Source organism: Desulfovibrio intestinalis (assembly GCF_014202345.1).
Lineage (GTDB): Bacteria > Desulfobacterota > Desulfovibrionia > Desulfovibrionales > Desulfovibrionaceae > Desulfovibrio > Desulfovibrio intestinalis.
The window spans coordinates 230,687-315,804 of record NZ_JACHGO010000006.1; the positions used below are offsets into that span (position 1 = coordinate 230,687).

At 56.2% G+C, this 85,118-nt stretch carries 80 protein-coding genes and 2 tRNA genes (1 of these 82 cut by a window edge); 35 read left to right on the forward strand and 47 right to left on the reverse strand.

Annotated features, from left to right (window positions below):
- Nucleotides 1-147, forward strand: the 3' end of a protein-coding gene (locus HNQ38_RS10825) for a glycosyltransferase family 2 protein (RefSeq protein WP_183720569.1). It extends 1,110 nt beyond the left edge of the window; the window shows 147 of its 1,257 coding nt (coding positions 1,111-1,257); its start codon lies beyond the left edge, outside the window; the stop codon is at nt 145-147.
- A 428-nt stretch (nt 148-575) separates the two neighbouring features.
- Entirely contained in the window at nt 576-1,907 is a 1,332-nt protein-coding gene (locus HNQ38_RS10830) for a GGDEF domain-containing protein (protein ID WP_183720572.1), read from the forward strand.
- A gap of 693 nt (nt 1,908-2,600) precedes the next feature.
- Here HNQ38_RS10830 and HNQ38_RS10835 read toward each other — a convergent pair.
- The 8 genes from HNQ38_RS10835 to HNQ38_RS10870 all read right to left on the reverse strand — a co-directional run bounded on the left by HNQ38_RS10835 (nt 2,601) and on the right by HNQ38_RS10870 (nt 9,970).
- Nucleotides 2,601-3,179 (reverse strand): nitroreductase family protein, encoded by a 579-nt coding sequence (locus HNQ38_RS10835; RefSeq protein WP_183720574.1) that lies wholly within the window; start codon nt 3,177-3,179, stop codon nt 2,601-2,603.
- 42 nt (nt 3,180-3,221) lie between these two features.
- Nucleotides 3,222-4,019, reverse strand: a complete 798-nt coding sequence (locus tag HNQ38_RS10840) for an adenosylcobinamide-GDP ribazoletransferase (RefSeq protein WP_183720577.1) — start codon at nt 4,017-4,019, stop codon at nt 3,222-3,224.
- 10 nt (nt 4,020-4,029) lie between these two features.
- Complete coding sequence (locus tag HNQ38_RS10845; protein ID WP_183720580.1) at nt 4,030-4,671, reverse strand: redox-sensing transcriptional repressor Rex; 642 nt, start codon at nt 4,669-4,671, stop codon at nt 4,030-4,032.
- Nucleotides 4,672-6,098: 1,427 nt separating this feature from the next.
- Nucleotides 6,099-6,422 carry an ATP synthase F0 subunit C gene (gene atpE / locus HNQ38_RS10850; protein WP_179980215.1) on the reverse strand — a complete coding sequence of 108 codons (324 nt, stop codon included), beginning with the start codon at nt 6,420-6,422 and terminating at the stop codon, nt 6,099-6,101.
- A 137-nt stretch (nt 6,423-6,559) separates the two neighbouring features.
- Nucleotides 6,560-7,264 carry a F0F1 ATP synthase subunit A gene (gene atpB / locus HNQ38_RS10855; RefSeq protein ID WP_183720583.1) on the reverse strand — a complete coding sequence of 235 codons (705 nt, stop codon included), beginning with the start codon at nt 7,262-7,264 and terminating at the stop codon, nt 6,560-6,562.
- Between the two features lie 105 nt (nt 7,265-7,369).
- Entirely contained in the window at nt 7,370-7,810 is a 441-nt protein-coding gene (locus HNQ38_RS10860; RefSeq protein WP_343060163.1) for a hypothetical protein, read from the reverse strand.
- Complete coding sequence (locus tag HNQ38_RS10865; protein WP_183720586.1) at nt 7,776-8,132, reverse strand: AtpZ/AtpI family protein; 357 nt, start codon at nt 8,130-8,132, stop codon at nt 7,776-7,778. Before HNQ38_RS10865 ends, HNQ38_RS10860 begins: the two co-directional genes overlap by 35 nt.
- A gap of 161 nt (nt 8,133-8,293) precedes the next feature.
- Nucleotides 8,294-9,970 (reverse strand): class I SAM-dependent RNA methyltransferase, encoded by a 1,677-nt coding sequence (locus HNQ38_RS10870; RefSeq protein ID WP_183720589.1) that lies wholly within the window; start codon nt 9,968-9,970, stop codon nt 8,294-8,296.
- Nucleotides 9,971-10,235: 265 nt separating this feature from the next.
- Between HNQ38_RS10870 and rplU the strand changes: the two genes are divergently transcribed.
- From rplU to proB, 4 genes are all read left to right on the forward strand, one after another.
- Nucleotides 10,236-10,544, forward strand: coding sequence for a 50S ribosomal protein L21 (rplU, locus tag HNQ38_RS10875; RefSeq protein WP_015939251.1), 309 nt, complete (start codon nt 10,236-10,238; stop codon nt 10,542-10,544).
- A 142-nt stretch (nt 10,545-10,686) separates the two neighbouring features.
- A complete protein-coding gene (rpmA, locus tag HNQ38_RS10880; protein ID WP_183720592.1) occupies nt 10,687-10,956 on the forward strand; it encodes a 50S ribosomal protein L27 in 270 nt (89 codons plus the stop codon).
- Between the two features lie 639 nt (nt 10,957-11,595).
- Entirely contained in the window at nt 11,596-12,699 is a 1,104-nt protein-coding gene (obgE, locus tag HNQ38_RS10885; protein ID WP_183720595.1) for a GTPase ObgE, read from the forward strand.
- Between the two features lie 18 nt (nt 12,700-12,717).
- On the forward strand, nt 12,718-14,133 hold the full coding sequence (gene proB, locus HNQ38_RS10890; protein ID WP_183720598.1) for a glutamate 5-kinase: 1,416 nt from the start codon (nt 12,718-12,720) through the stop codon (nt 14,131-14,133).
- 183 nt (nt 14,134-14,316) lie between these two features.
- Here the strand turns inward: proB and sfsA are convergent, their stop codons facing one another.
- Entirely contained in the window at nt 14,317-15,087 is a 771-nt protein-coding gene (gene sfsA, locus HNQ38_RS10895) for a DNA/RNA nuclease SfsA (protein WP_246388114.1), read from the reverse strand.
- Between the two features lie 355 nt (nt 15,088-15,442).
- On the opposite strand from sfsA, the gene HNQ38_RS10900 reads away from it, so the two are divergent.
- Together HNQ38_RS10900 and HNQ38_RS10905 are read left to right on the forward strand one after the other, a co-directional pair.
- Complete coding sequence (locus HNQ38_RS10900; protein ID WP_183720601.1) at nt 15,443-16,636, forward strand: pyridoxal phosphate-dependent aminotransferase; 1,194 nt, start codon at nt 15,443-15,445, stop codon at nt 16,634-16,636.
- A 298-nt stretch (nt 16,637-16,934) separates the two neighbouring features.
- Nucleotides 16,935-17,010: transfer RNA gene (locus HNQ38_RS10905), tRNA-Ala, on the forward strand.
- A gap of 99 nt (nt 17,011-17,109) precedes the next feature.
- On the opposite strand, the gene HNQ38_RS10910 is transcribed toward HNQ38_RS10905, so the two are convergent.
- A complete protein-coding gene (locus HNQ38_RS10910; RefSeq protein WP_183720604.1) occupies nt 17,110-18,048 on the reverse strand; it encodes a putative phage abortive infection protein in 939 nt (312 codons plus the stop codon).
- 117 nt (nt 18,049-18,165) lie between these two features.
- Here HNQ38_RS10910 and HNQ38_RS10915 point away from each other — a divergent pair, with 117 nt between their 5' ends.
- Entirely contained in the window at nt 18,166-18,636 is a 471-nt protein-coding gene (locus tag HNQ38_RS10915; RefSeq protein ID WP_183720607.1) for an ImmA/IrrE family metallo-endopeptidase, read from the forward strand.
- A gap of 323 nt (nt 18,637-18,959) precedes the next feature.
- On the opposite strand, the gene HNQ38_RS10920 is transcribed toward HNQ38_RS10915, so the two are convergent.
- A tRNA-Leu gene (locus HNQ38_RS10920) sits at nt 18,960-19,030 on the reverse strand.
- 125 nt (nt 19,031-19,155) lie between these two features.
- Here HNQ38_RS10920 and HNQ38_RS10925 point away from each other — a divergent pair.
- The 4 genes from HNQ38_RS10925 (at nt 19,156) to HNQ38_RS14400 (ending at nt 22,214) form a co-directional block, all read left to right on the forward strand.
- Complete coding sequence (locus HNQ38_RS10925; RefSeq protein ID WP_183720610.1) at nt 19,156-19,614, forward strand: MarR family winged helix-turn-helix transcriptional regulator; 459 nt, start codon at nt 19,156-19,158, stop codon at nt 19,612-19,614.
- A gap of 14 nt (nt 19,615-19,628) precedes the next feature.
- The gene (locus HNQ38_RS10930; RefSeq protein ID WP_183720613.1) at nt 19,629-20,042 is read left to right on the forward strand and encodes a pyridoxamine 5'-phosphate oxidase family protein; all 414 of its coding nucleotides are present in this window, start codon (nt 19,629-19,631) and stop codon (nt 20,040-20,042) included.
- Between the two features lie 542 nt (nt 20,043-20,584).
- Nucleotides 20,585-21,763 (forward strand): sugar transporter, encoded by a 1,179-nt coding sequence (locus tag HNQ38_RS10935; RefSeq protein ID WP_183720616.1) that lies wholly within the window; start codon nt 20,585-20,587, stop codon nt 21,761-21,763.
- 58 nt (nt 21,764-21,821) lie between these two features.
- Nucleotides 21,822-22,214 (forward strand): DUF488 domain-containing protein, encoded by a 393-nt coding sequence (locus tag HNQ38_RS14400; RefSeq protein WP_343060164.1) that lies wholly within the window; start codon nt 21,822-21,824, stop codon nt 22,212-22,214.
- Between the two features lie 245 nt (nt 22,215-22,459).
- On the opposite strand, the gene HNQ38_RS10945 is transcribed toward HNQ38_RS14400, so the two are convergent.
- The 10 genes from HNQ38_RS10945 to HNQ38_RS10990 all read right to left on the reverse strand — a co-directional run bounded on the left by HNQ38_RS10945 (nt 22,460) and on the right by HNQ38_RS10990 (nt 31,510).
- Nucleotides 22,460-23,542, reverse strand: coding sequence for an ABC transporter substrate-binding protein (locus HNQ38_RS10945; protein ID WP_183720621.1), 1,083 nt, complete (start codon nt 23,540-23,542; stop codon nt 22,460-22,462).
- Nucleotides 23,543-23,797: 255 nt separating this feature from the next.
- Entirely contained in the window at nt 23,798-24,565 is a 768-nt protein-coding gene (locus HNQ38_RS10950) for an ABC transporter ATP-binding protein (RefSeq protein ID WP_183720624.1), read from the reverse strand.
- 19 nt (nt 24,566-24,584) lie between these two features.
- Entirely contained in the window at nt 24,585-25,484 is a 900-nt protein-coding gene (locus HNQ38_RS10955) for an ABC transporter permease (RefSeq protein WP_183720627.1), read from the reverse strand.
- Nucleotides 25,485-25,486: 2 nt separating this feature from the next.
- Nucleotides 25,487-26,296: an ABC transporter permease gene (locus HNQ38_RS10960; protein ID WP_183720630.1), complete on the reverse strand. Its 810-nt coding sequence runs from the start codon at nt 26,294-26,296 to the stop codon at nt 25,487-25,489.
- Between the two features lie 24 nt (nt 26,297-26,320).
- Nucleotides 26,321-27,022: an ABC transporter ATP-binding protein gene (locus HNQ38_RS10965; protein WP_246388116.1), complete on the reverse strand. Its 702-nt coding sequence runs from the start codon at nt 27,020-27,022 to the stop codon at nt 26,321-26,323.
- A gap of 708 nt (nt 27,023-27,730) precedes the next feature.
- Nucleotides 27,731-28,006, reverse strand: coding sequence for a hypothetical protein (locus tag HNQ38_RS10970; RefSeq protein WP_183720636.1), 276 nt, complete (start codon nt 28,004-28,006; stop codon nt 27,731-27,733).
- Complete coding sequence (locus HNQ38_RS10975; RefSeq protein ID WP_183720639.1) at nt 28,003-29,046, reverse strand: DMT family transporter; 1,044 nt, start codon at nt 29,044-29,046, stop codon at nt 28,003-28,005. The genes HNQ38_RS10970 and HNQ38_RS10975 overlap by 4 nt, the downstream gene beginning before the upstream one ends.
- Before the next feature lie 23 nt (nt 29,047-29,069).
- Nucleotides 29,070-29,471, reverse strand: a complete 402-nt coding sequence (gene gcvH / locus HNQ38_RS10980; RefSeq protein WP_183720643.1) for a glycine cleavage system protein GcvH — start codon at nt 29,469-29,471, stop codon at nt 29,070-29,072.
- Between the two features lie 167 nt (nt 29,472-29,638).
- The gene (lpdA, locus tag HNQ38_RS10985) at nt 29,639-31,063 is read right to left on the reverse strand and encodes a dihydrolipoyl dehydrogenase (protein ID WP_183720646.1); all 1,425 of its coding nucleotides are present in this window, start codon (nt 31,061-31,063) and stop codon (nt 29,639-29,641) included.
- Between the two features lie 9 nt (nt 31,064-31,072).
- Nucleotides 31,073-31,510, reverse strand: a complete 438-nt coding sequence (locus HNQ38_RS10990) for an OsmC family protein (protein ID WP_183720649.1) — start codon at nt 31,508-31,510, stop codon at nt 31,073-31,075.
- Nucleotides 31,511-31,824: 314 nt separating this feature from the next.
- On the opposite strand from HNQ38_RS10990, the gene HNQ38_RS10995 reads away from it, so the two are divergent.
- On the forward strand, nt 31,825-33,138 hold the full coding sequence (locus HNQ38_RS10995) for a sigma 54-interacting transcriptional regulator (protein ID WP_343060165.1): 1,314 nt from the start codon (nt 31,825-31,827) through the stop codon (nt 33,136-33,138).
- 506 nt (nt 33,139-33,644) lie between these two features.
- Here the strand turns inward: HNQ38_RS10995 and HNQ38_RS11000 are convergent.
- Entirely contained in the window at nt 33,645-34,193 is a 549-nt protein-coding gene (locus tag HNQ38_RS11000; protein ID WP_183720655.1) for a hypothetical protein, read from the reverse strand.
- 273 nt (nt 34,194-34,466) lie between these two features.
- Nucleotides 34,467-36,353 carry an alkaline phosphatase family protein gene (locus HNQ38_RS11005; protein ID WP_183720658.1) on the reverse strand — a complete coding sequence of 629 codons (1,887 nt, stop codon included), beginning with the start codon at nt 36,351-36,353 and terminating at the stop codon, nt 34,467-34,469.
- Between the two features lie 721 nt (nt 36,354-37,074).
- On the opposite strand from HNQ38_RS11005, the gene HNQ38_RS11010 reads away from it, so the two are divergent.
- Nucleotides 37,075-38,649, forward strand: coding sequence for an outer membrane homotrimeric porin (locus HNQ38_RS11010; protein WP_183720661.1), 1,575 nt, complete (start codon nt 37,075-37,077; stop codon nt 38,647-38,649).
- Nucleotides 38,650-39,330: 681 nt separating this feature from the next.
- Here HNQ38_RS11010 and HNQ38_RS11015 read toward each other — a convergent pair.
- The 19 genes from HNQ38_RS11015 to HNQ38_RS14550 form a co-directional block, all read right to left on the reverse strand.
- Nucleotides 39,331-39,765 (reverse strand): EutP/PduV family microcompartment system protein, encoded by a 435-nt coding sequence (locus HNQ38_RS11015; protein ID WP_183720664.1) that lies wholly within the window; start codon nt 39,763-39,765, stop codon nt 39,331-39,333.
- A 7-nt stretch (nt 39,766-39,772) separates the two neighbouring features.
- Nucleotides 39,773-40,120, reverse strand: coding sequence for a BMC domain-containing protein (locus HNQ38_RS11020; RefSeq protein ID WP_183720667.1), 348 nt, complete (start codon nt 40,118-40,120; stop codon nt 39,773-39,775).
- Nucleotides 40,121-40,372: 252 nt separating this feature from the next.
- Nucleotides 40,373-40,924 (reverse strand): BMC domain-containing protein, encoded by a 552-nt coding sequence (locus HNQ38_RS11025; protein WP_183720670.1) that lies wholly within the window; start codon nt 40,922-40,924, stop codon nt 40,373-40,375.
- 11 nt (nt 40,925-40,935) lie between these two features.
- Complete coding sequence (locus HNQ38_RS11030; protein WP_183720673.1) at nt 40,936-42,258, reverse strand: 4Fe-4S dicluster domain-containing protein; 1,323 nt, start codon at nt 42,256-42,258, stop codon at nt 40,936-40,938.
- Nucleotides 42,259-42,610: 352 nt separating this feature from the next.
- Nucleotides 42,611-43,717, reverse strand: coding sequence for an iron-containing alcohol dehydrogenase (locus HNQ38_RS11035; RefSeq protein WP_183720676.1), 1,107 nt, complete (start codon nt 43,715-43,717; stop codon nt 42,611-42,613).
- Nucleotides 43,718-43,804: 87 nt separating this feature from the next.
- Nucleotides 43,805-44,083 (reverse strand): BMC domain-containing protein, encoded by a 279-nt coding sequence (locus tag HNQ38_RS11040; RefSeq protein WP_183720837.1) that lies wholly within the window; start codon nt 44,081-44,083, stop codon nt 43,805-43,807.
- A gap of 126 nt (nt 44,084-44,209) precedes the next feature.
- Nucleotides 44,210-44,551 (reverse strand): hypothetical protein, encoded by a 342-nt coding sequence (locus HNQ38_RS11045; protein WP_183720679.1) that lies wholly within the window; start codon nt 44,549-44,551, stop codon nt 44,210-44,212.
- 45 nt (nt 44,552-44,596) lie between these two features.
- Nucleotides 44,597-45,145: a BMC domain-containing protein gene (locus HNQ38_RS11050; protein ID WP_183720682.1), complete on the reverse strand. Its 549-nt coding sequence runs from the start codon at nt 45,143-45,145 to the stop codon at nt 44,597-44,599.
- 3 nt (nt 45,146-45,148) lie between these two features.
- Entirely contained in the window at nt 45,149-45,436 is a 288-nt protein-coding gene (locus HNQ38_RS11055) for a EutN/CcmL family microcompartment protein (protein WP_183720685.1), read from the reverse strand.
- A 7-nt stretch (nt 45,437-45,443) separates the two neighbouring features.
- A complete protein-coding gene (locus HNQ38_RS11060) occupies nt 45,444-46,100 on the reverse strand; it encodes a hypothetical protein (protein ID WP_183720688.1) in 657 nt (218 codons plus the stop codon).
- Nucleotides 46,101-46,109: 9 nt separating this feature from the next.
- Complete coding sequence (gene eutJ, locus HNQ38_RS11065) at nt 46,110-46,931, reverse strand: ethanolamine utilization protein EutJ (protein WP_183720691.1); 822 nt, start codon at nt 46,929-46,931, stop codon at nt 46,110-46,112.
- A gap of 2 nt (nt 46,932-46,933) precedes the next feature.
- Nucleotides 46,934-47,614, reverse strand: coding sequence for a phosphate propanoyltransferase (locus HNQ38_RS11070; RefSeq protein WP_183720694.1), 681 nt, complete (start codon nt 47,612-47,614; stop codon nt 46,934-46,936).
- Nucleotides 47,615-47,691: 77 nt separating this feature from the next.
- Entirely contained in the window at nt 47,692-47,979 is a 288-nt protein-coding gene (gene eutM / locus HNQ38_RS11075; protein WP_183720697.1) for an ethanolamine utilization microcompartment protein EutM, read from the reverse strand.
- Nucleotides 47,980-48,057: 78 nt separating this feature from the next.
- Complete coding sequence (locus tag HNQ38_RS11080) at nt 48,058-49,638, reverse strand: acetaldehyde dehydrogenase (acetylating) (protein ID WP_183720700.1); 1,581 nt, start codon at nt 49,636-49,638, stop codon at nt 48,058-48,060.
- A 3-nt stretch (nt 49,639-49,641) separates the two neighbouring features.
- The gene (locus tag HNQ38_RS14485; RefSeq protein WP_183720703.1) at nt 49,642-50,256 is read right to left on the reverse strand and encodes a BMC domain-containing protein; all 615 of its coding nucleotides are present in this window, start codon (nt 50,254-50,256) and stop codon (nt 49,642-49,644) included.
- Nucleotides 50,257-50,406: 150 nt separating this feature from the next.
- Nucleotides 50,407-51,339, reverse strand: coding sequence for a choline TMA-lyase-activating enzyme (gene cutD, locus HNQ38_RS11090; protein WP_183720706.1), 933 nt, complete (start codon nt 51,337-51,339; stop codon nt 50,407-50,409).
- Nucleotides 51,340-51,444: 105 nt separating this feature from the next.
- On the reverse strand, nt 51,445-53,991 hold the full coding sequence (cutC, locus tag HNQ38_RS11095; protein WP_183720709.1) for a choline trimethylamine-lyase: 2,547 nt from the start codon (nt 53,989-53,991) through the stop codon (nt 51,445-51,447).
- A gap of 58 nt (nt 53,992-54,049) precedes the next feature.
- Nucleotides 54,050-55,528, reverse strand: coding sequence for an aldehyde dehydrogenase family protein (locus HNQ38_RS11100; RefSeq protein ID WP_183720712.1), 1,479 nt, complete (start codon nt 55,526-55,528; stop codon nt 54,050-54,052).
- 27 nt (nt 55,529-55,555) lie between these two features.
- Nucleotides 55,556-56,152, reverse strand: coding sequence for a BMC-T shell protein (locus tag HNQ38_RS14550; RefSeq protein ID WP_183720715.1), 597 nt, complete (start codon nt 56,150-56,152; stop codon nt 55,556-55,558).
- Nucleotides 56,153-56,600: 448 nt separating this feature from the next.
- On the opposite strand from HNQ38_RS14550, the gene HNQ38_RS11110 reads away from it, so the two are divergent.
- The 6 genes from HNQ38_RS11110 (at nt 56,601) to HNQ38_RS11135 (ending at nt 64,145) form a co-directional block, all read left to right on the forward strand.
- Entirely contained in the window at nt 56,601-57,698 is a 1,098-nt protein-coding gene (locus HNQ38_RS11110; RefSeq protein WP_183720718.1) for a hypothetical protein, read from the forward strand.
- 6 nt (nt 57,699-57,704) lie between these two features.
- Nucleotides 57,705-57,971, forward strand: a complete 267-nt coding sequence (locus HNQ38_RS11115) for a hypothetical protein (RefSeq protein WP_183720721.1) — start codon at nt 57,705-57,707, stop codon at nt 57,969-57,971.
- A 210-nt stretch (nt 57,972-58,181) separates the two neighbouring features.
- The gene (locus HNQ38_RS11120) at nt 58,182-59,042 is read left to right on the forward strand and encodes a MerR family transcriptional regulator (protein ID WP_183720724.1); all 861 of its coding nucleotides are present in this window, start codon (nt 58,182-58,184) and stop codon (nt 59,040-59,042) included.
- A gap of 81 nt (nt 59,043-59,123) precedes the next feature.
- Nucleotides 59,124-60,059: a DUF4037 domain-containing protein gene (locus HNQ38_RS11125; protein WP_183720727.1), complete on the forward strand. Its 936-nt coding sequence runs from the start codon at nt 59,124-59,126 to the stop codon at nt 60,057-60,059.
- A 323-nt stretch (nt 60,060-60,382) separates the two neighbouring features.
- Nucleotides 60,383-61,798, forward strand: a complete 1,416-nt coding sequence (locus HNQ38_RS11130; protein ID WP_183720730.1) for a DUF4125 family protein — start codon at nt 60,383-60,385, stop codon at nt 61,796-61,798.
- Nucleotides 61,799-62,330: 532 nt separating this feature from the next.
- A complete protein-coding gene (locus HNQ38_RS11135) occupies nt 62,331-64,145 on the forward strand; it encodes a KUP/HAK/KT family potassium transporter (protein WP_183720734.1) in 1,815 nt (604 codons plus the stop codon).
- Between the two features lie 261 nt (nt 64,146-64,406).
- On the opposite strand, the gene HNQ38_RS11140 is transcribed toward HNQ38_RS11135, so the two are convergent.
- Entirely contained in the window at nt 64,407-64,730 is a 324-nt protein-coding gene (locus HNQ38_RS11140) for a hypothetical protein (RefSeq protein WP_183720737.1), read from the reverse strand.
- 246 nt (nt 64,731-64,976) lie between these two features.
- Here HNQ38_RS11140 and HNQ38_RS11145 point away from each other — a divergent pair, with 246 nt between their 5' ends.
- The 12 genes from HNQ38_RS11145 (at nt 64,977) to HNQ38_RS11200 (ending at nt 77,620) form a co-directional block, all read left to right on the forward strand.
- Nucleotides 64,977-65,291, forward strand: coding sequence for an ElaB/YgaM/YqjD family protein (locus HNQ38_RS11145; protein ID WP_183720740.1), 315 nt, complete (start codon nt 64,977-64,979; stop codon nt 65,289-65,291).
- 8 nt (nt 65,292-65,299) lie between these two features.
- Nucleotides 65,300-65,584: a phage holin family protein gene (locus tag HNQ38_RS11150; protein WP_183720743.1), complete on the forward strand. Its 285-nt coding sequence runs from the start codon at nt 65,300-65,302 to the stop codon at nt 65,582-65,584.
- Nucleotides 65,548-65,925, forward strand: a complete 378-nt coding sequence (locus HNQ38_RS11155; RefSeq protein WP_183720745.1) for a hypothetical protein — start codon at nt 65,548-65,550, stop codon at nt 65,923-65,925. The genes HNQ38_RS11150 and HNQ38_RS11155 overlap by 37 nt, the downstream gene beginning before the upstream one ends.
- Before the next feature lie 293 nt (nt 65,926-66,218).
- Nucleotides 66,219-67,259, forward strand: a complete 1,041-nt coding sequence (locus HNQ38_RS11160) for a mechanosensitive ion channel family protein (protein WP_183720748.1) — start codon at nt 66,219-66,221, stop codon at nt 67,257-67,259.
- A 233-nt stretch (nt 67,260-67,492) separates the two neighbouring features.
- Complete coding sequence (locus HNQ38_RS11165) at nt 67,493-68,284, forward strand: type III pantothenate kinase (RefSeq protein ID WP_183720751.1); 792 nt, start codon at nt 67,493-67,495, stop codon at nt 68,282-68,284.
- Between the two features lie 150 nt (nt 68,285-68,434).
- The gene (eno, locus tag HNQ38_RS11170; RefSeq protein ID WP_183720753.1) at nt 68,435-69,733 is read left to right on the forward strand and encodes a phosphopyruvate hydratase; all 1,299 of its coding nucleotides are present in this window, start codon (nt 68,435-68,437) and stop codon (nt 69,731-69,733) included.
- A gap of 550 nt (nt 69,734-70,283) precedes the next feature.
- The gene (gene folD, locus HNQ38_RS11175) at nt 70,284-71,141 is read left to right on the forward strand and encodes a bifunctional methylenetetrahydrofolate dehydrogenase/methenyltetrahydrofolate cyclohydrolase FolD (protein ID WP_183720756.1); all 858 of its coding nucleotides are present in this window, start codon (nt 70,284-70,286) and stop codon (nt 71,139-71,141) included.
- 207 nt (nt 71,142-71,348) lie between these two features.
- Complete coding sequence (locus HNQ38_RS11180; protein WP_183720759.1) at nt 71,349-71,954, forward strand: DUF805 domain-containing protein; 606 nt, start codon at nt 71,349-71,351, stop codon at nt 71,952-71,954.
- Nucleotides 71,955-72,068: 114 nt separating this feature from the next.
- A complete protein-coding gene (locus HNQ38_RS11185; protein ID WP_183720762.1) occupies nt 72,069-73,148 on the forward strand; it encodes an iron-containing alcohol dehydrogenase family protein in 1,080 nt (359 codons plus the stop codon).
- Between the two features lie 377 nt (nt 73,149-73,525).
- Nucleotides 73,526-74,713 (forward strand): DegT/DnrJ/EryC1/StrS family aminotransferase, encoded by a 1,188-nt coding sequence (locus HNQ38_RS11190; RefSeq protein ID WP_183720765.1) that lies wholly within the window; start codon nt 73,526-73,528, stop codon nt 74,711-74,713.
- A 337-nt stretch (nt 74,714-75,050) separates the two neighbouring features.
- The gene (locus HNQ38_RS11195; RefSeq protein WP_183720768.1) at nt 75,051-76,694 is read left to right on the forward strand and encodes a glycosyltransferase; all 1,644 of its coding nucleotides are present in this window, start codon (nt 75,051-75,053) and stop codon (nt 76,692-76,694) included.
- Between the two features lie 218 nt (nt 76,695-76,912).
- On the forward strand, nt 76,913-77,620 hold the full coding sequence (locus HNQ38_RS11200) for a cytidylyltransferase domain-containing protein (RefSeq protein ID WP_183720771.1): 708 nt from the start codon (nt 76,913-76,915) through the stop codon (nt 77,618-77,620).
- Between the two features lie 198 nt (nt 77,621-77,818).
- On the opposite strand, the gene purN is transcribed toward HNQ38_RS11200, so the two are convergent.
- From purN to HNQ38_RS11220, 4 genes are all read right to left on the reverse strand, one after another.
- The gene (purN, locus tag HNQ38_RS11205) at nt 77,819-78,493 is read right to left on the reverse strand and encodes a phosphoribosylglycinamide formyltransferase (RefSeq protein WP_183720774.1); all 675 of its coding nucleotides are present in this window, start codon (nt 78,491-78,493) and stop codon (nt 77,819-77,821) included.
- 194 nt (nt 78,494-78,687) lie between these two features.
- On the reverse strand, nt 78,688-80,208 hold the full coding sequence (gene cobA, locus HNQ38_RS11210) for a uroporphyrinogen-III C-methyltransferase (RefSeq protein WP_183720840.1): 1,521 nt from the start codon (nt 80,206-80,208) through the stop codon (nt 78,688-78,690).
- A gap of 2 nt (nt 80,209-80,210) precedes the next feature.
- Nucleotides 80,211-81,716 (reverse strand): leucyl aminopeptidase, encoded by a 1,506-nt coding sequence (locus HNQ38_RS11215; protein WP_183720777.1) that lies wholly within the window; start codon nt 81,714-81,716, stop codon nt 80,211-80,213.
- Between the two features lie 427 nt (nt 81,717-82,143).
- Nucleotides 82,144-82,566 (reverse strand): winged helix-turn-helix transcriptional regulator, encoded by a 423-nt coding sequence (locus tag HNQ38_RS11220; RefSeq protein ID WP_183720780.1) that lies wholly within the window; start codon nt 82,564-82,566, stop codon nt 82,144-82,146.
- 131 nt (nt 82,567-82,697) lie between these two features.
- On the opposite strand from HNQ38_RS11220, the gene HNQ38_RS11225 reads away from it, so the two are divergent.
- Together HNQ38_RS11225 and hemW are read left to right on the forward strand one after the other, a co-directional pair.
- Nucleotides 82,698-83,294, forward strand: coding sequence for a flavodoxin family protein (locus HNQ38_RS11225; RefSeq protein ID WP_183720784.1), 597 nt, complete (start codon nt 82,698-82,700; stop codon nt 83,292-83,294).
- Nucleotides 83,295-83,558: 264 nt separating this feature from the next.
- Nucleotides 83,559-84,968: a radical SAM family heme chaperone HemW gene (gene hemW / locus HNQ38_RS11230; protein ID WP_246388111.1), complete on the forward strand. Its 1,410-nt coding sequence runs from the start codon at nt 83,559-83,561 to the stop codon at nt 84,966-84,968.
- Nucleotides 84,969-85,118 lie beyond the last annotated feature (150 nt).

Here is an 85,118-nt window from a genome sequence, read left to right on the forward strand (position 1 = left end):
ACTGCCGCAACTGCCACTGGGGCAGAGGAAAAATCTTCTGCCTCAAAAGTGCGGGTACAGCAGGCCAGGCGCGCGGCGTACGCACACGGAGATGGCATACTGGCTGAAATTTTTAATCAGTGGCTTTTGCGGTACGGCGGGGCGTAATTCTTTTATGCACAGCCCATCTGTGGTCAGATGTATCAAGGCTCCTTTGGCATTGCTGAAGGAGCCTTGTTTTATTGCTGTGCTCAATCCTCGCACCGGGACATCATAAATTTTGAACCTCTGCTTTCACAAAGTTACACAGCGGCAGAGGGCGTATCCCCGAGTCAGGTTGACCAGAACCATGATGAAATCAGGAAACTATTTTAATATTGTATAATCTAATATTATATCTTATTGATAAGAAAAGCTTTTTTATTCCACTTTTTGGGGTAAAAATTATTGACATGGTTGGCTGTGTTTCTTATATCTGAAATTGTATATAGATTGTTTAGAGTATTGCCGGGCGTGCAGATTGGAATGCACAATCATGCCCCCAAACCCGTGGGGAATATATGGAACCGATTACGTCATGCGCGCGGGATTTCATCATGAATTCCCCCAGCCAACAGCCTGACAGGCGCGCTCAGTCCGCCTCCTCAAACAAGGGATTTGAGAAGGGCCAACATCTGGATTTTCTACAGGGTCTGCCACAGGCCATCGCAGTTGTACGAGTTGACCTCGATATTATGGGTAAACCGTACGATTTGGTGCCTGTTTATGGCAACGATGCGCTTTTTTGCCTTTTCGACACCCCGAAAGAAAAATTCATTGGCACTTCGCTCAATAACTCCTCAATCAACTTTACCCAATGGCTCGGTACCTTCTGGGAGACAGCCTATCAGGGACGTGTACAGAAAATTACAGATTTCTGGCCGGTGCAAGGGCGGCATCTTATGGTGACCTGTCACCAGCCGCAGTACGGCTACTGTACATGCCTGTTTCAGGATGTGTCCGAACGGGTATTGCTTGAAAACGAGCTCGACAGAAACCGGCAAAAGCTGGAAGCCCTTTTACACAGCGCTGTGGATATGGTTTTTCAGATTGACCCGGTTACCCTCGCCGTTACGAACCTTGAAGAAAGCCTGGCAAGCCATGGCGATCTGTTCAAGGCGCGTAGAGTGCCGGAAGGCCTTTTTCAGCAGGGGCTTTTCGCTCCTGGGCAGGACGAAAAAATCAAGGAAGCCGTGAACCTGATCCGGTTCGGCGTGGGTGACTGCACATGCGAAGTGCGCGCGCGTGTTGAGCTCAACGGGCCGTATACGTGGCACAGCCTGACCGCTATAGGCTATGTTGAGCCCCATTCAGGTGAAATATGTATTATCGGGTTTTTGAAGGATGCGCATGACCGCGTAAAAGAGCGCGACGACCTGCTTTTTCGGGCAGAAAAAGACTCGCTATGCGGCATTTACAACAGGGCTGCTGGGGAGAGTCTTATTACTCTCAAACTTGGCAACGTTGATGAAGCCGACCCAACACGCGCCGCCATGTTCATCTTTGACCTGGACGATTTTAAAAACATCAATGATTCCGCTGGACACTCCACAGGCGATACAGTGCTCACGGCGTTTGCCGGGGTGCTGCGCGAGGTCTTTCGCAAGGAGGATGTAATTTTTCGCCTCGGCGGGGACGAGTTCGCCGTGTTTGCGCAAAATCTTCCAGTGGAGAGGGTTATAAAGATTTATGAAAGGGTCGCCGCCAAACTGCAAAAACCTCTTGTGCAGGGCGTGTTCGTAAAAGTATGCGCGGGTGTGGCTTTCAGCCAGACAGGCCGGCACAGCTATGATGATTTTTACAAGACCGCGGACAAGGCCTTGTATAATGCCAAGGAAGGAGGCAAAGGCCAAATTGGCGTTCTTTGCCTGTGCGGCAGTGGAGCCTGATGCGCCGGGTGGAGGCCCCTGGCGCATCAGGCCACGTACTTTATGCACATTCTAACCGGATTGAATTTGTACGTCGTGGCGTGTGCCTTGCAGTGTGATGTGTCAACCAAGCGCCATTGTGCAGCATTTCGTGGCATGCATGCACCGGCTGCTAGTGTCAGGGTCCGGGCTTAACTGAACGGATAGTACTGCAAGACACAAGGCGTACAAAACGAGGGCTGCCAGTAGTGGGGCAGCCCTCGTGCTTTTTATGCTCCCTGGCAAATAAATGCTGATCGTTATGTAGCTGGAGCGCTTTGGGCTTACAGCATGCGAACCTTGAAAAAGCTCATTTGCTCCAGGGGCTGTTTCTAAATAATTTTTTTGCCCAATTGGCTGCTCAAAAGGCTATTTTTTACTCCCGTCATGTACCGCAAAAACACACTCATCTCGTAAAAGAGCTTTTTTCCTTGCCATTGGCGCAAAATCATTTATCCAGAAACAGCTCCTAGCGCATTTATATTCTGAACAGTTACGGAGCATTAGCTACGGCGGTTACGCCAGCAAAAATAGCAGCGCAGTTTTTACGGCAGCAGTTGCTTCAGCCGTAGCTCTCTGTGGCGTAACGGCTGAAGCAACTGCCGAAGTTACGAATACGCCTCCACGGCGGGTGCCTGCCCACGCAGCCACCAGAACATTTCGGGTTGAAATGCTCTAGAAACGGCTTGCGATCAGATCTTCAAGGGCGCGCTTGGGCACATGATGCACGCTCTGCGCATCGCGCCAGTAGCCAAAAGACCCGTCAGCGGGCATAGGGGCGACAACGCGTTTTTCTTTGGCAACGCCCAGACCCAGCACCAGCGCCACCTTGAGATCAGCGGGCACTTGTAAAAGATCGGGCACGGCCTGATGGTCGAAGGATTTGATGATGCAGCAGCCCCAGTTTCGGCTGCTGGCAGCCAGCTGAATGGTCTGGGCGGCAATGCCCACGTCGTAGAATGTCAGTTCTGTGCCGCCCTGGGGCATAAGAATGGCAATAAAGCCTGTGGGGCGTTCGCCAGGGTGCGGGCCGCCCCAATCCTTGAGAGCCCCTGCCCAACGAGTGAGGGGAAACAGCTTTTGGCAGGTTTCGCCTTGGGCCACAAGGCTGAAGCGCAGATCCTGCGCGTTTTTGGCCGAAGGCGCCAAACGGGCGCAATCCACAAGCCATTCCAGATCTGCCATAGTCAAAGGCTGGTTTTCTTCAAAACGGCGGCAAGTGCGCGCGTTTTCCGCCAATTCTCTGAAATTCATGGATTCCTCCTTAGTTGTCCGGGCAAATGAACTGTATCTATTCTACACCGTACTTGCCAGAAACCACAACTGTCCCCACTGGATGCCCGCGCCAAGAAAATCACCGGAAATTCCGCCCTTGCTGCGCGCGAAAGCCGCCATGCGGCGTATCAGAATGTACTGGCCTAGCGCCGTCACGGCCACGCGCCACCAGGGGTGCTGCGCAAATAGCGCCAGCGCAACCAGCACCAGCAGGGCAGCCAGGGCATACCGCCGGGTCAGCGCAGGGCTTGCACCAGCACAGGTGAGTCCGCCCAGGGATTCTTTGTCGCGGGGCGGGGCGGATGCCGCCAGCCAGAGAGCGCAAACGCGGCCCCAGGCCGGGGCCACCACAAGCCAGAGCCACTGGCCGCCGTAAATATGCCAGCACACCACAAGCCACATGCCGCCAAAAGCCAGCAAAAGGTGCAACGCGCCGAACGCGCCCAGGCGGCTGTCTTTCATTATGGCCCAAAAGCGTTCGCCCTGCGCGCCACTGCCGCAGGCATCCCCCAGATCTGCCAGGCCGTCCCAGTGCAGGCTGCGGGTGCTCCAGACTTCAAGCCCCATCCAGAGCCACGCGGCTAAAGCGGCGCATAGCAGGGGAACCGCTTGCGGATGCTGCTGTAGCAAAAGCCAGAAAAGCCAGCTGGGCAGGGTAAGCGTCAGGCCAAGGCATATGCCCGCAGGGCCGTAGCAGGGCAGGCAGGCCCCAAGATCTCGGCCCGTGCAGCCAGCGCGCGGGGGGACAAGGCGTGTCAAAAAAGCCAGGGCGTCATAACAACGTCCTGGCCATGTTGTACGGCATTGTTGTGGTGCCAAAGCTGGCGTCCTATCGGGTCATGGGATGATTGAATGCAAGAGAGTAGAGGTGGTGGAAAAAGTCCACATACTCCACATTGATGCGTTCCGGCACCTTGATGCGGGCTGGCGCGAAGTTCAGAATGGAGGTGATGCCAGCGTCCATGAGGTGTTGTGCGGCCCTTTGCGCTCTTTCAGGGGGCGTGGTGATGATGCCGATTTCAATGTTGAGATCAGACACCATATCCTTGAGATCGCGGGTGCAGTGCACTTCAAGGCCGTGCACAATTTCGCCGATCTTGAAGGGGTCGCAGTCGAAGATGCCGACAATGTTGAAGCCGCGAGCACGAAATTCGCTGTGGTTCAGGATTGCCTTACCCAGGTTGCCAACGCCGATGAGGGCCATGCGCCATTCGCGGTCAACACCAAGAGAAGAGGTGATGGCAGCAATAAGGGATTTTACATGATACCCCACGCCGCGAATACCAAACTCACCAAAATAGGCAAGATCTTTGCGCACTTGTGATCCGTTGACCCCGCAGGCTTCGGCCAGGGGATTGGAGGAAATAACCTCCACATTATCGCGCGAGAAGTTTTCAAGCACCTGCACATAAGTGGCGAGGCGCTGAATGGTTGCGCGAGGAATATGTTTACTTTTCGGTTGGTTAGCCATAATTTACCTTCTGGAAAGCCGCGAGCTTGTCAACGGGAAGATGTCGTCTCGTGAAAGAAAGTATCTATCAAAAAACAGCAAATGTGCAAGCTGGACCGTTTATAGTCTTTGCTACTTCCAACAGCATATAAAATATACTTAATTCTATGCCGTGGCAATGTTCAAACCAACTTAGCGTTAATAAGTTGGGTACACAACCATTGACGGACTCTGCCACACAGTGAGATAGTAATAGGATAGCCAGTGTGTCGCCTGTAATCAGATTTTTTCATTCTCTTTTTATTACAGCATATTAAGCTGGCCATCATTGGAGTTTTTACTCGCATGCAGGCTGTTAAAAGGCCCTTCTTCGGAGCATGTTACAAAAAGAATTTTTGTGAATGAAATGATACTATAAAAGGGGACAAAGGTTAAGTCCCAAGCCCCATAATATGCCGAGTTCAACAAAAAAAGTATATGGTCCTGAAAATACTGATTGTATGTCTTTTGGGTTGAACGTGATTATAGTTGCCGCAACATATTAGCCCTGACGGTGTGATTTTTAATTTTTTTAGGCGTCGGGCAGTGCTCATCCCTCTTGGCTTGCAATTTTCTCAGTTGCTTATTTTCAGATTTCGCATTCAACGCGCCAATCAATTATACTGTGTCTGACAGAGCAGCAAAAAATTGTGCCGCTATTTGGGTACAGCTTCTGTGCGCCCAATCGCACAAGCAAACATATTTTTGTGAAATTTTTTAAGCGAAACCTTTGAAGCTGCACCCCTGAAGGTTCGGGCATGATGCTATCGACGCTTGCTGAGCATTGCAGCGCCGAAAGACTGAGGGGCTGCGTGGGCAAATGCCCGCCGGGCTTGTCTGAACCTTGGCGAACCAGCCTTACGGAGCAGAACAGGACCACTGCGGAAGCTTCAAGTGTTGTATCGCAGGAAATTACGCTTGAAGCCAGCACAGGCACGACGCCGCATGTTACATGCAATCGTATTGCCATCCGTACGCCTTTCGGGGGCGTACGCTGTTGGCGGCTTACAGATAACGCTAATGGCTCTTTTGGCAAGATTTTCGCGTAACTCCGTGCTATCTTTATCCGTCGCTTGCTGCAGCAAAGGCTTGAGCAGTGCAGCATAGCTATTTATTCGCGCGGTTAAACGCGGTGGGGAGCGCATTTACACTTTGAAATGTCATGCATTTCAAAGCTACTCTGCCTCAAAAGGCAGGCGCAAGCGGCAGCAGAGATGTTATTGGCAGCGGGGGACAGGTCTATGAAATCAGGGTAGCGTCTATAAAAAAGGGATGCGCAGGTTTTTACGTTGCGGCATATTGCAAAAAAACTCAGCCAGTATCCGGCTGAGTTTGAAGCGGCTGTGAAGCGCTTGCTGCAAATAAAAAAGGAGGCCGAAGCCTCCTTTTTTTACAAAACTGATCCAGCCCTACGCGTAGGGGTTGGCGTACAGCAGAATGAAGCTGATAACCAGAGCGTAAATGGCCAGAGATTCGATAAAGGCAAAGGCCAAAATCATGGTACCGGTGATCTTGCCGCTCACGTCAGGGTTGCGGGCAACGCCTTCGCAGGCGCCCTTCAGACCCAGGCCCATGCCGATGCCGCAACCGAAGGCGGCGATGCCGATGCCAAGGGCGGCGGCGAGGCAGGTGTAGCCAAGGGCCGAGGCGTCAAGCTGGTTGGCGGCGAAAGCCATGCTGGCCATACCCAGAAGAGCCACGGTGTTCAGGGCGATCATCAGAAGTTTACGCATGAGACACTCCTTGCACTGTTGTATTGTTGGGTCGTTACCGACCATTCCCCGTTATGCTGCGCCATTTTTACGTCCGGCGAAGAGACGCCGCCGCTGGTCATGCCAGAGCGGGGGCGGCAGGCCGCCCATGCGCAAGTCTAGTGTTCAGGGGCTTCAAGAGCGCCCTTGATGTAGAACATGGTCAACATGAAGAACACAAAGGCCTGCATGGTCTTGCCCAGAAGGAAAAGCGCGTAGATGGGCAGGGTGCCCAGAATGGGCGCCATGACGAAGAACAGCACCATAACGATTTCTTCACCCCGGATGTTACCGAAAAGACGGAGGGAGAGAGAAACCGGACGTGAAAGGTGCGACACCACTTCCAGCGGGAACATCAGCGGAATAAGGAATTTCGAAGGCCCGGTGAAGTGATGGATGTAGTGCGTTTTCCAGCGGATAAGACCCACGGCATTGTAGAATACCAGCACAAAAAGTGCCATGCAGACCGTGGTGTTGAGGTTGGCCGTAGGTGCGTCGAAACCGGGCACCAGACCCATAAGGTTCATGCCGAAAATGTAGATGAAAATGCCCGCCAGCAGGGGGACGAACTTACGCCCGTGCTCACCCATTGTGGCAATAATGAAATTCTCAACTGTGTCTATCAAGGCCTCAAAGAAGTTTTGAAGGCCGCCCGGCACCAGCGTCAGTCGTCTGCGCATAATGCAGGCCACAGTAAAGAGGAGGGCCATACAGACCCAGGAGTAGAACACATGCTTGAACTCCACCATCTGTCCACCGATGGTGATCTCGTCCATGCCCATAAATGTGGAGAGCAATACCGGATGCGGCAAACCACCTGCCATGAGCCCTGCCTCCTGGTCGATGCGCGCCGAAGCGCTGCGTTGATGTAAAGCCCTAAGGCCATTCCCCAAAAATTTGTGTGTATCCCGGCGGCTGTGGCGTATGCTCTACTGCGCGCTGCGCCTGATGGCGCGCGCTGCAAGCGCAAAGCTCACAAGGGCGCACATGCCGCCTGCCAGCATGCCGCCAACAAGGGCGAACACTGGCGCCTGATAAATGATGAGGGATACATATAGGATGCCCCCCACCAACACAAGTCTGCCAACCCAGCGAATCAAGACTATGCGTAAAAAAGCCGTGCTGTAGTCACCCAGCCCCCGGCGCAGAAAAAAACGCGCCAGCCCCCAGAAAGTCCAGGCCATAATAGCCAGGCCAACCCCAAACCAGAGAACCCAGGGCGCTACGGTAAAAAGCGCGGCCCCAAGCAGAAGAACCAGAGCGGTGAGCAAAATTTCGTTGCGCACCATAACGCGTACAGCGGGGTGGTCAATGCCGCGCCGCCATAACCATGCGTCAAGGCTGTGTATCATGTTCTTCTTGTCTGCCACGGTTCTCCGTCTTGCCCTGTTCGCCTGAAGGCGGGGGCGGGCTCTCGGGCTGTTGCGCAAGGCCTTTGCGCAACGAGTCCTGCCGGTCAATTTTTCTCAGCAGTGCCTTGGTGTCGCGATAGACATTCAGAAATCCCGCAGCAATGCCAATAAAAAGAAAAATCAGTTTGCCCCAAGGGCTCGTGTGCAACCAGTAGTCAATGCCGTAGCCTATGGCAAAGCCAACTGCCGGGCCGCTGACCAAGTGCAGGCCAATAACCCCGGTGTTTGCCATTGCCTCAAGGCCGCTTTGCTGCTGTTTCAGAAAGTCCTTGAATGACATGCGACCTCCTCGCTGCGGCATTGCTCATAACAGACTGCAATATCTGCATACTAATGGCGCGTTAAGGACGGTAGTGTCAAGAGCCCCAACGCTGTGTAAATTATCACAGCCTCGGCGTCACGTCAATGACTTCCGCGTGGAAAGATGCAGGTCCCACGCATTTACAGGCTTTGCCAGAGGGTTAGGCACTCCACATGCGGGGTATGCGGAAAAAGGTCTACCGCTGTCATTTCCACCAGCCTGTATGCGCCGCGCAGGCGAGCGGCATCTCGGGCCAGGGTGGCCGGATTGCATGATATATACATTATAGTATGCGGATTGAGCCGCAGCAGGGCGTTGAGCGCGCGCGGCGCAAGTCCGGCGCGGGGCGGATCCACCAAAACGGCGTCCCAGTGCTCTGTTTGGGTCCAGTAATTTTCCTGTGTTGGAGCAAGCTTGTCCAGGCGCAGCGCAGCGTCGCCCGCTTCGTAGGTACACTGAGCAAGGCCCATACGGGCGGCGTTGGCCCGCGCCAGAGTCACGGCTCTTGCGTCCTGTTCCAGACCGAGCAGGCGTCCGCAGCGGCGGCCAAGCAGCAGGCCGGGGGCTCCAACGCCGCAGTACAGATCCAGCAGGGCAGGGCTGGTTTGCGGCACATGCCGTTCAAACATGCCCAGCGCCGTGTCGGCCAGCAGTTGAGCCGAGGCGGTATTGATCTGAAAGAAGGACGCGACATCCAAACAGAAATGTTCGCCGCCAAGGGGCAGCCACAACCGCGATGCGGACGGATCACGCGCACCATCCCTGCCAAGGGCTACAACCCGCTTTTGCCCTTGAGCCAGGGCGTCCTCGCTGGCGCGTTCTTCGTGAACAAAGCCAGCCAGTTGCGGAAAAGCCTTGAGCAGTTTTTGCCCGAGGGCCTGCACCTTTGCCTGCACCTCCGGCCTGCCTGGGCTTGTGATGCACAGGGCCCACCAGCGGGGGCCGCGCAAGTCGGCATCCAGGCCGCGGCGCAGCACAAGGAAGCGCCAAAAACCACTGTCCTGAGCCTGCCCGGCGGCACCGGGGCGGCGGGCAGCGGGCGACCGCAAGCCATGTCGAGTACGGCGGGCAGGCGCAGCAGAGTCTTCTGACCTCTCAAAGCTTAACGCGTGGGCAGCCTGATGCTCGTGGTCGCCACTTTCTTCACCATTATGGCTGTTCAGTCTGTAGCGGGCTTCGTCCTGCGGCTTGTGCGCGGGCAGGCCGCTTTCTGCGGCCAGCTCAACCATCATGGCCGATATGGCTCGCGCTTCGGGCGACATGAGGGAGCAGTGCGGCACAGGGATTACGCCACGTCCGTTGCGACGGCGCATGCCAAGAGTCAAAGGCTCGTCGCCGCCTCCGCCAAAGGCCAGTTCCACCTTATTGCGGTATTGGCGCATGGCGGGCGAAGGCAACACCTTGGTGAACAGGCTGTCGACCTGCTCGGCCTCCATGCCGCCAATGCGGATCATTGCGTCCAGCGCGATGCGGCGTTTCCAGTGAAGCTGCGTCTCATAGGGCATGGTTTGCAGCGGGCAACCGCCACACTGCCCGTGGTGGGAGCAGATAGCGGGCGTCGCGTGACGGGCTGGCTGCACAACCTCAAGCGCTTCAGCTTCAACAAAGCTGGATTTGCGGCGGGTAACGCGGGCGCGTACGGTCTGACCGGGTAAGCCGCCTGTAACAAAGATCACGGTGCCCTGATTATGGGTGCGGCCTGCGGCGGTCTGTTTAGCAGTAGCTGTCGACGACGTGGTGCTCTGGCCGTGTGCGCGTGCAAGGCCGCGTCCGTCGTGCGTCAGGCTTTCAATCTGAAGGGTAAGGATATTGTTCATCGCTGAAAAATATAGCAGTGCATGAGCTGTATGCCAAGGAAAACTATCAGGAAAAGCTGCTGATTTTGTCGCGGGAAGGGCATCTGACGGACTTATCGGGAGATTTTACTTGTGCCGGAGAGCGGCTTGTTGTACAAGCGCCGTGCGGCTGCATGCCCCGCCTTTGGCGGAGGCGGCGCGTCCTTGCCGGGAAAATTGCGGAAGGCGCTTGACATTTGCCGTGCAATGGGGCAAATATGCCTTTCTCTTTTTGGAGGTTCATATTATGTACGCGATTATCGAAACCGGCGGAAAACAGTACCGCGTTGAAGAAGGTTCCAAAATCGTTGTGGAAAAGCTCGCGGCTCAGGCCGGAAGCGAAATTTCCCTGGACAAGGTGCTGATGGTCGGTGGCGCTGAATGCAAAGTCGGCGCACCCTATCTTGCCGGGGCCGCTGTTACGGCGGAAGTGGTGGATCACGGGCGCGGCCCGAAGATCAAGGTCTTCAAGCGCTGGCGCCGCAATGACTCGCGCAAGATGCGCGGTCATCGTCAGGACTTCACCACCATTCGCGTTAAGAGCATCAACGGCTAGAACCTTTATTAAAAGGTTCGGCGGGCGTGAGGGCGAACGCCCCGATGTCCGGCAACCGTCGACCGCAAGGTTTGCAGTTGTCCGGTGAGCAAAAATTTATTCGCCCAGCTGAATTTTATATTCAGCGCACCAGGAGGCTATCATGGCTCATAAAAAAGCAGGCGGCTCTTCGCGTAACGGCCGCGACAGTGCAGGCCAAAGACGCGGCGTCAAACGCTTCGGCGGACAGGTCGTTCTTGCCGGCAATATTCTGGTGCGCCAGTTGGGCACCACCGTGTTCCCCGGCGTCAACGTGGGCATGGGCAGGGACTTTACCCTGTTCGCCAAGATTGACGGCGTGGTGCGCTTTGAAAAGTATATCCGCAAACGCCGCGTTCTTACGCGTGTGCATGTGGAGGCGGCCGCTAACTAACGCGGCCGCGTGGGATTTGCCGACAAGGGAAGGGGCCGCAAGGCTTCTTCCCTTTCGGTGTTTGTGTCGACGTATACTTTCAAGGTATAGTGCTGCTGAAGCAGGAGCGAAGCAAGCTTGCTTTGCTGTGACGTAAGCAGAAAAGCGCTGCAACCGGGCTTCGCCAGACCGCGCTGTGGTTTTTTGCAGGCCGCAGGGGCAGGCTTGCGTTTTGGTTTGCACAATGCAACGCTGTTTCGTTCTGCCCGGTGTAGCTGGGCTAGAGTGAAAGGCGTATGCGGCAAGGTGCGCGGGCAACGCCATGCAGGAGCATTTAAATTTGAAAAAGTTTCAATGCTCTACGCTGTATGAGAATGCAACGTGCCATGCCGCGCCGCGCCGCGAATGCAGGCAAATATATTTTAGGCAGAATGCCGCCTTTGCAATGTGAAGTATTTCAAAGGTACTCTGCCCTAGAAGCCTTGAAAGCGTAGAGAATACACTTTTCGTGTGTCATTGCTCCAAAGAAGTGACAGCGTTCAGGACGGCTTTTTACTGTGCCGTCGGATGCATGCAGGGCCAATGACCTTAGCGTCAGGCAGGCGTTTTACACGCACATATAACAGTAGGCCTGAAAGCCATTGGGCCAGAGGATAGAGCATGCGATTTGTTGATGAAGCCAGAATTCAGGTGCGTGCTGGCAAGGGCGGGCACGGTTGCCTGTCGTTCCGGCGCGAAAAATTTGTGCCTCGTGGCGGCCCGGACGGCGGCAACGGCGGCGACGGTGGTTCTATATACCTTAAGGCAGACAACCGTCTGCTTTCCCTGTACGACTTTCGTCTCAAGCGCCTTTACGAGGCGCAAAATGGACGCCCCGGCGAGGGCAGCCAGTGCGATGGCCGCAAGGGCGAAGACCTTGTGCTGAACCTGCCCGTGGGCACTCTTGTTTACGGTGAAGGCACCGAAGGACAGGAAGTGCTGCTGGCCGACCTGAGCGACCCTGAAGCACTGGTGCAGGTGGCGCAGGGCGGTCGTGGCGGCAAGGGCAACGAGCACTTCAAGTCTTCAACCATGCGTGCTCCGCGTTTTTCGCAGCCCGGCGAACCCGGCGAGGAACTGAATCTGCGTCTTGAGCTGAAAATTTTGGCAGACGCGGGCCTTATCGGCCTGCCCAACGCTGGCAAGTCCACCTTCATCACGCAGGTTTCGGCGGCGCGCCCCAAAATTGCGCCCTATCCCTTCACCACCCTGACCCCAAACCTGGGCGTCATGATTGATGAAGTGGACCCGGACAGGCGTATGGTTGTGGCGGATATCCCCGGTCTCATTGAAGGCGCGCACGAAGGACAGGGCCTGGGCCTGCGTTTTCTCAAGCATGTGGAGCGCACACGTTTTCTGGTGCACATTCTCAGCATCGAAGATGTGGGCGACGAAGACCCCTGGGCCGGATTTACGCTGGTCAACGAGGAGTTGCGCCGCTTTGACGCCGAACTTGGCGAACGCAAGCAGATCGAGGTGGTCAACAAGATCGACCTCGTCAGTCCCGAGCGGCTTGAAACCCTCAAGGAGCGCGCCAAGGCCGACGGACGTCAGGTGTTCTTCATATCGGCCCGCGATGGTATTGATATTGAACCGCTGGTGGAAGAACTGTGGCAGGTTTGCGAGGCCACCACGCGCAACGAACCTCTGATCCGGCTTGAAACCCTGAGCCAGCTGGAAGAAGAGGAATTTCCCGAAATAGAAGTCATCTATACCAAGGAATAACTTGGTTGTGGAGCGGATATGAGCAGGCAGCGCCATGAGGGCGCGGGTTCAGAAGCCGACCTGCGCGAGCAGCCCCAAAGCGGGCATGCAGAGGCAGGACAAGGCGAAAGCTGGCAGCAGGAACGCGCACGCGTTCTTGCCCAGGCCCGTGTTATTGTAGTCAAGGTGGGCAGCGCCGTACTGGCCGACGCCAAGGGACTCAACATCACTGTGCTGGAAGGCCTTGCCGCCCAGCTTGCGGCCCTGCGCGACATGCCGCTGGTTGGCGACGTGCCTTGTCAGCCAAACCCTCAAAGCCCGCCAAGGCCGTCAGATCAAGCTGCACCGTCATGCCCAACGCACGAAGTGGGGCAGACGGCATCATCTGCCGCGCCAGACGCCGCTGCTTCAGCTCATGGGGCGCGCCGTCTGGTACTGGTTTCGTCCGGCGCAGTGGCTGCGGGGCGTGCTGCCTTGTCCAGCCGGGGCCGCGCGGTGGAAACCACGGGGCTGGCGGCTCGTCAGGCTGCCGCAGCCGTTGGTCAGGGGCAGCTCATGCAGACGTGGGACAAAGTCTTTTTGTCCCACGGTATGCCCACGGCGCAGGTGCTGCTCACACGCGACGACCTGCGCGCCCGCCAGCGTTTTCTGAACGCCCGCAACACCTTTGCCGAGCTTTTGCAGTGGAGCGTGCTGCCCATTGTTAATGAAAACGATACGGTATCCATCAGCGAACTGAAGTTTGGCGACAATGACTGTCTGGCCAGCCTGCTCGTCAATCTGGTGGAAGCTGATCTTTTCATCAACCTCACGTCTTCGTCGGGCGTTTTGGCGGCAGACCCGCAAAAATACCCTGACGCGCCGATTCTGGGTCATATTGATGATGTGGCGGCACTGGATTTGGGCCAGCTGTGCGGCGGCAAGACATCTGTAGGCACCGGCGGCATGTATTCCAAGCTGCTGGCCGCCCGCCGTGCTGCCCAGTTGGGCGTGCCCACCCTGATTCTGCCGGGGCGCGAGCCGTGGGTTATCAGCAGGGCTTTTGCCGCTGCCGGGGCATGCCCCGTGCCAGCGGGCCACGAGCCTTTTGACCGTGGCACTTGGGTGCGGCCCGCGCATCACGCCATAGCCCGGCGCAAATTCTGGCTGGCCTATCAGTCGGACCCGGCGGGAAGCGTGCATGTGGACGACGGCGCAGCCAAGGCATTGCTGCACAAGGGCGGCAGCCTGCTGCCCGGCGGCGTGCGTGCGGTGGAGGGGGGCTTTCAGTGCGGCGGCCTTGTGAGGGTACTGCACAACGGCGAAAGCATTGGCGTGGGCCTTTCCAACTACAGTGCCCCTGACCTCAAAAAGATCATGGGCCTCAAACGGCATGAAGTGGCCGCCATACTTGGCGATGCCCACTATCCCGAAGTGATTCACCGGGACAACCTGTTGCTGGACGCGGCAGTTTAGCGCAATTTTATTCTACAGTGCTTTGTGGGGAGGGACTCTTTTGCATAAGGGTCCCTCTTTTACGTCCCGCTCTCCAAAAAACTCCTGTTCTTACTTCGCGCTGCTATGGCGAGACTCCATGCCGGAAAACAAGTTCTCGGAGAGGCGGCCCTTTAGTCTTACTTTGCTGCCAATTAAGCTGCTCTACGGGGTTGGCCGCAAGGGGATGAGACCACCCAGATCAATGCCGTTCTTGCTCACCAGGGCGCGGTAGGGGTAGACCTCAACACCGCAGGCCAGGGCTTCGTAGAACAGGCGGGCGTATTCCGGATCAATGAAATCCGCCGGGGCAAAACAGTGTCCATCCGGGCGTTGCACCAGATAGAACATGGCCGCCCGTTCGCCTTGGGCAACAATATCCATAAGTTCACGCAAATGCTTTTGCCCGCGTTCACTGGCTGCATCGGGGAAGCAGGCGGCATCGTCTTCCACCATAGTCACGTTTTTGCACTCCACCCACAGGGGCGGCAGGCCGGGGCCAGTGATCAGGCCGTCCAGGCGGCTCTGTCCACGCTTGGCCTCACGGACGAGGCTGGTGTAACCGCTGGCGAAGTGCAGCCGCCCCGCATGGAAGGCCGCCTCAAGCATGCGGTTTGGCACGCTGGTGTTGACGCCTACCCAAAAGCCGGGGCCGGACGGATCGGCATTGAGCGTGGCCGCTGTCTCGTTGTCAGGTGCAGCGGGAAGGGCCGTTTGGGCCAGCCACACGCATTCCTGCGTATATTTGAGCTTACGGGCGGGATTGGCAGCAGGAGAGGCCAAAACGGGGCATCCTGGGCGCGTGAGGCCCAGCATGCTGCCGGAATTGTTGCTGTGCACCCAGACGGGTTCGCCGTGCAGGGTAAGCTCAACACTGAAGCGCTTGCGCCGCTGCACAAAGCCGCCCACAATGCAGTCCTGCGGCAAAGGCAGCAGGGGAGGGCTGGGCTGCGATGGATGCGGCGTATCCGTACCACCCGCTTGCGCTGTGGCATCCGCCCCCAAATGGATTGCGGAGGCTGCGTTCTGCCCGCCCATATCCTGCACGTCAGCATCCCGAATGGTATTGCCTGATTGGGGTAACTGACCACGCCGCGCCGATGTCTCTGCCGGGCCGGAACACCCCGGTTGCCGTGGTTGCTGCGGGCTGGCCTGTAGTCTTTCATCCACAGAAGGCGGGGCCGCGTTGTGCTGCTTTGTACGCATTTACACCCTTTGATGAAGCTGATATTGACGGCTGTAATTTCTTCGAATGCGCCGCATAGCGTTCCCCTTCGTGAAGGAGCCTTTCATGCAGATTTCCGATCGTCTGAGCAGTATCAAACCCTCTCTGACTCTCAGTGTCAACAGCCGCGCCCTTGAACTCAAGGCGCAGGGTGTCGCCGTCATCAGCCTTGCTGTGGGCGAACCCGATTTTCCCACGCCAGCGCACGTTTGCGAGGCCGCCAAGGCTGCCATTGACGACAACTTTTGCCGCTACACTGCCGTGCCCGGCATTCCAGAGCTGCGCAAGGCCGCTGGTGCGTATTTTGACCGCGCCTACGGCGTGCCTGTGCCGCAGGAGTCCATCGTCATCGGGGCCGGGGGCAAGCATTGCCTGTACAACTTTTTTCAGGCCACCATCAACCCTGGCGACGAGGTTCTCATTCCCGCGCCGTACTGGTTGAGCTATCCTGACATGGTTATGCTGGCTGGTGGTGTGCCCGTAATCGTGCACGCTGGCCCGGAGCAGAGCTTCAAGGTTACGCCGGACATGCTGGAAACCGCCGTGACCGACAAGACCCGCCTGCTCATTCTGAATACGCCGAGCAACCCCACGGGCGCGGTGTATACCGAAGCGGAGTTCACAGCCCTTATGGATTGGGCCATTCAGCGCGGCATTTTTGTGCTGTCTGACGAAATTTACGACCAGCTTGTGTTCGCGCCCGCCAGGATGACCAGCGCTATCGGCTGGTTTGCGCGTTATCCCGAGCAGGTGGCGGTACTGAACGGCATGTCCAAGAGCTATGCCATGACTGGCTGGCGCGTGGGCTTTCTGGCCGCGCACCCGCAGCTGATAAAGAAAATATCGGCCATGCAGGGACACAGCACGTCCAACATCTGTTCTATCGCGCAGAAGGCGGCTCTGGCGGCTCTTACTGGCCCCACGGAGTGCATTGACCACATGCGCGATGCCTTTGCGCGCAGGCGCGATCTGGGCATGAAAATTGTTGAAACGTGGCCCTGGGCCGTGTGTCCCAAGCCGGACGGCGCGTTCTACCTGTTTGTGGACGTGCACAAGTGCTACGGCGGCGCGGTTAAAAACTCCACAGAGCTGTGCACCTGGCTGCTGGACAAGGCCCACGTGGCTCTGGTGCCCGGCGCGGCCTTTGGCGACGATAACTGTATTCGCTTCTCGTATGCTGTGGCTGACGATGTGCTGGTTCGCGCTCTTGAAGCTACTGGCGCTGAAATGGCGCGGCTGGCTCAGGGAGCGACGCGCTAGGACGGCTTGAGGCAGCCTTGCGGATTGCCGCAGGGGCAGCTTTTGATTTGATTTTTTATGGTTGCTGCGACAAGTGGCCCTTTTCTTCCTCCGGGTGCGGTAGCGTACCTTGGGTATGAAAAGGGCCACTTTTTATGAGGTTGGAGTGGTGCGCGAATTTTTGCGGTTATTCACCACATTCAGGCCATAAAGTGCATGTCCGCAAAGGCTTGGGAAAAGCGGATTTTCAGAAGTTGTAATTTTTTTTCAAGAAGTTGTTGACAAAGCGGCTAGTTTTAGTCATTGTGCATTTCGTCGTGGGGCTGTAGCTCAGTTGGGAGAGCGCTTGAATGGCATTCAAGAGGCCGTCAGTTCAATTCTGTCCAGCTCCACCAGATATCTTAAAAACCCCCGATCATCACACAGATGGTCGGGGGTTTTTTGACGTGAAATTTATTAATAGTGTTACGTTTGCAATTGTATCCACTCCCAACTTATGGCGTGCTTGTCGCAACGGGTTTGTGCGTGAAGGCACTTTGTTTGTATCCATAGTCTGGGAATGAATCGGCTGTAATGTTTGCAAAAAGAAAATTATCAGCTAGGGAATGAAAGAAGCAAGTGTCTTCAATGAGTTTTTTGAATTTATATGTGTTCTCATGTTTGTCCATGTGCACAAGCGCGTGATAATATATAATAGCAAATTCATATTGTGAAAATTGGGCTCTAAAAATTCTTAGATAGTTGTTTTTTTCATCTTCATCGATGAGATCGTTACATTTTATCATTTTAAGTGTAGTATAGACATTGTGATAAAATGGACTATATAGATGTTTGTTTTCATTTTCTAATGTCACAAGTGCCATTTTTATAAGTGTTTTTGGATCTGGATACAGTTTATTCCCATTTTCATCAAATAACATTCCATATTCTGCATCTATTTCTGCATGCATGTTGCTTTTTATTTTATATTTATCTAGGTATTTTATTTCAATACAACTTGGTTCAATGTAAGTATTATAAAGGCAATGCATGACATGATAAAAGAATTCAAAAGTTTCATTGCCGCGAAATGCACGTTCACCGTCGTGATATGATAATGATTTAGCAATCTCTGTACGCATAGAGAATAACTGAAAAATTTGATTTTCAAAGATAGCTTTTTTTGTGTCTCGCTCCTGTCGATCAATTAGTGACATCTGTAGGTATATTAAAAAGGCTGTTGCTATTGCAGAAAGTCCAGAAAAGAAGGCAGCAATAGGGGAAAACAAGTTTTCAAGCTGGTCTCGATTCGAAAAGAATTTAGCCCAAAAATTTGGAGCAGGGGCATCAAGTAGTATAATGCCCAAAGCCCAAATGATGATGGTCACGATTAAAACAAAAACTATCATCTTAATTGCTAGCCAGTTACATATCGTTTGAGGTAAGTTTTTCATGGATACTCATTAAGTATAGTAAGGTAGACAAAATTGTTTCTTGTGGTTATTTTTTTATTGACATCGCTCTTTAAGCGATTTATCGAAATTTTCATTTTTTAAAAGGAGGTTGTTGTCATGTCAAGCTGGCAAAAAGTACTCGATACAGCAAAGGATTTGAGGAATCGCTATCATCATGACGGGCAGCCTCTTGAAGAAACGTTTAGAAAAATTTGTTCAGAAAAAAATATTGAACTTCAATATGCGGAGCAGGGGGAACATACCTCTCAAAAAGATGGTAAGCTTACAATTACCCTTCCTTTGAACACATCGCGTGTACGCGATAATTTTACAATGGCTCATGAGCTAGGACATATATTTTTGGAACACCCGCTTAATGAGGACGGGGTTATTCATAGGAGCGGCGTAAGTACAAAAGAAGAAGTTGAAGCAAATTTGTTTGCTGCGGAATTTCTTATGCCAAAAGAGCAATTTATTGAAGCCGCAAAAAAGTACAATTATGATGAAAAGCAATTGTCGAATGAATTTGAAGTTTCAAAAACAGCTTCATTGGTTAGAATGAGCGCTTTAAAGCTAACGAGCAAATAAAAAAGCTAATGGAGTTTTTTATAAGAACTCCATAAAACGTAATGCAAAAACTGACGCTGCAGTTGTGTACTGAACTGCGTGCTTAGGCTAAATCTTCTTGATCTCACCAGGTACCAGTCGCCCCTAGAGGCGGAACGCGTAAAGGATCAAGAGTTACTATAGTGTCATGTGGCTAGAAAGTAGGCTGCTTCACGCACAAACCAGTTGCGACAAGCACGCCATAAGTTGAGAGTGGATACAATTGCAAGCGTAACACTATTAATAAATTTCACGTCAAAAAACCCCCGACCATCTGTGTGATGATCGGGGTTTTTTAAGATATCTGGTGGAGCTGGACAGAATTGAACTGACGGCCTCTTGAATGCCATTCAAGGGGCCGAAATTGTTTTACTCCGCTCGGCAAATCCTAGCGATATTCTTAATACCAAAAATCATGATTTCATCAAATTGTTGACATTAATTCGCAGGCGAACTATTTCTTGTCTAGATGGTTCGTCGACGAACTAAAAAAGAGGTTTCATGAACTCTCCCAATAACAGCGACGCAATTATTGCCCTGGCGGCATCAATTCGTGAACAGGCCAACACGTATATTTTGAACGCTTTGTCCCGCCACGGCGTGGGCGATATACTTCCTGCCCACGGAGCTGTGCTGCACGCTCTTTTCGAGTCTGGCCCTTTGAAAATGAACGAGCTGGCAGAGCGTATTAAAAGAAAAAAGAATACGGTCACTGGCCTTATTGGCACGCTTGAAAGCCGAGGCTATTGCCGCCGTGAACCTGACCCCCAGGATGCCCGTTCGCAGATAGTGCTGCTGACGGAAAAAGGGGAAGCCATGCGCAGGATTCAGGACGAGATTTCTGTTGATCTGCTGCAATTGGTGTGGGGTGATGTGGGTGAGGATGAAAAGGCCGCCTGCACACAAACGCTGCAAAAAGTTTTGCGTAATTTGCAGCAAAGTGAATCAACTATTATCTGAAATATGAGGTTGCTATGAGCAATACAGTAAACGAAATTTCTGGTTTCCTTGCCGAGTCTCCTATGTGCTTTCTTGCCACCGTCAGTGGCAGCCAGCCACATGTGCGGGCGTTCCAGTACCAGTTTGAGCAGGATGGCAAGCTGTGGTTCTGCACGGGAAAAAGCAAGGATGTCTTCAAACAGCTTCAGGCCAATCCCGCCATTGAGATTTGCTCTGTCAATAAAGACATGGCGTGGATCCGCATCACTGCAAATGTTTCTTTTGAAGACAACCGCGCGATAAAGGAACGTATTCTGGCAGAGCAGCCCCTGATCAAGGGCATTTATGAATCGGCGGATAATCCGGAATTCACGACATTCAGTATCGCGCACGGCGCGTATACCATTACGGATTTTTCCGGTAACCCGCCGCGCGAAGGCTCTTTCTAGCCACAAAACCATAGCCCGGATAAACGCCACCTGCCGTTTTAGGTCTGTGTAATGGCAGCTGCGCTTTTGCCGTCAGCACCATATGCTAGGGGCAAGAAAGTGCGCATCCCTTTGATCAGATTAGCGTTTTCAATCAAAGGATTTCTCGGTTGCGCGTTTCTGATCCGGTAATTTCCACGGAACGCCTTGGAGCCCATAAGTAATATTGACGAGACTGAATCCCACAAAGGCCCCCGACCATCTTTGGATAGTCGGGGGCTTTTAAGCTTTCTGGTGGGATTAGACAGAGATTGAACAGGTGCTGGAGGGGAATGGGATCGCTAGATACCCTTAACTGGCCGTTGAAAAGCCGCGCAGGCAATCTCGGTCTTCTCGCGCGTTTTTCCGCTGTACCGCCACATTGCGCCGCATACCGTGCCGTCAGTCGTGCCGTCAGCCGTGCCACCATCAGGGCCGCCCACTGGCCGCCCGGCTTGTGCTTAGCGAAAAGCAGGCGTATAAAATACACTAGTGCTCCTCTTGCGCATGATAAGGATCAGATTATGACTTCAATTAAAACCCCGGAAGGCAGACGCCTCTGGGTGCCTGTTTTTTCTCTGGCGCTGGCCGCCTTTATATTCGTTACCACAGAGGTTCTGCCAATCGGGCTGCTGCCGGAAATCGCCAAGGATCTTGGCGAAACAGAGGCATTCACCGGACTTCTGGTGGCTTTTTACGCCTGGGCTGTGGCTTTGCTCTCCTTGCCGCTTACAGCGCTTACGGCGCGATTTGAGCGCCGCAAGCTGCTTATGGGCCTGTTTGCCGTATTCATAGCCGGGCATGTGCTTTCCGCCCTGGCTCCCAACTTCGCGACCCTTATGCTCGCGCGTATTTGCATAGCCAACGCGCACGCTGTTTTCTGGGCCATTGCAACCCCCATTGTGGTTCGCATTACGCCGCCGGCAATGAAGGCCAGAGGCATTGCCATCGTCATCGTGGGCAGTTCGCTCGCCACGGTGCTGGGGGTTCCGTTCAGTACTGTTGTTGGCCAGCACTTTGGCTGGCGTGCGGCATTTTTGCTTATTGGCGCTGTGGCCGCCTGCATCGCCCTTGTACTCTGGCGTTTGCTTCCCCAGCTTGTAGCCAAGGATACCGGGTCGTTTAAAAGCGTTCCCGGTTTGTTTCGCAACAAGGAACTCGCACTTCTCTATCTGCAAACCATGCTGGCGGTGACGGGCTATTTTCTTGCCTACACCTACCTTGCGCCCCTGCTGATCCAGATTGGCGGTTTCTCAGACAAGGCCGTACCGCTGTTCTTGCTGCTGATGGGGCTTTCCGGCATTTGCGGCAGCCTGTTCGCCACAAAGCTGGCGGCTATGAAAACAAAACTGGTGTTCATTCTGCCGTCGTTTGTGATTTTCCTTTGCCTTGTGGCGCTCGATGTTTCCCTCGTGCATCTGGTGACCATCGTGCCCATTTGCATCCTATGGGGTGGCAGCATGGCCGTGCTTGGGCTTCTGTTTCAAAGCAAGGTTCTTGAAATCGCGTCGCATTCCGCAGATATTGCCACGTCCATCTATTCGGGTATTTTCAATGTGGGCATCGGCAGCGGGGCCTTCATCGGCAGCCTTGTGTTCAACAAACTTGGGCTGCACATGACAGGCTATGCGGCGGCGGCCTTTTTTCTGGCCACAGTTTTTGTCAGTATCTATTCCGCGCGCAGTACCAGGGCAGCGTCGTAGCGCCGTCTACGCGAAGCAAGGTGCGAGGCAGGGGGCGGGCAGCCCTTGGGAGGCCGCAGTGAAAATCACCCTCCATCGAGTATACGATCACACCAGCACCGATTCTGGCGGCATTCGCATTCTGGTTGACCGCATCTGGCCGAGGGGTGTTTCCAAGGCGGCTGCCAGCTGGGATGTGTGGCTTAAGGAAGTTGCCCCGTCCAACGAGCTGCGCCAATGGTTTGCCCACGACAGAGACAAGTGGGATGCGTTTCAGCAGCGCTATTTTGCAGAGCTTGCTGCGCCGGGTCCTGCCTGTGACGCAGTGGCTGCGCTGAAAAAGCTTATTGCGGATAACAACGCTGCGGTGTTTCTGTATGCCGCCAAAGATGAGCTCTGCAACAATGCGGTGGCCCTGAAAGAATATATGGAAGCGCTGCCCGGCAAGGGCGAAGGTTCTGCCAAGGGGTGAGCTGTTTCGTAGGGCTTCGTCCGAGCCCTCGGGCAGCCTGATTGAGTATCATACGTTATGGGCGTAGCTGGCGAGTACAGCTACGCCTTTTTTGCGCTTCTTTGCGGCCTGTGTGCGTACAGAAGGTTTCGGCCGGCATAATGCCAAAAAGAAGGGGGATACCCTTACGGATATCCCCCTGTTGGCGCAAAAGCGGCAGTGCTGTCGCTCAACTCACAGGCGTCGAAAAACGATGCCGCTTGGCCCTATTTCGCAGGAGCAGCGGCGGGCTGCACGAGCTTCAGGAACTTGTCGGTATTGATTTTGGCGTCCTTGAACTTCTGAATTTCGGCAGGCGAGAAACGCTTGATGCTTTCAAAGAAGCCAGCCACGTCGTTCTGCCACTTGTCTGCCTGAGATTCACCCTTGGAGTCGTCAAGCAGGGCCACGGTTTCAGCGTAGGTCCAGCGAGGGTGAATTTCGATGTCCTTCTTGGCTTCTTCGTCGGTCATGCGAATGCCGGCAAATTCATTCATGTACTGGCGGTATTCTTTGATGATGCGGGGGCTTGCGCCTTCTTCACGCAGCATGTCTGAAGCACGCATGTACACGCGCAGGAACTTGGCCACCAGTTCGGGGTTTTCGTCGCACCACTTTTTGTCGCCCACGATGGAGGAAACCGTGATGGCATCCATATCGGTAGCGGAACCAGCGCGCACCCAGTCGCGGGAGTCGGCTATGAAGGTAAAGGGAGCCCACAGACACACGGCGTCGCCAATACCCTTTTCAAAGGCGGGCACGGCAGAGGGCTGTTCCATATTCACCAGGGTGACGTCGCTTTCGTTCAGGCCGAGGATCTTCAGCCATTTGCCGATCATGTAATGCACGGTGGTCTGCGAGGTGTACAGGATCTTCATGCCCTTAACGGTCTCGGGGCTGCCATACACATTGGGATAATCGGGATTGTAGCCCTTGACCTTGGCAGCGGGGCTGTCGGGGCGCAGGTAAAGCACATGCACTTCACCTTCGCTGATGATGGGGGCCACGGCGTAAATTTTGTAGCGGATGCCGCCGATCAGCTGGCCGCCAACGCCGGTGGAACCGAGCACCCATTCCCGGGCGGGAAGGGCTTCCATCTGCGCAGGGCCGCTGTTGAACAGCAGCATGTTAATGTCCAGGCCTTCTTCCTTGTCCCAACCCATCTTTTTGGCGTACCAAATGTTGAAACCCGGGGATTCGTCCATCCAGCAGGTAGAAATTTTCACGGGCTTGTCAGCGGCCTGAGCAGCCCCAGCGCCAAGCAACATCGCAAAGCAGCAGAACACGGCAGCCAAAAGGCACTTCTTCATCGCAAACTCCTTGTTGTTCCAGGTTGTGTATGGGTACAGAACAGCATTCCGTTTTTCTAAAGAAACGTTGATTTATTCCGTTTGGGTGCTTTGTTTCGCTTTTTTGAAACAGTCGAGGACGGAAGAGCCACTCCTGTTTTAAAAAAAGATCGCTCCTTGCCAAACGAAATAACTGCGCGTTTCCAGGAGGCTCTTCAATCAGTGCTTCCTTAAAAAAGGGGCCGAACCTCGTGCGGGGTCCGGCCCATAAATGGATCAAAGGGTGAGTTTTTGCTCTTCGGTAATGCGCGCGCGCAGTTCCAGAAATGCCGGGTCCATCGTGTCGCGGGGGCGCGGCAGGGGCACGTCGTAAGAAGACCTGACGTGACCGGGCAGCTTGTCTTCCATCGTCACGATGCGGTCAGCAAGGAAAAGCGCTTCGTCAATGTTATTGGTAACAAAGATCATTGTACGCTTGTCCATCTGCCAGATGCGCTCGGTTTCCTGCTCCATAAAGAAGCGTGTTTGCGCGTCAAGCTGACCAAAGGGTTCGTCCAGCAGCATGACCTGGGGGTTGAGCGAATAGGCGCGGGCAATGCCCACACGTTGCTTCATGCCACCCGAAAGCTGGTGGGGATAATAGTCTTCAAAGCCGTGCAGGCCCACCATGCCAAGATAGTGGTCAGAAACCTTGCGCACTTCGTCTTTTTCCATGCCACGAACTTCAAGGCCGATTTCCACGTTCTGACGCACGGTCTTCCAGGGAAAGAGCATGTAGCTCTGGAACACCAGGCCGATGTCGGGGGTGGGGCCGTCCAGCTTTTTGCCATTCATGGTTATGGTGCCGGAAGTGGGCGTTTCAAGCCCGGCAATGGTCCTCAGAAGCGTTGTCTTGCCACACTGGCCGGGGCCGAGGATGACCAGAAACTCCTGCTCGTGCACTTCAAGAGAAATATCCTTGAGCACGGGAACAAGCTGGGTGCGCTTCTGAACAAAAGTCTTGCACAACTTGTCGCAAACGATTTTTGGCGGCGTGTTTTTCATGTCTTTAACTCCGTGAATTCTAAAGATTCTCGATTTCACGCTGCCACGGGCAAAGCTTGTTCGTAATAAACGTCATGCCCTGGGTGAAGATCAGCGACACCACAGTGATAATCAGCATGCCGCCGATAATCATACCGGGATCGGACAGTTTCATGCCCTGAATAATGATATAACCCAGCCCGGAACGGGAGTTCACCAGTTCTGCCGCGACCACGCAGGTCCAGGCGCTGGACATGGCGATCTGCAGACCGGCCGTGATGGCGGGCAGCGCGCCGGGAATGCACACAAGGCGTATTTCGTCCCAGCGTTTGCCGCCGATGATGCGCACCACGTCGAAAAGTTCGGGCTCAATAAGCTGCATGCAGCTGTAGGAGTTCAGCACCACAGGCACAAACGAGCCGATGACGATGATGAAGATCTTGGGCGATTCACCGATGCCGAACCACAAAATGGCTACGGATATCCAGGCCAGGGGCGGCATGGGCTTGAACATGTCAAAAAGCGGTTTGACCACGGCCTTGAATGTCTGGTTGAAGGCCATGAACAGGCCCAGCGGGACACCCAGAAGCACGGCAAGAAAGAAGCCGATGATAACACGTTGGGTACTGATGAGCACATGTTCCATCAGGGTCAGGCCCGAGAGCTTTTGCGAACTGAGGTCGCGCAGGCTTTCCAGCACCTGAAAAGGCGTTGCCAGGGCGCTGGTGTGGCCGAATACGTTGGACGTGGCTGCCCACTGCCAAATGCCGAAAAAGGCGACAATGGATATGACGTGCAGAAAGTATTCGCTCTTGAGCATGCGGACCAACGAAAACTCGCGCTTGGTCGTGGTCTGTATGGTTTCGTTGCAGACGCTCTGAGTGTCGGTTGAAGAATCGTTTGTGGCCTTCACAGTGGTAGGCGCAGATGAATCTTGCATGCCTATCTCCTGATACCGGCCAGCAGCCGGGATTCAATTTTGTCAATGATAAAGCCGATGATAGCCCCGGCAATGCCCACACTTACCATGCCCACAACAACCAGGTCGGTACGGCCAAGCATGCGGCCAATGGTGATGAGGTAGCCAAGGCCCTGGTCAGAAGCCAGCAGTTCTGCGGCAACAAGGGTAACCCAGCAGTAGGCCAGCGCGATTTGCAGGGCGCCGAACACCATAGGCAGGGCAGAGGGCACACAGATGGTGGTAAAGATCTGCCAGTCGGAAGCGCCGTAGGTTCTCGCCATCTGGATATGAACGGGGTTGGTCATCCTTACGCCTGTATAGGTATTGATGACACAGGGAACAATGCCCGAAAGCCAGATGATGAAGACCTTGCCGGGCAAACCGATGCCGAACCAGAAAATGGTCAGCGGAATCCAGGCAACAGGCGGAATGGGGCGAATAATTTCAAAAATGGGGCGCACAAGGCCGCGCACGGTGGTGAACCAGCCCATGGCAAGGCCAAGGGGCAGGCCAACAATCAGGGCGAGCACATAGCCCAAAAAGGCTTCCTGCATGCTGACCCAGGCGTGCTGCAAAAGCACTGCGCCGTCAGGGGCGGGGTTGGTCAGCTTGTCGATCATCAGGCGCAGCACATCCAGCGGAGATGTCAGCAGGGTGCTGGGGATGCGCCAGTCTTCAACGTCTGGCGGGGCAATGCAGATCTGCCACAGGATCAAAAATCCGCAGACACTGAGAACAGGAAGAATGCGAAGCCGAAAGGGCTTGCGAAATGCTTTATCGTTGATATCCATGAACAAAATCCTTCCTTGCTTTGCCTACCACCAGCGGATGAGGTCTGTGACCTGCCGGCGAAGTTCGATGAATTTCGGATCCCTGAAATCCCTCGGACGCGGCAGGTCAACAACTACCTCCGCCCGAACCTTCGTGGGCTTGGGGCTCAGAACAAGAATACGGTCAGCCACGTACACGGCTTCCTCAATATTATGCGTGACGAAAAGCACGGTGCTTTTCAACGTCTGCCACAGCTTCACCAGTTCGTCTTCAAGGTAGAAGCGCAGTTTGACGTCCAGCTGCCCGTAGGGTTCGTCCATCAGCAACAGATCGGGATTAACGGCAAAGGCGCGGGCCACGGCGATGCGCTGCATCATGCTGGCCGAAACCTGGTTGGGATAAAGATTGGCGGTATCTTTAAGGCCCACAAGATCAAGAATGAAGTTCAGGTGCTTTTCCATTTCGGGCTTGGGCATTTTTTTAATGCGCATGCCGTAGGCCACGTTTTCAGCCACGGTCAGCCAAGGAAGGGCAGTGGGTTCCTGAAATACAAAGGCCAGGTTGTGTTTGCGCGGATTGGCCACTTCGCCGTCAATATAGATATTGCCGGAGGTGGTTTCCGTAAGTTTGGACATACAGTTAAGAAAAGTGGTTTTGCCGCATCCGGTAGGGCCAACAATGCTGACCAGCTCTCCTCGCTTAATGCTGAAGTTGATCTTGTCCAGAACGACAAGATCCCCATACATTTTGGTGAGGTCCCGGACGGCAATTTTCGCGTCGAAACCGGTACAGTCAGCGCTTTGCTGCACGGTGGCACTCCTTGAATGAAAAAGTAACAAAAACGGCGAGATAAATGCCGAAGAATCGCTGTCCACCCTGCGCGCCAGCTTTTGGCGCATCCGAGAAAATACCTGAGGCTATAGGCCGCACAGTGGTGGAATGATGGAGGGTTTGCATTTTATATACCAAATTTCACAAACGCAGGGCAATCAACGTTTTTAGCTTGTTTTTGTTTATTCTTTTCGGGCTGGCTGCCCACCTGTGTCTGCTCGTATGTGGCCTTTTGCGACACCTATGTGGTAGATAGCGACAAATGTGACATATTGTACAAGGCTGGCTGGATTATGTGCTCTACCTATAGAAAACCGCAGCAAAAGTGGGGTACTAGGGCCGGGAGAGTTGGCTGAAAGCGCGGCTGGGATATTGGATGCGACAATAATGTCGTGCTGTGGCTTTCATGCCACGTTCTGCGTTAACAGGGGCATGAGTATTTGGTCACAAATTTCTATATAGAAACATAGCTTTTTACTTAGTTGCATAGCGCAATGCAACTTAGCAGCAAAGCCATCGTTGGTCGAATAAAAATAAAATGGTATCGGAATCAGAGAAGATGAAGACAGAAGATAGCAGAGAAGTGTTGGCTTTCACACGGTATTTTGATCAGCCAGTAAAGTTTACAGATATTTTTTTACACGCCTTTCGCCGTCGACACTGATGACATACAGCGTGTCTGCATTGGTATTTTGCATATCATCGCTATCAGTTACGGCAAGAATACCCACTGCTCTGAGCGATTGCAGATGGTTTTCAAGATTGGTCAGGTTAACTTGCTTTTCTCCACTGTATAGTGGCGCAAGCTCGTCGTACACATCTTTGGCGGTGCGGGCCTTGGCATCAAGCATGAGTTCACCGATGGCAAGCCGCATGGGCGGTTTCATTTTGATTTTCATGCCATTGCCGGGGTGCGCAGGTTAACCATTTCGCGGGGGTTGCCCACAACCAGAATTATTCCGGTAAATATGCCCAGAGCACCCAGCACAAGGTTTGTGGTAATGGTCACCTCGGTAAAGAGCGCGCTGAAAAGCACGCCCCACAAGGCGTAAGTAACATTGAGCGCCATAGCCCGGCTGACGCCGGTCATGTTCATGCCTGCGTACCAGCACCTGTAGGAAAGGCAGCCTATAAATCCGGCCAGCGCAAAGAATATAAGCGCCGGGCTGCCGAGGAAGGCCCCGGCCAGCTCAACCGGGGCCTGTATGCCGACCCCGCGGAGCACTAGCGAGGTATAGGCAATTGGTATGATAATCGTAAAATACAGCAGTGTAGAGATAATCTGGTATACGTTGAGCGCCAGGCCCGGTTCGATGAAGTCCATGCCCGATGTCACGCAAACCCCTTCAGCTGCCCACCCGAAAGCGGCCAGAAAGGCAAAAGCGATGCCCGCGTAAAAAGCTGGTCCAGATTCGCCCCCGGGCGGCGGGGTCCAGCCGATGGTAAATGCGCCAATGACACAAAGCGCAAGGCCGCACGCCCCTCTGAAGGAAATGCGTTCCTTAAGAAAGATGCGGGCCAACACCGCGGCCATAGCAGGATACAGGGTGGTGATGGGCAAAGTGTACGCCGGCCCGGCCAGAGAAAGGGACATAAGATAGCCCCCCATGCCCAGGGGAGCTCCGAAACATGCGCCGAGGATGCACAGCCTGCCGGGTTTGCTGCAAAGGGTGCGCCCTATTTCCCTGATTTTTCCCTGCTTGAAATTGATGACCACAGACATGATGGCAGCTGAAAAGTCGTGAAATCCTGCGGCGAACAGGGGGGCCAGCAGCCACAGGGCAGGCGCGTTGAAGGGCTCCGCCACAAGCCCTTTTTTAAGAACAATACCGTCCCAGCAAAAAATTACACCAGTAAGAGCCGCGAGGAACAGACCCTTGCGAACGTAAGCCAGTTCTTTGCTCTGGCGTGGTGTGGCGGTGCCGGAAAGGCTTTTCATGAACACGGCTCCTTAATGAGAACCTAGTTTTTTTGCAACAGGGTTTTGTAGGCGGCGCTGTCAGCCAAAGCGGCTGCGTCAGCGGCGCTGTCGAGCTTGATACGCAACATCCAGCCCTTTTCGTAGGGTGAAATATTCACGAGTGTCGGGGTGGCTTCAAGCTCTTCGTTGGCAGCCAGAACCGTGCCCGCCACAGGCATGTACAGGGGGTTGACGGATTTGAGGGATTCTACGGTGCCAAACTCGTCGCCAGCGCCAAAGTGCGCGCCTTCAGCAGGCAGGTCCACAAAGGCGATTTCACCCAACTGGTCCTGGGCAAAGTCGCTGATGCCCACCAGAGCTTCCTCGCCCTCAAGGCGCAGCCACACATGCTCATCAGTAAAGCCCAAGCCTTCGGGCAGAATGATATCGTTCAGTTCTTTCATGATCGTCTCCAAAAATTAGTGTGCCGCGTGTGCGCGCATTGTTTTGTAAAAGGCTCTGCGTCTGCCTGGGCAAACGCCCGCCTTGAAGGCGCAAGCGCTATTTACTGCGTGGTTATACGCAGTAATAACCGTGCGTTATATTTCGAATATATGTTCTCTAATCTGCTCTAGGACAGACGCTGTACAGCTTCGCCCAGAGCTTCGGCCAATGTGGGATGCGCGTGGATTGTTTCGGCTACGTCCTTGGCAGAAGCGCCCATGTGCAGGGCAAGCACAGCTTCAGCGATAAGGTCGGTGGCGTGAGCCCCGGCCATATGTACGCCCAGCAGAGCACCGCTGTCGGCATCGGCCACCACTTTGCAGAAGCCCGGCAGGGCATCCATAGCCTGGGCCTTGCCAAGCTCACGCACATGAAGCAGGGACGTTTTTACTACAAAGCCCGCATCGCGCGCCTGGCGCTCGCTCATGCCCACGCAGCCGATTTCCGGCGAGGTGAAGATGGCCGAGGGCACATGACGGTAGTCCATAATGGGGCTCTGGCCGTCGCTCAGGCAGTCTTTTACCGCGCACATGGCCTCCATTGAGGCCACATGGGCCAGCATGACGCGTGAGGGGCCAAGGGCATCGCCAATGGCGTAAACATTGGGCACCGAGGTGCGCATATGTTCGTTGGCTCTGATCCAGCCGCGCTCGTCCACGGCAACGCCAGCTTCCTTGAGGCCAAGCCCTTCGGTATTGGACGTCCGCCCCACGGTGACGAGCACCATTTCGGCGGAAATAGGCTTTTCGGGGCGCGGCTTGGCGTCGGGGCCAGCAAAGGGCGACGTGGCGAGAACGCCGTGCACGCCGTTTTCGTCCACACGAATCTGGGTGAGGGTTTGCCCAAGTTCGCAGGTGATACGGCGTTTTTTCATTTCACGCTGCAAAAGCGTGCTGATTTCTTCGTCAATGGAGGGCATGGGCAAAAGGCGGTTTTGCCCTTCAACCACAGTGACCGTAGAGCCGAAAGCCTGATAGATGCAGGCCAGTTCACAGCCAATAACGCCGCCGCCCACAATCAGGAGCGACGCGGGCACGCGGTCGAGCTTGAGGGCGTCGTCGCTGGTGAGAATGCGCTTGTGGTCGGCGCGCAAGCCGGGCAGGTCCACAGGGCGTGATCCGGTGGCAAGAATCACATAGTCAGAGGCGATTTCCTGCTTTCCTTCTGGGCAGTCGGCCTCGACCATGCCGGAGTGGAGCAGCCGGCCCCTGCCGCGCACCAGGGTAACCCCCAGGGCGGCGCAGGTTTTTTCAAGGCCAGTACGCAGGGTGTCGCACACGCGTTCTTTTCTGGCCAGTACGGCCACGGGATCAACGCTGACGCTGCCTTCAAGCCGCAAGCCGAAGCGGGCGGCGTTCTGGGCGGTTTCAAGCGCCTCGGCAGAAGCCTTGATGGTCTTGGTGGGGATGCAGCCGTTATTAAGACAGGTGCCGCCCATAGCGTGGCTTTCCACAAGGGTCACGGCCATGCCCGAGCGCGCGGCTTCAAAGGCTGCCGTGTAGCCGCCGGGGCCGCCACCAATTACAGTAAGTTTTTTTTTCTGGTCAGACATGGCAGGCACCTAGTCGTCAGCTTCAGCAAGATTGAGATTGTATGTGACAGGAAAAGCCTGATGCAACGAGGCCGTCACAAGGCAGCCCTGGCGCATGACTTTTTCCACACGGTCAAAAATGAACTCATATTCCTCGTCCATACGAACGGTCACATCAATGGCAATGCCGGTCACGCGGCCACGGCCCATGTCGTCCGTGCCCGTCTGCAGCGTCGCCTTGCCTTCGATGATTTCATACTTGGCGTTGCGGGTATCCAGCGCTTTGTCCAAAGCGGCACAATAGCAATACAGAGCAGAGGCAGCCAAAAGTTTTTTGGCTGTTCCCGCCTTTTCATCAGGGGAGGCGGTGCTGCCGTCAATGGTAAGTACGCCAAGGACGCCGGACTCCATGTCCAGATCTACCTTGCTGCCCTGACGGGTGAGAGAAACGCTGAGTTCATGAGACATAAAAATCCTCCGGTTCGGAAAAAAGCGGGAGCACGGCGGCTCTGGTTGGTATTGGCCTGCCTATTGCACTATTGGTGCCACAAATCACACTGCGTGTAGAAAGCGCTTTTGTGGTTGTGTTTTTCAGCACATGAGTACAGAATGTCTTCAAGTTACGACAAATAAGTCGCGTCTTGCGACAAATTCCGCAAGGATGGTGTTTTATGTTCCCGGTTGCCGCTTTCCCTGTTCTCGACGTTGAAAAAAGCTATCGACGTTTGCTTAACCATCTTCCAGGGATGGCGTACCGTTGCCGTATTCTCAATGGAAGTGACGTGCCCCTAGGCTTTCTTGACAATGAGCTGGAATTTGTAAGCAAGGGCACCTACGAACTGTTGGGCGTCACCCCGGACGAAATGATGGGCGGACACCACAATACCATCGAGCGGATGACCCACCCGGACGACTTGGATAACAGCCGGGCCGCCATACGCGACAGTATTGTCGCGCATGAGCCATATCAGGTCATGTACCGCCTGCTTTTGCCCTCTGGCCGTGTGAAGTGGCTGTGGGACCAGGGCGAGGGCGTATTCGACGAAAACGGCTGTCCACGGTATCTGGAAGGCCTGATTATGGACGTCAGCGAGCAGAAGTTTCAGGAGCTCGCCCTGCTTGAAGAAAACCAGGCGCTGCGCACGTCGGTCATCAATCTTTACGGCCTTGGCAACATCGTGGGAAAAAGCGAGCCCATGCGCCGCATATATAGCCAGATTCTGAAGGCCGCCGAAACGGATTCCAACGTTATCATTTACGGTGAAACCGGCTGTGGCAAAGATCTGGTGGCGCAGAACATCCACGAATACAGCGGCCGTAAGGGGCGCTATGTGCCCGTCAACTGCGGGGCCATCCCCGAGCAGCTGCTTGAAAGCGAATTTTTCGGGCATGTCAAAGGGGCTTTTTCCGGCGCGCATGCCAACAAGGAAGGCTACATAGGCGCTGCCAACGGCGGCACGCTCTTTCTTGATGAAATTGGCGAACTGCCTCTGCACCTTCAGGTCAAGCTGCTGCGCGCGCTGGAAAACAAAATGTACACGCCTGTGGGTGGCAATACGCCCAAAGAATCTTCCTTTCGATTGATCGCCGCCACCAACCAGGATCTTTCGCGCATGGTGCGTGAAAAAAAGATGCGCTCAGACTTTTACTACCGCATCAACGTGCTTTCCCTGACCTTGCCGTCACTGCGGGAACGCCAGGGCGACATTCCGCTGCTGGTGGAGGCCTGGCTGGAAAAAAAGGGCTACAACATGGTGCTGCCGCCGCATGTGCGCCTGATAATTGAGCAGTACGACTGGCCCGGCAACGTGCGCGAACTGCACAACTTTCTTGACCGTTTTCTGGCTTTTGGCGAAGAGGCGCTGACATCGCTTGGCGATGCCGGGCGGGCTGATCTTTTGCTGACAACGCCGCAGGGCATCACGCTTGATGAAGCCGTGGACCAGCTTGAAGAAAGGATGATCCGGCAGAGCCTTGAGCGCTGCCGCTGGCACAGGGGCAAGGCCGCGGAATCTCTGGGCCTGAACCTGCGCACGTTTCAGCGAAAGATGAAGCGTCTGGGCATGAACGGGGACCGCAAGCAGGGCGGCGCGTAGCGCTTTTTAGCTTTGAAAATGTAAAGGCTCTGCCGCTGCGTGAGAGTGCACCGCGGCCAAGCGCGGGGTGGATTCTGCCGGAAATTGCATTCTGGGCAGAACGGCATCTTTGAAATATGTAATATTTCAAAGTATTATACGCTAAAAACGTTTCAGATCAGACAGGTTCGCCCGAAATTGGGTTTGAAGCTGCGTGCCGAAAACACAGCAAAGCTCCGTTGTCATGCATCAGCGTGCGACAACGGAGCTTTGCTGTGTATGGCCGTGTGCCGCGAGGACACGCTGGCCGTAACTCTTAAAAGCGCGAACGCCCGGGCGGCAGTCCCGGGCGTTCGCCATCGGCATGGAGGAGGTCAGGTATGGCTGTTAAACTGGGCAGCGCGTGCACTCTCGAGCAGCTTTGCGGTGACTTCGCCTTTTAGCCCGCTCATACACTATAGGGGTACGAGTGTTTTAACGGCTGATCCCGCGCTGTACTGCGAAAACGCAGGCCACGGTTGACTTGTCTAGGCGCAGTCGTGCTTGTCCCAAGGTTCGCGGTTGTCGCGCTGGATGACAGATTCCATACGCATGAGGGCTTCCTTGAGTTTTTTGATTTCTTCGAGCTTCAGGTTGGGGTTCTTCATTACCTGATAGATAACAGCGCCAGTGCAGTCTTCGACAACAGGCAGGTCGGAAATGGTGGCGATGGTCACGGCGATGTCCTGCGCGCAAACCTTGCGGTCCACGGACCCGGCCTTGCCGTTGATGGCCAGCCCGTAGAAAGCCACGCCGTCGGCGGCGGCCACCACAATAAGGGTGCGGCGGTCGGCAGCTTCAAGAGCGGCGGCCAGGGCGGCTTCATCGCCATTCACCACCAGCAGGGCGTCTTCAGCGCCAGCAAGGGCTGCGCTGTCCACGGTCTTGCCGCCAAGGCTGGCGGCAAGAGCTTCCAGGCCAGTGGCGTCAGCGTTGGGCAGAATGGCGGCCTTTTTCTTCAGGGCGGCCAGGGTTTCGGAAGAGCCGTTCAGCTGCAACGTGGGGAGCAGAAGGAGGATAGATTTTTTTTCAGCCATGATGTTATTCCTTGTATTCTGCGGCCTCCCGGCTGGGAGACCGCAGATTTTTCCGGCACTTGCGCATTGGCCGGCTGTGGAGGTGGCAGGCCCGGCGCAGGCTTTGGGTTCTGCATCGGGGAACTGCGGTAGAACAATTGCAGTTTGAATTGTTCCGACGGCTGCGCAAGCAGACGTCCGCCACGGGGGCATAAGCGCAAACTATTGCGCGGTTAAACGTCGAAAAGTCGTCTGTAAACTTTTGAGAATATGTATTCTCAAAATCAAAGTGCTCTAGGAAACCAGGTCGGGGTTGTCCATGATCTGATAGATCGGCGCGCCTTCTGCATCAGCGGGAATGGGATTGCCCGTGATGTAGCAGAGGGTGGGCACGATGTCGGCCAGCCAGCGGGGGCGGGTGTAGCGGAAGCCCTTTTTGATGTTGGGGCCGCGGAACATCAGCAGGTTTTTAAGGCTGCCGCAACCGGATTCGCCAGTGGGCAGGCCGTAGCCGTGTTCAGCCATATACTCGGGCTTGAGCACGTACACCACATCCCCAGCCTGAGCGCCGCCCATGCCGAAGACGTGGGCGTCTTCCTTGCGGATGGCCAGCAGCACGGGACGTTCGCCAGTGTCAGGGTGCTTGTAGTCCAGCAGGGCGTCGATGATCTGATCGCGCACCTTTTCGTAATCTTCTGCCTCAACGATGCCGCCGGGGTATTTGTCCTTAAGGTTCACGTAGACGAACATGTAGCGCTGCGGCACTGCCACAGACTTGCTCACGTCCAGCACATAGTTGAAACCTTCGGTTTCTTCGTAAATATCCCAGTAGTTTTCAGACTTTTTGGGCTCGTAGGAGCAGAGGCCAGCTTCCTTGAGGGCGTGGGCCGTGTTCAAAATGGGGCCCATTGGCGTGGCGCCGTGGTCGGAGCAGACGCACATGAGGGTTTCGTCGCCCATAATGTCCATAAGGCGGCCAAGCAGGCGGTCTTCCACTTCGTAGATGTGGCGTTCCATCTTTTCAGCGCGGGCGCGTACAACTTCGTCCTTGCTGTCGAGGTCGCTCAGCCAGCCGTGGTAGAACCAGTCGATGGGGTGGGAGTGCATGTACAGCAGATCCCAATCGCCGTTGGCCTTGATCAGGGATTCGATGGTGTTCCACAACCAGGAGCTGTGGTAGTCCACCAGTTCGCACACGGTGTCGGTGTCGATGATGCCGTGCATGTAGGCCACCAGGCCAATGTCGTTGGCGGTGATGTCCTTGGAAAAGTCGATATGGTTGGCGGCTTCAGCCGGGGAAATGAAGCCGCAGCGGCCCGCGATACCCGAAACGTACAGCTTGAATTCTTCAGCGTCGTCAGAAAGCTGCATGAGCTTGCAGCGGAAAACGCCCTTTTCAGTGCGGCCATCAGCCTTGACGGTGAAGTCGTGCTGGATGGGTTCGCTCCATTCGCCCAGCTTGAGGGTGAAGAAAGCCTTGGAAAAGTCCTTTTCGGGGCACAGGGACATGCGGTCATAACCGTCGTCGTCGCTCTGCCACACAAGACAGTGCCAGGTCTGGTCTTCAAGGGCTTCAATGGATTCCTTGAAGCGCATGGTCACGTTCATTTCCAGGGGTTCGTCGCTGTCGGGCAGGTTGGTCCAGCCTTCGGCGTCGTCAAAGCTGCCCTGAACACCCATGGGATAGAAATCGGTGGAAATCACGCCTTCAGAGCACAGGAATTCCCTGTGTTCGTTGCCGTGCAGGGGCCAGCGGGTTTCAGCGGGGCTGAGGCCTTCGCCCATAATCATGACGCCGTGCTGCATCTTGGAAGGCCAGGACATGGGGTAGTTGACCACAATGCACTTTTTGCCAGCTTTGTCCCACGCGTCCCAGATGGTTTGGGCGGTAAGGATTTCAGAACCGAAGGCCTGCGTGGTTTCCTTGTAATCAAGGCTGCGGCCTTCGTGATAGTAATAATAGTCTTCCACCCCATGCGTACGCGGCCACGCGCCAGTGCAAATCGTGGCCCACGAAGGCGGAGTAACCGTGGGCAGATTGAAACCCTCGGGGATATAGCTGCCTTCGCTCATGAACTTGCGGAAGTTGACGAGGCCCCCTTGGGCAAGCAGGACTTCAAGCCTTTTGGGGATAAGGCAGTCATAGCCAATGAGGGCGGCGCGTTTCGCTTTTGCGGCCATAGAAATAACTCCTTGCCGTGCTCGGGGCGCACGGGCTGCAGTGTGTTTTATGGCTACTCTAGTTCAATTTGTATGCCACCACGCCACAACCTGCCTGTTTGTTAATAAAAACTGGTTCACTGTGGCTTTTTGGACAAAGGCGTCACAACGATTCTTTTGCGGCTGTTGGGTGATTTGCGACCATAGTGTCGCGATTTGAGGGGTTGTTGTTATAAGTTACTTATTTTAAATGTATTTTTTGTAGTTCTTTTTGTCGCTACCAGCGACACGAATGTCGCGATATGGCAAGGCTTTTGTCGCTAGAACAATTATATTCAATTATTTCAGTCAGGTGATTTTTGGCACGACGACTGCATTTCATATCCAACACATTTATTCCTGCAAACCTCAAGACTTCACTTGATGAGGCCCTATGGTAAGGCACCTGTTTTACTCCTTCTGCCGCTGGATCGACGCTGTGCGCTTTGGCTGGCAGAAGACAGACGATTCGTGCTGTATTGTGCGTACTCGCGCCGTAACAGCCAGATATTGCGCTGTCCGCAGGAATTTGTGCCACTCCCTCTTTAAAGTACTAATTTGTTGACTCTTCAATGTGCTTTTGCCCTGCCATATTTGTTGTATGGCAGGGCTTTTTTCATGTTTTTTGCGGTTTACACAACATCGGGTTTGTGCAGTCCAGGCAGGCTGAAATACACAAAAACACGTTAAAAAGAAGGTTGTTATGCAAAAAAAGAACAGGGTGCTATGGTGCCTGGTAGCCTTGGCGCTGTTTCTGGGCATGGGCATTGCCGGAAAGGCCCAGGCCATTGATTTCAAAGCCAGGGGAATATGGTCGATGGGCTACGGCATCGGCGACCCCAGCCTGACCAAGGATGTCACCACCAAGGGTGACAAAAAGAAAGTCAATAATGACGACAAGTTTGTGGCGCGGCAGCGCGTGCTGCTTTTCCTTGACGCCATTGCTTCAGAAAATCTCATGGGCAGCCTGCAACTCAAGCTTGGCCCGCAGGATTGGGGCAAGGCCCGGCAGGGATCTGCCCTTGGCGCTGACGGCACAAACATCAAGCTCACCCAGGCTTACCTGCAGTGGGCCGTGCCGCAGACCGACCTTAAAATGAAAATGGGCCTGCAGTATTTCTCCATGCCCAATGCCGCTGGCGGCTCCGCCGTATTTGACACCCAGGCTGCTGCCGTGGTTGCCAACTACGCTTTCAATTCCAATGTGGGCCTCACCGCCCTGTGGATGCGTCCCTTCAACGACAACTACTCGGGCGGCAACTACAACGGCATTCTCAGTTCAGAAGGGGCCAACTATCTGGACAATATGGACCTCTTTGCCCTGACCCTGCCTTTGACCTTTGACGGCATCAAGATCACCCCCTGGATCATGCCCGGCATGATGGGCCGCAATACCAACAAGTTTGACGGCTTCTGGCAGAACGGCCTTGGCGACGGGTATCCAGCCGTGACCCTGTGCCCCTACCTGAACAAGATCGGCGGCGGCCACGGTCTGAACGTGCAGCAGCTCGGCAGCACCTCCAAGACTTATGGCAAGGTTTTCTGGGCGGGTATTCCCTTCAAGATCACCGCAATGGATCCCTGGAACTTCGAGCTGGATCTGAACTACGGCTTTGTGGAAGAAATGGGCCGCTTTGACGTCATCAAGCGTAATGACGCCAGCGATGTGGTGCGCGGCAGCAGCCAGCGCCAGGGCTGGCTGGCCAAGGCCCTTGTGGAATACAAGCTGGATTGGGGCGTGCCCGGCGTCTTCGGCTGGTATGCTTCTGGTGACGACGGCAACGTGAAGAACGGTTCCGAACGCATGCCTTCCATTTGCGCGTACGGCAATTTCACGTCCTTCTTTGGTGACGGCAACATGGCCTGGAGCCCGGCCCTCAACTTTATGGACAAGTCGTTGAGCTACGCCGGAACCTGGGGCATTGGCGCTCAGGTCAAAGACATCAGCTTTGTGGAAGATCTGAAGCACGTTGTGCGCGTGGCCTACTGGGGCGGCACCAACAGTCCTTCGATGGTCAAGTATATGGACCATGCCAACGCGTGGGATTCCACCTCGAACCTGAGCGACGGCCCGTACCTGACCACCAACGACGGCATGCTGGAAGTGAACCTGATTTCTTCCTACAAGATCTACGAAAATCTTGAAATGAACGTGGAGCTTGGCTATGTGGCCAACTTTATGGACAGCAGCACCTGGAAGAAGGACTACAACGACTTCGGCAGTTACACCAAGCAGGACGCCTGGAAGGCGCAGGTGGTCTTTCAGTACCAGTTCTAGGAAAACGCTGATTTATTCCGTTTGGCTGCGTTGCTTCATTTTTTTGAAACAGTCGAGGACGGAAGAGTCCACTCCTGCTTCAAAAAAAGATCGCGCCTTGCCAAACGAAATAACTGCGCGTTTTCAGGAGGCTCTTTAACCAGTGCTTCCCTGGGCAATTAATTTTGAAATTGCCCAGGCGACCACGAGAGCAGACGCCCACCGTAAAAGGCGTGTCGCAAACTTTGAGAATGTATAGGCTCAAAGTTCACTTGCTCTGGATGAGATTGATTTTGAAGTGCTGTGCATTTCAAAGTTGGCATTCAGCCGAAAACCGAAATTTCCGGCTGAATGCGCGTCGACTTGCGGCGTGCGGTTCGAGCTACTCGCCGTAACATATTATATCGCTTTCAATATCCAATTGCATTAGTTTTTAATCCGTGTTCCAGCCTGCCATAAAATAAGAGCCGACGTCGCAAGACGCCGGCTCTCTTTATATAAACAGAAGCTCCCGTTTCCCGTTGGTGCGGCGGCTTCTGAAAGGCAAAAGGGATTGCTTGGAGGGTGATGACGTTGAAAATTAATGGTCTGACGCTGCCGTACCGTGACGCTATGTGCGAATGTGCCGTAGATTCTGCGAAGAGTGCATTTTTAGACAGAACAACAGCTTTGAACGGCGAGGCAGTGCAAAGGTAGTCCGGTCTAGACGAACAGCGTGGGTTCTTTCTGGCGCAGAGTGTCCATCCCCTCGCCGCTGACGGCGCTGAGGGCGTAAATATTCTGTAGCCCCGCGTTGTTAAGAAAGCGTGTGGCGCGTTCAATGGAAGCTTCGGGCATGTCAGTCTTGGTGATGATGCCCGCCACATGCCGATTGAAAATACGGGCAAAGCCGGGAGGAAAGGCCGAGGTGCGCCGTGTGGCGTCCTGAACGAAAAGCAGGGTGCCGCAATCCATAGAAACGGTAATAAGGGCGCGGTAAAAGCGTCTGTTTTCCAAAAATTCCGGGGGCGGAATGACAAAGCGCCCGGCGAACTCCACTGCCATAGGCTGCGGCATAAAGGCTGGCGCATGACCGAGGGCGCGGGCAAGACTTCTCCTGCCCGCGCCCCTTTCGCCCAAAAGCATGATACGGCGCATCAGGGCCTCACGACTTGGTCATTTCGGTAAGGTCGTAGCGCAGCACATCGCCAAAATAGCGCAAAACTTCGCGCAGGGACGCCTCAACGCTGGCCACGTCGCCCGTGATAAGCAGGGAGCCGCCAAAACGGTCCAGAAAGCCTATGTCCACGTTGGCGGCCTTGGTGGCGATGTCAGCCGCAATAATGACGCCTTCGCAGGGGGTAATGGTCAGTATGCCGATGGCAGTGGCGCATGCGTCGTCCAACCCCAGCTTGAGGTAGATGCCTTTTTGCGGGCTGGCGATAAGGTGGGCCAGAGTGATCTGTCTGCCCGGCACATACTCTTGTATGATCCGTTGCTTGGTTTCTTCCATCTGGCCCCCCACTTGATGTTGCGTTTGGCACGGTGCTTGGCGCTGGCTGCTCTTGTGCCTGCCGCTCTCTATCTGATTGCCGTGTTTGCCTGATTTGGCCTGTATCGGCATATCTCGGCCTGTTTCAGCCTAGTTCGGCATGCTCCCCTGTATCGGCCTGTTTCGGCCAGGCAGGCAGCTTACCAGGTGCCGTTGCAAATCTGGCGGCAACAAGGCAAGGCGTTGCAGCCTGCGTTTTTGCCGCCATTGCGGCTACAGCAGGTGTTTCTTCAGATCCTCGCTGGGCGAGGGAATAACGATTTTGCTGACCACGGGGCCGCCTTCGGTAACATTGGCCACCCCGGCGTCCACCGAGGACTGCACAGCGCTGACTTCGCCCGTCATGACCACAAAGGCCTTGCCGCCAAGACCAGCGGAAAGCCGCAGGTCAAGCAGGCGAACGTCGCCAGCCTTGGCCGCTCCGTCGGCAGCCAGCACACATGAGGCAGCCGTGTAGGTCTCGATAACGCCGATGGCGTTGATGCGTCCCTGTATGGCGGTGCCGTTCATTGCCGGAATCACGTCTTCATGCACATTGGGGATGATGAAGCTGTCCACCACCAGATCCGCACCCAGCGTAAGGCCGGTGTTCACAGAGCTGGTGACGGCTCCGGTGTCGCCAGTGACGATAATAAGGTATCTGCCGGGGCAGGTGGTTTTGGCCAAAACCAGTTCCACATTGGCGGCCTTGACCATTTCGTCCGCCGTCTGCATGCCCATGCCGATGCTGTTCAGTTCAACACAGCCGATAGTCCGTAATTTCATGCCCATACCCCTCAGGCCTTGATAGTGATGATGCCGTTTTCAATGGCGCTGACGGTGCCCTTGATGCTGGCGTGAATACGCGCACCCATGGCCCCTTCGGGAATTTCGCCGATAAGATCGCCCACATTGACGCTCTGGCCCACGCTCACCACGGCAATGGCGGGTGCGCCGATGTGCTGGCGCAGGGGAATGCGCACTTCAGAAGGCTCAAAGTCGCCCGCAAAAGGCGGGTGAGCTTCGTAGCCCGCAAGACCAAGGCGGCGTACAAGGCTGCTGGTGGGGATGCGCCTTTCATCGCGGAAGCGTGAAGCGGCCAAAGGACGGCCGTCGTATTCCCACTTAACGCCAGCCTGCATGAGTTCTTTCTTCAGCATGGCATTGACTTCACGCGGCGAAATGCCCATGGGGCAAGCGAATTTTTCGCAGATGCCGCATTCGGAGCAAAGCAACGCTTCCTTGGCAATGGGGCTGTTGACGGTCTGGCCGTCCAGCACGCGCATGAGTTTGTGCGGGTGCAGGCTGTGCCCGAGCAGGCTGCGCGGGCAGAGGTCCGTACACTGCGAGCACTGACAGCACACCGTATTGGTAAGGCGCTTGAGCGCCCGGGGATCCATAACCTTGCGGGCCACCACATTGTGGTCGGGCGGCAGCACAAGAAGACCGCTTGTGGTCTTGGTGACAGGCTCGTCTGCACTGGGCAGCACGCGGCCCATCATGGGGCCGCCGTCCACCACGCGGTATTCGCTGATGGTTGGGCCGCCCGCAAAATTGAGCACTTCGGAAACGCGCGTACCCACAGGCACGCGAACAACCATGGGGCGGGCCACTTCGCAGCCTACGGTAAGGTAACGGTGCGTCACGGGCTTGCCGTCCAGCGCGTGGGCGATGTTGTAAAGGCTTTCCACATTGCTGACCACGGCCCCGATTTGCAGGGGAATGCCGCGTTCAGGCACAATGCCGCCCAGCGCTTCGTACACCATCACCTGTTCGTCGCCGGCAGGATAAAAATCGCCCAGTTCAAAAGCTTCAAAACGGCTGCCGCGGCGGGCCACGGCTTCGCGAACGCTTTTCATTGCTGCGGCGTGCTTGCCCTTGAGACAGACAATGCCCTTGCTTGCGCCAGTGCAGTCCATCATGGCTTCAAGGCCGCGCAGCATACCTTCTACCTGTTCTTCCATCAGGTAGGGGTCGCTCATGAGCAGCGGTTCGCAGCTTGCACCGTTAACCAGCACAGTTTGCGCCGAGGCGTCGGCCTTCACATGGGTGGGCAGTCCCGCCCCGCCTGCGCCAACAACGCCAGCCTGGCGTATGGCGTCAACAATTGCTTTTCCCATGATATCCTCTTGGAGTATTTTAGAACATTTTCAAAGTGAAATTGTTCTGGCTACTATAAACAGACGTCTGCCATTCAGGCGCGTGCCGGGCTTCACGGTTGCCCGAGAGCCTCGCCTTGAAGTGTTGAACCTTCTTACAGGCAGGCCCCGGGGCTGCGGAGAACACAGGTCCACCGGGTCTTGGCGCGGTTTGGCGCCGGAACGGGCGTCTTCAAAACATTGAGCACCGACGTAACTGGAGTCTGGTTGCTCTACAGTCCGGGCCGGGTAAGGCCCGGACTTGCGCGGGGCTGACCCCGCTGAAGAATTTATGCCAATTATCTCAGCAAAATCTGTGCCGGATTAATCAAAGTTACCAAACACTTTCCAGCAGCTTGACGATGTCGTCATGTGAGGGCATGCGCGGATTACTTTCAGTGCAGATGTCTTCAAGCGCGTTGGCCGCCATAGTGTCCAGGCTCTTGCGGTATTCGCTTTCATTGACCTTGAGTTCGCGCACATGGGCCGGAATACCCATTGAGGCATTGAGGTCGCGCACAGCGCTCACAAGGTTTCTTGTGCCTTCTTCCACCGTGGCGGCGGGCAGGCCGACCATTTCGGCGATTTCACGGTACTTCACGCCAGCGTCAAAGCTGTTGAAATCAATGACCACAGGCAGCAGAACGGCATTGGCCAAGCCGTGGGGAATATGGAACAGGCCGCCCAGGCTGTGGGCCATGCTGTGCGTGATACCAAGACCGCTGTTGGTAAAGGCAAGGCCAGCCATGCACGAGCCGATGAGCATGTTGTCTCTGGCAATCATGTCGTCGCCCTGCGCGTAGGCGCGGTGCAGGTAGGAAAAGACGTTGCGGATGGCCCGTTCGGCATAGATGGCCGTAAAAACGTTGCTGTGGCGGGAGGTATAGGCCTCAACCGCGTGGGTGAGCACGTCCATACCCGTGGAGGCCGTCACCTGGGGCGGCACCGTGCGGGTAAAGCGCGCGTCAAGAATGGCGGCATCGGGAATGAGCAGTTCGTCGTTAAGCGGAATTTTGACCGCGTTTACCTTGTCGGTGATAACGGCGATGGAGGTCACTTCCGAGCCAGTGCCGCTGGTGGTGGGAATGGCCACCAACAGGGTCTTTCTGTTCTCGTCGGCCTTGCGGCCAAAGTAGGAGATGGCCTTGGCCATATCAATGGCAGAGCCGCCGCCAAGGGCGAGAATCATGTCGGCCTTGCTGCGCAGGAAGATCCCCGTGGCTTCCACCACGGCTTGCAGGGTGGGGTCGGGCTCCACACCTGAAAAAATGTCAAATGTGATGCCCTTGCGCTTCAGGTGGCTTACCGCCTGATTGGCAAAGCCGCTCTTGACCATGAAGGGGTCGGTTACCACAAAGGCGTGACTTGCGGGAAAACTCTCAAGAGTTTCCAGTGCGTAAGGGCCGTAGCAGATCTTTGTTTTTCCGTAAAACTGGGTCACGTTGTCCTCCGTGGTGTTCGCGGGGGCGGAGCAGATCGCCCCCGCGTTACCGTCGTGTAAGCTTGGTCAATAAAGCCTTGCACGGCCTTATTTGCATTTGGGCAGAATCATTTCCACTTCTTCGTGAGGGCGGGGAATCACGTGCACGCTCACAAGGTCGCCCACGCGCGAAGCGGCAGCAGCGCCAGCGTCGGTAGCGGCCTTCACAGCGCCCACGTCGCCGCGCACCATAACGGTCACAAGACCGGAGCCAACCTGTTCGCGGCCAATCAGGGTTACGTTGGCAGCTTTCACCATAGCGTCAGCAGCTTCCACAGCGCCCACCAGACCACGGGTTTCAATCATACCCAAAGCGTCAGTCATCATCGCCATTGTCGTCTCCTTACCTCAAGGGGTTGTTTTTCGGGGCAGACCCGAAAAATTGTTTACAGCGGGCGCTGCGCGCCGCGCCGGAATTTTTAGCGCCGGGTGTTGGCCCGGAACGCCTTATTACTAATGGAACCCGCCGTTGATGGCGGCCACGGTTTCCAGCGTGACCTTTTTCAACTCTTCGGGGTCGGTAATATTGTAGTGCTGCTTGATAATGGCGGCCACGCCAATAAGCAGCTCTTCCTGTTCGGGGCTGTGGCAGGCAGTGGCGCTTTCAGCCTTGTGATCGCCGCAACCGCAGCCGCAGCAGGATTCCGCCGGGGCGTCGGCCCAGGTGACTTCAATGCCGCGCCTGGTCAGTTCGTCACGGGCTCCGGCAGTGAGTATTTTGGAGCCGTCCATTGTCAGGCGGTTGCCGGTGACGTAATCCTGCAGATTGTCCACAGTTATCAAAGTCTTGCTCATAAGTACCTCTCAGGCCCGCACGGGGCGGGTTTTTGGGTAGCCGCCCTAGTGGGACGCGCCTGTAAATGCCTTAATAAGTTCCGCATCGGGCTGGGGTATGACCACCATCTGTTGCAGGCTCTTGCCCAGCGCGTCGGCGGCGGCTTGCGCAGCTTCGCGCACAGAGGCCACATCGCCCGTAAGCACAAAATACGATTTGCCGCCAATGCCCTGGCCCATGACAAGGCGCATCAGGCTGACGTCGGCCTTTTTAACGGCTATGTCAGCGGCCATAATGCCGTCGGCGGCATTGCGGCATTCCACCACAGCCATGGCCCTGCCAGCGAGCTGTGCGGGCTGGCGGCGCAGGGCTGCCTGCACCTGGGGCGAAACAGGGGAAATGACGTAGCGCCCGGCCAGATGAAAGCCCGTGGCCTCGGCGGCGCGCACAGAAGTTTCCACAGCTTCGCGGTCGCCTTCCACCAGAATGATCAGGCGTCCGGCGCAGATCACCGATGCCCGTATAAGGGCAACGGGCGCAGCCTTGAGCATGGCGTCGGTAATTTCGGCCCCGGCGGCGATGCTGCGGCTGTCCACAATGCCAAGAGTATCCATGACCTAGTCGCTCTCCGGCTTTTTGCCCATCATCTCTTCCTGGTCGAGAATGCCGACAATGGCGGCGTCCACGGGGGATTCCTGATTGTAGAGTGCCTTGCGGGCAGAGCTGCCAGTGGTGATGAGCACCCGCTCGCCAATGCCCGCGCCTACACAGTCAACCGCCACAAAGCTTTCAGCCAGCTTGTTGTGGGCAAGATCAAGCCGCTGCACGACCATGAGCTTCAGCCCGTTGAGGGAATCTTCCTTGCGGGTAGCCCAGACGTTACCGACAACAATGCCTATAAGCATGTGACACCTACAGATTTTTCAAAATGGTCATATGGTGGTTGGCCGCAGCCTCTTGGGCCAGGGGCGTTACCACCGCCTGACGGGGTACGCGCAGGGTCTGCGCGCCTGTCTTGGCGGCCTCGGTCACATGGTCTGCCGTTACAAGGCTCTGGCGCAGCCGTGCGTCCGCCGCAGGCGGGGCAAGCTCTGTCAGGCCAAAATTGGCAAGCGCGGCCTCGTAACCTTCATACAGCTGCAACAGGGCATAGGGAGCCGTTTCAGCGTAGGCGCGGTAGGCAAAGCCCAGCACGCGCACTTCTTTGCCCTGAAGCAGAAGATCCAGCACCTTGCGCAGGGCAATGCTTGAGGCTCTGCCCTGAGCGAGATCAGCCATGTCGGAACAGGCCAGTTCCGGCAAGACGTAAAATGCCGCTTCTTCGGTTTGGCCCGATGTTTCAAAGCGTACCCGCGCTTCAGGCAGGCGCGCCGAAACTTCGTGGCCCAGTTTTTCGTCAGCCGGAGCCAGAATTTCAACCATAGGCCCGCTGGCAGGCTGGACACTCTGAGGGGCAGAGGCCAGCTTTGCCAGTACGCGCTGCACCACCGCGTCCACTAGGGACTGCGTGTCCAGTGCTTGCGCGGGCCGTTCAGGATTAACGGCAATATCTTTTGCGTTGGCTTCCATGTCTGACCGCTAGTCCGTGCAGTTGAGGGCGATGCCCAGGGGCGTCACCAGAAACGGGTTGGCAGGTTTGAACGTGGGCACGCCAGTGTACTTCTGAATGACCTCTTCCATACCGGGCAGGCAGCAGGTGCCGCCGACCAGGTAGAGGGCCGACACGTTGCGCCCCTGCACATGCCTGTGGATGATGGACCCCATCTTTTCAATGACGGGCCGCACCACGGGCAGGATTTCTTTTTGCCGGGCCTTGTCCTTTTTCAGGTCTTCAGCCTCTTCAAAACTGATGTCGTAGTTGCCTGCCAGCACAAGGCTCACATGGGTGCCGCCAGTGGCCTCGTCAGCCACATAGACGACCTTGCCGTCTTCAAGCACCGCAATGCCTGTGGTGCCGCCGCCGATGTCCACAATGGCCCCGTCGCGCACGTTAAGCACGCTGTTGGCCGCCGTGGGCTCGTCCAGCAGGGCTGTAACCTGATAGCCCGCGCCTTCCGCCACATGGCGGTGGGTGGCGCAGTCGCGCTCGCTGGTGCCGGGGGGCACGGCGATAGCAGCTTTTTCAAGCTTGCGGCCCAGTTTTTCTTCCAGTTCCTGTGTAAGCTCGCGCACAATGCGCAGGCCGCCCGTGTAGTCGACGATAAGGCCGTCCTTGACCACCTGGGCAAAGCGCATGGCGCACGCCACAGGCTGTTTTTTGGCATTGACCGCCACCACGACAATATAGGCCGTGCCGAGGTCCACGCCTACATAGAGCGGCTCCGAAGGTGTGACCTTGCGGGGCTTCCTGCGGCACTTCTCAAGGGTATCCATAAGCTTGTCAGCGGCGGTAAAGTCCATATCTAGCCTCTGCTCATTCCGATGATGGTTCCGTTGGTGCCGGGCTTCCAGCCGGAGCTGTTGCCTTCGTCGGCATCAATGTGCATGGCCAGCTTGAAGTCGTCGCTGACACGCACCAGCACGTTTTCCAGAATCATGGGACGTTCGGTTTCAAGGCGCACATCGACCATATCTTTGTCTTTGAGGCCAAAGCGGCGGGCGTCGTCCGAATGCATGTGGATGTGGCGCGAAGCCACTATAACGCCGCATTCCAACCCTACAATGCCCGTGGCGGAAGCCAGGATGATGCCCGGCGTGCCATTGATGTCGCCACTCTGGCGCACAGGCGGGTTGATACCCAGGGCGCGAGCGTCCGTGCGGGAAATTTCAACCTGCGAAGTGCTGCGGGCGGGGCCGAGTACGGCCACGTTATCCATAACGCCCTTGGGTCCGATAAGGCGCACGCGCCCGGTGCTCAAAAACTGCCCAGGCTGCGAAAGCGGCCTGTCGGGGCGCAGGGCTTCACCAAAAAGTGTCATGGCGTCGCTCACGCTCAAATGGGCGTGACGGGCGGAAATTTCTACCGGAATAGGCCCGGCGTTCATCGTGGCGGCAGGGGCGCTTGCACATTCCTGAGTCAGCACCTTGCGCACCACACCAGCCAGAATATCTTTAAGGACTTGCTCGTTCATCTGCGTATTCATTTCGGCTCCACCGCCCGGCGGCGAACGGGGTAGGGAATCCGTCGCCGCCGGGATCGGGTGTGTGGGTAAGGGGTAAACTAGGCTTCGCGCGTGGGCAGAATCATCTCAACTTCGCTGTGGGGGCGGGGGATGACGTGCACACTCACGAGCTCGCCCACTTTTTTGGCAGCGGCAGCGCCGGCGTCGGTGGCGGCTTTCACAGCGCCCACGTCGCCACGCACCATAACGGTGACAAGCCCGCCGCCTACCTGGCTGCGGCCAATAAGGGTAACGTTGGCGGCCTTGACCATAGCATCAGCAGCTTCAACAGCGCCGACGAGGCCACGGGTTTCGATCATGCCAAGGGCGTTGGATGAATTGGTCATAGCGGTATCTCCTTAGAGTTTTAACAATAGCTTTTTAATTTGCTGGTTGCAGCGGCTCCGGCGTGGCCGGGCCTGGGCTTATAAAACCTTTTTCAATTCCGCCACGATCATTTCCGTGACGGCATTGATGTCCAAACCGCCCACGGCCGCTGCTGCGGCAGCTTGCGGGGCCACAACGGCCTGATGACTGGCACCGTGATGGCAGCAGCCTGAAAGTCCGGCGGAAGGCGGATAGCCCCCCGCCGGAGACCCAGAGGGGGAAACGCCCGCCACGGTGGAAACACCGCACGAGGCGGGAGTTGCGCACGAGCAGCCCTGCGAATGCAGATCATAGGCCACCCGGCGCACGTTCAGGAGATTCAGGGGCGTCACGTTGTCAGACGTGGCACTGCCGCCAACCGCGCCGCAACCCAGGGTGAAAGAGGGGAAGAGGCCTGTGGAAAGGCCCACGGCGCCCTGGGTGGAGGGGGTGTTCACCAGCATGCGCGAAACGGGTTTTTTGAGGCCGAATTCGCGAATGACTTCTTCGTTCTGCGAGTGGATGGCAAGGGAGTGACCCACGCCGCCGTTGTGCAGAAGGGAAATGCACAGTTCGCAGGCTTCGCGCCAGTCTTCAACCACATAGAATCCCAGCAGCGCGGTGAGCTTTTCCTTGCTGAAGGGATACTTGGGACCAACGCCCTTTTCGTCGGAAACCAGCAGACGGGTGCCCTGCGGCACTTCGATGCCAGCGACACGCGCGATGCTCAGAGCGTCGCGGCCCACGATGGCGGGGTTCATGCTGCCGTTGCCGCGTTCCATAACCTGCTTGACCTTGGTGAGCTTGTCGCCCGCGAGGAAGTAGCAGCCCTGGGCTTCCATGGTGGCGCGCACCTTGTCGGCAATGCAGGCATCCGTAACGACGGACTGCTCAGAAGCGCAGATGGTGCCGTTATCGAAGGTTTTGCTGCTCATGATCTTGGTCACGGCGTCTTCAACATTGGCGGTACGTTCGATGTAGGCAGGCACGTTGCCAGCGCCCACGCCCAGAGCGGGCGTGCCGGAGCTGTAAGCTGCCTTGACCATGCCGGGGCCGCCAGTGGCCAGGATAAGATCGCTGATCTTCATGAGTTCATTGGTGCCTTCAATGGAAGGCATGCTGATGCTGCTCACGAGATCGGGGGACACATGGCAGGAACGCAGGGCGCTCTGGATGGTCTCCACAGTTTTGGCGATGCAGTTACGGGCGCTGGGGTGCGGGGTAAACACAATGGCATTGCCCGCCTTGAGCGCGATAAGCGATTTATAGATAACCGTGGACGTGGGATTGGTGGAAGGCACGATGCCGGCGATGACGCCCACGGGCACGGCGATTTCCACAATCTTGCTGACCGGGTCGGAATGCAGCTCGCCGATGGTCTTCATGTCCTTGATGCAGGCATAGACCTTTTCGCTGGCAAGCAGGTTCTTGATCTTTTTATCCTGGGGCTTGCCGAAGCCGGTTTCCTCAACAGCCATATTGGCCAGGGTTTCAGCCTGGGCCGCAGTGGCTTCAGACACTGCCCTGACAACCTCGTTCACGCGGTCCTGACTCAATTGCGCGAATTCGGGCTGAGCTTTACGCGCCGCACGCACAAGGGCGCGGGCCTCCTGAATGGAGAGTAAATCCTTATCAACCATGTTTTACTCCTTTTCCTTCCGTGCCGCCCGGTCGATGGCGTTCATCAGGGTTTGCCTGTTGGATGAGGCGATCTGCTCACGGGTGAGCTCAACCTTCATTGTTCTGGCAAGCTGACGAAGTTTGTTCATGCTCATGGCTTTGCATTTTTCAGGATCATAGGCTTCCTGCCCGTTCTGGGCCGTGGCCTGTGTTCCGTCTCCGGCCTTCGCGCCGCCTTGCGGGGCTGCGGGGGCCGGGGTTTCTTCCACTATTTCCACAATTTTAATAATTTCAGTTTCTACGGTTTCGGCTTTTGCGGCAGCAGGCGCTGGGCTGGCCGGAGCCGCCGGAGTTTGGCCGCCGGGCTGCAAAAGCAGTATCTTTTCAAGGCCGCCGTCAGGACGGGGGATAACGTGGCAGGATACGCACACGGCTCCCTCAAGGCGGGTCAATGAAGCCCGTGCCGCATCAACCGCCGACTGCACCGCAGCAACCTCGCCAGCAATGGTGATGGTCACAAGGCCGCCCGTAGCCAGGGTTTTTTCCAGCAGGCGCACATCCGCCGCCTTGAGCATGGCGTCCGCCGCTTCTATGGCTCCTATGAGCCCCTTGGTTTCTATGAGTCCCAGTGCCAGCATGGCTTTCTCCTAATTTTGGCCGTGACCAGAGCAATTTACGAATGAAATGAGTCAATTGTTCTGCAAGGATTTGTCTGCAAATCCTTGCCACGAAATAGGCGTAGGCGAGCTTTGCTCGCTGTTAAGCGACTATTTCAAGTGCAGCATGCTCTAATGTTTTATGACCTTCACGGCCAGGCCGTAGCCCTTGAGAATATTCTCAATACGCTGCAAATCGCTGTCATCGAGTACGGGGTTGTCCTTGATAGGATACTCCACATCGATCTGGGCATATTTGCTCACTCCCATCTTGTGATAGGGAAGCAGATCCACGCCCTTGAAATTTTTTCTGTGAGCATGCCCGGTCAAAAAGCGTCCTACAGCGTGAATTTCGGCATCGTCGTCGTTGTAGCCCTTGAGCAGGGGCATGCGGATGTTCACGTTACAGCCGTTTTCAAGCAGCCATTGCAGGTTGGTCAGTATGCCTTCGTTGCGAACCCCGGTGAGCTCATGGTGCTTGTTGGCATCCATATGCTTGATATCGAAGAGAAAAAGGTCGCACACGTCTGCCATGTCACGAACTACGTCAAGCTTGGCGTAGCCCGAGGTCTCCATTGCGGTGTGGATGCCCTTGTGCCGGCAGGCCAGCAGCAGGTTAGCCACAGCCTCGTGCTGGGCCAGGGGTTCGCCGCCGCCTACCGTAAGGCCGCCGCCGGAGTTCTCGTAAAAGAGCCAGTCCTGTTCCACCACTTCAAGAAGTTCAGAAATGCCCTTTTGTTCCCCGGCGATGGCCAGGGCCGCTTCAGGACAGGCATGAACGCACTTGCCGCAGTTGATGCAGTCCTTGGTTCTGTCTACAACGTGGCAGGCTCCTGCATTGACCATGCCATGAATGCCTACGGGACAGACGGGCACACAGGCGCCGCAATTGACGCACACGTCCTTTTTGAACATGACTTCGTAGCGGCGGGTCTGGCTTTCAGGGTTGGAACACCACTGGCAGCGCAGAGGGCAACCCTTGAAAAAGACCAGGGTGCGTATGCCCGGACCGTCATACATATTGTATTTCTGTATGTTGAAAACTCTGGCTTTTCTTTCGATCACGCTGCTACCCTTGCCGTCTGCTCAGTCGTTTTACCGTTGCTGTCTGTCTTTTTGGCCGCGCCCCCTCCACGAGAATAAAGGGGGCGCGGCCTGCGCCATTGGGGTTTAGAAGTGGCGCAGTACTGTTCTGCTGATGATTTCGTCCTGCACGTCCTTGCACAGCTCCACAAAGAAGGCGCTGTAGCCAGCCACGCGCACCACCAGGTCACGGTAGTCTTTGGGGCTCTTCTGGGCTTCAAGCATGGTCTTGTTGTCCAGATAGTTGAATTGCATTTCACCGTTGCCGAGGATACTGGCCGAGCGGATGAGGGTGATGATGCCCTGTTCGCCTTCTGGGGTGTCCAGCAGGCCCGGCAGAAGCTTGAAGTTGTGCACCATGCCGATGTTCATGTTGTCGTTGGACATCTTGGACACGCTCTTGATGATGGCAGTGGGGCCCTTGAAGTCCGCACCCTGCGTGGGGCTGATGCCGTCAGAAAGCGGCAGCCATGCCTTGCGGCCGTTGGCGGATGCGCCCAGCAACTGGCCGAAGGGCGTGTTGTTGGAGATGGAAAGCGTGCCGTGGCTCAAAATGGAGTAGAGCGTCTTGAACTTGCGGTGCTCGCGTTCGGTAAAGGCAACGAGGTCGGCGGCGATGTCGTCGGCGAAGTCGTCGTCATTGCCGTACTTGGGCGCGGCAAGGCAGTCGGCCAAAATGGCGTCGTAGCCTTCGAAGTTGGCCTTCAGGGCTTCGTTCATCTGCTGCAGGGTGTACTTTTTGTCATCGAACACCAGCTTCTTGATAGCAGCCATCGAGTCGGCGTAGGTGGCAAGACCGCTCCAGACAACGCCGGGGCCGAAGTTGTACATGGCGCCGCCAGCGGCCACGTCGCGGCCCTGTTCCATGCAGCCTTCGTACATGATGGACATGAGCGGCTTGGGGGCCAGGTCGCGCTGCACGCGCTGGGTAATAACCGTGGCAACGCTGGACCACTTGGTAATGTACTTGATCTGCTCTTTGACGGCGGCGTCGAATTTTTCATAGGTGTCGAACTGGCTCAGGTCGCCAAGATCGGGGCAAACCTGCTTGCCATACCAGAGGGGCACGCCGTGGTTGAGCACGAGTTCGATGCATATGGGCCACTGGGTGTAGGCGGTGGAGGTCCACTGATACAGACGCCCGGCCTTTTGCGGTTCCACGCAGCCCATGAGGCAGTAGTCACGCGCGTCTTCAATGCTCACGCCCTTGGCAAGCATCATCTTGATGTGCGTGTCGTCAAAGTGCACGGCGGGGAAGCCCATGCCGGAACGGATGACGGAGACGATTTTTTTCAGGTATTCCTGGGGCGAAGAGTTATGTACGCGGGTGGCCAGTGAGGGCTGGTATATGCGAACGTGGCGCACCGCATCCATGAGCAGGAAGGTCAGCTCGTTGGTTGCGTCGCGTCCTTCGCGGGTGACGCCACCCACGCACATGTTGACGAAGGGCTGATAGCCCGCGAAGAACTTGGAACTGCCTTCGCTGGTCAGCCACATCATTTCAGACATTTTGATGAGCATGCAGCCTGCGAGGTCAAAAGCCTCGTAGGGGGTCATGCGGCCAGACTCAATGTCGGCCTTGAAGAAGGGATACATGTACTGGTCAACGCGGCCAATGGACATGCCAGTCTGGTTTTCTTCGACCACCAGCAGGGATTCCACCGTCCATACAGACTGGATGGCTTCCCAGAAAGTGCTGGGGGCGTGGGCGGGCACGCGGGCGTTGACTTCAGAAATCTTGAGCAGTTCAGCCTTGCGCTTGGGATCATTTTCGCGGGCGGCCAGCTGGGCGGCGTATTCGGACATGCGCCGGGCGTAGATCATCACGCCTTCAGTGGTTTCGATGACCGCCTTGTAGAAGTAGATCTTGTCGATGTCTTCGGGGCGGTCGTAATCCAGATGCTCCAGGTGCTCGCGGGCTTCGCGCTGAATGTCCAGCATGCCCTTCTTCATCAGAATGACGTCGTAGCCGGGGTTGGAGTCGCCGCCGCCGTTCAGGGCGTGGTAAGAGCAGTCGGACACGAAGGATTCGCCCGAAAGTTCCCACAGGCCAGCTTCGCGGAACTGGGCTTCGCAGTATTCGTCAACGGACTTGCCTTCCCAGTAGGGGAAGATTTCTTCGCGCAGAATTTTTTTGTCTTCTTCAGCAATATGGAAGGGGTCCTGGGGGCGGTTGGAAATGGTGTCCATTTCGTCACGCAGCCAGCGCCAGGAAATATCGGGCGAAAAGGCCCCGGCGCGGGGAGCGCCGTTGGGTGCGCCCACGATAAGTTCGTGGTCCTGAATGACCAGGGGAGCGGTTTCGCAGCTATGGCGAAAAGCCGTGGCGCGCAGCAGGGCGCGCGGCATACCGGGATTTTCCTTGTCAATCTTGGTGATGGTGCGCGCGCGGTGGATGGTGATGAGCGGCACCTGCTTGAGGTAATTTTCTTTCAGCAGCACGTGGCGCTGCGTGGGGCCTTCAGGCACGCCCGGGCCGGAATGCGCAGCCGGAGCAGCCTGAACCGCAGCAGCGGGAGCACTGTGCGAGGGCAGGGTGACAGTAGAGAAAATCTGGCGCAGCTGTTCGCGCTCTGCGGGCGAAAGATTCTTTGTAACTTCCGCTATTTTGCTTGAAAAATCATGAAGATCCACGTTGTATCCTCCATATTGTGCTGTCAGAACGGCCTAGGGGTATGCAGCTCTGCCCGGGCTACCGGGCCTGGGGCAGAGTGCCCAGAGCTTCGCGCAGTACACGCCTGAGCAGGTCAAAGTTCTGCTCGTTGCGGGTCACGCCCTGAGTGGGTGCGGACGGTGGGGTAAGGTCCGCCAGTTGGGCGAGATCACGCACGCCGTAGCCTATCTTTCTGCGGTAAATGAGATTCATTGGCGAAATATTATCCGACGTGATGCCGTAGCCCGCTATGCCGCTACCCTGGGTCATGGCGGGAGTAAGATTGGTTGTCAGGCCCATGCCGCCAAAGGCCGCGCCCGTGTTCACCAGCAGCCGGGCCACTGGCTTCTTGAGGGCGAACTGGCGGATAACCGATTCGTCGCGGCTATGAATGGCAAGGGTCTGGGCGTGGCGTTCCTGCAACAGCAGTTCCACACATTTTTCACAGGCGTGCATCCAGTCCGGCTCCACATAGTAGCCGAGCACGGGGGAGAGAAGCTCCCGTATATAGGGATCGCGGCCAGCGACATATTTACGCTCGGCCATGAGCACTTTTGTTCCGGCGGGAATGGCAAACCCTGCCTTGGCGGCAAGGGCTGCGGCAGACTGCCCCACCATATGGCGGTGGCGGCGGCCGTCTGCATGAAAGAGTATGCGGCAAATGGCGTCTGCTTCTTCGTCAGTCATGAAGTACGCGCCATTGTCCTGAAACGCGCGGCGTACCTGACGCTCAATACAGCCGTCCACAATAACGCACTGCTCGGCAGAGGGGGCCAACCCGTTATCAAAGGTTTTGCTGGCTACTATATGCCTGACCGCCGCGGGAATGTCTGCGCTGCGCTCGATAAAGGCCGGGCCGTTGCCCGTGCCGCCATAGATGAGCGGCTTGCCGCTTGCCTGAGCTGTCTTGAACATGCCAAGCACGCCCGTGACCATGATAAGGGCCACTTCGGGGTGGTTCATAAGCTCTTCGGTGCCGCTTTTGGCCACGATGTCCAGGTAGGAAATGGCCCCTTCGGGCAGGCCCTGGGCCAGCCCCGCGGCAATCATGATATCGAGGGCGCGGCGCATGCTGTCTATGGCGCGGGGGTGCAGGGAAACGATGATGGCGTTGCCGGACTTGATGGCCAGCAGTACATTATAAATAGCTGTGGACACAGGGCTGGTCACGGGGCACAGGGCCACAATGACGCCCAGGGGAACGCCCACGTCGTACACGCCTTCCGGTTCCGCGCCGCCGAGATAGCCCACACAGCGCATGCCGCGCAAACTCTGGCGCACCTGACGGCAGACAAAGAGGTTTTTGACCATCTTGTCCTGCCACTGGCCGCAGTCGCTTTCTTCGTGGCACATGACGGCGAGGGACTGGGCATGGGATTCCACGGCGTCAGCCATAGCCTCCACCACTGCGTCCAGGCTTTCCTGGGGCATGGCGGCCAGCTTTTTGCGGGCCTCGGCTGCGTTTTCAGCCAGAATCCGCGCCTGCTGTATGGAAATGAGGTCCTTATCGCCGATCATGCTCTTTGCTCCGTAGTATGTGCCCGGTTAGGACAACGCGTACCGTCGCACCAGTTTGACCAGATGGCGGTGGGGAGTGGGGATGACACATGAGCTGTACACGTCCGCTCCCATATTTTTAACGGCCTTGATTCCGGCTTCAACGGCAGATTTGCATGCCGCCACGTCGCCCTGCACCAGGGCAGAACAGTATCCGGAAGCCACGTTTTCATAGCCGATGAGTTCCACGTCGGCAGTTTTAATCATGGCGTCGGCCGCTTCCATAAGATAGATAATGCCGAAAGTTTCAATCATGCCCAGCGAGCGCAGGCCGGGATCGTCTTCAGGTATGGTGTCCAGCGCATGGGCCATGGCAATGCTGCCAACGCCACGCACGGGACGGGGCATGACATTTTGCGCTGTGAGCTTGCCGACGCTGGCTGCGGCTGCGGCGCCTGCGGCTACTGACGCCTGCACGGCTGCAACGTCGCCCTTGACCATAATGGTCACAAGGGTGGAGCCCACGTTTTCATAGGCGACAAGATCTACATCTGCGGCTTTGAGCATGTAGTCTGCACCATATATGGAGGGCACCATGCCCAGCGTCTCAATGAGGCCCATGGCCTCTTCACCTGCATATCGCATATACGCTCCGTTGAGATTCGCATTTGTGCCGCAAGCCACTCTTGGCGGCGGTGGAAATAGTTCTTGTCTATCTTGTACCCTTTCCCCTGCAGGGTAATGTCAAGCCCTTTTCATTTTTTTGTGAGAAAAGTTTTATGAAACCTGAGTGAAAAAGTATGAAACAGATTGGCAGATGAGCAGCCAGTCAAAAATAACCGCTGAATTTACAGCTGATTTTGCCATATATATTTTACGATAAAAACAACAAGGTTTTACTTATGAAAAGAAAATGCGACAAGCTTGTCAGAAAAAGTGCAATTTGTGACAGCTAAAAGTCGAAATCATGTTGACCTTCCCGTTCAGGGTAATCTTATGCTCATCCGTAGTCAGGCGAGGCGGTCTTTGCCGGGGCAAGGGCGTTCCCTTCGTCATTTTTTTACCATCCATTTGCGAGAGAAGGAGTTCTGCCATGGAGCACACGGCAAAACCTGTCGCTGCATCAGCTCTGCGCGACACCCCCGCAGCGGAGGCCGCCAAAGACAAACTGGTCACCAGTTTTAGAAGGCGCGGCATTCTTACGGCGATTATGTCGGGGATGACCTACGGCACCTACACAGCCTTCATGACCCTGGCGATGACCATGGGCGTCTGGTCTGTCTGGTACGGAGGGGAATCGGGACTTTCAGATTTTTCAACCCTGTTTCTTTTGGGGGCGCTTGGCGCGGCCACCACGGATACATGCAGCGCCTTGTGGGCGGTGCTTATCGCAACTTTCAGGGGCAAGATGGGCGACTTTTTCCGGTGCGTGAAAAGCAAGCCCGGCGCCATTCTTATTGGCGCCGCCATCATCGGCGGCCCCCTGGCCAGCACATGCTATGTGCTGGGCCTGAAAAGCGCAGGTTCCATCATTGTGCCCATCAGCGCGCTTTGCCCGGCCATCGGCGCAATTCTGAGCCGTTTTCTTTTCAAGCAGGCGCTCACGCCCCGCATGCTGCTTGGCATTTTTATCTGCTTTGGAGCCAGTGCGCTCATCGGCAGCACCGGTCTTGCTGAAAATGCCCCGCCGAACCTCTTCCTGGGACTGTCTTTTGGTTTTCTGGCCGCTTTTGGCTGGGGCCTTGAAGGTTGCGTTGGCGGTTACGCCACGTCTATGATTGATCCTGAAATCGGCATCACCATCCGCCAGGTTACTTCCGGCCTCGTCAACCTTGGCGTGCTGGTGCCGCTGTTTGCCCTGATCGGCGGCGACAGCGCCTTTACAATGATAACCACGGCCTTTACCGATACCACGGCCATGCCGTGGTTCCTCGTTGCTGGTCTTGGCGCATGGTTTGGCTTTATGCTGTGGTACAAGGGCAACGCCATGTGCGGCACGGCTTTGGGCATGGCGTGCAACGGCGCATTCTCCTTCTGGGGACCTTTCTTCTGCTGGATAGTGATTGGCCTGTGGTTCGGTCAGGACGGTTTTGCCCTGCCGCCCATTGCCTGGCTGGCTGCGGTGGTTATGGTCATCGGCATTTTCATTATTGCCGTCAATCCTCTGGAATATTTCAAGAAAAAAGGATAGGCTGCCATGAAACCATTGAACTATGCTATCCTTAAATATATGACTACGGTTAGTGAAGCTTGCACAGAAGATGTGATGGCTGCACTCAAGGGGCAGTACAGCACTTTTCGAGCCTTTACCAAGCCAGCCGTGCTTACGGCCCTGATGACTGCGCAGGCCAACGGGCTTGTTGAAGAGTCGCGCTTTGACCTGGACGAAAACGATGAAGTGCGTATGTATTTTCGCGCCAATGCCGAAAGCATCGCTACAATAAACAAATATATACCTGAATAAACAGCAGATATGGCTCCGGGGGCGGGGATAACCTTTCCCCCGGAGAAAGTCGCAACTTCATGCGATTTTTGACCTTTCGCGCTGCCGCCTGCTATGATGGACACCACGCGCTGCCCACAATTGCGGTTGGCCAGTCCATACCTTCTTTGCGCCACGCTGTTATGAATCAGGCCCTTCCACTAGCCTATACAGGAAGTTTCGGGTGATGCCATGACAAAACGAGGCTATTCAATCAGCCAGATGAGCGAGGCCTCCAAGATATCAAAGAAGGCCCTGCGCTTTTATGACGATCTTGGACTCATTTCATCCAAAAGGCACGGAACAAACAACTACCGTTACTATACGCAGGAAGACCTGCTGGCTGTGCCCCCTTTGAAGTATTACAAGCAGATGGGTTTTCACCTGGGTGAAATTCGCGCTGCTTTCGAAGTGGGAAGCAATACTTCTCTCACAGCGTTGCGCGAAATGTTTATGGAAAAGATTGGCGCGCTTCGTGAAGAAGAAAAGGTGCTGCACCTTCGGCTCACGTCGGTAAGCGACTGGCTTGGCCTGTTGCATGAAGCTGAAATGGTGCTTGAAAACAGCCTGCAAAGCGTGTCGGTGCGGTATATTCAGCCAGCCAGACTGCTTTTTCAGGACCAGATCTTTAATCTGGACATAAAATCGGCTATCATAAACATAGAATTTACCAATTATGTTGAAGCTGTAGGAAATAATATCACAGGGCCTGTCATCATCTGCTTTTCTTCCATTGAAGACCGCATAAAAGACGTGGAACAGCAGATGCAGATACTGCAAAAGAACATTTTCCCGTGCCCGCAGGATCAGACCAGGGATTTTGGCGGGTTTTTGGCGGCCAGTTGCTATCATATCGGCCCGCATGAAACGATCAGGGATACCTACAGGAAGATCCAGCGCTGGTGCACCGCCAACAACTATATCTGCGACAAAAACGTCTATGAGCGCTATGTCACCGATTTTTGGACAACCAGCCATGAAGACCTTTTTGTCACCGAAGTTATTGCAAAAGTCAGCCGTCCGGGCAGCGTTCGCGTAATCCCGGGACCGTAGTACCGTCTGCCAAGGCAGAAACAAGACAACGCGCGGCGGCGGAAGCGAATGCAGACCGCCGCCCATACCCGGAGATCTGCCATGCAGGGACTTGCTCTGGCCCGCGCCTTTTACAATGAATGTCGCTCCATCCTGTGGCGCGAGATGCCCGATGTCATGTCACGCGCCGCCGTGGGGCTTGTGGGTGAAGGGTCTGAATGCTTTGGCTGCGACGACGCAGCTTCGCGCGACCACGATTTTGGCCCGGCCTTCTGCCTGTGGCTGCCCCGTGAGGAATTGCGCCGGCATGCGGCGCGCATTGAATCTGTTTTTGGCATGCTTCCGCAACGGTTCGACGGTCTTGAAAGCAGGCTTGTTCCAGAACGCCGCCTTGGGCGCGTGGGGCCGCTGCCGCTGGAGGATTTTTACGGATTCTTTACAGGCCTGCCCAACCTTCCCGCCACCTGGCAGGAATGGCTTGCCATCCCCGAATACCAGTTGGCCGCCTGCACCAATGGCGAAGTTTTTGAAGACCCTGCCGGGGGCTTCACGCACTGGCGTGAAGTTTTGCAGGGGTGTTACCCGAAGGATGTTCGCCTGAAAAAAATGGCCGCCCGCTGCATGGTTATGGCTCAGGCAGGGCAGTATAATCTGCCCCGGTGTCTTCAGCGCGGCGACGGGCTTGCAGCCATGCTGTGCGCCGCCCGTTTTGCCGAGGCTGCGCTTTCAATGGTTTATTTGTGCAACGGGCGCTACATGCCGTTCTACAAGTGGGCGGGCCGCCTTGTTGCCTCTTTGCCAGTGCTTGGCGCGGAAACTGCGCGCACTCTGTCGGCCTTGGCGGGGCAGCCGCTACGCGGTGCTGAAGATATGGAAGCCGCCCGCATGGTGGAATCCCTTTGTGCTCAGGTTGCCCAGCACCTGCGCAGCGAAGGTTTGAGCGACGACGCTGGCGACTGGCTGTGGGCGCATGGGCCGCAGCTCATACGGCGCGTCGAGGAGTCGCAACTGCGGCAAATGGATATGCTGCAAGGCTAGACAGTGTCTCTAAATAATTCTTTTGCCCAACTGGCTGCGTCAAAAGGCCATTTTTTACTCCAGTCATGTACCATAAGAGTACACTCCTTTCGTAAAAAGACCTTTTTTCTTGCCCTTGGGTCAAAATCATTTATTTAGAAGCAGATCCTCGGGGCTGGCAGTAAAAAGGATGCCGGGTTGCGGGAACTTTGAAAAACCGCCCTGCGCGACCCCGTTGTGCCGGATGTTTATTTCTGGTGCAGAGCGGTCCGTCAGTAGAGACAACAATTATCTGCCTGTAAGACGGCGTGGACTTTGCCATAAAATGTGCGAAGGGGGCTGACATGAACGCTAACGGACACTGGAATGAAGAACTGCAGGCCGCGCTGGATCTGCTGGCGCAGGGCCGCCCCGAAGACTGCACAGCCAAATTGCGCACCCTGCTGCGGTCTTGCGACAACGCCCCCCTGTGCCGGGCTATGGCTCTTGAAGGATTGGCGCGCGCCCTGTTCGCACAGCGTCAGGCTGCCGAGGCTGTGGCTGCCCTTGAAGAAAGCCTTGCCTTGCTTGGTGTCGCTGCCGGGCCTTCCTCTCCGCTGACTCTGGGCGTTATGCAGAATCTGGCACACCTCCGGCTGGAAATGGGAGATTTTGAAGGAAGCGCCGCCCTGGGGCAGGAGGCCGTTAAAGCCTGCGAATCTGCCTTTGGCGCGCAGTCGCCGCGCGTAGCCAGCGCCTTGCTGCATCTCTCCGCCGCCTACTACCGTAATAAGGACTGGAACACGGCGGAGCAGTGCCTGCTGCGCGCCAGAAGCATCTGGGAAGAATGCGCCCGCATTTCCGGCGTGCCCGATCAGCAGATGGGAACATGTCTGAATAATCTGGGCCGTCTGTATGAAGAATGCGGTCAGCTGGACAGGGGCATTGCCCTGCACCGCAAGGCCGTGGCCCTGCGGCAGGATGTTTTGGGCGACCACGAAGACACGGCCTTTTCGCTTGGCAACCTGGGCGTGGCTCTGGCCTCGGCAGGGCAGTGGGACGAAGGTGCTCGCACGCTGGAAGCTGCCGTGGCCTGTTACGAGTGTGTGGGCAAGGGAACCAGCCGCGAAGCTGAAAGTTACAGGAAAAACCTCGATCTTTGCCGCCGCGCCTTGCAGGAGCAGAGCGCCCCGCCAGCGGCGGAATCTGCGGCACACGGGCAAGATGAGCGTGAGGGCCTGCTGGCCGAGATCATTGAACGGGAGCTTGTCATGTTTCTGGCAACGCCCAATGAAGGCGGAACCGCTTCCTGCCAGCAGCAGCCCGACAGTTTCCGGATCATGCGGCGCATGGTCCACGAACCCTTGAGCCGGGCGTCGCTTGTGTCCTATCTGGAAGACCTGCGCCGGGCCGAGTCTGAAGGCCGCAATTTCATGATCGAAAAATATGCCCGCATGGACGACCGCTTGCCCCCCTTGGGCGACAGCCCCTTGCTGGACGTAATCGCCGATGCTGAAACCGTCTTTATGCGTGAAGCGTCGGCCAGGTATCCGCATGTGATCGTTTCCGATGGCAGCGGAGCCTTCAAAAACTATCTGCGCTGTGAACTGGAAACACTGTCTCCCGCCACCCTTGAGCTGTACGCGCAGGATCTGGACAGAGCCAGACGCGAAGGGCGTAACCCGGCCATGGAACGCTACGCCTGCCTGGCCCGTCTGCTGGGCAAGGGCAGCCTGGAAAATTTTGAAAAGTCTGCGGCCCATGCTGCCGCAAGCCGATGATCTTTAACTGCTAACAGTTTTTCCGCCACAGGCTGAAAGCAGAGTTGAGGGCTTTTTCCCCCAATATAGGTAAACAATACGCCGTGTTCTTGCAGAAGAACACGGCGTTTCATTTTGCCACCTGCGCCCATGCTGCACCGCATGCAGCCGCGCAGGCCTGCCATGCCTGGGGCAGGTTAGCTGTGAAAAGTCTAACCGAGCTATCCCCACAGGAATTTGCGGATAACTTCTTGTATCTGCCTCACATCTTCAACGCTCTGGCGGCACGCTTGCATGAAACAGACTGGCTGCTGTGGCAAAAGAGACGCGTAACGCGGCAGAAAAGTGTAGGGCACACAATAGGCGTGCTGCGCCTTCGGGGCAGGTAAAGGCCCCGCGAAGCGCTTATGCCCACGCCGCAAAAATATGTGTTTCCGGTATGTCTGCCATGCTTGCAAATGGCCAATATTTAAAATCTTTCCGCACTATTTCTTCAAGTCTTGCCAGACCTATTACTCTGCTATAGTGTCCGCTTTGCTTAGTGGAGGCTTCAATGGATATGCAAAAAATTTCCCCGGCCAGTGTCGTCAAGTCCCTTGGACTTGTGTTTGGCGACATCGGGACAAGTCCCATCTACACCCTGGCCGTTATTTTTCTGATGACAGAAAGAACGGAAGCCAATTTTATAGGCATCCTTTCATTGATCATCTGGACCCTTATGCTGCTCGTCACTGTCGAGTACGCCTGGTTGGCCATGAGTTTGAGCAAGGGGGGCGAGGGCGGCACCATTGTGCTGCTTTCCATTTTGCGTCCCATGCTGCGGTCTGGAAAAAAAATAGGCGTGGCTTCGGTGCTGGCCTTTATTGGCGTTTCACTGCTGGTGGGCGACGGCGTCATCACGCCCGCCATCACCACACTGTCGGCGGTAGAGGGGCTGGTGCTGCTTCCCGGTATGGAGGACACCCCGCAATGGGTGCTGGTGTCTCTAGCCTTGCTGGTAGCTGTGTTTTTGTTCTCTGTGCAAAAAAAGGGCAGCAGCAAGCTTTCCACCCTGTTCGGCCCTGTCATGCTCGTATGGTTCGGGGCGCTGGCCTGTTCCGGGCTGGCGGCGATCAGCGAGGCACCCGCAGTATTGAAGGCCATCAATCCCTGGTATGGCATTGAATTCATGCAGCGCAACGGGCTGGCCGGATTCTTTGTGCTGTCGGAAGTCATTTTGTGCGCCACTGGCGGCGAAGCCCTGTACGCGGATATGGGGCATATGGGGCGCAAACCCATTCTGGCAGCCTGGGGGCTGGTTTTCACAGCGTTGATTCTTTCCTATATGGGGCAGACGGCCTTTCTCATACACCACCCCGATACCAACAATGTTCTGTTTGAAATGATCCGCAGCCAGTCAGGCTGGCTGTATGCGCCCTTTTTGGTGTTGAGCCTGCTGGCGACCATCATTGCGTCCCAATCTCTTATCAGCGGGATATTTTCCATCATGTATCAGTGCATGGCTACGCACGTCATGCCGCTGTTCAAGGTGGATTATACCTCAAAGGAAATGCATTCGCAGATATACATAGCCTCTGTGAACTGGGCGCTTTTTGTGGCTGTGAGTCTGGTTATCATCGGTTTTCAGGAATCACACAGACTTGCGGCCGCCTATGGTCTGGCCGTTACGGGCACAATGACCATCACGGGTATTCTTATGGTGTGGATTTTCCACCTGAGAAAGCGCCCATGGCTGTGCGCCGCCGCTGTGGGCATCTGCGTGCTGGACGTAATCTATCTTGTGGCCAACTTCTACAAGGTGCCCCACGGGGGCTACTGGTCGCTGGTCATCGCCATGATACCTCTTGCCGTCATTCTCATTTACACGCAGGGGCAAAAGGCCGTGTATCAGCGCATGCTGCCCATGAACAGGCAGGACTTCATTGAGGAGTTCATAAAACAGAAAAAGGAAGGCCATACCATCAAGGGCACGGCCATATTCTTTTTGCGCAGTCTGGACAGCGTTTCGCCGTATATCTGCAAGACCATGTTCGATAACGGCATTATTTATGAGAACAACGTCATGCTGAGTATCTCGCGCACCTACGAACCTCTTGGGCTTGAGTGCCACTTTGAGGACTCGCCCGTCGAAGGCATACAGATGTTTACGGTCACGGCAGGCTATATGGAAGTTGTGGATGTAGATGCCATTCTTGGTGAGGCGGGCATCAAGTCGCGCGCCATTTTCTATGGAGTGGAGGACATTCTGACCCGCTCGCCCCTGTGGAAGATCTACGCAACCATCAAAAAACTGGCTCCCCCCTTTGTGCAGTTTTACAAGCTGCCTTTGCAATCTGTGCATGGGGTCATCAGCCGGATCGTGCTGTAGGCCGTGCGCAACGAGCGCATGTTCAGCTTTGTGGCAAGCGTTTCTTTTATTCTGGCCGGGCAGCGAAGAGTGCACGCCCAGCATAAAAGGCTCGCTCGCCCAGATATGGTGCTGAAATTCATCTCGCGACGGCATTGTTCGAGAGTCTCGCCCTAAAGCGCAGTTTGCCTCGGGCGTGGCTGCGCAGCGTAACTCGTTATTCGACGCAGCGCAGTACTTTAGCAGGCAGATGAATTAACAAACTGTTCCTGTTGCCCGGATTTATTGGGCAGCAGGAACAGTTTTATTTGTGGTGCCGCTGGTGGTTGCGTCTGGCTGGGCTTGTTCCGCGCCTTCGGGTTGCGCCGGGATAGCCTGGGGTGCCAAATCTGCCGGGGCTGCCGGATCGGGCTGAGTTGGCGAGGGTGCCGGAGTTGCCGGAGCTGCTGGATCTGCCGGGGCAGGCACAGCTTCTGTCTGGGCAGGCGGGGTTGCATTGGGGGCTTGGGCGGCGCGCTGCTCCAGCATCATCTGCCCCAACAGGGTAACAATAAAGACAATGACGGAAAGCAGAATGGCAATGGCAATTTTTTTCTTATCATTCATGAGCAACCTCGCCGCTGTTTTGTGTATTGCCTGATATTGTTATATAAATATAGCGCCGTGTAAAGTACGGGTGCCCGAAAAAACGGCTGCCTGTCCGCTTTACCTGTCCAGATTCCGGCTGCACCCGGTGCAATATCTGGCCGTTGCGAGCCGGGTGCTATTAGGGTAGAAAAAATAAAGCGGCGGTAGGTGGCAAAAAGCCCGTATGGCCGCATAAGCGCGGGCATGTGCCCGAAAGGAGATGCTATGACCGTCAAAAACGAAGAAAATATCGATGTTCTGAAGGACGAAGTGCAAGCTCTGCGCAAACAGATGGAGAATCTTGCCAAGGCCGTGGAGAAAAATGCTTCTGGCAAAGCCGCAGCAATGACCGCCGGGCTGGAAGAAGAGATAGACAAGTATCAGAAAATGGCGGCAGACAAACTGCAAAAAGCGCTGAACGCAGGCAGTGACGGCGTTGAAAACATCAGCGACCGTATTCGCCAGAATCCCCTTGGTAGCTTGCTGCTGGCCTTTGGCGCTGGCTACGTCATTTCCCGCCTCTTTCGCCAAGACAGGTAATTGCCGGCGTGAATGGCCTTACTGAAATAATTATTCGCTTTTTCGACCTGCTGGAAGCAGAAGGCCGGTTATTGCAGCGCAACGCCCTGTCCACTGTGCGCATGGCTGTGCTGCTGGTGCTTGGCCTGATTTTCGGGGCTGTGGCCGTGTTTTTTCTGGTCGCAGCCCTGTATCAGGCTCTTGTGACGGTTCTGCACCCGGCCTGGGTTTTTTGCATTCTGGCCCTGGCATGTGCGGGTATAGCCGGAGGGTTGCTGTGGCTGTCGGTTCCACGCAAGAAACAGGTTCCGTAGAGGACGCCAAGCGCCGCCTGCGCGAGGCTTCGGCAGGGTTTGATCCCTACGCCCTTGTGCGGTCGCGGCCACTCTCCTGCACTGGCGGAGCCTTTTTGCTTGGCCTTGGCTGGAAATGGCTGCAGCCAGGGCGGGCTGTGTCTGGCCTGACGGTTCTTTCGCTACAGGCCCTGAGCAAGGTGCTTGTTCAGAATATGGCGGCTCGCCTGAAGAGCGGTCTGGCCGGAGAAAATTTGGCCAGAGAAAATCTGGCTGAAGAACGCCTGTCTGATGCGGCTTCCGCCGCAGAGGATGGACAGGTCGCCACTGTTGGCAACAGCACGTCAGTCCAGAGTCGCTGACGCCTGAAATCAGTTGGCGCCTGAAGCCATTGTTCGCGGCGAGCAAAGGGTAGCGACGTCTGTTTGGCGGACGGTTTGAGACACCTGCTTTCACAGTGCCCTCAAAAAGTGATTTTCCAGTTATATCAATGTGAACAATTCCTTTACGCGGGAGTGCACTCTGCAGATACTCGGCCGTAATGAAAGGAGAGGTTCGATACCGGAATAGCTGGCAAGGCGCTTGTGCGACCACTGGTTATGGAACTTAAAGTGCGAAATGCTCCAGATATGGGGCAGAATTTGGAACAACGGGCATGGACGAAAAAGAAATTATTGCGTTTCTGACTGACAGGTACGCCATCGCGGCGGTTGTGGCTGTCATATTGTTCTACTTCACTGTTCGGGGCGAGAAACGCAGCGCCAATATAGTGGTTCATCTTGCCCGTGTGTGTGCGGCATGCGCACTTGTGTTCGCCACCAGTCTTTGCGCCCGCGAACTTGCGGACAAACTCGGTATTACCGTCATTAACCCTCGTTATATTGATGTTTTTCAGCGCGTCGCCATTATTCTGATCCTGATGCGCGAAGCTTTTTTGGGCATCAACCGCTTTTGTGACCATCTGGCGAAAACCAGTGGCGACGCTACGCTGGGGCGTATGGTGGCGCGTCTTCTCAAGGCGGGCATCTGTCTTTGCGCCATGCTGCTTTTTGGCGAATATCTGGGCATAAGCTTTGCGGGGCTGCTGACGTTTGGCGGTATCGGCGGTATCGCCATCGGCCTGGCGAGCAAAAATATTCTGGGCAACTTTTTTTCCGGCCTGATGCTGTATTTTGACCGCCCCTTTGACATCGGTGACTGGGTGAAATCCCCGGATCGCAAGGTTGAAGGCACTGTGGTGGAGATTGGCTGGCGCATGTGCAAGATCATGACGTTCGAGCACTACCCGCTGTATGTGCCCAATGAAGTTTTTTCATCCATCTGCATTGAAAATGTGGGGCGCATATCCAGCTACCGCATAAAGTTGCAGGTAGGCTTGCGCTATGAGGATGCAGACAGGGTGCAGGCTGTTACCGAAGGTCTGCAAAAAATGCTGCAGCAGGAAGAGGGTATAGACAAGGGGCAGACGATCTTGGTCTGCTTTAACGAGTTTGCCGACTCATCGCTGAATATTATGGTGTACTGCTACGCCCAGACAGCGAACTGGAATCGCTTCATGCAGATCCAGCACCGCGTATATTTGAAGATTATTGAGGTGGTGCACGGCCTTGGGGCGGATTTCGCCTTTCCCACGCGTTCGCTGTATCTTGAAAAGGATGACGACAGCCCTGCATCCCCTGCTGCCGTACAGCCCTGATATTTCAGAAAAGACAGGAATTCTGGGGCAGGCCCGAAAGGCCTCGGATGTACGATTGTTTACTATTCAGGTAGTATTTCGGCCGTTGACGCCGCACCAGAACCGCAAGGCGCGCAATGTTGCAGCCAGGGCGCGTTCTGGTATGGGCTGTGGCGCAACTTGCGTAGCCATGGCTAATTGGGCATAATCATTGAAGCGACCCATTCCAGCTCAGGCCTTCGCGGAGGTGCCCGATGCAGCCCGAACTTCTGCTTTTCGATATTGGTAATACGTCCATTAAAGTTGGCCTTGCGCACGAGCGGCAGGTGCTGACCTCCTATACATTGCGCACCGATGTGGGACAGACGGCGGATGATCTCGGCCTTAGCCTGATTTCCCTCCTCGGGCATGCGGGAATTGTGCCGCAAAGCATCAAAGCCTGCGTTGCCTCGTCGGTGGTGCCGGGATTTGACCCCCTGCTGCGAGAGGCCGTGGCCCGATATGTGGACTGCCCCTTGTACCGCGTGGGCATGGACCTGCCAGTTCCCCTTGAAAACCGTTATGAACGCCCCGGCGAAGTGGGGGCCGACAGACTGGTGGGGGCCTATGCGGCGCGCCGCCTGTGCCCCGAAGCGCCCGGCCTGCTGGTGGTGGACTTCGGCACGGCTGTGACCATTGACTGCGTCAACGGCGATGCCTACATGGGCGGATTGATTTTTCCCGGTCCGCGCACGGCGCTGAGCGCACTTTCGCGCGAGGCCGCCAAGTTGCCCAGAGTCAATCTGGATGTGCGCGCCGAAGAACCCATGCCGGGGCGCAACACAACCACCAGCATACAGCACGGGCTGGTATTCGGGTTCGCCTGCATGGTGGAAGGGCTGACGCAGCGGCTGAAAAGGCAGTTGCCCGGCCCGGTAAAAATACTGGGCACTGGCGGCTTTGCCGCCTCCATTGCCAGGGTGAGCCCGGTTTTTGACCAGGTGTTGCCCGCCTTGCTGCTTGAGGGTTTGCGGCGGCTGTACTATGAAGAGCGCACAGCGCTCTAGAGCAGACTAACTTTGAAAAAGTTTACATGCTCTAACGTGCCGTTTGCAGGGCAAACGGCTGGGCCGCCTGGTTCCTGGTGAAGTGACAGCGCTGTTTTGCGCCATAGATTATAGTAAGAAAACAAGCCCAAGAGGGCAAAGGAGCCACACATGAGCAGCATTGCCTCGGTTTTTGGCCGTGAAATTCTGGATTCGCGCGGCAACCCCACTGTAGAGGTGGAAGTGACCCTGGAATCCGGGCTCAGAGCGCGGGCCGCCGTTCCTTCCGGGGCTTCCACCGGCAGCCGCGAAGCTCTTGAAATGCGTGATGGTGACAAAGCACGTTATTGCGGCAAGGGCGTCACCAAGGCCGTGGACCATGTGAACAGCGAAATCGCCGATGCCCTGCTGGGTATGGATGTGCTGCGCCAGGTGCAGATTGACAATACCCTTATTGATCTGGACGGCACGGAAAACAAATCCCGTCTGGGCGCCAACGCCATGCTGGGTGTGTCGATGGCTTGCGCCAGGGTGGCGGCTACCTTTTTGGGCCTGCCGCTGTACAAGTATCTTGGCGGCATCAACGCCAAGGTTTTGCCCGCACCCATGATGAACATCATCAATGGCGGCGCGCATGCCCCCAACAACCTGGATATTCAGGAATTCATGATTATGCCCGTCGGGGCCATGACCTTCCGCGATTCCCTGCGCATCGGTACGGAAATTTTCCACACCCTGCAGGGCATTCTCAAGAATGACGGGCACGTCACCAGCGTGGGCGATGAGGGCGGCTTTGCCCCCAACCTCAAGAATCATGACGAAGCCTTTACCTACATCATCAAGGCCATTGAAGAAGCTGGCTACAATCCCGGCACCGAAGTGGCTCTGGCCATTGATGTGGCCTCCAGCGAGTTTTACAAAGACGGCAAGTACGTTCTGGCCGGCGAAGGCAAGACCTTCAACAATGCCGAAATGAGCGAATGGCTGGCCGAGTTTACCCGCAAGTATCCCCTTATCTCCATCGAAGACGGCATGGCCGAAGGCGATTGGGATGGTTGGGGCATGCTGACCGCCAGCCTGGGCGACCATGTGCAGCTGGTGGGCGACGACGTCTTTGTGACCAATCCCTCCATTCTGGCTGAAGGCATTGCCGAGGGCGTGGCCAACTCTATCCTTATCAAGCTCAACCAGATCGGTACCGTAACCGAAACCTTGGACACCATTGAAATGGCCAAGGAAGCGGCGTACACCACCGTGATTTCACACCGCTCCGGTGAAACGGAAGACAGCTTCATTGCCGACCTGGCCGTGGGCGTCAATTCCGGCCAGATCAAGACCGGCTCCCTGTGCCGTTCCGAGCGTATGGCCAAGTACAACCAGCTGCTCCGCATTGAAGAAGAACTGGGCGATGACGCCGAATTCTTCGGTCCCATGCTGGCGGAATACTATTCCCTCGGCACGGAAGACTAAGGAAACGCTGATTTATTCCGTTTGGCGGCGTTGCTCCCTTTTTTTGAAACAGTCGAGGACGGAAGAGTCCACTCCTGCTTCAAAAAAAATCGCGCCTTGCCAAACGAAATAACTACGCGTTTCCAGAAGGCTCTTTAATCAGTGCTTCCCTAAGTTTCGGGCAGATATAAACGTTCAGAGCCCGTGGCCGCTAAAATGGCCACGGGCTCTGAACGTTTGTTTTGGCGGGCGCTGCCGGGCAGCAGCTAGAGCACGTTCACTCTCGGAGTATTTTAACTGTGAAAAAGCTTAAATGCTCTAACGCCGCACAAGATTGCAGCGCGCCGAAACACCGTGTGGATTCAGCTGAAATTACATTGCGGCAGAATGACAACTTTGAAACGTACTGCATTTCAGAGCTAATCTGTTCCAAGGCGTTCAGGCCGTGGCATTAATGTGTGGCGGGCCGCTTGAGCTTGAAGGCGGGGCAGTCTATACTGGCAGCATTGCGTGACAAAAAGATATTGGCCGTTCGCATACCTGCGGGCGTAAAAAAGACATGGAGCAAGCCATGATAGTGATTGACGGCAAGAAGACTGCGCAGGACATCCGCGCTGAACTGGCTGCCGAAGTAAGCGCAGCCACGGCAGCGGGCCGCCGCGCCCCTGGCCTGGCGGTTATTCTGGTGGGTGAAGACCCGGCATCTCAGGTATATGTGCGTAACAAGGAAAAAGGCTGCGCCGAGGCGGGAATAGCCTCCTTTGCCTATCGGTTGCCCGCAGATACCAAACAGCAGGACCTGCTGCAGCTTATTGAAGAGTGCAATTCCCGCCCCGATGTGGACGGCATTTTGCTGCAACTGCCCCTGCCCAAGGGCCTGGACGCCCAGGCCTGCCTGCTGGCCATTGATCCGGCCAAGGACGTGGATGGATTTCACCCAGAAAACGTGGGGCGGCTTTCTTTGGGCTTGCCGGGCTTCGTGTCCTGCACGCCTGCCGGGGTTATGGAACTTTTGCGGCGTTACAATCTGTCCACCCGAGGCAAAAAAGCCGTTGTGGTGGGGCGCTCAGACATTGTGGGCAAACCCCTGGCCCTGTTGCTGACACGTTCCGGCGAATTTGGCGATGCCACGGTTACCATTTGCCATTCGCGCACACCCGATCTGGCGGCGGAATGCCGCAGCGCGGATTTTCTCTTTCTTGCCATCGGCAGACCCCGCCTCATTACGGGCGATATGGTGCGCCAGGGCGCGGTGGTCATTGATGTGGGCATCAACCGCACCTCCGACGGCCTGTGCGGCGATGCGGACTATGAAAGCGTGAGCGCCAAGGCTTCTGCCATTACTCCGGTTCCCGGCGGCGTGGGGCCAATGACCATTGCCATGCTGCTTATGAATACAGTGCAGTCCTGGCGGCAGCGCACGGCGTAGATAGCGGCGTCACGGGCGAACGGCGTCCTCTATTCTGGTCGAGTGTCAGCAAGGGGATGATCACTGTATAACAACCTATTTTTGCTGATATAAAAGAAAGAATACCTGGTAACGGCACTGTTTGGAACGTTTGTCTAAGGCACCTTTTTCGCCCCGCTTGTCGTGGGCATGACCACTTGGCCTGCCGCAAGGCAGCTAGGAGCACGCATGGACTTCAAAACCGCGGTCAGAACTTGTCTGTTTAAAAAATACTGCAATTTCACTGGTCGCGCGCAGCGGTCGGAATTTTGGTGGTTCGTGCTCTTTGGCGGCATTGTCAATTCGTGCCTGGGGCTTTTCACCAATGCGTCTCCTGAGACAGGCATGCTGACAAGCGGTATTGTGAGCCTTGTGCTGCTTTTGCCGCACTTTGCGGTGACCGCCCGGCGTCTGCACGACGCGAACCTTTCCGGCTGGATTCAGCTGGCTCCTATGGGCCTGGCCCTGCTTGGCGGGCTTGCCCTGCATCTTGACTTTGGCACATCAGCGTATATGTGCATTATGTTGGCTGGCCTTAGCGGGCTGGGGCTTCTCATCCTTTACGCCCGCAGGGGCACGGTGGGACCCAACCGGTTTGGCCCCGACCCGCTGGAAGGCGAGGCGCTCGCCCCTGACGCGCCCGGCAGCAACACTTCTACGGGTACTGGAAGTAGCGATAATAATGATAATGGTTGGGCAAAACTGGCCTCAACTCCTGCCGAGCAGCAGCCCAGAGGCAAAGCCGCCTCAGGCATGCAGCCGGGGCAGAGAGCCGTGCCGGATAAAAGAGACTGATCCGCATTTTTAACCCCGCTGGTCCGCCTTGGGGGCCGCTTTTCGGCGGCTCTTGCAAGACCTGCGGGTATAGCGTATGGCCCGGAAATCCTATGCCATACTGTGAGGGCAACTATGTTCCGTAATGCAAAAAATGTCGGTTATTATATGATTGGCCAGGGCAGCCTGAGCCAGCTTGGCGATCTTCTGGCCGTGCGCCACAAGGCAGTGGCTGGTCCAGCCGTCTTTTTTCTGGACAGTTTTTTTGAAGGCAAAGATCTGGCGGACAAACTGCCCGTGGAAAGCCGCGATATGGTGCTTTATGTCGACACCACCAGCGAGCCCACCACGGACAGCGTGGACGGCTACACCGATCAGGTGAAGGCCTTTTTGAAGGGCGCTGAACCCTGCGCCCTGATCGCGCTTGGCGGCGGCTGTGTGCTTGATACCTGCAAGTGCGTCGGCAACCTGCTCAACAATCCCGGCAAAGCCGAAGATTACCAGGGCTGGGAACTGGTAAAGAATCCCGCGCCATACAAAATCGCCGTTCCCACCTTGTCGGGCACTGGCTCCGAAACGTCGCGCACGGGCATCATCTGCAATGAAGAAAAGAACATCAAACTTGGCATGAACAGCGACTTCACCATGTTCGACCAGGTGCTGATGGATCCCGACCTCACGGCCAGCGTGCCCCGCAACCAGTATTTTTACACGGGCATCGACACCTACATGCACTGCTTTGAGAGCATTACCGGCTCTTACCGCAATGTGGTGGTGGACTCCCTTGCTGAAAAAGCCATTGATCTCTGCAAGCAGATTTTTCTCTCGCAGGATATGATGAGCGAAGAAAACCGCGAAAAGATGATGATCGCCTCCTACCTGGGCGGCATGGCTGCCGGTTTTGTGGGCGTGGTGCATCCCATCTCCGCAGGTCTCAGCATGGTGCTGCACATGCGTCACGGCATAGCCAACTGCTATTCCCTGTCCGTGCAGGAAGACATCTATCCCGAACAGTACAAAGAATTTATGACCATGATGGAACGTCAGGGCATTGATCTGCCCAAGGGCATCTGCCAGGGCCTCACCGACGCCCAGTACGATGCGCTCTACGGCGCAAGCATTGTGCATGAAAAGCCGCTTTCCAACCGTCTTGGCCCCGATTTCAAGAACATCCTCACCAAGGAAAACGTCATCGAACGTTTCAAAAGGATGTAATTGCGGCCTCACGTTCGAACAAAACTGTCATGATCTGTCGGCGGCGTGGGCAAAACCCCGCCGCCGTCAGGCTCTTTCAGGCAACAGCCGCACGACGGCTCCTGCCAGCAACGGATGTGACAGCCCCAGCGGATTTGCACGGTCCGCCCTGCCAATACCACCACGGTGAAGGCGTTTGCCTCTGGCAGGTTTTTAAGAAAACGCTGATTTATTCCGTTTGGTTGCGTTGCTTCACTTTTTTGAAACAGTCGAGGACAGAATAGTCCACTCTTGCTTCAAAAACAGATCGCGCCTTGCCAAACGAAATAGCTGCGCGTTTTCAGGAGGCTCTTTAACCAGTGCTTCCTTAAGCGCAAAACTCCATAGTGAGGAGTCTCATGGATATTAAAGTCAACTTCAGCGGCCGCGCCATCCGGTATACCGAAGACGAAATCGCCGTTGTGGTCGAGGCCATGCGCAATGCTGATCCCCTGACCCAGGGGCACTATATGCGCCAGTTTGAAAGCAAGTTCGCAGACTATCAGGGCGTGGCTCAGGGAACGTGCTTCACTACCATGAACGGTTGCTCCGCACTGGAACTTTCAGCCCAGCTCTGCATGTTCAATGAAGGCGACGAGGTGGTCATTCCCTCGCATACCTTCACTGCCTCGGCCTATCCCTATGTCAAAAAGGGCGCAAAGCTTGTTTGGGCCGATGTGGATCTGCACAGCCGCGTGGTCACGGCCGAGAGCATTGAGCGCGTGCTCACTCCCCGCACCAGAGCTGTGGTGGTTGTACACCTGTACGGCTATGTGGCGGACATGCCCGCCATTGCCGCCCTGTGCAAGGAACGCGGTCTGATTCTTATCGAAGACGCGGCGCAGGCCATCGGCGCGGAAATCGGCGGCGTCAAGGCCGGAGCCTTTGGCGATATGGCCATCTTCTCTTTCCATTCGCATAAAAACCTCACCACTCTGGGTGAAGGCGGCATGCTCTATGTGCGCGACGCCAAGCTTGCGGCTATGGTGCCCACCCTGCGCCACAACGGCCACTGCGGTTTCGATTTTGAGCGCCCTGACTACTGGAAGCCCGCTATGGGCAACGTGGACATGCCCTTCATCGATGGCCGCATGGTACAGCCCAACAACTACTGCCTGGGTGAAGTGGAATGCGCCCTTGGGGCCAAGCTGCTGGAACGCATTGATGAAATCAACGACCAGAAGCGTAGCCGCGCTCTTGCCTTCATTGACGCACTGAAGGATTTTCCCGAGCTGGAGTTCCACCGCGAAGACAGCCGCCGCCACAACTACCATCTGCTGGCGGCCCGCATGACTTCCGGGGTTGATGCCCGCGACCGCTTCATGCGCGCCATGTTCAATGAAAAGGGCGTCAAATGCGTGGTGCAGTACATTCCGCTGGACAGGTACGACTACTACCGCCGTCTGGGCATGGGCGAAGCCTGCTGCCCCAATGCGGATACGTTCTTTGATACGATGATTTCCTTCCCCTTCCAGCACTGGCTGACGGAAGAAGAGTTTACCTATATGCTGGCGTCCACGCGCGAAGTGTTGGCACAAATCCGTTAGGCGGCGTTTTTGTCCCTGACGTGCCAAATGAACCAGATGTGCCAGATATAATGGCGCTGCCAGGGGTTGCGCCACTATGCCATCCCCTGGCAGCGCCTTTGCTTTTCGCAACGCAGGCGCGCTCAGAGCACTTTGACCTTGAAAATTCAAATGCTCTGCTGCTGTACAAGAGAATTGCGCCACAGCGCGGGTTCTGCCGCAATTGTATTTTGGGCCAGAACGGCAACGTAAAATGTAAATATTGCAATGGTACTCTGTTCTGGGGCTTCCGGGCGGTCCAAACGAACAGTCCACAGTGAAAAAAGCTCTTAAAAAGTTTGTCAGATAAGGGTTTACCGTGAAAGAACGCTGCATTGTCATTCCCGCCATCAAGAAAAATGCCGTTATTCCCGACCAGCTTGTAAAAAAACTGGCAGGGGTAACACTCGTGCAGCGGGCCATCAATACAGCGCGGGGAGTGCTGCCCGGTGAAGACATTGTGGTGCTCACCGACAGTCAGGAGATATCCCTTATCTGCGAGCGCGCGGGCGTGGGCTTTCGCCGTCATGAAGATCTGCGCTTCACCACGCTGGATATTGTCAGCGAAATGCGGGTGCTGCTGGAAGAACTGGCGCAAGAGTATGAGCATTGCGTCATCCTGCGCGCCTCCTGCCCCCTGCTGACCTGGGTGGACGTTGAGGACGCCTGGAAAAAATATCGAGAAGCCGACGCCGACAGCCTTGTGACCGTCAAGAACGTTCGCCAGCGCATCTGGAACATGCACGGCGAAGGTCTTGAAGGCCTGCTGGACGATGACGCGGCTTCTGATGAAGAAAAAACGCTGGTGGTGGAAAGCCGCGCCCTTATAATGATGCGCCTGTCATGCCTTCAGCAACCCTGCGAAAAGGGTCGGGGGCGTATTATCCCCTATTTTCTCAATGACAGGGCCATCGAAATTCAGGGCTATCAGGACTGGTGGATATGCGAACGCCTGCTTGAGCGGCGGCATGTGGTATTTGTGGTGGCTGGCTGGCCTGCCATCGGTATGGGGCATGTGTTTCGGGCGCTGATGCTGGCGCACGAAATAACCAACCACAGGGTCAGCTTTGTCTGCACCCGCGAAAGTGAGCTGGCTGTGGAAAGCATAGCCCGCAAAGATTACAAGATTGTGCGGCAAGGGGAGGAAGACCTTGCCGACACCGTGCTTGCCCTGCGCCCCGACCTTGTTATCAACGATATTCTCAACACCACCACGGCCTACATGAAGCGGCTCACAACCGCAGGCGTGCGCTGCGTAAATTTTGAAGACGAAGGGCCGGGGGCTCCGCTGGCGCGCCTTGTGGTCAATGCCCTGTATGAAGGCAAAACCACAGACAATCTTTGCTGCGGGCCGGAATATTTCTGCCTGCGCGATGAGTTTGTAAACGCGGAGCGCAATCCTTTTCGGCAGGAAGTCAAAACCGTACTCATCACCTTTGGCGGCACGGATCAGCACGACTGTTCGCGCCGGGTGCTGGACATCATTGAACCCATTTGCCGCGCTTACGAGATCGCTGTTCGCGTAGTGGCCGGGCCGGGCTACGCCCACAAAGAGGCTATGGAAGAGCACCTTAAAAAGCTCGACAATCCTCTGGTTACGTTTACCTGGGCCACCAATGTCATGAGCCGCATGATGGAAGGGGCGGACCTTGCCATCTGTTCCGCCGGGCGCACGGTTTACGAACTGGCCCACATGTGCGTGCCAGCGCTGGTGCTGGCCACGCATGAGCGCGAGGCGCGGCATACCTTTGCCCGCCCACGCCACGGCTTTGCTTTTGTGGGCATTATGGACCGCGTTGGCGACGGCAGAATACGCAATACGTTTCTTGCCATGCTGAAGAATACTCGCCGCGAACGCTTCTGGCGGCGGCAGGACAGGCTGGACTTCACGGTCAACAAGGGGCGCGTGGTGAGGCGCATGCTGGGGCTTTTGAACGAGCGGCCCCAAGGGGCGGAGCGTTAGGGGCTGATATAAAAACTTGCCTTGCCCAACTGGCTGCGTCGAAGACCATTTTTTACTCCGGTCTTGTGCCGCAAAAATACGCCCTTTTCGTAAAAATGCTTTTCTTGCCCTTGGCGCAAAACCAGCTCTTTGCGAACAGCCCCTTGAGCATTTAAATTATTTGAAATGACTCTGCTCCAGAAATGACAGTGGTGCAGCACCGCTGAAAGGAAGTATTCATGTCCAGTAATGGCAAGGTTGTCGCCATTGTTCAGGCCCGTCTGGGTTCCAGCCGTCTGCCTTTGAAATCCCTTCTCTGCCTGCGGGATTTACCGGTTATCGACTGGGTCGCCCGCCGCCTTGCCGCCTCTGCGCGGCTGGATTCCATCATGGTGGCAGTGCCGGATACGCCGCTGGATATGGTTTTGCTTGAGCACCTGCGCCGTCGTGGCGTGCCCTGCATGGCCGGGCCGGAAGACGACGTGCTGGCGCGGTTTTGTCAGGCGGCCAAACTGGCCGATGCCGAACTTGTGGTGCGCGTGTGCGCGGATAATCCGCTGATCTGGGGCGGAGCCGTGGACAGGCTGGTGGATTTTTACCGTCAGGGCAGCTGGGACTATGCCTATAACCATATTCCCCGCAAGAACCTCTGGCCCGACGGCCTGGGAGCCGAAATTCTTTCCCGGGAGCTGCTTGATACACTGGACAGCAAGGCTGTTCAGCCCTCGCAGCGCGAACACTGCCTGAACTATATATGGGACAACGCCGCTGATTTTCGCATAGGCACCTTTGACCCCGAGGAAGACTGGCTGCGCCGTCCCGACCTGCGGCTGGACATGGACAGGCCCGACGATTTTCGCCGTCTGGCGCTCTTGCCCATCACGCCGGATATGGACGCGCGGGCCATTGTGGATGTGTGCAGTTCAACGTGTGGTGAGGAAAGCTGAGACCTTTTCGCTTTCTCCCGTTGTTTGAAGAAATATGTAAAAGGCTCCCTGGCATTGCCGGGGAGCCTTTTACTGTATGAAACGGGACGTTGCGTTTGGCGTTCAATAGCTTGCTGGAATAAAAATAGGCGTTTTAGGGGGAGGAGACCCTTTTGCAAAAGGGTCCCTTCCCACAAAACAATTCAAGGTAAAAACGCTCTAAAATCCTTCTTCCAGCGGCGGCCACACCAGCCAGGGGCCGTCAGGCGCAACAGTTTTTGCCTTGCCGGGGGCCACATGCACTTCGCGGCCCCATACGTTTATACGGTTTTGGGCAAACCACTGGATAGCCTGCGGGTAAATGCGGTGCTCCATAGCGTGAATGCGCTGCATGAGGTCGTCCACCTCTTCATCGGGATTCACAGGCACGGCGGCCTGAATGATAACCGGGCCGCTGTCCATCTTTTCTTCCACAAAATGCACGGTGCAGCCGGATATTTTGACGCCGTATTCGCAGGCGTCGACCCCGCCGTGGACGCCGGGAAAGCTCGGCAGCAGGGCAGGGTGAATGTTGATGACCCGGCCTGAAAAAGCGTCCAGAAAGGCCGTGCTCAGCATGCGCATGTACCCGGCCAGCACAACAAGCTGCGTGCCGTGTTCCTGAAGGGTCTGCACTACCTCACGGTCGTAGCTTTCACGGTCGGCAAATTCCTCGTGGTCCAGCACCACGCATGTGACGCCCGCCTTGCGTGCCCGTTCGATAACGCCCGCGCCGGGGCGGTTGCAAACGATACAGCAGATGTTCACGTCAAGAACGCCCGCAGCGGCCTTGTCTATCATGGCCTGAGCGTTGGAGCCGCTGCCCGAGGCCAGTATGGCGATATTCAGTGGCATGAGGTTTCCATTTTATTAAAGCTTTTTCGTACGGGCGCTGCCTCTGGAGATTCCGCTCCGGTGCAGTAGGCTACCTGTGGCATACTGAAACAAAATAAAAGTGTTAGGAGGTGTGTGGAAGAGGGCCCCTTTTACAAAAAGGTCCCTCCCCCACAAGGTATTTTTCCGTGCATCAAAGCCAGCCTGGGCGCAGGTTACGCTTTGGCAAAGTGCTCCTGCAAGGCCACAACCAGGGCCGGAATGGTGTATTCCGCTGGCTGGATATGGCAGGGCAGCCCGTTGGCCGTCAAGGTATCAGCCGTAATGGGGCCGATGGCCGCAAGCTGCACTTCGGGATGGGCCTTGAGCACATCCGCCGGAATAAGTGAGAGAAAGTTCTCTACCGTGGATGAAGACCCAAAGGTCACGCAGTCCAGCGTGCCAGCCTTGATGCGTTCCAGCACTTCGTCCCTGCGGTGCGCGGCGGGCACGGTTTCGTAGGCGGCAATAACGTCTACCACGGCTCCTGCCTTGCGCAGTTCGTCAGGCAGCACTTCACGTGCCTTGGCCGCGCGGGGCAAAAGAAAACGCTTGCCGTTCACGTTACCGTTTTCACGGCTCACAAGGCCGTCAAGCACGCCTTCGGCCACATAGCGCTCAGGAATGAAGTCGGGCGTGATGCCGCGCTGCAACAGCGCTTCGGCAGTGGCGGGGCCAATGGCGGCCACCTTGCAGTTGCCCAGAGCGCGGCTGTCCTTGCCGGCTTCGGCCAGACGCTGCCAGAAATGGCGCACGCCGTTGACCGAGGTGAAGATCACCCAATGGTAGTCGGCCAGTTTGGCAAGGGCTGCGTCCAGTTCCGCATAGTCAGCCATGGGGCTGATTTCAATGGTGGGGCACTGAATAACCTCTGCACCCAGATCCGCAAGGCTGGCCGCGAGGCCGCTGGCCTGCTCACGGGCGCGGGTGACAACAACGCTGCGGCCCATAAGGGGCTTTTGCTCAAACCAGTTGAGGGTCTTGTGCAGGCTCGCCACCTTGCCCACCAGAATGACCGAGGGGTTGGTGAACTTGGCTTCAATGGCGGCAGCGGGCAGCTCGGCCAGCGTGGATACGAGGCTGCGCTGGCGGGGCGTGGTGCCGCGGTAGATAAGGGCTGCCGGAGTATCGGGGGCCATGCCAGCGTCCAGCAGGTTACGGGCAATGTCGGGCAGGTTTTTCATGCCCATGACGAAAACCAGGGTGGAGGCGCTGGCCGCCAGTGCGGGCCAGTTGTGCACAGAACCGGGCTTGTCGGGATTTTCGTGCCCTGTGATGATGGTGACGGAAGAAGCAAAATCGCGGTGGGTCAGCGGAATGCCCGCATATGCCGGAGCCGCGATGGTGCTGCTGATGCCGGGTACTTCTTCAAAGGGAACCCCGGCGGCCACCAGTTCTTCGGCTTCTTCGCCGCCGCGTCCAAAGATATATGGATCGCCGCCTTTCAGGCGGGCCACGATCTTGCCTTCCTTGGCCTTGCGGACCAGCAGGGCGTTGATTTCATCCTGCGGCAGGGCATGGTTGCCCGCCACTTTGCCCACATAGATTTTTTCAGCATGGGGGCTGGCGTGGTTGAGCAGGCTGTCATTGGCCAGAGCGTCGTACACCACCACATCGGCGGCAGCCAGGGCGTCACGGCCCTTGAGGGTCAGCAGGCCCGGATCACCGGGGCCAGCACCAATCAGATACACCTTCATCATTACTGAACGCCTCCCCGGGCCAGTTCAAGCAGCGTGCGCGCGCCAAAGGCCGAAGGCCCGGCGGGACAAAGGGGCGTGGGCTTGGAGGCCCAGTCTACCCCGGCAATATCCAGGTGCGCCCAGCGTACCCCTTCCTGAATGAAGTGCTGTAAAAAGAGCGCGGCATTGATGGCTCCGCCTTCACGCGGGCCCATGTGGCAAATGTCGGCCACTTCGCTTTTCAACTGTTCGGCATAGGGCTTCCACAGGGGCAGGGGCCAGTATTCTTCACCGCACGCGCCCCCGGCGGCGCGGATGCGCTCGCTGAGGTCTTCATCATCGCTGAAAAGACCGGCAATCTGCGTGCCCAGCGCCACAGCGCAGGCTCCCGTAAGGGTGGCAATGTCCACCAGGGCGGCGGGAGTCCAGGTTTTCTGGGCGTAGGCCAGGGCGTCGCACAGGGCAAGGCGGCCTTCGGCGTCGGTATTCTGGATTTCCACGGTATCGCCATTGGCGGCGCTGACAACGTCACCGGGGCGCATAGCGCGGCCACCGGGCATGTTTTCAGCGCAGGCCAGCAGGCCGATAACCCGGCGGGGGGCTTCTTCCTGCGCCAGAGCGGCCACGGCTGCCAGCACGGTAGCTGCGCCCGTCATGTCGGCCTTCATCTGGTGCATGTTGGCGGCGGGCTTGAGGCTGATGCCGCCAGTGTCAAAAGTGATGCCCTTGCCCACAAGAATAAGGGGCTTGTCTTGCTCATGACCTGCGGGGGCGTGCTCAAGAATGACAAGGCGGGGCGGGCGGCCCGACCCCTGGCCTACGGCCATCAGGCAACCCATGCCTTCTTTTTCCAGCTCGTGCTCGTCAAGCACGGTGCAGGCAAAGCCCTGCTGGCGGGCCAGTTCCTGAGCGCGCTCGGCCAGTTTTTCAGGGTAGAGCAGGTTGGGCGGCGTGCTGGAAAGGTCGCGGGCCAGGCTCACGGCCCAGGCGGCGTTTTCGCCACGGCGGGCAGCGGCGTGGGAAGCGTCGGGCACTTCTTCGCCGTCAAAGCCCAGCGCCAGCCACTGCGGATCGGCAGGTTCGTCCTTGTCGGCCTTTTTCAGGGCCGTAAAGCGGTACAGGGCCAACTGGGCCGCGCACACGCATTCTTCCACCAGACGTTCACGTCCGCCGGGCAGACGGGCAAGCGCCGGTTCGGGCAGCAATATTGAGGCATAGCCTTTCTGGCGGCACAGCTGAACGGCGGCGGCAATGGCCTTGCGGATGCCTGCGGTGTCTACCTTTTCTCTGGGGCCAAGGCCCACGGCGAGAACGCGGGGCACGGAAAGATCGGGGTGGCCGTGCATGATGGCAAGTTCGCCAGCCTTGCCCTTGAAGTCGCGCAGGGCAGGAGCGATGACCAGCCAGGGAGCGGCCTTGTCTATCTGGGGGCAAACTTCTGTCAGGGATTCATCCTGGCAAACAGGGGCCAGCATGACTTCGCCCTTCCACTGTTCCGGGCCAAGATTTTGAAAGCGTATATCCATGTGCTGCGTTCTCCTCATATATGCCGCTTGCATGCGTTGGGCGGCAGGCGTTTCGCCGTATGTGCGGCGGCCTGTCCGGGTAGGGGAATATACGCTGCCCCGGCCTTTTTGCCAAGGGCGCGGGCGACAGGCCGGGGCATACCGCCGTGGCCGCTGCCCTGCCCGGAGGAGAGCGGAGGCTAGCTCCTGTTGCGCGGGCAAGGCCAGTATTGACGGTGCGGTTATGCTGCGGCCATCTCCGTGTTTATATAGTGTTCGTAGCGCCTTTGAGAGCTGAAGCCAGGGGCTCTTTAATCAGTGCTTCTCCAAGTATGTGATTCTGCTCCAGAGGCAAGAAAATAGCCCTTTTCTACAATGTTAATGTGCTCTTTCGGAACATCGCTTAAGTAAAAAATGGCCTTTTGACGCAGCCCGCTGGTCAAAAGAATTATTTGGTAGCAGCCCCTGTGTGGCTTTGCATCATTGCATCATAGCTGTCGCCCCAGTCGCGCAGTGAATTCATGATGGGAATAAGCGATACGCCGACGTCTGTCAGTGAGTATTCCACACGCGGGGGCACAGTGCCGTAAACTTTTCTGTGAACAATGCCGTCCTGCTCAAGTTCACGCAATTGTTTCACCAGCATGCGCTCGCTTACTTCGGGCAGGCAGCGGCGCAGCTCGCCATAGCGCAGGACAGGACGCCCGGCGAGAAAATAGATGATAAGGAGCTTCCATTTGCCGCCAATAAGATCAAGAGTAAGTTCAAAGGCGCAGCGGTAGGGCTTGTTGCCGAGAACTTTTACCTTACAGGCGTCAGGACTGGTGTCAGGGTTGGCGGCAGGGGTTGCATCGGGGTTTGCATCGGGCATGGCAGCGCCTCCGTTTGGCAAAGCTAAATCTACTATATTTTTTGTTAGTATATGATTTTTTAATCAGTACTTGCAAGTCAGCATGAAAGGGATACTATCTGAGCATTATTCAATCCGCAAGGAGCAACACTATGAAAGCACTGGCCCTTAACGGCAGCCCCAGAAAAAAAGGAAACACTGCCATATTGCTTGAAAAGGTTTTGTCCCCACTGGAAGAAGCCGGATGGGAAACCGAACTTGTGCAGATAGGCGGCAAAAAGATTCAAGGGTGTAGAGGCTGCCTGAAGTGTGTGGAAAAACAGGACGGCCGCTGTGTGTTTGACAACGACATCCTCAATGGTGTTCTGGAGAAGATGCTTGCGGCGGATGCTATGATTCTGGGCACGCCCTGCTATTTCACCGATATGAGCGCGGAAATGAAGGCGCTGGTTGACCGCGCCGGATATGTGGCCTTTGCCAACGGCGGGCTGTTTCAGGGCAAGATTGGAGCCGCCGTGGTAGCTGCTGGCAGCGGCGGGGCCACGCACGCCTTTGACAGCATCAATCATCTGTTCCTCATGTCGCGGATGCTTGTTCCGGGGTCTGTGTTCTGGAATATGGGCTACGGCAGGGCTGAGAAGGAAGTGCTGGGCGACGAGCGCGCGATGGAAAACATGCATCACCTTGGCCGTACCATCGCATGGCTTGGCAAGGCCATTACACCGCATATGGCAAGCTTTCCTGCGTAGGGCCTTGCTCGCTTGAAGTCCACAGGAGGAGTGTGGCTCGTGTCAGTGCTGCGAAGCGGCGTGACGCAATGCGTCCATACCTTCAAACTTGATAAAACTCACCCTTGATAACGTTCACTCAAGACCCGCCGTGCAGCATTCTGGCCGCAGGCGGGTCTTGTCATGCAAGCTCTGTACGGGCATGGTGGGGCATGGTATTTGCAGCTATTCGGCAAGAGATGTTTCGCCGCATGGACCCGCCATTATTCTGTCACTGGAAGAAGTATGCTCGTATATATACACGTTCCCTTTTGCAGCACGCGCTGCCGCTATTGCGCCTTTTATTCCAATCCCCTCGGGCGCGGGGTAGACCCCGCAGCATCCCCTGTGGTGCGGGATTATGTGGATACCCTGTTTATGGAGCTGGCCCACTGGGGCGACCGCCTTGGCGGCAGCACCGTACAGACGGTATTTTTCGGGGGTGGCACGCCAAGCCTGCTGCCGCCGCGCGTGGTGGGTCTCATTATGGAACGGATCGGACGCTACTTCAAACTGGCACACAAGGCCGAGGTGACCCTTGAGGCTAACCCGGAATCATTGCGGGGCGGCCACCGCGTAGCCCAGTATCTTGATGCGGGAATCAACCGCCTTTCCATTGGTATTCAGAGCCTGGACGAAAGCATGTTGCGCATGCTGGGCCGTCCGCACAAGGCGCAAGACAGTTTGCACGCCGCTTTTCTGGCGCGTGAGGCGGGCTGCGCCAATATCAACGTGGACCTTATGTGGGGGCTGCCGGGGCAAAGCGTGCGCCAGTGGCTGCAAACCCTCAAGGACGTCATGCGCATGAGCCCTGACCACATATCCGCCTATGGCCTGACCATTGAGCCGGGCACGCCACTGGAGCTGGATGTGGAGGACGGACGCCTGATACTGCCGCCGGAACGCGACCAGAACATCATGTTTATGGAAGGCGCGGCCTTGCTGGAACAGCACGGCTACATGCACTACGAAATTTCAAATTTCGCCCGTATGGGCTTTCAGTGCCGCCACAATATGGGCTACTGGGAAGGCGAGGATTATCTGGGCATCGGGCCTTCGGCCACATCGACCATCGCAGGACGGCGCTGGACCAACCCGGCCAGCCAGAAGGCATGGGACTCACGCACCCGCGACGGCAGCCTGGGGCAGGAAGTGGAAGAACTTGACCCGCAGACCCGCGTGCTGGAACTGCTCATGCTGCGCCTGCGAACGGCAAGAGGCTTGCGGGTAAAGGCCTACCGCGAAATGACGGGGCGCGACTTTGTGCGCGACCATCAGCGTCTTGTGCAAGCCCTGCACGAAAACGGACTTATACGCATACGCAACGGTTACCTGCGCCTGACGCGCAGCGGCATGCTTGTGTCCAATTCCATTTTAAGCAATTTGTTTGCGCGAACGCGTGAAGTGCTCAAGCAGGGGCTTGCGCCCGGCGCAAAGCCTGACGTAAACCCGGCAGCGGGCATAGGTACGGGCAGCCTGGGCGAGGCCGTATTGGCCGAGCAAGCAGCGGGGCAGTTAGTTGGATCGTTTGGCAGCAGTGGGGGCGATCAGGGGAGTGCGGAGGAAAATATTGTGGTTCCCGCCGGGCCTTTGGGGCACAAAAGAACCACGAGCCGCAACGCAGAAATACGCCCGGTGCAGTGGCCCAAGGCCTGACGCAATTTGACCGTGGCTGTACGGTTTTTAGAGCATTTAAACTTTTTCAAAGTTAAAATGATGGGATGGCCCCGCCCGACTGAAGCGGGTATGCATAAGGTAGCCTAAAAACCTTTGCAGGAGGCCATCCCAATGAAAGCTATTACCACC

Coding starts and splice junctions, on each gene's coding strand:
- HNQ38_RS10830 (WP_183720572.1), top strand. CDS start 576: ATGAATTCCCCCAGCCAACAGCCTGACAGGCGCGCTCAGTCCGCCTCC.
- HNQ38_RS10835 (WP_183720574.1), bottom strand. CDS start 3,179: ATGAATTTCAGAGAATTGGCGGAAAACGCGCGCACTTGCCGCCGTTTT.
- HNQ38_RS10845 (WP_183720580.1), bottom strand. CDS start 4,671: ATGGCTAACCAACCGAAAAGTAAACATATTCCTCGCGCAACCATTCAG.
- atpE (WP_179980215.1), bottom strand. CDS start 6,422: ATGCGTAAACTTCTGATGATCGCCCTGAACACCGTGGCTCTTCTGGGT.
- atpB (WP_183720583.1), bottom strand. CDS start 7,264: ATGGCAGGTGGTTTGCCGCATCCGGTATTGCTCTCCACATTTATGGGC.
- HNQ38_RS10865 (WP_183720586.1), bottom strand. CDS start 8,132: ATGTCATTCAAGGACTTTCTGAAACAGCAGCAAAGCGGCCTTGAGGCA.
- HNQ38_RS10870 (WP_183720589.1), bottom strand. CDS start 9,970: ATGAACAATATCCTTACCCTTCAGATTGAAAGCCTGACGCACGACGGA.
- rplU (WP_015939251.1), top strand. CDS start 10,236: ATGTACGCGATTATCGAAACCGGCGGAAAACAGTACCGCGTTGAAGAA.
- rpmA (WP_183720592.1), top strand. CDS start 10,687: ATGGCTCATAAAAAAGCAGGCGGCTCTTCGCGTAACGGCCGCGACAGT.
- obgE (WP_183720595.1), top strand. CDS start 11,596: ATGCGATTTGTTGATGAAGCCAGAATTCAGGTGCGTGCTGGCAAGGGC.
- proB (WP_183720598.1), top strand. CDS start 12,718: ATGAGCAGGCAGCGCCATGAGGGCGCGGGTTCAGAAGCCGACCTGCGC.
- HNQ38_RS10900 (WP_183720601.1), top strand. CDS start 15,443: ATGCAGATTTCCGATCGTCTGAGCAGTATCAAACCCTCTCTGACTCTC.
- HNQ38_RS10910 (WP_183720604.1), bottom strand. CDS start 18,048: ATGAAAAACTTACCTCAAACGATATGTAACTGGCTAGCAATTAAGATG.
- HNQ38_RS10915 (WP_183720607.1), top strand. CDS start 18,166: ATGTCAAGCTGGCAAAAAGTACTCGATACAGCAAAGGATTTGAGGAAT.
- HNQ38_RS10925 (WP_183720610.1), top strand. CDS start 19,156: ATGAACTCTCCCAATAACAGCGACGCAATTATTGCCCTGGCGGCATCA.
- HNQ38_RS10930 (WP_183720613.1), top strand. CDS start 19,629: ATGAGCAATACAGTAAACGAAATTTCTGGTTTCCTTGCCGAGTCTCCT.
- HNQ38_RS10935 (WP_183720616.1), top strand. CDS start 20,585: ATGACTTCAATTAAAACCCCGGAAGGCAGACGCCTCTGGGTGCCTGTT.
- HNQ38_RS10945 (WP_183720621.1), bottom strand. CDS start 23,542: ATGAAGAAGTGCCTTTTGGCTGCCGTGTTCTGCTGCTTTGCGATGTTG.
- HNQ38_RS10950 (WP_183720624.1), bottom strand. CDS start 24,565: ATGAAAAACACGCCGCCAAAAATCGTTTGCGACAAGTTGTGCAAGACT.
- HNQ38_RS10955 (WP_183720627.1), bottom strand. CDS start 25,484: ATGCAAGATTCATCTGCGCCTACCACTGTGAAGGCCACAAACGATTCT.
- HNQ38_RS10960 (WP_183720630.1), bottom strand. CDS start 26,296: ATGGATATCAACGATAAAGCATTTCGCAAGCCCTTTCGGCTTCGCATT.
- HNQ38_RS10965 (WP_246388116.1), bottom strand. CDS start 27,022: ATGTATGGGGATCTTGTCGTTCTGGACAAGATCAACTTCAGCATTAAG.
- HNQ38_RS10970 (WP_183720636.1), bottom strand. CDS start 28,006: ATGAAAATCAAAATGAAACCGCCCATGCGGCTTGCCATCGGTGAACTC.
- HNQ38_RS10975 (WP_183720639.1), bottom strand. CDS start 29,046: ATGAAAAGCCTTTCCGGCACCGCCACACCACGCCAGAGCAAAGAACTG.
- gcvH (WP_183720643.1), bottom strand. CDS start 29,471: ATGAAAGAACTGAACGATATCATTCTGCCCGAAGGCTTGGGCTTTACT.
- lpdA (WP_183720646.1), bottom strand. CDS start 31,063: ATGTCTGACCAGAAAAAAAAACTTACTGTAATTGGTGGCGGCCCCGGC.
- HNQ38_RS10990 (WP_183720649.1), bottom strand. CDS start 31,510: ATGTCTCATGAACTCAGCGTTTCTCTCACCCGTCAGGGCAGCAAGGTA.
- HNQ38_RS11000 (WP_183720655.1), bottom strand. CDS start 34,193: ATGGCTGAAAAAAAATCTATCCTCCTTCTGCTCCCCACGTTGCAGCTG.
- HNQ38_RS11005 (WP_183720658.1), bottom strand. CDS start 36,353: ATGGCCGCAAAAGCGAAACGCGCCGCCCTCATTGGCTATGACTGCCTT.
- HNQ38_RS11010 (WP_183720661.1), top strand. CDS start 37,075: ATGCAAAAAAAGAACAGGGTGCTATGGTGCCTGGTAGCCTTGGCGCTG.
- HNQ38_RS11015 (WP_183720664.1), bottom strand. CDS start 39,765: ATGCGCCGTATCATGCTTTTGGGCGAAAGGGGCGCGGGCAGGAGAAGT.
- HNQ38_RS11020 (WP_183720667.1), bottom strand. CDS start 40,120: ATGGAAGAAACCAAGCAACGGATCATACAAGAGTATGTGCCGGGCAGA.
- HNQ38_RS11025 (WP_183720670.1), bottom strand. CDS start 40,924: ATGAAATTACGGACTATCGGCTGTGTTGAACTGAACAGCATCGGCATG.
- HNQ38_RS11030 (WP_183720673.1), bottom strand. CDS start 42,258: ATGGGAAAAGCAATTGTTGACGCCATACGCCAGGCTGGCGTTGTTGGC.
- HNQ38_RS11040 (WP_183720837.1), bottom strand. CDS start 44,083: ATGATGACTGACGCTTTGGGTATGATTGAAACCCGTGGTCTGGTGGGC.
- HNQ38_RS11045 (WP_183720679.1), bottom strand. CDS start 44,551: ATGAGCAAGACTTTGATAACTGTGGACAATCTGCAGGATTACGTCACC.
- HNQ38_RS11050 (WP_183720682.1), bottom strand. CDS start 45,145: ATGGATACTCTTGGCATTGTGGACAGCCGCAGCATCGCCGCCGGGGCC.
- HNQ38_RS11055 (WP_183720685.1), bottom strand. CDS start 45,436: ATGCTTATAGGCATTGTTGTCGGTAACGTCTGGGCTACCCGCAAGGAA.
- HNQ38_RS11060 (WP_183720688.1), bottom strand. CDS start 46,100: ATGGAAGCCAACGCAAAAGATATTGCCGTTAATCCTGAACGGCCCGCG.
- eutJ (WP_183720691.1), bottom strand. CDS start 46,931: ATGGACTTTACCGCCGCTGACAAGCTTATGGATACCCTTGAGAAGTGC.
- HNQ38_RS11070 (WP_183720694.1), bottom strand. CDS start 47,614: ATGAATACGCAGATGAACGAGCAAGTCCTTAAAGATATTCTGGCTGGT.
- eutM (WP_183720697.1), bottom strand. CDS start 47,979: ATGACCAATTCATCCAACGCCCTTGGCATGATCGAAACCCGTGGCCTC.
- HNQ38_RS11080 (WP_183720700.1), bottom strand. CDS start 49,638: ATGGTTGATAAGGATTTACTCTCCATTCAGGAGGCCCGCGCCCTTGTG.
- HNQ38_RS14485 (WP_183720703.1), bottom strand. CDS start 50,256: ATGCTGGCACTGGGACTCATAGAAACCAAGGGGCTCATAGGAGCCATA.
- HNQ38_RS11100 (WP_183720712.1), bottom strand. CDS start 55,528: ATGATCGGCGATAAGGACCTCATTTCCATACAGCAGGCGCGGATTCTG.
- HNQ38_RS14550 (WP_183720715.1), bottom strand. CDS start 56,152: ATGCGATATGCAGGTGAAGAGGCCATGGGCCTCATTGAGACGCTGGGC.
- HNQ38_RS11110 (WP_183720718.1), top strand. CDS start 56,601: ATGGAGCACACGGCAAAACCTGTCGCTGCATCAGCTCTGCGCGACACC.
- HNQ38_RS11115 (WP_183720721.1), top strand. CDS start 57,705: ATGAAACCATTGAACTATGCTATCCTTAAATATATGACTACGGTTAGT.
- HNQ38_RS11120 (WP_183720724.1), top strand. CDS start 58,182: ATGACAAAACGAGGCTATTCAATCAGCCAGATGAGCGAGGCCTCCAAG.
- HNQ38_RS11125 (WP_183720727.1), top strand. CDS start 59,124: ATGCAGGGACTTGCTCTGGCCCGCGCCTTTTACAATGAATGTCGCTCC.
- HNQ38_RS11130 (WP_183720730.1), top strand. CDS start 60,383: ATGAACGCTAACGGACACTGGAATGAAGAACTGCAGGCCGCGCTGGAT.
- HNQ38_RS11135 (WP_183720734.1), top strand. CDS start 62,331: ATGGATATGCAAAAAATTTCCCCGGCCAGTGTCGTCAAGTCCCTTGGA.
- HNQ38_RS11140 (WP_183720737.1), bottom strand. CDS start 64,730: ATGAATGATAAGAAAAAAATTGCCATTGCCATTCTGCTTTCCGTCATT.
- HNQ38_RS11145 (WP_183720740.1), top strand. CDS start 64,977: ATGACCGTCAAAAACGAAGAAAATATCGATGTTCTGAAGGACGAAGTG.
- HNQ38_RS11160 (WP_183720748.1), top strand. CDS start 66,219: ATGGACGAAAAAGAAATTATTGCGTTTCTGACTGACAGGTACGCCATC.
- HNQ38_RS11165 (WP_183720751.1), top strand. CDS start 67,493: ATGCAGCCCGAACTTCTGCTTTTCGATATTGGTAATACGTCCATTAAA.
- eno (WP_183720753.1), top strand. CDS start 68,435: ATGAGCAGCATTGCCTCGGTTTTTGGCCGTGAAATTCTGGATTCGCGC.
- folD (WP_183720756.1), top strand. CDS start 70,284: ATGATAGTGATTGACGGCAAGAAGACTGCGCAGGACATCCGCGCTGAA.
- HNQ38_RS11180 (WP_183720759.1), top strand. CDS start 71,349: ATGGACTTCAAAACCGCGGTCAGAACTTGTCTGTTTAAAAAATACTGC.
- HNQ38_RS11185 (WP_183720762.1), top strand. CDS start 72,069: ATGTTCCGTAATGCAAAAAATGTCGGTTATTATATGATTGGCCAGGGC.
- HNQ38_RS11190 (WP_183720765.1), top strand. CDS start 73,526: ATGGATATTAAAGTCAACTTCAGCGGCCGCGCCATCCGGTATACCGAA.
- HNQ38_RS11200 (WP_183720771.1), top strand. CDS start 76,913: ATGTCCAGTAATGGCAAGGTTGTCGCCATTGTTCAGGCCCGTCTGGGT.
- purN (WP_183720774.1), bottom strand. CDS start 78,493: ATGCCACTGAATATCGCCATACTGGCCTCGGGCAGCGGCTCCAACGCT.
- cobA (WP_183720840.1), bottom strand. CDS start 80,208: ATGAAGGTGTATCTGATTGGTGCTGGCCCCGGTGATCCGGGCCTGCTG.
- HNQ38_RS11215 (WP_183720777.1), bottom strand. CDS start 81,716: ATGGATATACGCTTTCAAAATCTTGGCCCGGAACAGTGGAAGGGCGAA.
- HNQ38_RS11220 (WP_183720780.1), bottom strand. CDS start 82,566: ATGCCCGATGCAAACCCCGATGCAACCCCTGCCGCCAACCCTGACACC.
- HNQ38_RS11225 (WP_183720784.1), top strand. CDS start 82,698: ATGAAAGCACTGGCCCTTAACGGCAGCCCCAGAAAAAAAGGAAACACT.
- hemW (WP_246388111.1), top strand. CDS start 83,559: ATGCTCGTATATATACACGTTCCCTTTTGCAGCACGCGCTGCCGCTAT.